Annotated in this window: 115 protein-coding genes, 2 tRNA genes, 5 pseudogenes and 1 riboswitch (2 of these 123 running past the window's edge); of the genes and pseudogenes, 68 read left to right on the top strand and 54 right to left on the bottom strand. The window is 61.0% G+C overall.

Going from position 1 to position 110436, the window contains the following annotated elements; translation table 11 throughout:
• The 4 genes from J3P97_RS07075 to J3P97_RS07060 form a co-directional block, all read left to right on the top strand.
• On the top strand, positions 1-565 hold the 3' portion of the coding sequence (locus J3P97_RS07075) for a LysR family transcriptional regulator (protein WP_305496160.1). The gene continues 359 nt to the left of window position 1, outside the view; only the last 565 of its 924 coding nucleotides appear in the window; the start codon falls outside the window, past its left edge; it ends in the stop codon at positions 563-565.
• 14 nt (positions 566-579) lie between these two features.
• On the top strand, positions 580-1383 hold the full coding sequence (locus tag J3P97_RS07070; RefSeq protein ID WP_434673776.1) for an alpha/beta fold hydrolase: 804 nt from the start codon (positions 580-582) through the stop codon (positions 1381-1383).
• Between the two features lie 4 nt (positions 1384-1387).
• Positions 1388-1951: a peptidylprolyl isomerase gene (locus tag J3P97_RS07065; RefSeq protein WP_434569450.1), complete on the top strand. Its 564-nt coding sequence runs from the start codon at positions 1388-1390 to the stop codon at positions 1949-1951.
• Positions 1952-2036: 85 nt separating this feature from the next.
• On the top strand, positions 2037-3869 hold the full coding sequence (locus tag J3P97_RS07060; RefSeq protein ID WP_434569451.1) for an ABC transporter ATP-binding protein: 1833 nt from the start codon (positions 2037-2039) through the stop codon (positions 3867-3869).
• A 165-nt stretch (positions 3870-4034) separates the two neighbouring features.
• On the opposite strand, the gene J3P97_RS07055 is transcribed toward J3P97_RS07060, so the two are convergent.
• From J3P97_RS07055 to aceK, 5 genes are all read right to left on the bottom strand, one after another.
• Positions 4035-5159, bottom strand: coding sequence for a GNAT family N-acetyltransferase (locus J3P97_RS07055; protein ID WP_434673775.1), 1125 nt, complete (start codon positions 5157-5159; stop codon positions 4035-4037).
• 139 nt (positions 5160-5298) lie between these two features.
• Positions 5299-6609: an OprO/OprP family phosphate-selective porin gene (locus J3P97_RS07050; RefSeq protein ID WP_434603077.1), complete on the bottom strand. Its 1311-nt coding sequence runs from the start codon at positions 6607-6609 to the stop codon at positions 5299-5301.
• A 327-nt stretch (positions 6610-6936) separates the two neighbouring features.
• Positions 6937-8058, bottom strand: a complete 1122-nt coding sequence (locus tag J3P97_RS07045; protein WP_434569453.1) for a beta-ketoacyl-ACP synthase III — start codon at positions 8056-8058, stop codon at positions 6937-6939.
• A 320-nt stretch (positions 8059-8378) separates the two neighbouring features.
• A complete protein-coding gene (gene hrpA, locus J3P97_RS07040) occupies positions 8379-12290 on the bottom strand; it encodes an ATP-dependent RNA helicase HrpA (protein ID WP_434673774.1) in 3912 nt (1303 codons plus the stop codon).
• 271 nt (positions 12291-12561) lie between these two features.
• A complete protein-coding gene (aceK, locus tag J3P97_RS07035; RefSeq protein WP_434673773.1) occupies positions 12562-14283 on the bottom strand; it encodes a bifunctional isocitrate dehydrogenase kinase/phosphatase in 1722 nt (573 codons plus the stop codon).
• A 131-nt stretch (positions 14284-14414) separates the two neighbouring features.
• On the opposite strand from aceK, the gene J3P97_RS07030 reads away from it, so the two are divergent.
• Positions 14415-15305 carry a DMT family transporter gene (locus tag J3P97_RS07030; RefSeq protein ID WP_434673772.1) on the top strand — a complete coding sequence of 297 codons (891 nt, stop codon included), beginning with the start codon at positions 14415-14417 and terminating at the stop codon, positions 15303-15305.
• A gap of 119 nt (positions 15306-15424) precedes the next feature.
• Here the strand turns inward: J3P97_RS07030 and J3P97_RS07025 are convergent, their stop codons facing one another.
• The 3 genes from J3P97_RS07025 to cysK all read right to left on the bottom strand — a co-directional run bounded on the left by J3P97_RS07025 (position 15425) and on the right by cysK (position 18893).
• Entirely contained in the window at positions 15425-16288 is an 864-nt protein-coding gene (locus J3P97_RS07025; RefSeq protein ID WP_434603072.1) for a DMT family transporter, read from the bottom strand.
• Between the two features lie 335 nt (positions 16289-16623).
• Positions 16624-17562: an aspartyl/asparaginyl beta-hydroxylase domain-containing protein gene (locus J3P97_RS07020; protein WP_434674516.1), complete on the bottom strand. Its 939-nt coding sequence runs from the start codon at positions 17560-17562 to the stop codon at positions 16624-16626.
• 356 nt (positions 17563-17918) lie between these two features.
• On the bottom strand, positions 17919-18893 hold the full coding sequence (cysK, locus tag J3P97_RS07015) for a cysteine synthase A (RefSeq protein ID WP_434569459.1): 975 nt from the start codon (positions 18891-18893) through the stop codon (positions 17919-17921).
• A 126-nt stretch (positions 18894-19019) separates the two neighbouring features.
• Here cysK and J3P97_RS07010 point away from each other — a divergent pair, with 126 nt between their 5' ends.
• Positions 19020-20096, top strand: a complete 1077-nt coding sequence (locus tag J3P97_RS07010) for a DUF748 domain-containing protein (RefSeq protein WP_434569460.1) — start codon at positions 19020-19022, stop codon at positions 20094-20096.
• Here J3P97_RS07010 and J3P97_RS07005 read toward each other — a convergent pair.
• Positions 20093-20593 carry a DUF2442 domain-containing protein gene (locus J3P97_RS07005; RefSeq protein ID WP_434603070.1) on the bottom strand — a complete coding sequence of 167 codons (501 nt, stop codon included), beginning with the start codon at positions 20591-20593 and terminating at the stop codon, positions 20093-20095. The genes J3P97_RS07010 and J3P97_RS07005 overlap by 4 nt on opposite strands.
• Positions 20581-20811 (bottom strand): DUF4160 domain-containing protein, encoded by a 231-nt coding sequence (locus J3P97_RS07000; RefSeq protein WP_434674515.1) that lies wholly within the window; start codon positions 20809-20811, stop codon positions 20581-20583. The genes J3P97_RS07005 and J3P97_RS07000 overlap by 13 nt, the downstream gene beginning before the upstream one ends.
• 199 nt (positions 20812-21010) lie before the next feature.
• Between J3P97_RS07000 and J3P97_RS06995 the strand changes: the two genes are divergently transcribed.
• Together J3P97_RS06995 and J3P97_RS06990 are read left to right on the top strand one after the other, a co-directional pair.
• Entirely contained in the window at positions 21011-21856 is an 846-nt protein-coding gene (locus tag J3P97_RS06995) for an AAA family ATPase (RefSeq protein ID WP_304550908.1), read from the top strand.
• 34 nt (positions 21857-21890) lie between these two features.
• Complete coding sequence (locus J3P97_RS06990; protein WP_305496176.1) at positions 21891-23069, top strand: vWA domain-containing protein; 1179 nt, start codon at positions 21891-21893, stop codon at positions 23067-23069.
• A 120-nt stretch (positions 23070-23189) separates the two neighbouring features.
• On the opposite strand, the gene J3P97_RS06985 is transcribed toward J3P97_RS06990, so the two are convergent.
• The 7 genes from J3P97_RS06985 to J3P97_RS06955 all read right to left on the bottom strand — a co-directional run bounded on the left by J3P97_RS06985 (position 23190) and on the right by J3P97_RS06955 (position 29055).
• A complete protein-coding gene (locus J3P97_RS06985) occupies positions 23190-24113 on the bottom strand; it encodes a biotin-dependent carboxyltransferase family protein (RefSeq protein ID WP_434673771.1) in 924 nt (307 codons plus the stop codon).
• Positions 24110-24814, bottom strand: coding sequence for a 5-oxoprolinase subunit PxpB (pxpB, locus tag J3P97_RS06980; protein WP_434673770.1), 705 nt, complete (start codon positions 24812-24814; stop codon positions 24110-24112). The genes J3P97_RS06985 and pxpB overlap by 4 nt, the downstream gene beginning before the upstream one ends.
• Entirely contained in the window at positions 24811-25563 is a 753-nt protein-coding gene (locus J3P97_RS06975; RefSeq protein WP_434569463.1) for a 5-oxoprolinase subunit PxpA, read from the bottom strand. The genes pxpB and J3P97_RS06975 overlap by 4 nt, the downstream gene beginning before the upstream one ends.
• A 63-nt stretch (positions 25564-25626) precedes the next feature.
• Positions 25627-26913 (bottom strand): MFS transporter, encoded by a 1287-nt coding sequence (locus J3P97_RS06970; protein WP_305496180.1) that lies wholly within the window; start codon positions 26911-26913, stop codon positions 25627-25629.
• Positions 26914-27197: 284 nt separating this feature from the next.
• Entirely contained in the window at positions 27198-27740 is a 543-nt protein-coding gene (locus J3P97_RS06965) for a DUF2937 family protein (RefSeq protein WP_305496181.1), read from the bottom strand.
• Between the two features lie 12 nt (positions 27741-27752).
• The gene (locus J3P97_RS06960; protein WP_305496182.1) at positions 27753-28529 is read right to left on the bottom strand and encodes a class II glutamine amidotransferase; all 777 of its coding nucleotides are present in this window, start codon (positions 28527-28529) and stop codon (positions 27753-27755) included.
• A 31-nt stretch (positions 28530-28560) separates the two neighbouring features.
• Entirely contained in the window at positions 28561-29055 is a 495-nt protein-coding gene (locus tag J3P97_RS06955) for an MFS transporter (RefSeq protein WP_305496183.1), read from the bottom strand.
• Positions 29056-29214: 159 nt separating this feature from the next.
• On the opposite strand from J3P97_RS06955, the gene J3P97_RS06950 reads away from it, so the two are divergent.
• Positions 29215-31269 (top strand): S9 family peptidase, encoded by a 2055-nt coding sequence (locus J3P97_RS06950; protein WP_434673769.1) that lies wholly within the window; start codon positions 29215-29217, stop codon positions 31267-31269.
• A 209-nt stretch (positions 31270-31478) separates the two neighbouring features.
• Positions 31479-31952 (top strand): cyclic nucleotide-binding domain-containing protein, encoded by a 474-nt coding sequence (locus J3P97_RS06945; RefSeq protein WP_434569467.1) that lies wholly within the window; start codon positions 31479-31481, stop codon positions 31950-31952.
• A 128-nt stretch (positions 31953-32080) separates the two neighbouring features.
• Here the strand turns inward: J3P97_RS06945 and J3P97_RS06940 are convergent, their stop codons facing one another.
• Positions 32081-32368, bottom strand: coding sequence for a hypothetical protein (locus J3P97_RS06940; RefSeq protein ID WP_434653330.1), 288 nt, complete (start codon positions 32366-32368; stop codon positions 32081-32083).
• A gap of 76 nt (positions 32369-32444) precedes the next feature.
• On the opposite strand from J3P97_RS06940, the gene J3P97_RS06935 reads away from it, so the two are divergent.
• The 4 genes from J3P97_RS06935 (at position 32445) to J3P97_RS06920 (ending at position 34659) form a co-directional block, all read left to right on the top strand.
• Entirely contained in the window at positions 32445-33131 is a 687-nt protein-coding gene (locus tag J3P97_RS06935) for a spermidine synthase (protein ID WP_434673768.1), read from the top strand.
• A gap of 47 nt (positions 33132-33178) precedes the next feature.
• Entirely contained in the window at positions 33179-33553 is a 375-nt protein-coding gene (locus J3P97_RS06930) for a YajD family HNH nuclease (RefSeq protein ID WP_003184246.1), read from the top strand.
• A 180-nt stretch (positions 33554-33733) separates the two neighbouring features.
• Positions 33734-34204 (top strand): RNA methyltransferase, encoded by a 471-nt coding sequence (locus J3P97_RS06925; RefSeq protein ID WP_264432809.1) that lies wholly within the window; start codon positions 33734-33736, stop codon positions 34202-34204.
• 77 nt (positions 34205-34281) lie between these two features.
• The gene (locus J3P97_RS06920; RefSeq protein ID WP_434569469.1) at positions 34282-34659 is read left to right on the top strand and encodes a YgaP family membrane protein; all 378 of its coding nucleotides are present in this window, start codon (positions 34282-34284) and stop codon (positions 34657-34659) included.
• A 128-nt stretch (positions 34660-34787) separates the two neighbouring features.
• On the opposite strand, the gene J3P97_RS06915 is transcribed toward J3P97_RS06920, so the two are convergent.
• The gene (locus J3P97_RS06915) at positions 34788-36017 is read right to left on the bottom strand and encodes a hypothetical protein (RefSeq protein ID WP_434673767.1); all 1230 of its coding nucleotides are present in this window, start codon (positions 36015-36017) and stop codon (positions 34788-34790) included.
• 30 nt (positions 36018-36047) lie between these two features.
• On the bottom strand, positions 36048-36497 hold the full coding sequence (locus J3P97_RS06910; protein ID WP_003184256.1) for a YcgN family cysteine cluster protein: 450 nt from the start codon (positions 36495-36497) through the stop codon (positions 36048-36050).
• A gap of 159 nt (positions 36498-36656) precedes the next feature.
• Here J3P97_RS06910 and J3P97_RS06905 point away from each other — a divergent pair, with 159 nt between their 5' ends.
• Positions 36657-37250: a nitroreductase family protein gene (locus J3P97_RS06905; protein WP_434569471.1), complete on the top strand. Its 594-nt coding sequence runs from the start codon at positions 36657-36659 to the stop codon at positions 37248-37250.
• Between the two features lie 120 nt (positions 37251-37370).
• On the opposite strand, the gene J3P97_RS06900 is transcribed toward J3P97_RS06905, so the two are convergent.
• The 6 genes from J3P97_RS06900 to J3P97_RS06875 form a co-directional block, all read right to left on the bottom strand.
• The gene (locus J3P97_RS06900) at positions 37371-38303 is read right to left on the bottom strand and encodes a D-2-hydroxyacid dehydrogenase (RefSeq protein ID WP_434673766.1); all 933 of its coding nucleotides are present in this window, start codon (positions 38301-38303) and stop codon (positions 37371-37373) included.
• Positions 38304-38422: 119 nt separating this feature from the next.
• On the bottom strand, positions 38423-38716 hold the full coding sequence (locus J3P97_RS06895; protein WP_030141193.1) for a YcgL domain-containing protein: 294 nt from the start codon (positions 38714-38716) through the stop codon (positions 38423-38425).
• The gene (rnd, locus tag J3P97_RS06890) at positions 38713-39846 is read right to left on the bottom strand and encodes a ribonuclease D (protein ID WP_434569473.1); all 1134 of its coding nucleotides are present in this window, start codon (positions 39844-39846) and stop codon (positions 38713-38715) included. Before rnd ends, J3P97_RS06895 begins: the two co-directional genes overlap by 4 nt.
• Before the next feature lie 121 nt (positions 39847-39967).
• Positions 39968-40609 (bottom strand): class I SAM-dependent methyltransferase, encoded by a 642-nt coding sequence (locus J3P97_RS06885; protein ID WP_434603060.1) that lies wholly within the window; start codon positions 40607-40609, stop codon positions 39968-39970.
• 72 nt (positions 40610-40681) lie between these two features.
• Positions 40682-42331 (bottom strand): phosphoethanolamine transferase, encoded by a 1650-nt coding sequence (locus J3P97_RS06880; protein WP_434673765.1) that lies wholly within the window; start codon positions 42329-42331, stop codon positions 40682-40684.
• 162 nt (positions 42332-42493) lie between these two features.
• Entirely contained in the window at positions 42494-43876 is a 1383-nt protein-coding gene (locus tag J3P97_RS06875; protein ID WP_434673764.1) for a glutamine synthetase family protein, read from the bottom strand.
• A 495-nt stretch (positions 43877-44371) separates the two neighbouring features.
• Here J3P97_RS06875 and J3P97_RS06870 point away from each other — a divergent pair, with 495 nt between their 5' ends.
• Positions 44372-45307 carry a LysR substrate-binding domain-containing protein gene (locus tag J3P97_RS06870; RefSeq protein ID WP_434673763.1) on the top strand — a complete coding sequence of 312 codons (936 nt, stop codon included), beginning with the start codon at positions 44372-44374 and terminating at the stop codon, positions 45305-45307.
• Positions 45308-45310: 3 nt separating this feature from the next.
• Here the strand turns inward: J3P97_RS06870 and J3P97_RS06865 are convergent, their stop codons facing one another.
• A complete protein-coding gene (locus tag J3P97_RS06865; protein WP_305496197.1) occupies positions 45311-45676 on the bottom strand; it encodes a 5-carboxymethyl-2-hydroxymuconate Delta-isomerase in 366 nt (121 codons plus the stop codon).
• A gap of 71 nt (positions 45677-45747) precedes the next feature.
• Positions 45748-46683 carry a LysR substrate-binding domain-containing protein gene (locus J3P97_RS06860; RefSeq protein ID WP_305496198.1) on the bottom strand — a complete coding sequence of 312 codons (936 nt, stop codon included), beginning with the start codon at positions 46681-46683 and terminating at the stop codon, positions 45748-45750.
• 164 nt (positions 46684-46847) lie between these two features.
• Here J3P97_RS06860 and J3P97_RS06855 point away from each other — a divergent pair, with 164 nt between their 5' ends.
• From J3P97_RS06855 to J3P97_RS06845, 3 genes are all read left to right on the top strand, one after another.
• A complete protein-coding gene (locus J3P97_RS06855) occupies positions 46848-47039 on the top strand; it encodes a YegP family protein (RefSeq protein ID WP_305496199.1) in 192 nt (63 codons plus the stop codon).
• Positions 47040-47162: 123 nt separating this feature from the next.
• On the top strand, positions 47163-47969 hold the full coding sequence (locus J3P97_RS06850; protein ID WP_434673762.1) for an AraC family transcriptional regulator: 807 nt from the start codon (positions 47163-47165) through the stop codon (positions 47967-47969).
• A 101-nt stretch (positions 47970-48070) separates the two neighbouring features.
• The gene (locus tag J3P97_RS06845; RefSeq protein ID WP_434673761.1) at positions 48071-48439 is read left to right on the top strand and encodes a cupin domain-containing protein; all 369 of its coding nucleotides are present in this window, start codon (positions 48071-48073) and stop codon (positions 48437-48439) included.
• An 11-nt stretch (positions 48440-48450) separates the two neighbouring features.
• Here the strand turns inward: J3P97_RS06845 and J3P97_RS06840 are convergent, their stop codons facing one another.
• From J3P97_RS06840 to J3P97_RS06830, 3 genes and pseudogenes are all read right to left on the bottom strand, one after another.
• Positions 48451-49197 (bottom strand): phytanoyl-CoA dioxygenase family protein, encoded by a 747-nt coding sequence (locus J3P97_RS06840; RefSeq protein WP_434673760.1) that lies wholly within the window; start codon positions 49195-49197, stop codon positions 48451-48453.
• A 13-nt stretch (positions 49198-49210) separates the two neighbouring features.
• A pseudogene (locus J3P97_RS06835) lies at positions 49211-49810 on the bottom strand (methyl-accepting chemotaxis protein); the annotation flags it as partial.
• 306 nt (positions 49811-50116) lie between these two features.
• Positions 50117-50764 (bottom strand): annotated as a pseudogene (locus tag J3P97_RS06830) (MCP four helix bundle domain-containing protein); the annotation flags it as partial.
• Positions 50765-51182: 418 nt separating this feature from the next.
• Here J3P97_RS06830 and J3P97_RS06825 point away from each other — a divergent pair.
• Positions 51183-51326, top strand: a pseudogene (locus tag J3P97_RS06825) (short-chain dehydrogenase); the annotation flags it as partial.
• A gap of 641 nt (positions 51327-51967) precedes the next feature.
• Here J3P97_RS06825 and J3P97_RS06820 read toward each other — a convergent pair.
• From J3P97_RS06820 to dapA, 8 genes and pseudogenes are all read right to left on the bottom strand, one after another.
• Positions 51968-52477 carry a type II toxin-antitoxin system YhaV family toxin gene (locus J3P97_RS06820; protein ID WP_434673759.1) on the bottom strand — a complete coding sequence of 170 codons (510 nt, stop codon included), beginning with the start codon at positions 52475-52477 and terminating at the stop codon, positions 51968-51970.
• Between the two features lie 2 nt (positions 52478-52479).
• Complete coding sequence (locus J3P97_RS06815; RefSeq protein WP_053182737.1) at positions 52480-52680, bottom strand: hypothetical protein; 201 nt, start codon at positions 52678-52680, stop codon at positions 52480-52482.
• Positions 52681-52909: 229 nt separating this feature from the next.
• Positions 52910-53033, bottom strand: a pseudogene (locus tag J3P97_RS06810) (phage tail protein); the annotation flags it as partial.
• Positions 53034-53112: 79 nt separating this feature from the next.
• A tRNA-Ser gene (locus J3P97_RS06805) sits at positions 53113-53202 on the bottom strand.
• A gap of 83 nt (positions 53203-53285) precedes the next feature.
• Positions 53286-53999 (bottom strand): phosphoribosylaminoimidazolesuccinocarboxamide synthase, encoded by a 714-nt coding sequence (gene purC, locus J3P97_RS06800; RefSeq protein WP_025212375.1) that lies wholly within the window; start codon positions 53997-53999, stop codon positions 53286-53288.
• 28 nt (positions 54000-54027) lie between these two features.
• A complete protein-coding gene (locus J3P97_RS06795; RefSeq protein ID WP_305496207.1) occupies positions 54028-54786 on the bottom strand; it encodes an MBL fold metallo-hydrolase in 759 nt (252 codons plus the stop codon).
• A 4-nt stretch (positions 54787-54790) separates the two neighbouring features.
• Positions 54791-55906, bottom strand: a complete 1116-nt coding sequence (gene bamC, locus J3P97_RS06790) for an outer membrane protein assembly factor BamC (RefSeq protein ID WP_434673758.1) — start codon at positions 55904-55906, stop codon at positions 54791-54793.
• Positions 55907-55923: 17 nt separating this feature from the next.
• Positions 55924-56802 carry a 4-hydroxy-tetrahydrodipicolinate synthase gene (dapA, locus tag J3P97_RS06785; RefSeq protein WP_434673757.1) on the bottom strand — a complete coding sequence of 293 codons (879 nt, stop codon included), beginning with the start codon at positions 56800-56802 and terminating at the stop codon, positions 55924-55926.
• 316 nt (positions 56803-57118) lie between these two features.
• Here dapA and J3P97_RS06780 point away from each other — a divergent pair, with 316 nt between their 5' ends.
• On the top strand, positions 57119-57679 hold the full coding sequence (locus J3P97_RS06780; RefSeq protein WP_003184325.1) for a glycine cleavage system protein R: 561 nt from the start codon (positions 57119-57121) through the stop codon (positions 57677-57679).
• A 10-nt stretch (positions 57680-57689) separates the two neighbouring features.
• Positions 57690-58163 carry a peroxiredoxin gene (locus J3P97_RS06775; protein ID WP_434673756.1) on the top strand — a complete coding sequence of 158 codons (474 nt, stop codon included), beginning with the start codon at positions 57690-57692 and terminating at the stop codon, positions 58161-58163.
• A gap of 137 nt (positions 58164-58300) precedes the next feature.
• Here the strand turns inward: J3P97_RS06775 and J3P97_RS06770 are convergent, their stop codons facing one another.
• Both J3P97_RS06770 and J3P97_RS06765 read right to left on the bottom strand, forming a co-directional pair.
• Positions 58301-59371, bottom strand: a complete 1071-nt coding sequence (locus J3P97_RS06770) for an AI-2E family transporter (RefSeq protein ID WP_305496211.1) — start codon at positions 59369-59371, stop codon at positions 58301-58303.
• A 29-nt stretch (positions 59372-59400) separates the two neighbouring features.
• The gene (locus J3P97_RS06765; RefSeq protein ID WP_186612232.1) at positions 59401-59640 is read right to left on the bottom strand and encodes a sulfurtransferase TusA family protein; all 240 of its coding nucleotides are present in this window, start codon (positions 59638-59640) and stop codon (positions 59401-59403) included.
• Positions 59641-59738: 98 nt separating this feature from the next.
• Between J3P97_RS06765 and J3P97_RS06760 the strand changes: the two genes are divergently transcribed.
• Positions 59739-61172 (top strand): M48 family metalloprotease, encoded by a 1434-nt coding sequence (locus tag J3P97_RS06760; protein ID WP_434673755.1) that lies wholly within the window; start codon positions 59739-59741, stop codon positions 61170-61172.
• A gap of 66 nt (positions 61173-61238) precedes the next feature.
• Here J3P97_RS06760 and J3P97_RS06755 read toward each other — a convergent pair whose 3' ends face one another.
• From J3P97_RS06755 to rpoE, 4 genes are all read right to left on the bottom strand, one after another.
• Positions 61239-62666, bottom strand: coding sequence for a DegQ family serine endoprotease (locus J3P97_RS06755; RefSeq protein WP_434653358.1), 1428 nt, complete (start codon positions 62664-62666; stop codon positions 61239-61241).
• A gap of 227 nt (positions 62667-62893) precedes the next feature.
• Positions 62894-63841: a MucB/RseB C-terminal domain-containing protein gene (locus J3P97_RS06750; RefSeq protein WP_434673754.1), complete on the bottom strand. Its 948-nt coding sequence runs from the start codon at positions 63839-63841 to the stop codon at positions 62894-62896.
• A gap of 8 nt (positions 63842-63849) precedes the next feature.
• Positions 63850-64437, bottom strand: coding sequence for a sigma-E factor negative regulatory protein (locus tag J3P97_RS06745; RefSeq protein ID WP_434673753.1), 588 nt, complete (start codon positions 64435-64437; stop codon positions 63850-63852).
• A 30-nt stretch (positions 64438-64467) separates the two neighbouring features.
• A complete protein-coding gene (gene rpoE, locus J3P97_RS06740; RefSeq protein ID WP_003172477.1) occupies positions 64468-65049 on the bottom strand; it encodes an RNA polymerase sigma factor RpoE in 582 nt (193 codons plus the stop codon).
• Between the two features lie 559 nt (positions 65050-65608).
• On the opposite strand from rpoE, the gene nadB reads away from it, so the two are divergent.
• The gene (nadB, locus tag J3P97_RS06735; RefSeq protein ID WP_434673752.1) at positions 65609-67225 is read left to right on the top strand and encodes an L-aspartate oxidase; all 1617 of its coding nucleotides are present in this window, start codon (positions 65609-65611) and stop codon (positions 67223-67225) included.
• Here the strand turns inward: nadB and J3P97_RS06730 are convergent.
• Together J3P97_RS06730 and J3P97_RS06725 are read right to left on the bottom strand one after the other, a co-directional pair.
• The gene (locus J3P97_RS06730; RefSeq protein ID WP_434569492.1) at positions 67194-67646 is read right to left on the bottom strand and encodes a protein YgfX; all 453 of its coding nucleotides are present in this window, start codon (positions 67644-67646) and stop codon (positions 67194-67196) included. The genes nadB and J3P97_RS06730 overlap by 32 nt on opposite strands.
• On the bottom strand, positions 67630-67884 hold the full coding sequence (locus J3P97_RS06725) for a succinate dehydrogenase assembly factor 2 (protein WP_039593311.1): 255 nt from the start codon (positions 67882-67884) through the stop codon (positions 67630-67632). The genes J3P97_RS06730 and J3P97_RS06725 overlap by 17 nt, the downstream gene beginning before the upstream one ends.
• A 149-nt stretch (positions 67885-68033) precedes the next feature.
• Between J3P97_RS06725 and J3P97_RS06720 the strand changes: the two genes are divergently transcribed.
• Complete coding sequence (locus J3P97_RS06720) at positions 68034-68975, top strand: YgfZ/GcvT domain-containing protein (protein WP_434673751.1); 942 nt, start codon at positions 68034-68036, stop codon at positions 68973-68975.
• A gap of 36 nt (positions 68976-69011) precedes the next feature.
• Complete coding sequence (locus J3P97_RS06715) at positions 69012-69833, top strand: HDOD domain-containing protein (RefSeq protein ID WP_434569494.1); 822 nt, start codon at positions 69012-69014, stop codon at positions 69831-69833.
• A 54-nt stretch (positions 69834-69887) separates the two neighbouring features.
• Here the strand turns inward: J3P97_RS06715 and J3P97_RS06710 are convergent, their stop codons facing one another.
• Positions 69888-71279: a sensor histidine kinase gene (locus J3P97_RS06710; protein WP_305496221.1), complete on the bottom strand. Its 1392-nt coding sequence runs from the start codon at positions 71277-71279 to the stop codon at positions 69888-69890.
• Positions 71272-71943, bottom strand: a complete 672-nt coding sequence (locus J3P97_RS06705) for a response regulator (RefSeq protein WP_305496222.1) — start codon at positions 71941-71943, stop codon at positions 71272-71274. The genes J3P97_RS06710 and J3P97_RS06705 overlap by 8 nt, the downstream gene beginning before the upstream one ends.
• Positions 71944-72364: 421 nt before the next feature.
• Between J3P97_RS06705 and J3P97_RS06700 the strand changes: the two genes are divergently transcribed.
• Genes J3P97_RS06700 through J3P97_RS06685 form a run of 4 tightly spaced genes read left to right on the top strand, consistent with a single transcriptional unit; the run spans position 72365 to position 76426 of the window.
• Complete coding sequence (locus J3P97_RS06700) at positions 72365-73357, top strand: Bug family tripartite tricarboxylate transporter substrate binding protein (protein WP_434569497.1); 993 nt, start codon at positions 72365-72367, stop codon at positions 73355-73357.
• Between the two features lie 55 nt (positions 73358-73412).
• Complete coding sequence (locus J3P97_RS06695) at positions 73413-73874, top strand: tripartite tricarboxylate transporter TctB family protein (RefSeq protein ID WP_305496223.1); 462 nt, start codon at positions 73413-73415, stop codon at positions 73872-73874.
• Between the two features lies 1 nt (position 73875).
• Positions 73876-75390 (top strand): tripartite tricarboxylate transporter permease, encoded by a 1515-nt coding sequence (locus J3P97_RS06690; RefSeq protein ID WP_434603045.1) that lies wholly within the window; start codon positions 73876-73878, stop codon positions 75388-75390.
• Positions 75383-76426 (top strand): AbrB family transcriptional regulator, encoded by a 1044-nt coding sequence (locus J3P97_RS06685; RefSeq protein ID WP_434673750.1) that lies wholly within the window; start codon positions 75383-75385, stop codon positions 76424-76426. The genes J3P97_RS06690 and J3P97_RS06685 overlap by 8 nt, the downstream gene beginning before the upstream one ends.
• 109 nt (positions 76427-76535) lie before the next feature.
• On the opposite strand, the gene ung is transcribed toward J3P97_RS06685, so the two are convergent.
• The gene (gene ung, locus J3P97_RS06680; RefSeq protein ID WP_434569500.1) at positions 76536-77228 is read right to left on the bottom strand and encodes a uracil-DNA glycosylase; all 693 of its coding nucleotides are present in this window, start codon (positions 77226-77228) and stop codon (positions 76536-76538) included.
• A gap of 131 nt (positions 77229-77359) precedes the next feature.
• On the opposite strand from ung, the gene J3P97_RS06675 reads away from it, so the two are divergent.
• Positions 77360-78472, top strand: a complete 1113-nt coding sequence (locus J3P97_RS06675) for an enoyl-CoA hydratase/isomerase family protein (RefSeq protein WP_434673749.1) — start codon at positions 77360-77362, stop codon at positions 78470-78472.
• Positions 78473-78592: 120 nt separating this feature from the next.
• Here J3P97_RS06675 and J3P97_RS06670 read toward each other — a convergent pair whose 3' ends face one another.
• Complete coding sequence (locus J3P97_RS06670) at positions 78593-79015, bottom strand: hypothetical protein (RefSeq protein WP_434673748.1); 423 nt, start codon at positions 79013-79015, stop codon at positions 78593-78595.
• 306 nt (positions 79016-79321) lie between these two features.
• Positions 79322-79423, top strand: a riboswitch (guanidine-I (ykkC/yxkD leader).
• Between the two features lie 60 nt (positions 79424-79483).
• Here J3P97_RS06670 and J3P97_RS06665 point away from each other — a divergent pair.
• The 20 genes and pseudogenes from J3P97_RS06665 to J3P97_RS06570 all read left to right on the top strand — a co-directional run bounded on the left by J3P97_RS06665 (position 79484) and on the right by J3P97_RS06570 (position 97717).
• Positions 79484-80551 (top strand): putative urea ABC transporter substrate-binding protein, encoded by a 1068-nt coding sequence (locus J3P97_RS06665; protein WP_434673747.1) that lies wholly within the window; start codon positions 79484-79486, stop codon positions 80549-80551.
• 15 nt (positions 80552-80566) lie between these two features.
• Complete coding sequence (locus J3P97_RS06660) at positions 80567-81382, top strand: ABC transporter permease (RefSeq protein WP_434673746.1); 816 nt, start codon at positions 80567-80569, stop codon at positions 81380-81382.
• Positions 81379-82167 carry an ABC transporter ATP-binding protein gene (locus tag J3P97_RS06655; protein ID WP_434625452.1) on the top strand — a complete coding sequence of 263 codons (789 nt, stop codon included), beginning with the start codon at positions 81379-81381 and terminating at the stop codon, positions 82165-82167. Before J3P97_RS06660 ends, J3P97_RS06655 begins: the two co-directional genes overlap by 4 nt.
• Before the next feature lie 13 nt (positions 82168-82180).
• Positions 82181-82906: an urea amidolyase associated protein UAAP1 gene (locus J3P97_RS06650; RefSeq protein WP_434673745.1), complete on the top strand. Its 726-nt coding sequence runs from the start codon at positions 82181-82183 to the stop codon at positions 82904-82906.
• A gap of 11 nt (positions 82907-82917) precedes the next feature.
• Positions 82918-83559 carry an urea amidolyase associated protein UAAP2 gene (locus tag J3P97_RS06645; protein ID WP_434673744.1) on the top strand — a complete coding sequence of 214 codons (642 nt, stop codon included), beginning with the start codon at positions 82918-82920 and terminating at the stop codon, positions 83557-83559.
• 290 nt (positions 83560-83849) lie between these two features.
• Positions 83850-87530: an urea carboxylase gene (uca, locus tag J3P97_RS06640; RefSeq protein ID WP_434673743.1), complete on the top strand. Its 3681-nt coding sequence runs from the start codon at positions 83850-83852 to the stop codon at positions 87528-87530.
• A 22-nt stretch (positions 87531-87552) separates the two neighbouring features.
• Positions 87553-89331 (top strand): allophanate hydrolase, encoded by a 1779-nt coding sequence (gene atzF, locus J3P97_RS06635; RefSeq protein WP_434673742.1) that lies wholly within the window; start codon positions 87553-87555, stop codon positions 89329-89331.
• 281 nt (positions 89332-89612) lie between these two features.
• Positions 89613-90230 (top strand): annotated as a pseudogene (locus J3P97_RS06630) (GGDEF domain-containing protein); the annotation flags it as partial.
• The gene (locus J3P97_RS06625; RefSeq protein ID WP_434673741.1) at positions 90223-90441 is read left to right on the top strand and encodes a cysteine-rich CWC family protein; all 219 of its coding nucleotides are present in this window, start codon (positions 90223-90225) and stop codon (positions 90439-90441) included. The pseudogene J3P97_RS06630 and the gene J3P97_RS06625, both read left to right, overlap by 8 nt.
• A gap of 35 nt (positions 90442-90476) precedes the next feature.
• Complete coding sequence (locus tag J3P97_RS06620; RefSeq protein ID WP_434673740.1) at positions 90477-91169, top strand: pseudouridine synthase; 693 nt, start codon at positions 90477-90479, stop codon at positions 91167-91169.
• A 309-nt stretch (positions 91170-91478) separates the two neighbouring features.
• Positions 91479-92363 (top strand): alpha/beta fold hydrolase, encoded by an 885-nt coding sequence (locus J3P97_RS06615; protein ID WP_434673739.1) that lies wholly within the window; start codon positions 91479-91481, stop codon positions 92361-92363.
• Positions 92364-92511: 148 nt separating this feature from the next.
• A tRNA-Gly gene (locus J3P97_RS06610) sits at positions 92512-92585 on the top strand.
• Between the two features lie 1063 nt (positions 92586-93648).
• Positions 93649-93807, top strand: a complete 159-nt coding sequence (locus J3P97_RS06605) for a hypothetical protein (RefSeq protein WP_434673738.1) — start codon at positions 93649-93651, stop codon at positions 93805-93807.
• Positions 93804-94010, top strand: coding sequence for a hypothetical protein (locus J3P97_RS06600; protein WP_434562792.1), 207 nt, complete (start codon positions 93804-93806; stop codon positions 94008-94010). The genes J3P97_RS06605 and J3P97_RS06600 overlap by 4 nt, the downstream gene beginning before the upstream one ends.
• A 72-nt stretch (positions 94011-94082) precedes the next feature.
• Complete coding sequence (locus J3P97_RS06595) at positions 94083-94886, top strand: BRO-N domain-containing protein (protein WP_434673737.1); 804 nt, start codon at positions 94083-94085, stop codon at positions 94884-94886.
• Between the two features lie 109 nt (positions 94887-94995).
• Entirely contained in the window at positions 94996-95211 is a 216-nt protein-coding gene (locus tag J3P97_RS06590) for a hypothetical protein (protein WP_434673736.1), read from the top strand.
• Between the two features lie 161 nt (positions 95212-95372).
• Complete coding sequence (locus J3P97_RS06585) at positions 95373-95651, top strand: hypothetical protein (protein ID WP_434673735.1); 279 nt, start codon at positions 95373-95375, stop codon at positions 95649-95651.
• Positions 95651-95914, top strand: coding sequence for a hypothetical protein (locus J3P97_RS06580; RefSeq protein ID WP_434562784.1), 264 nt, complete (start codon positions 95651-95653; stop codon positions 95912-95914). The genes J3P97_RS06585 and J3P97_RS06580 overlap by 1 nt, the downstream gene beginning before the upstream one ends.
• A gap of 78 nt (positions 95915-95992) precedes the next feature.
• Positions 95993-96232 carry a DUF7706 family protein gene (locus J3P97_RS06575; RefSeq protein WP_434673734.1) on the top strand — a complete coding sequence of 80 codons (240 nt, stop codon included), beginning with the start codon at positions 95993-95995 and terminating at the stop codon, positions 96230-96232.
• A 492-nt stretch (positions 96233-96724) separates the two neighbouring features.
• Positions 96725-97717, top strand: a complete 993-nt coding sequence (locus J3P97_RS06570; protein WP_434673733.1) for a hypothetical protein — start codon at positions 96725-96727, stop codon at positions 97715-97717.
• A 38-nt stretch (positions 97718-97755) separates the two neighbouring features.
• Here J3P97_RS06570 and J3P97_RS06565 read toward each other — a convergent pair whose 3' ends face one another.
• The 3 genes from J3P97_RS06565 to J3P97_RS06555 form a co-directional block, all read right to left on the bottom strand.
• Positions 97756-98517: a DNA adenine methylase gene (locus tag J3P97_RS06565; protein ID WP_434673732.1), complete on the bottom strand. Its 762-nt coding sequence runs from the start codon at positions 98515-98517 to the stop codon at positions 97756-97758.
• A 62-nt stretch (positions 98518-98579) separates the two neighbouring features.
• Complete coding sequence (locus J3P97_RS06560) at positions 98580-99635, bottom strand: phage portal protein (protein ID WP_434673731.1); 1056 nt, start codon at positions 99633-99635, stop codon at positions 98580-98582.
• Positions 99635-101395 (bottom strand): terminase ATPase subunit family protein, encoded by a 1761-nt coding sequence (locus J3P97_RS06555; protein ID WP_434673730.1) that lies wholly within the window; start codon positions 101393-101395, stop codon positions 99635-99637. The genes J3P97_RS06560 and J3P97_RS06555 overlap by 1 nt, the downstream gene beginning before the upstream one ends.
• 158 nt (positions 101396-101553) lie before the next feature.
• Between J3P97_RS06555 and J3P97_RS06550 the strand changes: the two genes are divergently transcribed.
• The 17 genes from J3P97_RS06550 to J3P97_RS06470 form a co-directional block, all read left to right on the top strand.
• Positions 101554-102384, top strand: a complete 831-nt coding sequence (locus J3P97_RS06550; protein WP_434673729.1) for a GPO family capsid scaffolding protein — start codon at positions 101554-101556, stop codon at positions 102382-102384.
• Between the two features lie 36 nt (positions 102385-102420).
• Positions 102421-103425, top strand: a complete 1005-nt coding sequence (locus tag J3P97_RS06545; protein WP_434673728.1) for a phage major capsid protein, P2 family — start codon at positions 102421-102423, stop codon at positions 103423-103425.
• A gap of 2 nt (positions 103426-103427) precedes the next feature.
• Positions 103428-104132: a terminase endonuclease subunit gene (locus J3P97_RS06540; RefSeq protein WP_434673727.1), complete on the top strand. Its 705-nt coding sequence runs from the start codon at positions 103428-103430 to the stop codon at positions 104130-104132.
• A gap of 99 nt (positions 104133-104231) precedes the next feature.
• Entirely contained in the window at positions 104232-104696 is a 465-nt protein-coding gene (locus J3P97_RS06535; protein ID WP_434673726.1) for a head completion/stabilization protein, read from the top strand.
• Complete coding sequence (locus J3P97_RS06530; protein WP_434673725.1) at positions 104696-104908, top strand: tail protein X; 213 nt, start codon at positions 104696-104698, stop codon at positions 104906-104908. Before J3P97_RS06535 ends, J3P97_RS06530 begins: the two co-directional genes overlap by 1 nt.
• 62 nt (positions 104909-104970) lie before the next feature.
• The gene (locus J3P97_RS06525) at positions 104971-105285 is read left to right on the top strand and encodes a phage holin, lambda family (RefSeq protein ID WP_434673724.1); all 315 of its coding nucleotides are present in this window, start codon (positions 104971-104973) and stop codon (positions 105283-105285) included.
• Positions 105282-106121: an N-acetylmuramidase domain-containing protein gene (locus J3P97_RS06520; protein WP_434673723.1), complete on the top strand. Its 840-nt coding sequence runs from the start codon at positions 105282-105284 to the stop codon at positions 106119-106121. Before J3P97_RS06525 ends, J3P97_RS06520 begins: the two co-directional genes overlap by 4 nt.
• Complete coding sequence (locus J3P97_RS06515; RefSeq protein ID WP_434673722.1) at positions 106118-106324, top strand: hypothetical protein; 207 nt, start codon at positions 106118-106120, stop codon at positions 106322-106324. Before J3P97_RS06520 ends, J3P97_RS06515 begins: the two co-directional genes overlap by 4 nt.
• Positions 106321-106758 carry an Rz-like lysis system protein LysB gene (gene lysB / locus J3P97_RS06510; protein WP_434673721.1) on the top strand — a complete coding sequence of 146 codons (438 nt, stop codon included), beginning with the start codon at positions 106321-106323 and terminating at the stop codon, positions 106756-106758. The genes J3P97_RS06515 and lysB overlap by 4 nt, the downstream gene beginning before the upstream one ends.
• Entirely contained in the window at positions 106649-106873 is a 225-nt protein-coding gene (gene lysC / locus J3P97_RS06505; RefSeq protein ID WP_434674514.1) for an Rz1-like lysis system protein LysC, read from the top strand. The genes lysB and lysC overlap by 110 nt, the downstream gene beginning before the upstream one ends.
• Complete coding sequence (locus J3P97_RS06500; RefSeq protein ID WP_434673720.1) at positions 106870-107352, top strand: phage tail protein; 483 nt, start codon at positions 106870-106872, stop codon at positions 107350-107352. The genes lysC and J3P97_RS06500 overlap by 4 nt, the downstream gene beginning before the upstream one ends.
• A complete protein-coding gene (locus J3P97_RS06495; RefSeq protein ID WP_434673719.1) occupies positions 107349-107801 on the top strand; it encodes a phage virion morphogenesis protein in 453 nt (150 codons plus the stop codon). Before J3P97_RS06500 ends, J3P97_RS06495 begins: the two co-directional genes overlap by 4 nt.
• Before the next feature lie 38 nt (positions 107802-107839).
• On the top strand, positions 107840-108421 hold the full coding sequence (locus J3P97_RS06490; protein WP_434673718.1) for a phage baseplate assembly protein V: 582 nt from the start codon (positions 107840-107842) through the stop codon (positions 108419-108421).
• Positions 108418-108771 carry a GPW/gp25 family protein gene (locus J3P97_RS06485; RefSeq protein WP_434673717.1) on the top strand — a complete coding sequence of 118 codons (354 nt, stop codon included), beginning with the start codon at positions 108418-108420 and terminating at the stop codon, positions 108769-108771. Before J3P97_RS06490 ends, J3P97_RS06485 begins: the two co-directional genes overlap by 4 nt.
• Positions 108768-109682, top strand: coding sequence for a baseplate J/gp47 family protein (locus J3P97_RS06480; protein WP_434673716.1), 915 nt, complete (start codon positions 108768-108770; stop codon positions 109680-109682). The genes J3P97_RS06485 and J3P97_RS06480 overlap by 4 nt, the downstream gene beginning before the upstream one ends.
• Positions 109679-110290, top strand: coding sequence for a phage tail protein I (locus J3P97_RS06475; RefSeq protein WP_434673715.1), 612 nt, complete (start codon positions 109679-109681; stop codon positions 110288-110290). Before J3P97_RS06480 ends, J3P97_RS06475 begins: the two co-directional genes overlap by 4 nt.
• On the top strand, positions 110287-110436 hold the 5' portion of the coding sequence (locus J3P97_RS06470; RefSeq protein WP_434673714.1) for a phage tail protein. It continues 1818 nt past the right edge of the window; 150 of the gene's 1968 nt are visible here — the first part of the coding sequence; the start codon lies at positions 110287-110289; the stop codon falls past the right edge of the window. The genes J3P97_RS06475 and J3P97_RS06470 overlap by 4 nt, the downstream gene beginning before the upstream one ends.

Genomic DNA, 110436 nt, shown 5'->3' with positions numbered 1-110436 from the left:
GCAGAGTCGGGGCTGCAGGGTAAGGCTGCGCGAAGAAGTGTTGTCCGGCGTCGAAGAGGTGCTGCTCGAAGGCGTCGCCGACCTTGCCATCAGCGGCTTCAGCATTCCCGGTTACCTGGGCGCGGAACTGAGCGATGTCGAATTCGTCGCGGTGGCCCATCCCGAGCACGCCCTGCACCGACTCAACCGCGAGCTGACGTTCCAGGACCTGGAAAGCCAGCTGCAAGTGGTGATCCGCGACTCCGGCCGCCAGCAGCCCCGCGATGTCGGCTGGCTCGGCGCCGAACAGCGCTGGACCGTCGGAAGCCTGGCCACCGCCGCGACATTCGTCGGCAGCGGCCTGGGCTTTGCCTGGCTGCCCCGGCACATGATCGAGCGAGAACTCAGGGAGGGCACGCTCAAACGTCTACCCTTGGATCAGGGCGCCAGCCGCAACCCGAGCTTCTACCTGTATTCGAACAAGGAAAAGCCCCTGGGACCGGCCACGCAGATTCTCATCGAGCTGCTGCGCACCTTCGATACCGCGCCGCTGGATGCGCCGTTCGCTGCCCCTGAACAAGCCTGACAAGGATCTCGCCGATGGCCTTTTTCGAACATGAAGGTTGCAACCTGCACTATGAGGAATATGGCCACGGCACACCGTTGGTGCTGGTCCACGGGTTGGGCTCCAGCACTCGCGACTGGGAAAAGCAGATTCCCGTGTTGTCGCGCCACTACCGCCTGATCGTGATGGATGTGCGCGGCCACGGCCGCTCCGACAAGCCGCGCGAGCACTACAGCATCGCGGGCTTCAGCGCCGACCTGGGCGCCCTGATCGAGCACCTCGATCTCGGCCCGGTGCACCTGGTGGGCTGGTCCATGGGCGGCATGATCTGTTTCCAGCTGGCCGTGGACGAACCCGCACGGGTCAGGAGCCTGTGCATCGTCAACAGTGCCCCTGAAGTCAAAGTCCGTACGCCCGACGATTGCTGGCAATGGTTCAAGCGCTGGAGCCTGATGCGCCTGCTGAGCCTGGAAACCATCGGCAAGGCCCTCGGCGAGAAGTTGTTTCCCAAGCCCGAACAAACCGAACTGCGCCTGGAAATGGCCCGGCGTTGGGCAGAGAACGACAAACGTGCCTATCTGGCCAGTTTCGACGCCATTGTCGGCTGGGGCGTGCAGGAACACCTGGCGCAAATTGCCTGTCCAACCCTCATTATCTGCGCCGACCACGACTACACCCCGGTGGCGCTGAAAGAGGCCTATGTAAAACTGCTGCCTGACGCACGACTGGCAGTCATCGCCGATTCACGGCACGCTACGCCCCTGGATCAACCCGAACGCTTCAACCAGACCCTGCTCGAATTCTTGACCGCAACCGACTTCACTACCCAGGATCACTGAACCCATGCTGAAAAAAATCGCCCTCGCCGCCGGCACCGTACTGTTTGCTGCCAACCTGATGGCTGCCACGCCGGCCAAGGCACCACACGTCCTGCTGGACACCACCAACGGCCAGATCGAAATCGAACTGGACCCGGTCAAGGCGCCCATCAGTACCAAGAACTTCCTTGAGTACGTCGACAGCGGCTTCTACAACAACACGATTTTCCATCGCGTGATCCCGGGTTTCATGGCCCAGGGCGGCGGTTTCACCCAGCAGATGCAGCAGAAAGACACCAAGCCACCGATCAAGAACGAAGCCAGCAATGGCCTGCATAACGTTCGCGGCACCTTGTCGATGGCCCGCACATCCAACCCGGATTCGGCCACCAGCCAGTTCTTCATCAACGTGGCCGACAACGCCTTCCTCGACCCGGGCCGCGACGCCGGCTACGCGGTATTCGCCAAGGTGGTCAAGGGCATGGACGTGGTGGACATCATCGTCAACTCCCAGACCACCACCAAACAAGGCATGCAAAACGTGCCGATCGATCCTGTGATCATCAAGTCGGCCAAGCGCATCGACTGAACCCACAGGGCAAGCCTGAGCGGCGCCGGCAAACCCGCGCCGCCCACCGCAAAAAAGGAGAGCCCCCGCCCGGGCTATGTACCCCATGGTTTACCGCCGTTTTGAAAAACTGATCGACATCTTCCGCGACGCCCCGACCTCGGCCCCGCCGAACCGCGTCCTGCCCTTCTACACGTATTACCTGAAACAGGTCTGGCCCAGCTTCGCCGCACTGCTGGTGGTCGGCCTGATCGGCGCGCTGATCGAAGTGGCGCTGTTCAGCTACCTGAGCCGCATCATCGACCTGACCCAGGCCACGCCCAACACCGACTTCTTCAAGCTGCACGGCCTCGAGCTGGCCTGGATGGCGGTGGTCGCGCTGGTGTTCCGGCCGATCTTCGTGGCCCTGCATGACCTGCTGGTGCACCAGACCCTGAGCCCGAGCATGACCAGCCTGATCCGCTGGCAAAACCACAGCTACGTGCTCAAGCAGAGCCTGAACTTCTTCCAGAACGACTTCGCCGGGCGCATCGCCCAGCGCATCATGCAGACCGGCAACTCCCTGCGCGACTCGGCGGTACAGGCCGTGGATGCGTTGTGGCACGTGCTGATCTATGCCATCAGCTCACTGGTGCTGTTCGCCGAAGCCGACTGGCGCCTGATGATCCCGCTGCTGGCCTGGATCGCCGCCTACATCGGCGCGCTCTGCTACTTCGTGCCACGGGTCAAGGAACGCTCCGTGGTGTCCTCCGATGCGCGCTCCAAGCTCATGGGCCGGATCGTCGACGGCTACACCAACATCACCACCCTGAAGCTGTTCGCCCACACCAACTTCGAACAGCAATACGCTCGCGAAGCCATCGAGGAACAGACCGAGAAAGCCCAGTTGGCCGGCCGCGTGGTGACGAGCATGGACGTGGTCATCACCAGCATGAACGGGCTCCTGATCGTCGGCACCACCGCCCTGGCGCTGTGGCTGTGGACGCAATCGCTCATCAGCGTCGGCGCCATTGCCCTGGCCACCGGCCTGGTGATCCGCATCGTCAACATGTCCGGCTGGATCATGTGGGTGGTCACCGGCATTTTCGAAAACATCGGTATGGTCCAGGACGGCTTGCAGTCCATCTCCCAGCCGGTCAGCGTCACCGACCGCGAGCAGGCCAAGCCGCTCGCGGTGGCCCGTGGCGAGGTGCGTTTCGAGCATGTCGATTTTCACTACGGCAAGAAAAGCGGCGTGATCAGCGACCTGAACCTGACCATCAGGCCCGGCGAGAAAATCGGCCTGATCGGGCCGTCCGGCGCGGGTAAATCCACGCTGGTGAACCTGCTGCTGCGCCTCTATGACGTGCAGGGCGGACGCATCCTCATCGACGGCCAGGACATTGCCCATGTCGGGCAGGAAAGCCTGCGCGAACGCATCGGCATGATCACCCAGGACACCTCGCTGCTGCACCGCTCGATCCGCGACAACCTGCTTTACGGCAAGCCCGACGCCACCGACGCGCAACTCTGGGAAGCGGTGCACAAGGCCCGTGCCGATCAGTTCATCCCGTTGCTGTCGGACGCCGAAGGCCGCAGCGGTTTCGATGCGCATGTCGGTGAGCGCGGCGTGAAGCTCTCCGGTGGCCAGCGCCAACGCATCGCCATCGCCCGGGTATTGCTCAAGGATGCGCCGATCCTGATCATGGACGAAGCGACCTCCGCGCTGGATTCGGAAGTCGAAGCGGCGATCCAGGAAAGTCTCGAGACGCTGATGCAAGGCAAGACCGTGATCGCCATCGCCCACCGCCTCTCGACCATCGCCCGGATGGACCGGCTGGTAGTACTGGAAAACGGCCACATCGCCGAAACCGGCAGTCATGCCGAGCTGTTGGCCCATGGCGGGCTGTATGCGCGGCTCTGGCAGCATCAGACGGGTGGATTTGTCGGGATTGATTGACTCCGGAGTCCGCACAAAACCCGTGGCGAGGGAGCTTGCTCCCGCTGGGGTGCGCAGCGCCCCCCTTGGAGCCCGGTCCAGCTTCATGGTTGGATTCAGATTTTTTGGGGCTGCTGCGCAGCCCAGCGGGAGCAAGCTCCCTCGCCACGGGGTTTCATAACATCCTCAGCACTGCCGATACGGCAGTGCTGTCCTGGCCTCTTCGGCATACGCCAGCACGCCCTCATGCTCACGCACGAGGAAATCCGCCACCGCCGCCTTCAGGCCCGGATGGCGCAAGTAATGCCACGAGCGGGTAATCACCGGCTCGAACCCACGAATCAATTTATGCTCGCCCTGGGCCCCGGCGTCAAAGCGCTGCAGACCGTTGGCGATCGCATAGTCCATGCCCTGGTAGAAACACGTCTCGAAGTGCAGGCGATCGAACTCCGCGAGACAACCCCAGTAACGGCCGTAAAAACTGTCGCCCCCGACCAGGCTGAATGCCATCGCCACCGGCCGCGAACCTTGCTTGGCCAGCACCACGCGAATGGATTCGGGCATGCGCTCGGCCAGCAGGCTGAAGAATGTCCGGGTCAGATAAGGTGCTTGCCTACGCACCGCATAGGTATTGGCGTAACAGGCGTAGACAAAATCCCATTGCGCCTCGTCCAGTTGATGGCCTTCGAGCCACTCGAACTCGATGCCCTGCCCTGCCACTTGCTCGCGCTCCTTGCGCATCTGCTTGCGCTTGCGGGAACTGAGCGCATCAAGGAAATCCTGGAAATCCCGATAGCCGCGATTCTGCCAGTGGTACTGGCAACCGATCCGCTGCAGCCAACCCACCTGACCGGCCAGCGCCGCATCGGTAAAGGCATCGGTGAAGTTGATGTGAGCGCTGGAAAGCCCTTCGATTTCCAGATAACCCGGCAGGCTGCCGAGCAATTCCAGACCGTCCTCCACTGACGCCGCCAGCAGCCGCGGCCCGCTGACCGGACTGAACGGCACCGCCGTCAACAGCTTGGGGTAATAGTCGATGCCCGCCCGGGCACAGGCGTCGGCCCAACCATGATCGAACACGTACTCGCCGTAGGAATGCCACTTGCGGTAACTGGGCAGGGCCGCCAGCAGCCGTCCGTCTTCCATGTGCAACAGGTGCTCGGGCTGCCAGCCGGAATGCGCACCCAGGCTGGCGCTGTCTTCAAGTGTGCTTAAAAAAGCGTGGCGCAGGAACGGTTGATTGGCGGGGACCAACGCGTCCCACTCGAGTGACGCGATGGCGGACAGGTTGTCCAGGACGTGAAGCGGCATGCGGTTCCTCGATATCCAGGCGGCGGATTACCCGAGTATCGCCGATCCAGGCCGGTCGGGCATAAAAAAACCCCGCCAGAGGCGGGGTTCAAAGGAGCGTAACGGATGAAAGTGGAGCGGTGTATCAAGTCAAAGCGATTTAGAACACGTACTGAGCGCGGACAACAAAACCATCGCCGTCGTCATCGCCGTTGACGTTGGTGACCTTGTCGGTCTTGGCCTTGACGTAGGCACCGGTGATTTTCACCGCTTCGTTGGCGTACCAGTTCACACCTAGATTGTGCACCTTGGCTTCGGCATCGCCCACTTCGCGGGTCGCCGAGGCAGTGGTGATGTTGTCGTCTTCGACGGTCATGCTGTCGTAGCGGTAGAACACTTCCCAGGCACCGATGGATTTGTTCTGTGGCTTGATCGCGTCAAACTTGCCGACTTTATAACCACGGGACTCGCCGGTGAGGGTGTAGGCACCCTGGACGTAGAAGCCGTGGCCCTTGAGGTCTTCGAAGGCGTCGCTGTCAGCCTTGGTCTTGCGCGAGATGTATTCACCCTGGATCGACGCTGGCCCCATAGCGAAAGCGGCTTCCAGGCCGAAGGCGGTGTCAGTGTCGTACGAACCGGCCGGCGAGTTGTTCGCGCCGCCCAGGACCGGACGGTTGCCGTTAGGACCGGCATCGTTGCCGCCCAGGGTTTCAACGCCACGCATGCCCAGGCGGGAGCGATAACGAGCATCGAACGCAGTGTCGGAGACGTCACGGGAGGCCACGCTCAAACCGAAGTGCAGCACGTTGCCGGCTTCGTGCATCGGCGCGAATACAAAGCGACCGTTGACTTGCTTGACGCTGTCGCCGTCAGCATCGTCATTGTCCTTGCTGAACACGCCGGCCGAAGCATAGAACGAATCAGCGAAAGTGCTGGATGCCTGGATACCCATACCGTTCTGCTTGTCCATGGCCCAATCGACCAGATCGTAGGCGGAGTTTCGCTCAGGCGCGGTGACCCATTTGGAGCTGGTGGCTTTTTCAAGGCCAAAGTCTGGGTCAAAACGGCCAACCTTGATGGAAACCGGTTTGAAACCGTTATAGGCCAGAGACGCCTCGTCGAAGTAGCCGTTATCGGAATCGCCGGTGTTATGGGACATGTCGTAGTTGATGGTGTATGCCCAATCCGTGTACAGCACGCCGGACAGTTCCAAGAAAGCACGACGGAAATAGGCGGCGTCTGCCGAATTGCCATTGTCGGTGTAGATCCCGTCGAACTGGCTGTAGTCAGCCTGCAAACGACCGCCGAGCTTGAAGCTGAACTCTTTGTCAGTGGTAGCGACCTCCAGGCCGCCCTTGGTCTTGACCACGATATCGGCGCCGTCGGTGGTTACGGTGCCGGCGAAAGCCTGGGCGGTTACTGCCATTGCCAGAGCGCTGGCGGCAAAACCTGCGAAGTGCTTACGGATCATCGAAGAATTCCCCTAGTTGGTAGTCTATGCGTTAGAAAACACGCGGAACTGGGCCCGCTGGTGTTGGGAGGGGATCTTGGCGATGGGTTGTGTCAGGCGAGTTGCTATCACATAAAGATTTTATGACAGCGGAACTTTTTACTTCGAATGGGAATAACGGATTTGCTGCAAAACCTGTGGGAGCGAGCCTGCTCGCGAAAGCGGTAAGTCAGTCAACGTTGCATTGACTGGGCCGCCGCCTTCGCGAGCAGGCTCGCTCCCACATGAAGTTAGGTTTATTGCATGGTGAGGGAGCAAGCTCCCTCGCCACGAATCAAGCAGTCCGTATCAACGCTTGCGCAATATCACGCTGCCGATCGAGTAGCCGGCGCCAAACGAGCTGAGCACCGCGACCGAGCCGCTGGGCAGGTCGTCCTGGTACAGGTGAAAGGAAATCACCGAACCCGCCGAGCTGGTGTTGGCGTAGCGGTCGAGAATCACCGGGGCTTCTTCCTCGCTGGCTTCGCGCCCGAGCAGCTTGCGGACGATCAGCTGGTTCATGCTCAGGTTGGCCTGATGCAGCCAGAAACGCTTCACTTCGCCGACGTTCAGCTGGTTTTCCTGCAAATGAGCGCCAATCAATTCAGCGACCATCGGGCAGACGTCGCGAAACACCTTGCGGCCTTCCTGGACGAACAGTTTGTCCCGCGTGCCGATGCCCTCTTCCGCCGCGCGGTTGAGGAAGCCGAAGTTGTTGCGGATGTTGTTGGAGAACTTGGTGAGCAGCTTGGTGCTGACCACGTCGAACTGGTACGGCGATGTCGCCTGGTCCGCCCGCTCGATGATCACCGCCGTGGCTGCGTCGCCGAAGATGAAATGGCTGTCGCGATCACGGAAATTCAAGTGGCCGGTGCACACTTCCGGATTGACCATCAGGATCGCCCGGGCCTGGCCCAGTTGTACGCTGTTGGCGGCGGCCTGGATGCCGAAGGTCGCCGAAGAACAGGCCACGTTCATGTCGAAACCGAACCCTTCGATACCCAAAGCTTCCTGGACTTCGATGGCAATGGCCGGATAGGGACGCTGCAGGTTGGAACAGGCAACGATCACGCCGTCGATGTCAGCGGCGCTGCGACCGGCGCGCTCAAGCGCCTGTTTCGCGGCGCCGACGGCCATTTCGCAGAGCACCGACCATTCTTCGTTGGAGCGCTCCGGCAGGCGCGGCGTCATGCGCTTGGGATCGAGAATACCGTCCTTGTCCATCACGAAACGACTCTTGATGCCTGAAGCCTTTTCGATGAAGGCCGCATTGGACTCGGTCAATGCCTCGACTTCGCCGCGCTCGATGGCCTCGGCGTTGTCGGCGTTGAACTGCGCGACATAGGTATTGAAAGACTGCACCAGCTCTTCGTTGGAGATGCTGTTGGCTGGGGTGTACAGGCCGGTGCCGCTGATGACGACGTTATGCATGGTCGTGTCTCTGATCTGTTCAGGCAGAAAGTATTGGCACCGACGTACCAACACGCAAAGGGTCTTTCCCGTCCCGTGGGAGCAGACCTGGCATCGCTTTATTCCGATCCGCCCGTGGCAATGAAGCCAAAACCACGGGACCGGCATTTATAGGCGCGAAGTTTGCCATAAACGCTGGCGTTTGGCCCATTCTCCCTTTCACCAGGCATGAAACCTGTGGGAGCGAGCCTGCTCGCGAAGGCGGTGGTCCAGCCGGCATTGAGGGTGACTGATACACCGCTTTCGCGAGCAGGCTCGCTCCCACAGGTGGTACGTCGACTCTAAGCCTCCACCAACCCCCACTGCTTGCTCAGGCGTTTGTCGGAAATCGGCACCTTGGTGCCCAGTTGCTGGGCGAACAGCGATACGCGGTATTCCTCCAGCCACCAGCGGTACAGTTCCAGCTGCGGATCGCGCTTGCCTTCCTGGGCATGCTTGCTGGCGCGGGCCTGGTATTGCGCCCAGAGGTTGGACAGCTCGCCGCTCCAGACCCGGTCCTTCTGCACCTGGCTGCCGAGCTTCTCGAAGCGTTGCTCGATGGCCTTGAGGTAACGCGGCAGTTCCTTGAGCCATTGATGCGGGGTTTCACGCACGAAGCCCGGGTACACCAGGTGGCTGAGCTGCTGCTTGATGTCGTTCAGCGCCACGGCCTGGGCCAGGTCGATCTTGCCCTTGAAGCGTTTTTGCAGGCCGTGCCAGAGTTTCAGGATATCCAGGGTCAGCCTGGCCAGGCGTTCGGCATGCTCGGTCCAGCCGCCACGCTTGCGTTCGGCCAGGGCCGCCAGCGCGGCGCCGTCGCGTGGCAGGCTCGGCTCGCCTTCGAGGACGCAACTGTCGAGGCTCGCCAGCAGAATGTCTTCCACCAGACCATCGATGCGCCCAAGTTCGCGATACAACAGGCCCAGTTCGGTCAGGCCGGGCAGCTTGCCGCGAAGAAACTTCGCCGTTTCGGCCAGTTGCTGCATGAGCAGGCGTTGCAAGGCGCGGCGATGCTGGAACTCGGCTTCGGCCGGGGTCGGGAAACGGCCTTCCTTGACCACGCTGCCCTCTTCCACCAGCGCCGGGTACACCGTCATCGACAGCCCGGCGATCTTCTGTTGGGTTTTTTCCGCCACTGGCGCAAAGATTTTCGCTTCCACCGGTTCCTGACTCTTCGCCGTCTGCGGCACGGCCAACGCGGCCTGGCTGGCTTCGGCAAAACGCGCGGTCAGCTCGGCCAAGTCGCGGCCTTCACCGAGGAACTTGCCTTGGCCGTCGACGATTTCCAGGTTCATGCGCAAATGGCTTTCCACTTGCTGCGCCGCTTCCGCCCAGGCTTCGTCGCTGACCCGCGCGCCGGTCATGCGCAGCAGCTCACGTCCCAGGGATTGCGGCAGCGAGCCCTCGGCAAACGTGATGCGCTGCAGCGCCGCCTTGACGAAGTCCGGCACCGGCACGAAGTTCTTGCGCAAGGCCTTGGGCAGGTTGCGCACCAGGGCAATGCACTTGGCCTCGATCATCCCCGGCACCAGCCATTCCAGGCGCTCCGGCGGCAGCATCGGCAGTAGCGGCGCCGGTACCCGCAGCGTCACGCCATCGCGCGGGTGGTTGGGCTCGAAGTGATAGCTCAACGGCAAGGTCAGGTCGCCGACGCGCAAGGTGTCGGGATACAGATTGGCCGTCACCTCGCTGGCCTCACGAGCGAGCACGTCTTCTTCGCGCATGATCAACAACTGCGGGTCTTTCTGGCTGTTGATCCGGTACCAGCTATCGAACGTCGCGGTCTGGTGGATCTCGGCGGGCAGGCGTGCATCGTAGAACGCGAAGAGGGTCTCCTCATCCGCCAGGATGTCGCGGCGACGGGCCTTGGCTTCGAGTTCGTCAAGCTGCTCCAGCAATCGGGTGTTGGCGCTCAGGCACTTGGCCCGGGACTGGATTTCGCCACGCACCAGCGCCTCGCGGATGAACAGTTCGCGGGACACCACCGGGTCCACCGGCCCGTAATGCACCGGCCGGCGACCGACCACGATCAGCCCGAACAAGGTGATCTGCTCGTAAGCCACCACTTGCCCGCGCTTCTTCTCCCAATGGGGCTCGAAGTGGTTCTTCTTGATCAGGTGCCCGGCCAGCGGTTCGATCCAGTCCGGTTCGATCTTCGCCACCATGCGCGCATACAACTTGGTGGTTTCCACCAGTTCGGCGGTCATCAGCCACTGCGGGCGCTTCTTGCCCAGCCCGGACGAGGGATGGACCCAGAAGCGTCGCTGCCGCGCACCGAGGTAATCGCCGTCCTCGGTTTTCTGGCCGATCTGGCTCAACAGGCCCGAGAGCACCGCCTTGTGCAGTTTCGGATAGTCGGCCGGTTCCTTATTGAGGCTCAACTGCATGTCGCGGCAGATCAGGCTCAACTGGCGATGGGAATCGCGCCATTCGCGCAGGCGCAAGTAATTCAGGAAGTTCTTGCGGCACCAGTTACGCAGGGGGCTGGCGGTCAGGGCCAGGCGCTGTTCTTCAAAGCCGCGCCACAGATTGACCAGCCCGGCGAAGTCCGAATCCGCATCCTTCCATTGCGCATGGGCCTGGTCAGCGGCCTGCTGGCGCTCGGGCGGGCGTTCGCGCGGGTCCTGGATCGACATGGCACTGGCAACGATCAGGACTTCCTGGAGGCTGCCCAGTTTCGCCGCTTCCAGCAACATGCGGCCCATGCGCGGGTCCACCGGCAAGCGCGCCAGTTGACGCCCCAACGGCGTCAACTGGCTGTTGCGGTCTACCGCCGAAAGCTCTTGCAGGAGGTTGAAGCCGTCGCTGATGGCCTTGCCGTCCGGCGGCTCGATAAACGGAAAGTCGGTGATCTCGCCAAGGCGCAGATGCAGCATCTGCAGGATCACCGCCGCCAGGTTGGTGCGCAGGATCTCCGGATCGGTAAACTCCGGCCGGCCAAGGAAATCCTCTTCGCTGTACAAGCGCACGCAAATCCCCGGCTCGACTCGTCCGCAGCGGCCCTTGCGCTGGTTGGCGCTGGCCTGGGAAATCGCTTCGATGGGTAGACGCTGGACCTTGGCGCGGTAGCTGTAGCGGCTGATGCGCGCGGTGCCGCTGTCGATCACGTAGCGGATGCCCGGCACGGTCAGCGACGTTTCGGCGACGTTGGTTGCCAGCACCACGCGGCGGCCCGGGTGGGACTGGAAGATCCGCTGTTGTTCGGCCGGCGACAGTCGCGCGTACAACGGCAGGATTTCGGTGTGCTTGAGCTGGGCCTTGCGCAGCATCTCCGCCGCGTCGCGAATCTCCCGCTCGCCCGGCAGGAACACCAGCACATCGCCGGGGCTGCGGCGCTCGCTGCGCTCGTAGGCGGCGATTTCGTCGAGGGTGGCGAGGATCGCCTGGTCGACGGTCAAGTCGTCCTCGACCCGATTGCCCTCCTCGTCCTGCTCTAGCGTCAACGGGCGATACCAGGTTTCGACCGGAAAGGTACGGCCCGAGACTTCGACGATCGGCGCCTCATCGAAGTGCTTGGAAAAGCGCTCCAGGTCGATCGTCGCCGAGGTGATGATGACCTTCAGGTCCGGACGGCGCGGCAACAGGGTCTTGAGGTAGCCGAGCAGGAAATCGATGTTGAGGCTGCGTTCGTGGGCCTCGTCGACAATGATCGTGTCGTAGCGTTCGAGGTAGCGGTCGTTCTGGGTCTCGGCCAGCAGGATACCGTCGGTCATCAGCTTGATCAGGGTATTGGCATCGCTCTGGTCCTCGAAGCGCACCTGGTAACCCACCAATGCCCCCAACGGCGTGCCAAGCTCTTCGGCGACCCGGCTCGCCACGCTGCGGGCGGCGATCCGGCGTGGTTGGGTGTGGCCGATCAAGCCATGCTGGCCGCGACCGATTTCCAGGCAGATTTTCGGTAACTGGGTGGTTTTACCCGAGCCGGTTTCGCCGGCGATGATCAACACCTGATGCTTGAGCAGCGCCTCTTTGATCTCGTCGCGCTTGGCCGCGATCGGCAAGTTGTCATCGTAGCGAATCGACGGCACGCTCGCCTTGCGCGCCAGCACCTGGTCGCACGATGCCTGCATGCGCGTCACCCACTGGGCCAGCTTGGCCTCGTCGGGTTTCTTGCGCAGCTCGAGCAACTGCCGCCGCAACCGGTGACGGTCGGCGAGCATGGCGTGATCGAGGGTCTTCAGCAGTTTGTCGATAGCGGGGGCTTGGTCAGTCATCAGGTACGCAGGGGTCGTCGGTGTGAGCAAGGGGGCGATTGTCGCAGATTTGCGCACCGGACGCCGAGCGCTAGCGCTTTTGTGGCGAGGGAGCTTGCTCCCGCTGGGGTGCGAAGCAGCCCCCAGCTGTATTCGGCACCGCGATGTGACGGACAGAACGCAGGGGCCTGCTGCGCAGTCCAGCGGGAGCAAGCTCCCTCGCCACAAAAGCCAGAGACCACAGACCACAGACTATAAGCCGCAGGCCACAGGGGCTTTGTTTGCCGGGCGATTATTCGCTGTCCAGGTCCTTGCGCCGATACGGGAACACATCGATCACCTTCCCCGCCCGAATCGCCTCTTGCAGGCTTTTCCAGTAATCGGCGTTGTACAGCTCGCCATGCAATTGGTCGAAGAGCTTGCGCTGCCCGGCGTCGGCGAACAGGAACGGCGGAAACTCTTCGGGAAAGACGTCCAGCGGCCCGATGGAATACCAGGGCTCGGAGGCCATTTCGTCTTCCGGTGTACGCGGCTGCGGGATGTGGCGAAAATTGGCTTCGGTCAGGAAGCAGATTTCATCGTAGTCGTAGAACACCACGCGGCCATGGCGGGTCACGCCGAAGTTCTTCAGCAGCATGTCGCCGGGGAAGATATTGGCCGCCGCCAGTTGCTTGATCGCCAGGCCATAATCCTCCAGCGCCTCGCGTACCTGGGCTTCATTGGCGTTTTCCAGATAGAGGTTCAGCGGCGTCATCCGGCGTTCGGTCCAGCAGTGGCGAATCAGCACCGTGTCGCCTTCCACCGACACCGTGGACGGCGCCACTTCCAGCAGCTCCTCCAGGCAGGCCGGTTCGAATTTGCTCAAGGGAAACCGGAAGTCGGCGAACTCCTGGGTGTCGGCCATGCGCCCGACCCGGTCGACGCTTTTCACCAGTCGATACTTCTCGATCACCGTGGCCCGGTCGACGTTTTTCGACGGTGAGAAACGGTCCTTGATGATCTTGAAGACCGTGTTGAAGCCCGGCAGGGTAAACACGCTCATGACCATGCCGCGCACGCCCGGGGCCATGATGAACTGGTCGTCGGTATTCGCCAGGTGGTTGATCAGCGCCCGGTAGAACTCCGATTTGCCGTGCTTGTAGAAACCGATGGACGTGTACAACTCGGCGATGTGCTTGCCCGGCAGGATGCGCTTGAGGAAACCGATGAATTCCGCCGGCACCGGCACATCGACCATGAAATACGAACGCGTGAACGAGAAAATGATCGACACCTGCGCCTCGTCGGTAATCAGCGCGTCGATCTGGATGCCGCGCCCCTCGCGATGCAGCAGCGGGATCACCAGCGGCCATTGGTCGTCACGGGTGTAGATGCGCCCCACCAGGTAGGCGCCCTTGTTGCGGTAGAGCACCGAGGAGAACAACTCCACCGTCAGTTCCGGATCCTTGCAGACCCAATCCGGCAGGTTCTCGCGCAGTTGGCTTTCGAGGCGTTGCAGGTCGCCGGGCAGGTCGGCGTAGTCCTCGCTGAAGCGATAGTCGGCGAAAATCGCCGCCAGCATCCTGTCCAGTTGCCCCTGGGGTTTGTAGGTCCGGGTCTGGGCCGCACGGGCACGGCGCAGGCTCGGCCGGGTGGTGTGGATGAACATGGTGCCGTCGCTGATCAGGTCATGGCTGAACAGGCCGCAGAAGATCGAGTTGTACCAGGTCTCCGACAGCTCATCGTCAAACCGCAGGTCGATCAGGCTGATATAGGCGCTTTTCACCAGCGGCCAGCAACCGACATCCATCAGGGCCTCGGCATCGAAGGTGTTGCGCAGCCTGGCCACGGTTTCGAAGACTTTTTCTTCATACAAGTTGATGCGCGCCGCCGACGCCGCTTGCGCCTCCTGCCACTGCGCCTGCTCGAACCGGGCACGGGCGCCATCGGTGATGTGCCGGAATTGCTCACGGTAATCATCGAAGCCGTCGAGAATCGAACGGGCGATATCGGTGGCGGGCCATGGCTGCGACATAGGGAAAACCTCGGCGGGTCATGCTTCTTATTGGCGACTGAGCTTAGAGGCCAATCAAGCGGCAACGCAACCATTGCCATCGGTGTTTGGCGGGGCGACACTTGCGGCCCGATCAAGGAAGGACGCATCTCGTGAATCTCGTCGACACCCTGCGCTTGCTGTCGCTGGCCGCTATCTGGGGGGCCAGTTTCTTGTTCATGCGCATCATCGCCCCGGTGATTGGCACGATTCCTACGGCTTTTTTCCGCGTTTCCATTGCCTTCGTCGGCCTGCTGATCATTCTTGCGCTGATGCGTATCGACTGGAATTTTCGCGGCAAGCTGAAAGCGGTGATGGTGCTGGGCCTGATCAACTCGGGCATTCCGGCAACGTTCTATTCCCTTGCCGCCCAGGTGTTGCCGGCCGGTTATTCAGCAATCTTCAACGCCACCACACCGTTGATGGGCGTGCTGATCGGCGGGTTGTTTTTCAGCGAGCAGCTCACCGTGGCCAAAGTCAGCGGGGTGTTCCTCGGCCTGTTCGGCGTTGGCATCCTGACCGGTGCCGGCCCGGTGGCATTCGACCACCCGTTACTGATGGGTGCCCTCGCCTGTCTGCTCGCCACCACTTGCTATGGTTTTGCCGGTTTCCTCACCCGTCGTTGGCTCGACCATCAAGGTGGGCTGGACAGCCGCCTCTCCGCCTTGGGCAGTATGTTCGGCGCCACGGTTTTCCTCCTGCCGTTGTTCGGTTACAGCGTCATCAGCCAACCGCCGGCCAGTTGGGGCGGCTGGAGCGTCTGGCTATCGTTGCTGGGGCTGGGCCTGGTGTGTACCGCGCTGGCGTACATCCTGTATTTCCGCTTGCTCAGTTCCATCGGTCCGGTCAAATCCATGACAACGACCTTTTTGATCCCCCCGTTCGGCGTGCTGTGGGGCGCGTTACTGCTGGATGAGCCGTTGGGGATGGCGCATTTGTATGGCGGGGTGTTGATTGCGGCGGCGTTGTGGCTGGTGTTGAAGCCTGGGGCGTCTAGCCGGTAATTCATCGGTGTGGCCAAAAAAGCTTCGCGAGCAGGCTCGCTCCCACAGGGTCAATTGCAATCCTTGTGGGAGCGAGCCTGCTCGCGAAAGCAGCGGTGCAACCAATAGATATCTATCGGCTAGCGGCTCTTACGGAACACAAATACCAACCCGACGATGATCAGCACCATGCCCAGCAGGCTCAACAACGCCAGCCGATTGCCGAACACCAGGTAGTCCATGATCGCCGTCACTGCCGGCACCAGGTAGAACAGGCTGGTGACGTTGACCAGGTTGCCCCTGGCGATCAAGCGGTAAAGCAACAAGGTCGCCAACACCGACACCACCAGCCCCATCCACAACACCGGCACGATGAACCCCGCATTGTGCTCGAAGTGAAACGGTTGAAACGGCACGAACACCACGCACAGCAAGAGCCCGGCCAGGTACTGCACCGGCAATGTACCGAGGGGATTGTCGGTGATGCGTTTCTGCATGATCGAACCTGCCGTCATGCTCACCAGCGCCAGCAACCCGCACAGCATGCCCGTCAACGACATGCCGGCCAGGCCAATGCCTTGGTACACCACCATGATCAAGCCCACCAGGCCCAGCGCCAGGCCGAACATCCGTTGCCAGGAACGCTGGCGCTCCATGAGCACCACGGTGAGGATCGGTTGTACGCCCATCAACGTGGCCATCACACCGGGCGTAACGTTCAATTGCAGCGCCAGCAGATAGAAAATCTGATAGGCACCCAACAACACCAGGCCGGTCGCCGCCGCGTACAGCATCGGCTTGCCAGCCTTCGGCAGCTTGAACTTCAACAGCGGGATCAACAGCACCAGCGCGCACAGCGCAATCGCAAAACGGATCAGCAGGAAAGCGAAGGGTGACGCGTGGGCCAGGCCCAGTTTGGAAAAGATCGCTCCGCTGCTCCACAACAAAACGAACAGGCTCGTGGAAGCCGTCGCCAATAAGGCGTTCTTGGAAAAGGAAAACATGAAAACCACCTGTAGTCAGGCAAAAAGCCAACTCAGCCGAAGCTGAAATCCAGTCGTTTTTTTCAGGCAGGCACAGGGGACGGCAACCGTTGCCGATCAGCCCCGAACGCCAACACCCGGCGGTGATACGCAGGCGTATACCGGTGAGCGACTGACAGGTGGAGGGTATTGACCGATCTGCTCGGGCTGCGGATTCCCGCACGGCACGACGCCAGCGTTGAACGCTGGAACCACAACCGCGGTGAATGGGAATGCAGGCATGAGCCGATCTCTTGAGGGATGGGTCCGAAGACCGAGCGCCGACTATAACCAGCGCCCGATGTGTAACGCAATGTTTAAACGAACAACCAGTAGCCCAGCGCCGTCAACACTGTCACCGCCAACACCGGTCGCATCATCCGATAGGCCTTGGGATGCCGGCGCTTGAATTGCTTGACCCGGCCGCTGATGCCATCGCTGAACGTCTTGCTCCAGGCATAGGCGCGGTTGATGCTGCCGACGTGCTCGTCGTCCAGGTTTTGCGGCGCGGTGGCGCGGCCGAGGAAGGCACTGATGGCGCGATTGAAACGAGTCATCAAGGGATTTTTAAGGGGGCGCTCGATATCGCAGAACAGGATCACGCGCGTCTGGTCTGTTTCATTGCGGACCCAGTGCACGTACGTTTCGTCGAACATCACGTCTTCGCCGTCGCGCCAGGCGTAGACCTGCCCGTCGACGAAGATCCGGCAATCATCGGAGTTGGGCGTGGACAGCCCCAGGTGATAGCGCAGCGAACCGGCGAACGGGTCACGATGGGGATTGAGATGGCTGCTCCCCGGCAACAGGGCAAACATCGCGCCACGCACGTTGGGAATCCGATTGACCAGCTCGACGGTCCGGGGGCACAACAACTCGGCCGACGGCAGCGGTTTGTCGTACCACTTGAGGTAGAAGCGCTTCCAGCCTTTCTTGAAGAACGAACCGAAACCGGCGTCGTTGTTTTTCTCGGCGGCGCGGATATAACCCTCGTCGAAAAGATGCATGGCTTCGTCGCGGATCACTTGCCAGTTTTCCTTGAGGACGTCCAGCTCTGGAAACTCGCGGCGATCCAGATAGGGTTTGGAGGGCACCTTGGAAAACAAGTACATCAAGGCGTTGTAAGGGGCAAACAACGCCGAGTGGTTGACGAACTGGCGCAACACCGGTAATCGCGCCTTGCCACGCAAATGCACAAAAAGCGTACTGCCCACAAACAGCAGCAACACCGAGGCCTTGGCGACAAACGAAACGCTCATTTCTTTCAACTCCTTGTTTGAATTGCGCAGCGCCATCAGCCCGACGCGGCGGCTGGCCATGTTAGATATCCTCGTGCAGATGAAACATCGTCGGACGCGACATTCACTGTTGAGGATTACGCAACAAAGCCCTTCTTAACATGCGTCAGCTGAACCTTGGCTGACGCATCGAACGATCTTCCAACCAGCCCTCCAAATGGCGATGTTTTTTGTGGCGAGGGAGCTTGCTCCCGCTGGCTTGCGAAGGGCGCCCCTGCAGCCGGCGGCACGCCTCAATCCCGGGCGCCTGCTTCGCAGTCGAGCGGGAGCAAGCTCCCTCGCCACAAGAGCCTTCCCCCGCTAAATCCAGCGTTCAGTTACTGCTGAGTCTCCTGCTCGGTAAACAGGTCACTGAACAACATGCTCGACAGGTACCGTTCGCCCGAATCAGGCAGGATCACCACGATCGTCTTGCCCAGCATTTCCGGTTTTTCCGCCAGGCGCACCGCCACGGCCATGGCCGCGCCGCAGGAAATGCCGCAAAGGATGCCCTCTTCCTGCATCAGGCGCAGGGCCATGGCCTTGGACTCCTCATCGGTCACTCGCTCGACCTGGTCGACAATCGACAGATCGAGGTTCTTCGGCACAAAACCCGCACCGATCCCCTGGATCTTGTGCGGGCTCGGCTTGATCTCCTGCCCCGCCATCGCCTGGGTAATCACCGGCGACGCCTCGGGCTCCACCGCCACCGACAGGATCGGTTTGCCACAGGTGTTCTTGATATACCGAGAGACCCCGGTAATGGTTCCACCCGTACCCACCCCCGCGACCAGCACGTCCACCGCGCCATCGGTATCGTTCCAGATTTCCGGACCGGTGGTTTTTTCATGGATCGCCGGGTTCGCCGGATTATCGAACTGCTGCGGCATGAAATATTTCGACGGGTCGCTGGCGAGGATCTCGGCGGCCTTCTCGATGGCGCCCTTCATGCCCTTGGCCGGCTCAGTGAGCACCAGCTCCGCGCCCAGCGCCTTGAGCACCTTGCGCCGCTCGATGCTCATGGACGCCGGCATGGTCAGCATCAGCTTGTAGCCACGGGCGGCGGCGACGAACGCCAGGCCAATGCCGGTATTACCCGAGGTTGGCTCGACGATGGTCATGCCGGGCTTGAGACGACCTGAGCTTTCAGCGTCCCAGATCATGTTTGCGCCGATCCGGCACTTGACCGAATAACCCGGGTTGCGCCCTTCGATCTTCGCCAGGATGGTCACGCCGCGCGGGGCGATGCGGTTGATCTGCACCAGTGGCGTATTGCCTATGGAATGGGCGTTGTCAGCGTATATACGACTCATGACCGGGTCCTTAATGCAGAGGGAATTTAGCGCTTAAAGGTAAGCCTGTTGCCAAAGGGCGTCCAGTTGCAGCGAACGTTCCAGTTGTTACGAGAGTCAATGGCTTTAACAACGGAGACTACTGACATGAAGCGTCGATACAGTTGGCCACTGTGGGCCTTCGTCGCCATCGTTGCACTGCTGGTGGCCGTGCATTTCGCGCTGCCTTATCTGGTGCGCGACTACCTGAACGACAAATTGGCGGACATGGGCGACTACCGCGGCCAGGTCAGCGATGTCGACCTCGCGCTCTGGCGCGGCGCCTACCGGATCAATGGCCTGAAAATCGTCAAGGTCGATGGCAAGATCCCGGTGCCATTCGTCGACGCGCCACTGGTCGACCTGTCCGTGAGCTGGCACTCGCTCTGGTATGACCATGCGGTGGTGGCCGCCGTGGAGTTCACCCATCCCGAGGTCAACTTCGTTGACGGCGGGCCCAACCGGCAGAACTCCCAGACCGGCCGGGGTACCAATTGGCGTGAACAATTGAGCAAGCTGATGCCCATCACCCTGAACGAGGTGCGGATCAGCGACGGCAAGGCCACGTTTCGCAACTTCAACTCCAAACCACCGGTCAACCTGCGAGCTACCAACGTCAACGCCAGCTTTTATAACCTGACCAATGTAGTCGACACCGAAGGCAAGCGCGACGCCCGTTTCGAAGGCAAGGCCCTGGTGGCCGAGCATGCGCCACTGGAAGTCCAGGCAACCTTCGATCCATTGAGCGACTTCGAGGATTTCGATTTCCGCCTGCGCGCCACCAACATCGAGCTCAAGCGCCTGAACGACTTTGCCGCAGCCTATGGCAAGTTCGATTTCAACGCCGGCCACGGCGACCTTGTAGTCGAGGCCGAAGCCGATAACGCCCGGCTCAGCGGTTACATCAAGCCGCTGCTTCGCGATGTGGACGTGTTCGACTGGCAACAGGACGTCGAAAACAAGAACAAGAACATCTTCCGCTCGGTCTGGGAAGCCTTGGTCGGCACGGGCGAAACCGCCCTGAAAAACCAGAGCAGGAACCAGTTCGCCACTCGCGTGGAGCTCAGCGGCAACGTGCACCAGCAGAACATCAGCGCCTTCGAAGCCTTCCTGCAGATTCTGCGCAACGGTTTCGTCCAGGCCTTCAATGCCCGTTATGAACAGCCGCCGCCCTCCAAAGACTAGGTCTTGGGAGTGACAACGTAGCGACCTTTTTGCTCCGCCACCGCCCGGCCCGTACCGCGCTGCAGAGAGTCCCAGCCCAGGCATGCAAGAGCCAGCGATCGCGGTACCGCCTCACGGCCGCTGCTGTAGCGAGTGATACTGCGCGGACTGACCCCCAGCGCTTCGGCCGCCTTGTTTAATGGCAACCCGGTTCGGGCGCGCCAATCGATGAAAATACGGGTGTTTTCATCCGCGGCATTCTGGGCCAATGCGTTGAAATACAAGGTGTCGGCGCCGATCTGGATATCCAGGTCCGGCCACTCCACACTCCAGCCGTCGTCGCCCAGGGCTGCGCCACCAAACGCACCGTCTTCAAGCAATGGCTGCAAGCCCGGATAACTTTGCACATCGGCGCTCAAGTCCAGCCTCAGTTGTTGACCGTCGATGAATGTCAGTTCGAGACTGAACGGCAATAAAGGCTGCACGGCCATTAGCCGCGGCCGTTTCATGGGTAGCATCGTTGCCAATCCTCCAGCAGTTGCGCCTGATGGGCCCGGACCCAGTCCAGCGCTTCCTTGATAATCAATGGCGGAGCGCGGCCCATCATGACTTCAACGGTCTTTAGGCTCAGGACGACATCCACTCCGCCACCGGTGAGGTGGACATGGGGAGGTGGATGATCCCTTTCCCGCAATTGGATGCGATAGGTATCTCTGAATCGATATTTAGTGGACATGCCATCGAATGTATCGCCGATTTGGCGATAGGCAATACTGGCAAGACGCCGAGACTGAGTCAACATGTGACGCCCCATTCAGAGACTGAATACAGCGTCTGCGTTCACAGTCGGCGGGGCCGCGCGTTATAGTCGGGCACGACATTTATTTCGCGCGCCCCGCCTCGCCGGGCCGGCGACACCGTTCGAGGATTTGCAGATGAAGTTCGAAGGCACCCGCGCCTACGTGGCCACCGATGACCTGAAACTGGCGGTGAACGCCGCCATCACCCTGGAACGGCCGTTACTGGTCAAGGGCGAACCGGGCACCGGCAAGACCATGCTGGCCGAACAACTGGCGGAGTCCTTCGGCGCGCGCCTGATCACCTGGCACATCAAGTCCACGACCAAGGCCCACCAAGGCCTCTACGAATACGATGCGGTCAGCCGCCTGCGTGATTCACAGCTGGGCGTGGACAAGGTCCACGACGTGCGCAACTACCTGAAGAAGGGCAAGCTCTGGGAAGCGTTCGAGTCCGAAGAGCGGGTCATCCTGCTGATCGACGAAATCGACAAGGCCGACATCGAGTTCCCCAACGACTTGCTGCAGGAACTCGACAAGATGGAGTTCTACGTCTACGAGACGGACGAAACCATCAAGGCCAAGCAGCGCCCGATCATCATCATTACCTCCAACAACGAAAAGGAACTGCCGGACGCCTTCCTGCGCCGCTGCTTCTTCCATTACATCGCCTTCCCCGACCGCGCCACCCTGCAGAAAATCGTCGACGTGCACTACCCGGACATCAAGAAAGACCTGGTCAGCGAAGCGCTGGACGTGTTCTTCGACGTGCGCAAGGTGCCGGGTCTGAAGAAAAAACCTTCCACCTCCGAACTGGTGGACTGGCTCAAGCTGCTGATGGCCGACAACATCGGCGAAGCGGTGCTGCGCGAGCGTGATCCGACCAAGGCTATCCCGCCGCTGGCCGGCGCCCTGGTCAAGAACGAACAGGACGTGCAATTGCTTGAGCGCCTGGCGTTCATGAGCCGTCGCGGCACTCGCTGATCCTCTTCGTCCAACAAGAGCGAGGGCGATTGCCATGCTGCTTAACCTGTTCAATGAGATGCGCGCCGCCAAGGTGCCGGTGTCGGTGCGCGAACTGCTGGACCTGATCAACGCGCTGAAACAGCGGGTGATCTTCGCCGACATGGACGAGTTCTATTACCTGTCCCGGGCCATCCTGGTGAAGGACGAACGGCATTTCGACAAGTTCGACCGCGCGTTCGGCGCTTACTTCAATGGCCTGGAAAAACTTGATGATCATCTGCAGGCATTGATTCCCGAGGACTGGTTGCGCAAGGAGTTCGAGCGCTCCCTGACCGATGAGGAACGGGCACAGATCCAGTCCCTGGGCGGTCTAGACAAGCTGATCGAAGAGTTCAAGAAGCGTCTGGAAGAACAGAAGGAACGCCACGCCGGCGGCAACAAGTGGATCGGCACCGGCGGCACCAGCCCGTTCGGTTCCGGCGGCTTCAACCCCGAAGGCATCCGTGTCGGCGACGCCGGCAAGCGCCAGGGCAAGGCTGTGAAAGTCTGGGACCAGCGCGAGTACAAGAACCTCGACGACCAGGTGGAACTGGGCACTCGCAATATCAAGATCGCCCTGCGCCGCCTGCGCAAGTTCGCCCGCCAGGGCGCGGCCGAAGAGCTGGACATCGACGGCACCATCGATCACACCGCCCGGGACGCTGGCCTCTTGAACATCCAGATGCGCCCGGAGCGACGCAACACCGTCAAGCTCCTGCTGCTGTTCGACATCGGCGGCTCGATGGACGCCCATGTGAAGATCTGCGAGGAGCTGTTCTCGGCCTGCAAGACCGAGTTCAAGCACCTGGAGTATTTCTACTTCCACAACTTCGTCTACGAATCGGTGTGGAAGAACAACCTGCGTCGCACCTCGGAGCGCACTTCGACCCAGGACCTGCTGCACAAATACGGCGCCGACTACAAAGTGATCTTCATCGGCGACGCGGCCATGGCCCCCTACGAGATCACCCAGGCCGGCGGCAGCGTCGAGCACTGGAACGAAGAAGCCGGTTATGTGTGGATGCAGCGCTTCATGGAGAAGTACAAGAAGCTCATCTGGATCAATCCGTACCCGAAGGACACCTGGGGCTACACCGCCTCGACCAATATCGTCCGTGAGTTGGTGGAGGACCGGATGTATCCGCTGACGTTGCGAGGGTTGGAGGAAGGGATGCGGTTTCTTTCCAAGTAAGATTTCTGGTGCCTTTCAGGGCCTCTTCGCGAGCAGGCTCGCTCCCACACTGAATCTTCGTCACATATGGGGTCCACCCTGTGGGAGCGAGCCTGCTCCGGGCGGCGATCCGACGAAGCTTTATTGGCTGTAGTGAATACTGCGGAGGCACTCAACCTGCTGCCGATGCGCAACGGCCTGCACCACCGGCCGCAACCGCAGTTGCGTCCCTGGCAGGCATTGCGCCAACCGGGCCAGGGACAGCGGCGTCAAGGCGCCCAGGCGCGGATAACCGCCGATGGTCTGTCGATCATTGAGCAGCACGATCGGCTGGCCGTCCGGCGGAACCTGCACGGCGCCGAGCGGAATGCCTTCGGAAATCATCGCTGGGCCCTGGTATTCCAGCGCCGGACCGAGCAAGCGCATGCCCATGCGATCGGCGCGACTGTCCAGCGTCCACGGTGTATTGAAGGCATCGAACAGGCTGCGTCCGCTGAACGCGCCATTTTGCGCGCCGAGGATCAGGTCCAGCGGCTGCAGCTGCTGAAAGTCCGGAATCCGCCTGTGCGGCATCGGCCGAGGCGTTGCCGAGCCTGAATAACTCAGCTGCTCACCGCGACTCAGCGCCCGCCCCCGCCCATCCAGGCCACCGAGTTCTTCGCGCACCACCGTCGCCCGGCTGCCCAGCACCGCAGGCGCATCAAAACCACCGGGAGCCGCCAGGTAGGCGCGGGCACCGAGCACCGGCTGAGTGAACGCCAACACTTGGCCTTGGCGCAGGCTGAAGAAGCGCCACGACGCCACCCCTTGCCCATCTATCCGCGCGCCCAAGTCCGCACCGGCCAGCGCCAGCACGCAGTCCTCCTCGGCCACCACGGTAAAACCGCCGAGGGTGATTTCCACCACCGCCGCGTCCGGGGCGTTGCCCAGCATCCAATTGGCCCAGCTCATCGACAGCCAGTCCGCCGCGCCGCCCTGGGTCACGCCCAGGTGCCTGACGCCGAAGCGGCCAGTGTCCTGCAACAGGCACAGCGCTGTGCTGGCCTCGATCAACAGACGGCTCATACCTGCGCCTCCAACGGTGTGTCGTCGCCGCCCAGGGCAATGAACTCAGCGTGACCGACAGCGGCAAAACGCACCGTGTCGCCGGGCTGCATCAGGCTGTAGCCATCGCGCTCGCGGTCGAACAATTTGGTTGGGGTGCGGCCGATCAGGTTCCAGCCGCCAGGCGATACCACCGGATACGCGGCGGTCTGGCGCTCGGCGATTCCGACGCTGCCCGCCGCGACCCGTTTGCGTGGGGTGTCGAGTCGCGGTGCGGCCAGTTCCTCGTCCACCAGCCCCATGAAAGCGAATCCCGGCGCGAAGCCCAGGGCGAACACCTGATATTCCCGCTCACTGTGACGCTGGATGACTTGCGTCACCGTCAACCCGCTGCGGCTCGCCAGCAGGTCCAGCTCCGGCCCGACACTTGGGTCGTACCACACCGGCAGCACATGGCATTGCCCGGCGGACCGGGCATCCGGCGAGAGGTTGTTCAGCGCTTCGCCGATCAACTCGCGGGCCTGGGTCGGAGTCAGGGCGAGCAAATCGTAATGCACCATCAGGGTGGTGTAGGACGGCACCAGATCGATCAGATCATCGGCGAAAACCGCGCGCAGGCGCGCGCTGGCTGCCAGCATCCACGGCATGTTGGCCTCGGCGATTTCATCGAACAGACGCACCATCAGGCAGTCCACCGCCACCACTTCCACGCGTGGTTTCATGGCGCGCTCTGCCGGTCGAGGGCCTCGCGGATACGCTGCACGGCCGCCACGGAGCTGGCGTTGTCGCCGTGCACGCACAACGTATCGGCGTGCAGATTCAAGGCGCTGCCGTCGCTGGCCGTCAGCGCGTCGCCGCGGGCAATGGTCAGTGCCTGCCCGATGATCACCTCGGAATCGTGATGCACCGCCCCCGGCAATTGCCGCGAGACCAGGCGACCGGCGCTGTCATAGGCCCGGTCGGCAAAGGCTTCGAACCACAGGGTCACACCGTATTCGTCGCCCAGGGCCTGGGCGGCGCTGTTGTCCCGGGTCGCCAGCAGCATCAGCGGCAACTGCCGGTCATACGCGGCGATGGCCTCGATAACAGCACGCAGTTGCGCCGGGTTGGCCATCATGTCGTTGTACATCGCACCATGGGGTTTGACGTAGCTGACCTGTCCACCCTGGGCCCGGCAGATACCGTCCAGGGCGCCGATCTGGTAGTGCAGCAGGTCTTGCAGCTCCTGGGCGCCATAGGCCATGGAGCGGCGGCCGAAGCCCGCCAGGTCCTGATAGGCCGGGTGCGCGCCGATCCGTACGCCGTGGCTCAGGGCGAGGCTGACGGTCTTGCGCATGATGCTCGGGTCGCCGGCATGAAAGCCGCAGGCGATGTTGGCGCAATCTATGAAGGGCATCACCTCGGCGTCCAGACCCATGGTCCAGTTGCCGAAGCTTTCGCCAATGTCGCAGTTCAGTAGCAGGCGGTTCACGGTGAACGCTCCTGTGGATTCTTTCTTATGGACCATGGGGATCGCACCCCCACAGGTTATCAATCAGTCGGCTTCCAACTGCTTGCCCTGAGTCTCCGGCAGGCTCAGGGCCGCCAGGATCACCACGCCATAGGACACCGCCGCGAAGGCTCCGATACCGACGCTCAGCGGCACCTTCTGGCTCAGGATACCGATCAACAGCGGAAACAGCGCCGCCACCGCGCGGCCAATGTTGTAGCAGAAGCCCTGCCCCGATCCGCGGATGCGCGTGGGGAACAGTTCGGTGAGGAACGACCCCATGCCGCTGAACATGCCCGAAGCGAAGAAGCCCAAGGGGAAGCCCAGCCACAGCATTACGTTGTTGCTCACCGGCACCTGGGTGTACAGCAGCACGATGGTGAAGGAACCGACGGCAAACAGGACGAAATTTTTCTTGCGCCCGAGGATGTCGGACAGATAAGCGCTGATGACGTAACCCACATAAGAGCCGACGATCACCATCGCCAGGTAGCCGCCGGTACTCAGGACGCTCAAGCCGCGCTCGTTTTTCAGGAAGGTCGGCAGCCAGGAGGTGATGGCGTAGTAGCCACCCAGCGCGCCAGTGGTCAGCAGCGAGGCTCGAATCGTCGTGAACAGAATGCCGGGGGCAAAAATCTCGTAGAACTTCGCCGGGTTCTCGGGCGTCAGCCGGGCCTTGGTCTGGTTATAGACTTCCGGATCCTTGACCAGCCGGCGAACGAAGATCACGAACACCGCCGGCACGATGCCGAGGATGAACAATGCGCGCCAGGCGTCTTCCGGCGGCAGCACCGAGAACAGCAGCGCATACAGAATCGCCGTCATGCCCCAGCCCAGGGCCCAGCCCGATTGCACCATGCCGACCGCCTTGCCACGGTCCTTGGCGCGAATCACTTCGCCCATCAACACGGCGCCGGCGGTCCACTCGCCGCCGAAGCCGAAGCCCATCAGCGTGCGGGCGATCAACAGTTGTTCGTAGTTCTGGGCGAAACCGCAGAGGAAGGTGAAGAAGGCGAACCACAATACCGTCAATTGCAACGTGCGCACCCGACCGATGCGGTCCGAGAGAATGCCCGCCACCCAGCCGCCGATGGCCGAAGCGATCAAGGTGCTGGTGTGAATCAGCCCCGCTTCACCCGTGCTGATGCCCCACATCGCGATGAGCGTCGGCACCACGAAGCTGAGCATCTGGGTGTCCATGCCGTCCAGGGCGTAACCGATCTTGCAGCTCCAGAAGGTGCGCCGTTCCTGCTGGTTGATGTTGCGATACCAATCGAACGGACCGGAGCGGGCCTGGGGTTGGGGGACGCCGAGCGTGTCGGGTGCACTCATGGTGGTTCTCCACGGGTTTTATTGTTGTGAGTCTCGACGACGCTGGCGTGGAGACCGTTGCCCCGATTCTTGAGCCCACGGCTGATCGCGTCCAACGAATAAAACCTTGGCCGGGTCATAAGAAAAACTTGATTGGGCAGCACATCGCCAGGAAAGGCGGACCGCTTTTGTGGCGAGGGAGCTTGCTCCCGCTCGAGTGCGTAGCGCTCGCAAAATCTTGGGGCCGCTCCGCAGCCCAGCGGGAGCAAGCTCCCTCGCCACAGGAGGCTCACTGAACAATCGAGTCAGAGCCCGCGCAGGTCACGCTCTTCGATCGGCCGGCTCTGGCGCAGGCGCTTGCCACCCAGCACCACCCAGTCGATCAGGCGGAACAGGCATTCCAGGCCGAACGACAGCAACATCGCGCCGCTGATGCCCCAGATCATCGCCTCGGGGGTCAGCAGGATCTGGTAGCTGTAGCCGTTCCAGGTTTCCTTGCGGATGTCCGGATCGGCGGCCAGGGCCACCTGCAGCAGGCGGATGTACCACGGGCCCTGCATTGCCTGGAACTGCTTGTCCAGAGCCTGCTGGCGCACGAGCAAGGTGTTCAGGCTGTCGGCATCGCTGCGAAAGATCGGGTCTTCACTGGCGCGGTAATGCGCCACCAGGGCCTGCATGTCACCCTTGAAGAACTGGTTGGCGGTGCCCTGGAACCCCTGCAGGCCAGTCTGCGCCTCGATCAGGTGGGCCTCGACCCGCTTGGCGTAATCATTGACGAAGCCCGGCACCTGGACCCCGACCAGCAGGCCCACCGCGAACAACACCAACCGTAGATAACTGAGCAACATAACGTGACGTCCTTATTCGGTCCGGCCGTGGCTGACGCATTCGCCGCGTCGCCACAGGCTCCATTGGCCCGGTTCGTAGCGGGTCCAGGTTTCGTTTTCGGTCAAGGGTTCGGTGGCAATCACCGTGACCACGTCGTTGGGCGTGGTTTCGGCCTGGAAGTCGACAATCACGTCCACATCCTTCAGCCGCGCCGGGCCGAACGGTGCGCGCCGGGTGATCTGCGCCAGTTTGGTCGAGCAATAGCAGAACAGCCAGTCGCCGTCACTGAGCAGGCAATTGAACACGCCCTTGCTGCGGTATTCGCTGCACGCCTCGATCAAGGCCGGCAGCAACTGCTCGACCTCCACCGGCTCAGGGTAAGCCTGGCGCACGCGGTTGAGCAGGTCGCAGAACGCCGCCTCGCTGTCGGTATCGCCCACCGGGCGGTAGAAACTCACGCCCGGCTGGAAATCGGCGAGCTGGCCGTTGTGGGCGAAACACCAGTTGCGCCCCCACAACTCCCGCACGAACGGGTGGGTGTTGGACAGGCAGACCTTGCCGACGTTGGCCTGGCGGATGTGACCGATGACCACTTCGCTCTTGATCGGATAACGTTGCACCAGGTTCGCCACTTCCGACTCGCTGCTGGCGGCCGGGTCCTGGAACAGGCGCAGGCCACGGCCTTCATAAAAAGCGATACCCCAGCCGTCGCGGTGCGGCCCGGTCTTGCCGCCGCGCTGCATCAGCCCGGTGAAGCTGAAGACGATATCGGTCGGCACATTGGCGCTCATGCCCAATAACTCACACATGCTCGAACCCTCGTTTGATTGGGCAGCCCGGTTACAGGCGCGGTTCGATACGCGAACGCTGGGGATTGCTCGGCACGGGTGGGCGACCATAACGGTCATCACCGGCCACGCCGAACGCAGGCTCGTCGTCAGGCTCGGCAGCGGCGGCCGCTTTGGCTGCGGCGGCCCGCTCCTGGCGAGCCTTGGCCGCGCGCTCGACAGGAATACGGATCAGCACCAGGACGAGATAGAGGCCGAAGGCGATCATGGCGTACATGAGCAGGTCGGACGCAGCGCGCCAGACGTTGTTGCCAACCTTGAAGAGCAGGTCCAGGGCGGCAATGGCCAGCGCCGGGGCGACCTTTTCCTTCACCGGGTCGACGATGGTCGGGCTGAACAGCAACACCGCCATCAGCAGCCGCAGCGGCTCGCGCAACCAGCGCCACATGAAGCGGGTCATGCGCATCCACACCAGGAGGCAGCCGAGGGCGGCGAAGGCGTAGAGCCCCCAGGCAATCAGATAATCGTTCTCGGTCATGGTGTCCATGGCAAGGCAGGCAAAGAGGCGCTTATAGTAACGGCTTTTCGCTCGTCAGGCTGCCCCGGCATCTGCCGGATGCCCGGCGGGGTGAGTTTTTCGGTCCGGCTACCGAACTGACCCCGTCGGCCACTTGTCCCTGTTCGTATCATGCTTGAGAGTTTTTCCATGCCCCTATCCGCCCACGTTCCCGACGCCCCGATTGCCCGCAAGGCCCCCGGTGTTGACCCCTACGCCTGGCTGCAGGAGCGCGACACCGACGCCGTGCTCGAATACCTGAAGGCTGAAAACAGCTACCAGCAAGCCCGGCTCGCCGATCAGGCCGAACTGCGCGAAACGCTGTTCCAGGAAATCAAGGGACGAATCCTCGAAACCGACCTCTCCCTGCCCTCGCCCTGGGGCCCTTACCTGTATTACACCCGCACCACGGCGGGTGATGAATACGCTCGCCATTACCGTTGCCCGCGTCCGGCCGATGACAGCCTGACGGTCGATGAAAGTCGTGAACAGCTGTTGCTGGACCCGAACGCGCTGGCCGATGGCGGTTTCTTTTCCCTCGGCGCGTTCAGCATCAGCCCCGACCATCAGCGTCTGGCCTACAGCCTGGACACCAGCGGCGATGAGATCTACACGCTGTTCGTCAAAGAACTGTCCAACGACAAGGTCAGCGAGCTGTCCTTCGAAAACTGCGACGGCAGCATGACCTGGGCCAACGACAGCCTGACGCTGTTCTTCGGCGAACTTGACGATACCCATCGCCCGCACAAGCTGCTGCGCTATCGCCTGGACGGCACCGCCGCCGAAGAAGTGTTCCATGAGCCGGACGGGCGCTTTTTCCTGCATTGCTACCGTTCAAGCTCCGAGCGGCAGTTGATCCTGTCCCTGGGCAGCAAGACCACCAGCGAAGTCTGGGTGCTGGACGCGGCGCAACCACAACAACCGTTTACCTGCGTCGCGCCACGGGTAGAGAACCACGAATACGATGTCGACCATGGCCTGCTCGAAGGGCAATGGACCTGGTTCATCCGCAGCAACCGCGACGGCATCAATTTCGCCCTGTACCAGGCGCCCGATATGGGCGAAGCGCCGGCCGAAGCCGACTGGCAGAACCTGATCCCCCACAGTGACACGGTGATGATCGACGGCCTGAGCCTGAACGCCAGCGCCATGACATTGAGCCTGCGCGAGGGCGGCCTGCCGATCATCGAAGTCCACCCACAAGGTTTACCGGCCTATCGGGTGCAATTGCCGGACGCGGCCTACAGCCTGCACGTGCAGAACAGCCTGGAGTTTGTCAGCGAGCGCATTCGCCTGCGCTACGAAGCGCTGAATCGTCCGGCGCAGATCCGCCAGCTGGACCTGGCCAGCGGTGCTCAGGTCGTACTCAAGCAAACCCCGGTGCTGGGTCCGTTTGATGCCGATGCGTATGTCAGCCAACGGCTTTGGGCGACGGCACCGGACGGTACGCAAGTACCCATCAGTCTGGTGGTCAAGCGCGAGGCCTTGGGCAAACCCGTGCCGCTGTACTTGTACGGCTACGGCGCCTATGGCGAAAGCCTCGACCCGTGGTTCTCCCATTCGCGCTTGAGCCTGCTGGATCGTGGCGTAGCGTTTGCCATCGCCCATGTGCGCGGCGGCGGCGAACTGGGCGAGGCCTGGTATCGCGCCGGCAAGCAGGAGCACAAGCACAACACTTTCAGTGATTTCATCGCTTGCGCCGAACACCTGATCGCCCAGGGCTTCACCTCGGCCGATCGGTTGGCGATCAGCGGCGGCAGCGCCGGTGGCCTGCTGATCGGCGCAGTCCTCAACCAACGCCCGGAGCTGTTCAAGGTGGCGATCGCCGAAGTGCCGTTCGTCGACGTGCTCAACACCATGCTCGACCCCGAACTGCCACTGACCGTGACCGAATACGACGAATGGGGCAACCCCGAGGAGCCGGACGTCTATGATCGGATCCGGGCCTACGCGCCGTACGAAAACGTCCGCGCCCAGGCGTATCCGGCGATGCTGGTGATCGCCGGCTACAACGACAGCCGCGTGCAGTACTGGGAAGCGGCCAAGTGGGTGGCGAAACTGCGCGCGACCAAGACCGACGAAAACCCGCTGCTACTCAAGACCGAACTGGGCGCTGGCCATGGCGGCATGAGCGGCCGCTACCAGGGATTGCGTGACGTAGCGCTCGAATATGCATTTGTCTTGAAGGTTTTGGGCGTGGCTTGAGGAACTCTGCGGGATGGCCGGGTCTTAGCTCCATACCTGGCTCGACTGGATCAAATGTGGGAGCGAGCCTGCTCGCGATGACGGTGGATCGGCCTGCCCCAACGTTGGCTGAAAGACCGAATTCGCGAGCAGGCTCGCTCCCACAGGGAATCGCCTACATTCAAGACAATCCAAAATCGCAGAACACGATAAGAAAAGACCGTGACGACATGTCAGAACCGACCTTACTGAACAACCAAATTCGCGACTGGCTGATGGACTGTGGTCTCTTCGACCAACTGCTGCCCGTCGACTTCGCCGCGGCATCGGGCTATTTCAGCATCAGTACCGTCGCCCAGGGCGAAGCGATTTTTCGCGAGGGCGATGCCGGCAGTTTCATGTGCATCCTTCACACCGGCCAGGTGGCCGTGCAGAAAACCGGCCCCGACGGCCAGCCCGTGACCATCGCCACGCTGCGCAGCGGCCGCGCCTTCGGCGAAATGGCCGTGCTCGACGGCGAACGACGCTCGGCCAGTTGCATCGCGGCCACCGAATGTCAGTTGTTGAACCTGGGCAAGGACTCCCTGGAAAAAATGCTCAACGACGCACCGAAGATCGCCGCCAAGATCATCCGCGCCCTCGCCGTCTCCCTGTCCAAGCGCCTGCGCATGGCCGACGGGCAGTTGCTGTCGCAGCAGGTGTAGCGCTTTCTATCAGCTAATACAGAACCTGTGGGAGCGAGCCTGCTCGCGAAGGCGTCAGATCATTCAGTGTTGTGTTGCCTGACACACCGCTTTCGCGAGCAGGCTCGCTCCCACAGGTATTTGGCGATCTACCCCCCCGGCGACTTCGCCTTCGCCGGCTTCGGTTCCATGCCCGGGATCGGCTGGTCCTTCGGCGGCCTGGGCATTTCGATCGGCGGCAACAGCGGCGGGCCGCCACCCGGTGGGGCAGCCTTGGGCACGCCGTTGGGCGTGACCGGCGGATACGGCATGGGCGTGGCGGTGCCCGGCGCCCCGGGAATGCTCGGCGGGTTGACGGGAATCGTCGGTTGCTGGGCCTGGGCGCAACTTATCGAGAGCGCCGCCACGGCAATGGCCGTTAGAATGGTGCACTTCATCAATGGCTCCGTGGCTATTGTCTGCTTTCAGGCTAGTCCCAACCGGGCCGGTCTGCCCCATTCCCATGAGATTTCCATGAAACGTTTCGTTCTTCTCGACACCACGCCCATTCCCGACAACGGCGGTGCCTTGTGCCTTTTCGAGTATGGCGAAGACTTCGTCATCAAGATTCAGGGCGGTGACGGCGGACAGTTGATGAATACCCGCATGCACGGTTCCGAAGATGCCCTGGCCGAGATTCCCTGTCGCAAGGTCGCCGGCCGTCCCGGCTCGCGGGTGCTGATCGGTGGTCTCGGCATGGGCTTCACCCTGGCCTCCGCCCTGAAACACCTGGGCAAGAGCGCCGAAGTGGTAGTGGCCGAGCTGGTCCCGGGTGTGGTCGAGTGGAACCGCGGCCCCCTCGGCGAAAAGGCCGGGCGACCGCTGTCGGACCCGCGCACCGTGGTCCGCATGGAAGACGTCGCCAAGGTCCTGCAAGCCGAGCCGCAAGGGTTCGACGCGATCATGCTGGATGTCGACAACGGCCCGGAAGGCCTGACCCAGAAAGCCAACAGTTGGCTGTATTCGGCCGGCGGCCTGGCCGCGTGCGCCAAGGCCCTGCGCCCCAAGGGCGTGCTGGCGGTATGGTCGGCCAGCGCTGACCGGCAGTTTTCCGACAAGCTGAAAAAGGCCGGCTTCAAGGCCGAAGAGGTGCAAGTGTTCGCCCATGGCAACAAAGGCACCCGCCACACCATCTGGATTGCCGAGAAGCTCAAGGGCTGAGCTAAACTCTGTCCAACCGTCATCAGTCTTTTTACAAAGGTGAACCCATGAGTTCGTCCACCCCACCGTCCAACACCGCCAAGCTCGACCGCATCCTCGCCGACGCCCAGCGCGACCGGGAAATGGGCTACCGCGACAAAGCCCTGAAAATGTACCCCCACGTCTGCGGTCGCTGCGCCCGTGAGTTTTCCGGCAAGCGCCTGAGCGAACTGACCGTCCATCACCGTGACCACAACCACGACAACAACCCGCAGGACGGTTCCAACTGGGAACTGCTGTGCCTGTACTGCCACGACAACGAGCACTCGCGCTATACCGACCAGCAATACTTCGGCGACGGCTCCCTGAGCACGCCGAAGATCGCCAAGGCGACGCACAACCCCTTCGCCGCGCTGGCCGGGTTGATGAAAAAAGACGAGTGAGCCCGCAAGGCCGCCTTCGCGAGCAGGCTCGCTCCCACATTGGATTTTTGCTGTTCACAAAATGCTGTGGGAGCGAGCCTGCTCGCGAAGGCGGTCAACCAGCCCACCACACATCTCGAACCTGACCAGCCTCCCCCATTCCCCGTATAATCGCGCCTTTTCCCAAAGGCACCCCCGTCCGTGGCCAACAAACGCTACAGCTGCATCGGTCTGTTCAACCCCAAGTCGCCGGAAAACGTCGGTTCGGTCATGCGTGCCGCCGGCTGTTACGGCGTCGCGTCGGTGTTCTACACCGGCAAGCGCTACGAACGCGCTGCCGACTTCGTTACCGACACCAAAAAAGTCCACTACGACATCCCGCTGATCGGCATCGACGACCTGAAAAAGATCCTGCCCCTGGGCTGCGTGCCGGTGGCCGTGGAACTGGTGGACGGCGCCCGTCCCTTGCCCGAATACACCCATCCGGACCGGGCCCTGTACATCTTCGGCCCGGAAGACGGTTCCCTGGACAAGGACATCCGCGACTGGTGCGAAGACGTGATCTATATCCCCACCAACGGCTGCATGAACCTGGCCGCTACAGTCAACGTCGTGCTCTACGACCGCATGGCCAAAGGCAACAACACCCGCTCGGGGCCGCAATTTCGCTGACCGGCGGGAAATTCCATGGAACGACGGATTCGCTCTGGCAGTCAGCTTTATACACATCCCCACACTGGAGACAGATCATGAGCGAAAACAATCCGTTCGGGCCGGTTGAGACCACCCCTTTCCAAACCCGCAGCCCGCAGAATGTGCACGGCTGGGAGCGCATTGGGTCACTGGCCGGTGGGGTGCTGATGATGGGCAAGGGCTTGCGCCGCGGCGGTGTGATCGGCCTGGCCCAACTGGCAATCGGCGGCATGGCCCTGGCCCGCGGCATCACCGGACATTGTTCGGCCAAGACCCTGCTGGAAAAAAACCGTCAGCACCTGCACGACGCCCGCGCCCGGATCGAGCAGGCCGGCGATGAACTGAGCCGCATGAAAACCAATGCCGAGGCGGCGACCGGTACCGCTACGGTGACGGGGAATGATTCGTTGGTTTCGCCGAAGGCTGGGCTCTGAGCGGACAGATGCGTAGAGGCTGATGGCCCCTTCGCGAGCAGGCTCGCTCCCACAGGGAGTTGGTTGATTACAAAGGGTAAGTCAACCGAAGTTCCAGTGTGGGAGCGAGCCTGCTCGCGAAAGCGGTACTACTGAAGTAACCGTGTATCCAGGACAGTTGAGCCTCCACCCAGGATGCTCTCGCTGAGCTGCACAAACTCTTCGGTGTCGACGGTTTCCAAGCGCATCGCCCCTTGCAGCACATCATCCAGCGAACGCTTGTTGCGGGTCTTCAGGCGAATTTCCCGATCAAGCTCCTGCAACAGCAGCACCGCCTTGGACACCATTGCAGGGCTCACCTGTTCACCACGCAATGTCGTAACGCCCTTGCTGTCCCGGGCGAGTCGATCATTCAATGCCTGGTAACGCTCGTCGCTCATGCCGCCGGCACGGCGCAGCAATTCGATGGCGTAATACTCGTTGAGCCCTTCGCTGATCCAATCGCTGCGATCATGATCGTTGATGCGCGCCAGCACCTGGACCAACTCCCGCAATAACGGGCTGCTGCCCCGTTCGCTGACCAATGCCGGACGGCTGTGCAGGTAAATCGATTCATGGCCGCCCTGGGCGCCACGCCACATCGGATCGCCCGCGCCAACGATCAACAGCTTGGCCGGATGGCGCGGCACGATTGCCTGCACCTGCGGCCAGACGAAGGTCAGCAGCGTCAGCACGTCCATCCGCCGCATGCCCTGGCCTCGCGGCGAAGCCACGGTCACTTCGGTCTCGCCCAGGCGCGTGCGGCGGCTGCCGAGCTTGCCGGCCAGCATCCAGCCCGTCGGTCGGTCGAACAGGCGCGAAGGGTTGTCGATGCGAAAACGCTGCTTGCCGATACGCGGCCAGGGCGTCTCGATGCTTTGCCAGCCACCCGGCAATTCGAATTCCAGGCGTGAAACCAGTTCAGTGCCGTCCTGCTGATCCAGCCTGGCTGGCGGTACCAGGTCATCACCGCGCAGCAGCGCCCATCCGGGGGTCATGCGGGTCTCAAAGGAGCCGTTTTTGCGCGACTCGCTGAGGCGGACGCGATAAGTCAGGCTCGCCTTGTCAGCAGCTGGGCGCCAGACGCCCCGAGCTTCGTGACCGGGAGTCAGTTGCCACTGGCCATCGGCTTTGAAATCACTGTAGCGACCATCGCTTCCAAGATCGAAATCCAGGCTGCGCACCGCCGAGCCCCGCGCCAGCGTCAGGCGCACTTCGGCCTGGTCGCTCTGCGGCAACAGGTGGATGTGATAATCCAGATCGACTTTCTGCGCCGCCCACAGCGGTCCGCTCACTGCCAGCAGCCCGGCCGCCAGCAACCATTTCAATCCTGCAGCCATGGGTTCTCCTGGGGTGCGATGGCGGGTGTTTCAGCCGGCGCGGAAAATCAGGTGATCTTCCCAATCCTCTTCAGCCACGCTGCCTTCGGCGAGCATGCGCCCGGATTGGGAAATGCGTTCGTGGTGCACCGCGTCACGGTCGCCGCAGACCAGATGGTGCCAAAGCGGCAGGTCCTTGCCCTCGCTGACCAGGCGATAGCCGCAGGTTGGCGGCAACCATTTGAACTCATCGGCCTTGCCCGGCGTGAGCTGGATGCAATCAGGAACAAAGTCGCGACGATTGGGGTAATCGGTGCACTGACATGTCTTCAGGTCGAGCAATTTGCAGGCGATACGCGTGTAGTAGACGCTGTTGTCGTCTTCGTCTTCGAGCTTTTGCAGGCAGCACAGGCCACAGCCGTCACACAGCGATTCCCACTCCTGTGAATCAAGCTGATCGAGGGTTTTGCGTATCCAGAACGGTTCGACTTTGGCGGCCATGGCTCAAGCATCAACATCACGTGGTGAAAAGGCCGACAGTCTAGTGCCGGGGCCTCTTGAGGCCAAGCATTGGCGACTGTCGGTACAAGGGGCTTGTCAGCCCGGATGTGTGGACGTAGGTTGCTTCATCACGTTCCCGATCCCAGCCAAGGTAAGCCCATGAGTGCCAATCCCCGCATCGCCGAATACGCCATCCACCCCCAGTTCATCGAACGCTGGTCGCCCCGCGCTTTCACCGCTGAAAGCATTTGCGAAGAAACCCTGCTGAGCTTCTTCGAAGCCGCGCGCTGGGCGCCTTCGGCCTACAACTCGCAGCCGTGGCGTTTCCTGTATGCCCGTCGCGACACGCCGAACTGGGAGCGTTACCTGGGCTTGCTCAACGAATTCAACCGTGGCTGGGCCCAACACGCCTCGGCGCTGGTGATCATCGCCTCGAAAACCACCTTCGCGGTGCCCGGCGCCACCGAGGAAACCCCGGCCCAGTGCCACACCTTCGACACGGGCGCGGCCTGGGGCCACCTGGCGTTGCAAGCGAGCCTCAGCGGCTGGCACACCCATGGCATGGCCGGCTTCGACCAGGAGCTGACCCGCAAGGAACTGAAGATCCCCGACGGCTACGCCCTGCATGCGGCCGTGGCGATTGGCAAGCTGGGAGACAAATCGACGCTGGCCGACTACCTCCAGGCCCGCGAAGTGCCGAGCCCGCGCCGGCCGTTGAGCGAACTGGTGGCCGAGGGTGATTTCACCTTCTGATCCTCAACAGCCCTTGTGGGAGCGAGCCTGCTCGCGAAGGCGGTGTACCAGCCAATATCGATGTGGCTGACAGGACGCTTTCGCGAGCAGGCTCGCTCCCACAGTTTTATCAGGGCTGGCTTAATAGCCTCGGGCGAAATCCACTTCCCCGCGCAACGCTTCGCCTGCCTCATAGGCTCGCAGGTTCTCCAGGAACAGCTGCACCATCATCGGCGGCGACGTCGGTGCGGAGCTGTGGCCGGTCAGCAACAATCCCCAGGCGGTCCAGAACGGATGGCGCTGTGGCAACGGCTCCTGGCGGCACACGTCGATTACCGCACCGGCCAGGTGCCCGTCCTGCAACGCTTGCACCAGGTCAGCGTCGACCACGGCCACGCCACGGCCGACATTGATGAACAGCCCAGTGGGTTTGAATTGCTTGAACAACGCCGCGTCGTAGATATCGTGAGTGTCCGGTGTATTCGGCAACAGGTTGATCACGTAGTCCACCTCGCCCACCAGACGGGGCAAGTCCTGCAACGCGCCAACTTCAATAAACGGCGCCAATTCCCGAGCTTCACTGGCGATGCCGTACAACTGCACGCCAAATGGCACCAGGAACTCAGCCACGCGGCGACCGATATCGCCGGTCCCGACGATCAATACCTTGCGGCCCGCCAGGCTCTGGCTCTGGCGATTGTCCCATTTGCGCTCCACCTGGCTGACCAGGCGCGCCAGGACTTCGCGCTCATGCCCGAGCATGTAGGTGAGCACATATTCGGCCATGACCTGACCAAAAATGCCCACCGCGCGGGTCAGGCGGTAGTCACGGGCCAGGCCCTCGGCCAGCAGCGGCGTGATGCCTGCCCAGGTCGACTGCAGCCAACGGGGCTTGTGGCCCTGACGCAACAAGGTCGCCAGCAAGTCCGGCTGCCCGAGCCAGACCGGGCAATCGGCGGCCAGGCGTGACAGTTCAGCGGAGTCGCCGCTGGTCAGGATTTCGATATCGGCTGCAGCCTGGCGCAGGAGCTGGGCATACATCGCGTGGTCGTGTTCGGCAATCAGAACGCGCATGAATCAAACCTTTCAAAAACAGTGCAAACGACCGCCGACAGAGTGTTGCTCCATCTTCGCGGCCATCCCGATAATCATTCCAGTGTTTCGAGAGCCCCCAGGACGGACGCCCAAGGCAATCAGACCGGGTCGTTGCGGCGCAACAACTCTTCGGGCAAATGCTCGATGTATTCGTCCTCTGCCGGTGGCATCTGCAGGTGATAACCCTGGGTATCGAGGTTCTCAAGCACCTTGTTGATGTCTTCGCGGGACAATTGCCGCTCCGGGCTCAGAACCAGGTCGAAGGCATGGATCGCCTTGCCGAAGGCCGCCATCAATGGCTCAGGCACACGGGCCAATGCCTCGCTCTTGAGCACATACAGGTACATCTCGTTTTTCTTCGAGCTTCGGTAGATGGAGCAGATACGTTTCAAGGCTGTTCTCCGGCGGTGGCCAGGCTGTCGAGCAGCGCCTGGCCCATCAACTCGCGGCGCCAGCCACGCAGCGAATCGGGCAGTTGGTAAGGTCCCTCGGGATAGCCGCTCTTGATCAGGGCTTCGAGGGTTTTCTTGCGAAGCATCAATTCAGGCGCAATGCCCAGGCGCTCGGCTTCAGCCTGGCCCAGCGCCTTGAGGCGCTTGAGCAGCGCCGCGGCCTCGATGGGCAGCGGCTCGGCCACGGCGGGCGGCCATTGCTCGGGCGGCACGCTGCCGGCACGCTTGATCAGGTCCAGCAGGAATTCGCCGTCCTGACGCACCGTGCGCGGGTGCATGTCTTCTATTTTTGCCAGCGCGCCGAGGTTATCCGGTTGCGTGCGGGCCAAGGGCCACAGCGAATGCTCGCGGATAATGCGGTTACGCGGCAGGTCACGGGCTCGCGCCTCGCGTTCGCGCCAGGCGTAAAGCTCGCGCAGCACGGCCAATTGCGCACGGGAGAGTTTCCAGGCCAGCTTGGCCTCGCGGTAGACCTCATACGGGTCGATTTCACGTCGCAGGTTGGCCACCAGCTCGGCGCCATCCTCCAATACCCAGGCGTACTTTTCATCGGAAAGCTTCGGGCGCAACTCGACGAAAACTTCCGCCAGGTGCACGGCATCCTCGGCGGCGTAGCTGATCTGCGTCTCGGAAAGGGGCCGCTGCAACCAGTCGGAACGGGTCTCGCCCTTGGGCAACTCGATACCCAGCACTTCCTGCACCAGCCGCGAGTAACCCATCGAAAAGCCCAGGTTCAGGTAAGCGGCGGCCAGCTGGGTGTCGAACAACGGCGCGGGCAGGCTGCCCGTCAGGCGCAGCAAGACTTCCAGATCCTCGCTGCAGGCATGCAACACCTTGAGCACTGCCGGGTTCTCCAGCAGCGCAGCCAAGGGTTGCCAGTCATCAATGGTCAATGGGTCGATCAGGTAGGCGCTTTTACCGTCACCGATCTGCAGCAAGCCGGCGATGGGATAAAAGGTGTCGACCCGCATGAATTCGGTGTCGAGGGCGACGAATGGCAACTGTTGCCATTCGGCGCAAAACCGACCGAGGCTATCGTTGTCGCGAATCCAGTGAATATCGATGGCCACACGGCTCTCCCTTGAAGAATGGCGCGCAGTATATATCGCCGTCGGCGATTGCGAGCATCTACGGAGCAAGAGCTTTAGAGAAATCGCCTGCGCAAACGCAAGAATAGTCCTACATCAGCGGTTAACTGGTCTTACGTAATACATAAACTCGCTTCAGGGCAAAACCGGGCAGGAAATCCTGATACCACTGCACGCTGAAACCGGCTTCGATAAACTCGGCTTCGACCCGGGCCCGGTCGACCAGGCGCCTGGGTGGCGGCTGGCCGGTTCTCAGCCGGCCCTCGATCTGGACCGACACGATCACTGTGTCGCGGCTGACCCGATGGAATTCGCGCAGCAACGCCAGGCGATGCTCGCTGGCCTGGATATGCAGAAACAGTTGCAGACAAAAAATACAGTCCACCGCGTTCGCGGATAGCCCGAGGGTGAACGCAGAACTCGGGAAGGTCCTGACCCGCTCAAGCAACGCTTGCTCGTGGTGGGCGAGCGCGTGATCAAGCATTTGCGGCGACGGGTCCGCCGCGAGGATCACCCGGTTGGCATGTTCGGCCAGCACCGGCCAGAAGCGCCCCGCCCCGCACGCCACATCCAGCACCAGGCCGGGCTCGCCGGCGGCCTTCAGAGCGTTGCGCACCAGCTGCTCGTCACGCCAGAACACCAGACGCAACCGCCGAGGCGCCGGTTGACGGCACGTTTGCGCATGCTCCTGCTCGTGCTGTCGGGCGAATTCAAGCTCGACGGTGGATGGGGATTGCCCGGGCATACTCACAGCTCAGTAAAAATAAGTGAGCAACAGCTTAAACAGTGCCGCGTGAAAAAAAGGTGTAGGAAACTTCTACTCACGGGCCAGCACGCCGTCGATGATTGCGCCGCGACAACCGGCAAACATGTCCAGCTCCTGGTTGTAGACCTTGCTGTTGACCTCCAGCAGCCCGAGCATCGAATGAAACAGGTTGTCCTGGCTGAGGGGTTTGTCCCGACTCAGTTGCAGGCAATGCGTATCGACCGAGAAGGCTTTCTGATAACCGTCGGAGAACCAGGCCAGCATCGCCACATGTTTCTGTTGCTCCGGAGCGAGCATATAAGGCGTGCCATGGAGGAACAGGTTGTATTCGCCAAGCGACTCGCCATGGTCCGACAGGTACAGCATGGCCGTGTCGACCTTGTCCTGATTTATCCGCAGCAGGTCAATCAGGGTCGACAGCACATGGTCGGTGTACACCAGCGTATTGTCGTAGCCGTTGACGATGCTTTCGCGGCTGCAATTGTTCAACGCGTTGCTTTCACACACCGGGGTGAAATGCTCGTACTCCTTGGGATAACGCTTGAAGTATTCCGGCCCGTGGCTGCCCATCTGGTGCAACACCAGCACCGTGTCCTTGTCGAGGGTATCGATGAACTGCTGCAGGCCCTGGAGCAGGATTTCATCGCGGCATTCACTGTTGGCACACAGGACCGGGTCCTTGAGATTACTGACGTCCTGCACCGCAACCCGATCACAGGTGCCTTTGCAGCCGGACTGGTTGTCGCGCCAGATCACTTCCAGTCCGGCGCGCTTGAGCACATCCAGCAGGCCCTCTTCGTTCTTGGCCTTGCTCGCGTCGTAGTTCTTGCGGCCCATGTTGGAAAACATGCACGGCACCGACACGGCGGTCTCGGTGCCGCAGGAATGCACGTCGGTAAAGGCAATCAGGCCGGCCTCTTTATCCAACTGCGGCGTGGTATCGCGGTGATAGCCGAGAATGCCGAAGTTCTCCGCTCGCGCGCTCTCGCCCACCACCAGCACCGTCAGGGATTTGCGCCCATGGGTTTGCCAGGCCGGGTTGCGCTGCGCATCCTCGCCCAATGTAATAAATGGCTGCTTGGCCGAGGCGACCTGCTCGCGCAAGTAGCCGATCGAGGCGCCGATGTAGTTGCTCGGCACCACCATCAGATGCAACTCGTGATGATTGCGAAACAGCGAAGACAACCCTTGGTAATTGATCAAGGCAACCCCGCCCAACAGCGCAGCCGAGACGACGCCGACGAGCAACTTGCTTAACAACTCCCTGGGCCAGCGACGATAACTTATCGGGGTCTTGAACAATAACCATGCAGGCAGTACACCTAACAGTAAAAGGTAGCCAAACAACTTTAACGACAACAGGTCACGCACTTCCGTGGCATTGGTTTCGGCAAAGTTACGCAACATGCCGGCATCGATCAAAACACCGTATTGGGCCATGAAATAAGCGACCCCGGCGCTGATCATGAACAACAGCATCAACACCGGCTTGAGCAGCGGACGGAACGCCACCAGTGTCAGCACCAGATTGAACGCGCAGAACACCATCACGGCGAACGCCATGCACAGCAACACACCGTGTCCGTCCGCCGCCGTGATGGCGAGCAGGTGTTGCCAGAGAATGGCGTTGAAGGCCACTAACAAAAAGGCACTGGCGACCAGCGTCACCCACTCGGGGCGCACGGCTTTAATAGTCAGCATGAGGGTTGGAGACTTCCTGAAAGTTGCTCTTTAAAAAGACCTGCCGTAGGCAAATGTGAAAAATTCATTTGCTACGGCAACACAAACTTTAGGCAGCCCACCATCAATTTTTCGTGAAAAAGTTGCTGTTAAATAATTTTTCAACAGCCACTTCAAAACACTTCAGGCCTGGTTCAGGTACCAACGCCAATCCTGCTCGCCGACTTCGCCCATGAACTGGCGATATTCGGCGCGCTTGACCGCCAGGTAGACGCCAAGGAATCCATCCCCCAACGCTTCCCGCGCCCATGTCGAAGATTCAAGGGCACGTAAGGTGGTCAGCCAGTCGGTGGGCAACAATTGGCTCGCCTGGGCGTACCCGTTGCCCTCGACAGGCGCTCCGGGGTCGCGCTGTTCGCGTATGCCACGATGGATACCGGCCAGGATCGCCGCTGCGGCCAGGTACGGATTGGCATCGGCACCACAGATACGGTGTTCGATGTGCCGAGAAAAGGCCGGGCCACCCGGGACTCTCAGGCTGACGGTGCGGTTGTCCACGCCCCAGGTCGCTGCCAGCGGCGCGTAGCTGTGGCTTTGGAAACGGCGGTAGGAGTTGGCGTTCGGGCAAAACAACAGCAGCGAATCGAGCAAGGTCGCGAGCATCCCGCCTACCGCATGACGCAGCAAAGGCGTGCCGTCGGCGGCTTCGCTGGCAAACAGGTTATTGCTCTCCCGGTCGGCGAGACTGACATGCAGGTGCATGCCGGAACCCGCCAGGTGATCGAACGGTTTGGCCATGAAACAGGCCGCCATGCCGTGCTGGTGCGCCACGCCCTTGACCAGCCGTTTGTAGCGCACTGCGTCATCCATGGCTTGCAGGGCATCGGTGCGGTGTTCAAGGGTGATCTCGACCTGCCCCGGCGCGTATTCGGAAATGGCCGTACGGGCCGGGATCCCCTGCAGCTTGCAGGCCGCATAAAGATCAGCAAGGAAGGGCTCGATCTGTTCCAGCTCACGCAAACCATAGACCTGGGTGGAACGCGGCCTGCTCCCATCTGCGTCCCGCGCCGGTTGCGGCCGTCCCTCGCTGTCCCGCTGCGCATCCAACAGGTAGAACTCCAGCTCCGCCGCCATCACCGGGTAATAACCCTCAGCCTGCAAGGCTTCGATCACCCGACTGAGCAGATGGCGCGGATCGGCAACGGCTGCCGGCATGCCCTCCCGGGGATGCATGCCGACTTGCACGGCGGCGGTAGGAATCCGCCGCCACGGCATGCGCTGCAAGCTGCTGCTGATGGGGTAGGCACGACAATCGATATCACCGACGTCCCAGACCAGGCCAGAGTTCTCAACATCGTCGCCATTGAGCGTCAGCCCGAGGATCGTACTCGGCAGCGGCCGGCCACTCTGGTAGACCGCGAGCAGTTCGTCCCGATGCAGCCACTTGCCCCGAGGCACGCCGTTGTTATCCACGATAAACAATTCGAACAGCTCGATATCCGGGTTCTGTGCCAGGAACGCCTGGGCTTGCTGCACGGAGGCAAAAGAAGATTCGACAAGATTCATGGGAACGCTCGTATTTTCGTGTCGGACGGGCGATCAGGCACCGTCATCCTGTGCTCGCGATCAACGAGCACGGTTCAAGGAATCAACAGGAAATACGGCCATCCGGAGGACGTGCGTGGCGACAATGCCAGAGGGCCCAGAACGCCAGTTCGCAGGGCAGCGCAAAGGATGCTGGAGGCACGGCAGGCGGTTGGGCGCCGACCAGGACGATGGCGGGGCACGGCGGGTATTGAAATGCGACAGGCCAACCGTCCATAGGAGCATCACGGAAAAAACATTCGACACGAGCCTCCCATGACGCCAGGAGCCGTTAAACCAGGATTTGATGGAGTCTGCGTTGGCGTCGGCTAAACAATCGTCTTTGCCATGCTGGCTGAACACAGCCTTGCCGGCGGGAAAAGCAGCGGTCGGCATTCTCTGCACACGCTCGTTCCGTTAGGATCAAAACCTGTTTGCGCACGCCCCGCGCAAGGAGCACAGCGAGAGACAGAACGGATGCTGAACAGCAACACCCTCAGAAAGCTCGACATGCAGGACCTCATGGTGTTCAGCGCCGTATTCGAGCAAGGCAGCGTCACCGGTGTGGCGGAGATCCTCTGCGTCAGCCAGTCAACGGTCAGCTACAGCCTGAAAAAGCTGCGGGCCTGCTTTGACGACGAACTGTTCATCAACACCCGGACCGGCATGCGCCCCACTTTCAAGGCCGAAGGCATGCACGAGCATGTGCGCAGCATTTTGCAAAGCATCAACCTCTGCCATGCCGGCACGCCGGCCTTCGATCCGACCCGGCAGGCCGTGACCTTCGAGATTTGCGCACCGGAATACTTTGAACAGCTGCTCCTGCCACAACTGCTGCAAGGCTTCGATCATGCAGACCTGCCCGTCGTGGTGAACGTGCACAAGCTCGGGGCCGATATTCCCGTTGATGACTTGCGTGACGGCAGCCTGGACCTGGTGATCTGTTTCGGCCCCCATTTCCACAGCAGCCATGCCGATCTCAAGACCCAACGCCTGCTGGAAGAAGAACTGGTCTGCGTGACAGACAAACGGTCGGCTCCGCTGGAATCGCCGTTGAGCATCGAAGCGTTCGTACAGCGTCGACACGTTTTTCCCACGCCTTGGGCGTCGCCCACCAACATGGTCGACGGCTGGCTGACGCGGCAGGCTCGGCAACGGCAGATCGCCGCACGTGCCAACAGTTACGGCGCGGCGTTGAAGATGATCACCGGTACCGATTTCCTCCTGACCCTGCCCCGTCGCATCCAGCAATTGCTGGCCAGCGCAGCGACATTCCAGCACTGCCCGGCGCCGGCGGGCTTGCCGGGATTTACCCTGGACATGCAATGGAGCCTTGCGGCCGATCAGGACAGCGCCAACGCCTGGCTGCGTGAACAGATCGTCAAGGCCTGTCCCGGGCAAGACCTCGCTTGAACTTCAAAGACCGATGGCGGCCTTGGCGTAGGGGCCGCGGTCGATATCGAGGACTTCCACGCACAGTTGCACGCTGACGCCGACGGGCCATGGGCCAAGATCCTGGATCACCGCCAGCAGGCTATCGGCCAGCTGCTTCTTGATTTCCGGCGAACGGCCGCTCAGCAAAGCCAGCTTCACATGCACGAACCCACGCTCCCCCATGCCGGTGCCGACGCGAAACGTATCGATTTTCACGGCCCGGCTCTTGATGTCGAACTCGGCGGCGAACTGACCGGATGCCACCAGTGCGTTGTTCATGCGCAACAGCGCGACGTCGGCGTTCAGCTCGGTCAGGTTGGCGGTGTACTCCATGTGCAAGTGAGGCATGTGTTCGACTCCGTTTCGAAAAGATGATGTTGGGATGACAGTCGGCGCAACCATACCTCGACTTTGCAGTTTCAGGCAGGTTTTGTTTCGTCCAGCAAGCCGGCGCGCTCGCTCATGAAAGCCTCCAGGCGGGACCGCAACCAGCGTTCGGCCGGGTCATTGTCGACATGGCTCAGCCAGACCATGGAGAGGTCCAGGGTCGGTGTCTTGAAGGGAAAGGGTTCGCAGAACACCTGGCCGGAAGCGGCCATGGCGGTGGCGGTGTAGTCCGGCAGGCTGGCGATCAGGTCAGTGCCAGCCAGCAACGCCGGCAGCGCGCTGTACTGCGGCACCGACAGCACTACCTGGCGCTTGCGACCGATCTCGGCCAGCCATTCGTCAGCAAACCCGGCGATGTTGGCGGTATGGGAAACCAGCACGTGGGGCCGCGAACAGTATTCATCCAGGGTCAGCGGGGTATCCGAGGCATCGGCGCGCAACACGCAGGGCTGGATATGTCGCAACAGCTTGCGCTTGGCATTGGCCGGTAGCCCACGGGTCTGGCTGATGCCGACAGTGATATCGCCCGAGGCCAGCAAATCGGGGATACGCCAGTAATCGACATGCTGGACCACGAACACGATCTGCGGCGCCTCCTGCCGCAAGCTGCGCAACAGCGGCGGCAAGAGGCCGAACTCGACATCGTCGGACAGCCCGATGCGAAACGTCATGGCACTGCTGGAGGGGTCGAAATCATGGGTCAGGCTCAAGGCCACCGACAGCGAATCCAGTGCCGGAGACAGGTGCTGGATGATTTCCTCGGCCCGCGCGGTGGGCTCCATGCGATGCCCGACGCGAATGAACAACGGGTCGTTGAACAGCGTGCGCAAGCGGTTCAGTGCCGAACTGATGGTTGGCTGGCCGAGGAACAGCTTTTCCGCCGCCCGTGTCACGTTACGCTCCAGCATCAGCGTTTCGAAAACCACCATCAGGTTGATGTCGGCCTTGCGCAATTCGTTGCGGTTCATCCATTGCTCCTGGTTCCGGTCGGATCAAGCAAGCGCTGCAATTTGCAGAAATATCTCACAATCATTGGAAACGTATTCCCATTAGCGAAAAATTCCAGCTTGGCTAGGCTTGCCAGGACATGTTCAAGCATGTCCTGAATCCGTTAATCGCATGGAGCGAACCGATGTACTTTGAAATCTATCGACAGACCCGAGGGACCCCGACCACGGGACAAGGCCAATGGCGCTGGCGCCTGCGAGCCGGCAACCACGAAACCATCGCCAGCGGTGAATCCTACGTGAACAAGGCGGACTGCCTTCACGTCATCGGATTGATCAAAACCGCCCAATGCGAGACGCCTGTAAAGGAAATCTGAAGGCGTCCATTCGTATCACTCGAAGCTGCTCGATGAGCAGCTTTCCCTGAACTACAAGCCGCCGCTGTGATGGGTCGTGCCGGACAGGTATCGTATGCAGACAAAAGCGAGAGCCGACCTCCCATGACTCAACCCGGTAACCGTCGCGACTGGCTGCTGCGCGCGCCTGAATCGAAGAAGCTCGAGCGCATCGAAGCCTACTTCAGTGGGCACGGCTATAGCACCCACCGGCATGACACCTATGCCATCGGGTTCACGCTCGCCGGGGTCCAGAGCTTCAACTACCGGCAGAGCAAACGTCATAGCCAGCCCGGCGGGGCCATCGTGCTGCACCCGGACGAAGTCCATGACGGCGAGGCGGGGACAAGCGATGGTTTTCATTATCGAATGTCCTACATCGAACCGTCATTGATCCAGCAGGTATTGGGGGGCAGGCCATTGCCTTTCATCGAAGGCGGGTTGTCGAACGATCCCCGGCTCAACGTTGCGACTCGCAGGCTCTTGGGCAGCCTCGGGCATCACCTCGACCCGCTGGAGGAAGACGACGCCCTCTACGACGTGGCCCAGGCACTGGCTGACGCGGCAGGTAACCAGCGCGGACGCCGACTGCTTGACTACCCCGCAGCGGAGCGCGCGCGCCTGTTCATTCATGATGCCCTTGATCAGGCCATTACCCTGGATGACCTCGTGCAGGCCAGTGGCCGGGACCGATGGAGCCTGTCCCGGGACTTTCGTGCCCTGTACGGCACCAGCCCCTATCGCTACATCACCCAGCGTCGATTGAATGAAGCCCGTCGTCTGGTGCTGCATGGCATGCCGCTGAGCGAAGCCGCATTGGCCTGCGGTTTTTTCGACCAGAGCCACATGACCCGGCTGCACACCCAGGCCTTTGGCATTTCACCGGCACGCTGGCTGAAGATGCTGCGCTAGCGGCACGCACGGCATAACGCGAAAAGCTGCACGATCATCCAATACCCAAGCTATCCCCAGCGCTAAGGTGCGGCTCATCAACCACAGAGGAGCACGCCAGGATGACTCGATATTCCCCAATCAACTTCGCGCAGAAGTACACGCTGTTCCACGATCAGTGGGCACCGAAAGTCGTGGCTGAAATGAATGACTACCAGTTCAAGATCGTCCGCCTGGAAGGCGATTTCATCTGGCACACCCACGCCGACACGGATGAAACCTTCATCGTGCTGGACGGCGTACTTCGTATCGACTTTCGCGATGGTGCGGTGCTGATCGGTCCGGGCGAGATGTACGTCGTCAAGAAAGGGGTCGAGCACAAGCCCAGTGCAGCGCAGGAAGTGAAGCTGTTGCTGATCGAACCGCGGGGAGTCATCAATACCGGCGAACAAGTGAATGCGCGAACCGCGATCAATGATATCTGGATCTGACCGAGCCAGGCTCAATCGTATTCCGCCTCCTGATGGTCGCCCAGCAGCCGCCGTTGGCGAGGTGTCGCGGCGGCCAGCACCGCGGGATTGAACCGCCAGTGCAGGTAAGGTGAAAACTTCTGCGCGACCATCCGCCGGCCATAGTGCACCTGGAGCATGTAGCGGGTGCGGTCGGCGGTCCGGTTGTCACTGCCGGCGTGCCACAACTCGCTGCGCAATATCAGCACATCACCCGCCTGGCACAGCACCGGCTTTGCCGAACGGCCCTGCCACTGGGTTTCGCCGGCCATGGGCGCCCGCCCCGCCTTGTGGCTGCAGGGAATTACCCGCGTCGGGCTCAAGTCGGCGTCGATGTCATCAAGGTAGAACTGTGCGGTGAAAACCTGCATCGGCAGTTCAAAAGAAGGCTCGGCCAACAGGCTGGGGGGCAGCTGCATCGGCAAGTAATCCAGGTGTAGCCCAGCGCCGACAAAACCGGGATGGCAGCGCCAGGCGGTCTGCCCAATGATGTGGCAATCCTCGCCCAACGCCGCCTCGGCCAGGTCGATCACCCCGCTCACCTCCAGATACGGCAGCCAGAACGGGTCTCGATTGAAGACGCATTTGTAATGATCGATGACGCCGCTGTAGTCCCAGTGATGGGGTTTCAGTTGGTCGATGGCCTGGCGTATTTCGGTGATTTGCGTGGCGGTCAACACACCGGGCATCAGGACAAAACCGTCCTGATGCAATGCGTGCAAAAGATCAGCGGTGGACACGGTCGCAACCTGCTCAGGTCCGGAAACGACCGGTCAGCTCTGCCAGGTTCCTCGACAGGTTCGACAGCTGCTGGCTGGCGTGCATGCTTTGGGCGGAGTTCGCTGCCGCTTCGTTGGACAGGTCACGAATATCGGAAATGTTGCGAGCGATCTCCTCGGTCACGCTGCTCTGCTCTTCACAGGCATTGGCGATTTGCGCGGCCATGTCATTGATCCGCTGGATCGACCCGCCAGTACCACTGAGCACCTGGTCGACACCGGCGGCGCGCTCGACGCTGTCCCGCGCCTTGCTGCTGCCGACCTGCATGGCCTGCACGGCCTTGGCGACACCGCTCTGCAAGCGCTCGATGCGGACCTGGATATCCTTGGTCGAATCCTGGGTACGCGCCGCCAGCGCCCTGACCTCATCGGCCACCACCGCAAAACCACGACCCTGTTCGCCAGCTCGCGCTGCCTCGATGGCGGCGTTCAGCGCCAGCAGGTTGGTCTGCTCGGCGATGCCACGGATCACCTCCAGCACCGCACCGATACTGGACGTTTCCTGGGCCAATGCCTCGATCGTGCCCGAGGCACTTTCCACTTCGTGGGCCAGTTGGCGGATCGACTCGATCGTGCTGCTGACCACCTCGGCGCCGTCGCGGGATTGGCTGGTGGCCTGTTGCGCGGCGTCCGAGGCGCTCACGGCGTTATGAGCAACCTCATGCACAGCGGCGCTCATCTGCGTCGCGGCGGTGCTGACTTGGTCGAGCGCCGCGTGCTCGCTGCTGATCAGCCGGTCATTCGTCGCAGCCATAGCAGCCATGGCCCGGGCTGCCGAGTCCACTTCCCCGGTCACCCGACCAACCTCGGCAATCAGCGGCTGCAGCTTGTCCAGGAACCGGTTGAACGCGCTGCCAAGCTGCCCGAGCTCATCAGCCGAACGCACTTCAAGGCGCCCCTTGAGATCGCCGCCGCCCTCTGCAATCTGCTCGACGCGGTGCAACAAACGGCGCATCGGGCTCAGCACCACGAGCGGCAAGGCAACCAGAACCAGGATGCAACCGAGCAGGCCAACCAGCAGAATAACGCCCTGCTGCACGCCGACCGCCTCGCCATTGGCGATGGCCGCATCGCCCTCGCGATGGGACGCCGCATCTTCCAGGTCACCCAGCTTGTCGATTGAATCACGCATGGTTTCGAACAGGCGCTCGCTGTCACCAAAGCTCAGCGCGCTGGCGCCCTGCGGATCGCCTACCGACTGCTCGACGACCCGCCGCGAAACCTGCATCCATTTCCCGAAACTGTCATTGAACTGGCTGACCAATGCCTGAGTCTCTGCACCGGGCTGCATCGCGGCATATTTCTGCACACGGTCATAGGCCTGCTTGGCATTCTCGCCATGACTGGCACTCAGCGCTTGAATATGCTCATCCGCATGACCATCCAGCAGACTGCGCTCGGCCACAAAGGCCTGATAAAGATCGCGGTCGGCATTGAGCAACAGGCTGATGGCCGGCAGATAGCGCTTGGTCAACTGCGTACTGGACTCGGTCACCTGACCGATACCCCGCATGCCCGTCCACCCCATCAGCACCAGCAGCACCGCCAGGAACGCAATCGGCAGAGTGATTTTCCAACGAAAGCCAAGGTCGGCGAAGAACCGCAGCATGGTGTCACTCCTTACATGGGGGATAACCTGCCTATCGGCAGCCATGCCTTGAGCTATAGCCCATTAGTCTGATTGTCACAAAGGTTTTGGTGTGAAGGGCTGTAGTTATTCAGGATGCGGAGGGGAGTTGATCTGGATAAAAAGGTACGGGCTGGACGCAGTATCGCCGGGGAATTTTCTGACATTTTTCGCTCACATAATTCAGTGAAGCTTCCTACGCATCGTCTGATTGATGATCTCTACAGAAAGGCCCTAGAGTCCAAGCGTCGTTCGTAAGAGCGGCTTGGGTTTGGCGACTCGATTACAAATGGTAAGAAGGCCTTCAATCAAACGGAGTTTGAAATGCCTCGCCATGCGAGGGGATATTCCGAGTGACTCAGTAGTGCTTCAGGACTTTGCACAACTGTGCTGCATCTCCTTGAGGGATGGTTGTGACGTACTCGATGTCATAGCGCGACGCTTGGATGCAGAGCCAGCCTAGTTCAACGGGCCTCTCACGGGTGATGTGGATCATCTAAGAAAGAATGATGTACCCGTGGCGAGGGAGCTTGCTCCCGCTCGGCTGCGAAGCAGTCGTAAACCGGCGGATGCGGTGTGTCTGATACCACGTATTTGGCAGGTTTTGGGGCCGCTTCGCGGCCCAGCGGGAGCAAGCTCCCTCGCCACGGGTTCCTTGATTGCCTTAAGTGAACATTATTACCCTCACGGGGCCGGTCGAACGAGCTTGGCTTGATGAGACCAACCCCCTCCGGTTTGCCCGGACTCGATTAGTCACACAAGCTGATCAGCATGAATACACATACCTCGGAGACTCCGTTGGCTGCCAAAAAAGTCAAGAAAACGCGCTGGAAAGTCACTCACGAAGAGCTGACATTTCTTAACGTTCGACAAGCTGCACGTGATGGTCAGAACGTGTTCGATAAATTTAGATACCGGTCATCTTTGACAATAAAATCGTGGTCTATCCCCCACGGCGCATCATAGGTCAGACGATCCCTGCCCCGAGACTCACGCTCGCGGTACTGTCGCGCAATCCATAACGCTACGCTCCCGTACGCCACAAAACCCCAGAAACGAAAAAGCCCAGCGGATACGCCAGGCTTTTATGGGGAACGGATGATTTTATTCTTCCTCCGTTCCTGTCGTAGAATTTCCATATTCCAAGACGTCGCAAGCCGCGATGAGGTCGGTGTAGGAATTAGGCATTTTACCGTTTAGGAGCATTGCAGTAAAAACTGCATACACATCATTTTTATCGCCATCCTTCCTCAACGCTCTCTCATCATTGAGCCACGCATAGATGATGGTCATCGGCGCCTCGGATCTGAACTGAAAAAACAGGCGATACCGTGGAGGTATCCCCTGCTTCTTCACCCGAAACCAGTGCTTAAAGTCACGCCCTAGCGTGTTCCCCTGACGATAGCAGGGGTGGGTCGGATCGGACGGAACATTGATTAGGATATTCGCGCTCACCGCATCGAAAAGCTTGTAGACCGGATGATGGTGAAAGTTTTCCGGGTCATTAGCCATCACCCTCTCAACAGCGACGGTAATTTCTTCGAGGCGCGCAATGAATAACGGGTGAGCATAAAGTGCCCACCCGTTTTCGATATGAATCGTGCTTTCAGTCACGCTTAGCCTTCTTGAAGCTCGCGACGACGATTATCGTCCGCCTGATTGCGAATTGCTTGAATTCGCTGCAGCAGGCCGCGAGGGATAGGCTGGATACCTTCAGGATTTTCCTTGATATCCCTGTCAAGCAGATCAAGGAACTCGATACCAGCTTGGATCTCCGCCTTTCTGTCGGTAAACGAGACGACATTGCCTTTAGACATGACTTCTCTCCATCGCTAATTTTCCTGCACTTTCAACAGGACATGGCCCGAGCGCTTCATGGCGAGCATGGCCCTTACGGGGCATTTCCGTGCCCTCAGTAGGATCACTGTAGATCACTATGGTTCACGAGGAGTGCATTTAACACCATCAAAGCCGAATAAAGGAAGCGTGATGATGTAACAGATGGCGAAGCCTATGCGAATGACCAGAAAAGACGAACATGTCATATCAAGCGTCGACTTGCGTGCCTCTGTGCCCCAATACAAGTCTCGCACGATCAAGCCATGGACCACCGAATACACTTATTTTCTGACGGGCGGCCATATTAGTTGTGCAACAGAAAAGGCCAAGGCGGTCGGGGCGGAGTCGAGGAAGCCCCCCCCAAATACAAAAAAGCCCCGAGGCGGTTAAGCGCTCAGGGCTTTTTAATATGGCGGAGAGATAGGGATTTGAACCCTAGGTACTGTCGCCAGTACAACGGATTTCGAATCCGTCCCGTTCGGCCACTCCGGCATCTCTCCAGTGGCGCGCATCATACCAGCACATTTGCCGGAAGCGAACCCCCGAGCGAAATTTTTTCCGTGCTATCAGACGCTTGCGTCGATTACAGCGGAACACCCAGGCGTTGGGCGACTTCTTCGTAGGCTTCGATTACGTCACCGAGGCCTTGGCGGAAGCGGTCCTTGTCCATCTTCTTCTTGGTGTCCTTGTCCCAGAGGCGGCAGCCGTCCGGGCTGAACTCGTCACCCAGGACGATGGAGCCGTCGCTGAACACGCCGAATTCGAGTTTGAAGTCGACCAGCAGCAGACCGGCGTCGTCGAACAGTTTGGTCAGCACTTCGTTGACCTTGAGCGACAGTTCCTTCATGCGCGCCAGTTGCTCAGCGGTGCCCCAACCGAATGCCACGACGTGGGATTCGTTGATGAACGGGTCGCCCTTGGCGTCGTCCTTCAGGAACAGCTCGAACGTGTAAGGGTTGAGCTTCATGCCCTCTTCCACGCCCAGGCGCTTGACCAGGCTGCCGGCGGCGTAGTTACGCACGACGCATTCGACCGGGATCATGTCCAGCTTCTTGACCAGGCATTCGTTGTCGCCCAGCAGCTTGTCGAACTGGGTCGGCACGCCGGCGGCTTCGAGCTTTTGCATGATGAAGGCGTTGAACTTGTTGTTCACCATGCCCTTGCGATCCAGCTGTTCGATGCGCTTGCCGTCGAACGCCGAGGTGTCGTTGCGAAACAGCAGGATCAAGCGGTCAGCGTCATCGGTCTTGTAAACCGACTTGGCTTTGCCGCGGTAGAGTTCTTCACGTTTTTCCATGATGGGCTCCGCTTGCTAAGTAGATGGGCTAGGCGATATGTCGCCAGTCGAGCCCTGAATCTTGATCGGCCAGTTGCAGCCAGTCCGGGTCGCACCCGAGGGTGTCGACGAAACATTGCCGGGCCAGCTGCGGCAGGTTGTTCTTGCTGCTCAGATGGGCCAGGACCAGGTGTTGCAGGCCTTGCCAGCCCAACTCGGCCACCAGGAATGCCGCCTGGTGGTTATTCAGATGTCCGTGTTCCCCGCCTACCCGTTGCTTCAGGAAGTAGGGATAGTACCCTCGCGCCAACATGTCGCGGCAGTGGTTGGACTCGATCATCAGTGCGTCGAGGTCCCGATAACTGTCCATCACCCTGTCGCAGTACGAGCCCAGGTCGGTGAGCAATCCGAAGCGCCGCTCGCCATCACTGAACACATACTGCGTCGGCTCGCGGGCGTCGTGCGCCACGCTGACCACGCTGATGTCCAGGGCACCGATACGCAACTGCTCGCCACCGGCCACGAAGCCAGCCGGCTCGATGGGCTTGCGCAGGCCACCGAACGTCCCGCGACTGAGGTAGACCGGCAGATTGTAGCGCCGAGACAGCAAACCCACGCCATGCACGTGGTCGGCATGTTCGTGGGTCACGAGTATCGCGCTCAGTTGCGCCGGATGCACACCCAGGCGCAACAGGCGCTTCTCGGTTTCCCGCAGGGAGAAACCGCAATCGACCAGCACGTAGGTGCCAGCACTGGCTATCAGCGTGCCGTTCCCCTGGCTACCGCTGCCGAGAACGGCAAAACGCATCGGATCAGCCCAGGTTGTCCTGAATCACACCCAATACCTTGCGAGCCACATCGGCTGGCGCCACGGTATTGATGTTTTTCTCGACGGTGACCTGGACGTTGTCGCCGACCTTGCTCAGGCGAACCTGGTAACGCTCGGCGCGGGCTTCGATTTCTTCCTTGTCCGGCGCACTGCCGAACAAGCTACTGAAGAAGCCAGGCTTCTCGTCTTTCTTCTCGGCTTTTTCAGCGAGGTTAATGTAGTAGAGACCCAGGCTGCGGTTGATGTCTTCAACCCGCCATTCGCCCTGCTCCAGCGCGCGGCCAACGCTCGACCAGGCGCGGTCGAGGTCGGAGCCGACGTTGAGCACCGGGTTGCCGCTGCCGTCTTCGCTCAGGCTGACCCGGCTCGGCGTGTCGTAGTCACGGGTCGCGAGCATCGAGACCGAACCGCCCTGCTCGGCGTTACGGCTCATGCTGGCAAGCATGTCGTCGACCAGCGCGGCGTCGAGACTGCCATTGACCGAGCGATTGGTGAAAGCCACGTCGGCAGTGCTGCCGGCGGGACGCTCGGCGCTGACCACGTAGATTTCACTGGTGTTGCGCTGCACGCCCGGCTCGATGCGCACGCGCACGCGGGTTTCGCTGTCGGCTGCGACACCGGCGGCGCTCAGGCGCTTGGCCATGGCCGCGGACAGTTCATCGGAGCGCTGCCAGGTGGTGGTGAATTCGCCGGTCTGCGGGCGCTGTTCGTCCAGGCGGAAACCGTTGTCCTGGAAGAACTGGATAGCCACGGGCCAGACTTCGGCCGGTGGATGCTGGCCCATGACCCAGCTCGAATCACCGCTCTTCTGCAGGGTGTAGTCGCTGGCATCGGCTACGGCCGACAGCGGCTGTGGGCGCGGGACAACGTATTCGCCCTTGACGCTGTCATCGGCGACGTTGCGCGGGATCGGCAGCAGCGGATCCAGGCGCTTGGCAACGCTGACATCAGGTGGCAGTTGCATCGGTGCAGTCTGTTGCGCTTCGAGGTAATCGCTACCACGGTCGCGGAAATAACCATCCGGGCCCCAGATCCATCCACAGCCACTGGTGCTGGAGATAATCAAGGCAAGTGCGGAAAGGCCGGCCATTCGCTTCATGCGGTGTAGTTCCTCAATTAAACCAGGACGCCGGACTGGCGCATGGCCTGCCGCAGCTGTTCGTGACAGGTAGTGCTCAACCAGGTGAGCGGCAGGCGGATGCCTTCGTGCATCAGGCCCATTTCGACCAGGGCGAATTTCACCGGGATCGGGTTGGCTTCGATGAACAGGTCCTTGTGCAGCGGCATCAGTTTTTCGTTGATTGCCCGTGCGGTCTCGGCGTCGCCCTTGAGCGCGGCCTCGCACAGGTCGGCCATGGCGCGTGGCGCGACGTTGGCGGTGACGGAAATATTGCCCTTGCCGCCCATCAGGATCAGCTCGACAGCGGTCGGATCATCGCCAGACATGACGATGAAGTCCTTGCTCACGCCATCGAGGATGGCCTTGGCACGCGTCAGGTCGCCAGTGGCTTCCTTGATGCCGATGATGTTCGGCACGGTGGACAGGCGGATCACGGTCTCGGCCTGCATGTCGCAGGAGGTGCGGCCGGGAACGTTATAGAGGATCTGCGGGATGTCGACGGCTTCGGCGATGTGCTTGAAGTGCTGGTACAGGCCTTCCTGGGTCGGCCTGTTGTAGTACGGAACGACCAGCAGGCAGGCGTCGGCCCCGGCTTCCTTGGCGTTTCGGGTCAGCTCGACGGCTTCGCGGGTCGAGTTGGCGCCGGTGCCGGCGATTACCGGAATGCGGCCATTGACCTGCTTGACCACCGCGCGGATGACTTCGATGTGCTCGTTGACGTCAAGGGTGGCCGACTCGCCGGTGGTACCGACGGCAACGATGGCGTGGGTGCCGTTTTCAAGGTGGAAGTCCACGAGTTTGCTGAGGCTGGCCCAGTCAAGACGCCCTTGTGCATCCATGGGTGTGACCAGTGCCACCATACTGCCCGCAATCATGAAACCGCTCCTGCCGGAAAAAGAGAGCGGTAATGGTACTGGCGCCAAGATGCTTGTACAAGCGAACTCCCATTCCCCTTGGCGATGGTTTTCGCTACCCTTCAGGCTTTGATCGGTACCGATAAGCTCACACGCCGGTTCCCAGCCTCCGTTTTCGTCGCTACAAGCCCCGATCCTGCGTTTGTCCTGAAGCATTGGCTGATCCCGCAATGCAGCAGAAACCCGGGCAGAGGGCTTGAACCGTTCGCTTTCGCAGGGCTGCTACCGTGCCGCGCGGCACAAAGGTACCGACCGCTCATCGCTTTAGGAATGCTGCATGTCCACCCCCACAGTCCGCGAACAATTCCTTGTTATCAGTGCCCTTGGCGCAAACCCCATGGAGCTGACTAACGTCCTGTGCCGCGCCAGCCATGAAAATCGCTGCGCCGTCGTGACCTCACGCCTGACCCGTCACGGCGAATGCAGCGCCCTTGTGCTGGAGATTTCCGGCAGCTGGGACGCCCTGGCGCGCTTGGAGGGCAGCCTGCCGGTGCTGGCCAAGAAGCACGCCTTCACCGTCAACGTAGTGCGCAGCGCCGCCCTGGAAAATCGTCCCCAGGCCCTGCCCTATGTTGCTTATGTGAGTTCGGCCTACCGCCCGGACATCATCAACGAACTGTGCCAGTTCTTCATGGACCATCACGTCGAGTTGGAAAACCTGACCTGCGATACCTATCAGGCCCCGCAGACTGGCGGCACCATGCTCAACGCCACGTTCACCGTGACATTGCCGGCCGGCACCCAGATCAGCTGGCTGCGCGATCAGTTCCTGGATTTCGCCGACGCGATGAACCTGGACGCACTGATCGAACCGTGGCGCCCACAAAACCCAATGTAAGGAAGCGTTCATGGCCGTTGCCATCGACCAGCCGGTTACCGATTTCCAGGCGCCCGCCACCAGCGGGCAGACCATCAGCCTCGCCGCCCTGAAAGGCAAACAGGTGGTCATTTATTTCTATCCGAAAGACAGCACCCCCGGCTGCACCACCGAAGGCCAGGGTTTTCGCGATCAGTACGGACAGTTCCAGGCCGCCAACACCGAGGTGTTCGGTGTGTCGCGAGACAGCATCAAGTCCCACGAGAACTTCAAGTGCAAGCAGGAGTTCCCCTTCGAGCTGATCAGCGACAAGGACGAAACGGTCTGCCAGCTGTTCGACGTGATCAAGCTGAAGAAGCTGTACGGCAAGGAATACCTGGGCGTTGACCGCAGCACCTTTTTGATCGACAAGGATGGCGTGCTGCGCCAGGAATGGCGCGGCGTGAAGGTGCCGGGGCATGTGGATGCGGTGCTGGCGGCGGCTCAGGCGCTCAACCAAGCCTGAAGTTCTTTGTTGTCTGCACTGGCCTCATTCGCGAGCAGGCTCGCTCCCACACTGGATTTGTGGCGTTAATCAATCCCCTGTGGGAGCGAGCCTGCTCGCGAAGGGGCCATCAGCCTCCCGACCAGTCAGATTGACTTCTACAACAACGGCGCCACCACCGGCTCCTTGCTCGGCCACGCATCCAGCACCGCCTTGAACAACGTAGCCAGGGGAATCGCAAAAAATACCCCCCAGAAGCCCCACAGCCCGCCAAACAAAAGCACCGCGCAGATAATCGCCACCGGATGCAGGTTCACCGCCTCGGAGAACAGCAGCGGCACCAGCACGTTGCCGTCCAGGGTCTGGATGATCCCGTACACCGCCATCAGATAGATAAACTGATCGCTCCAGCCCCACTGGAACAATGCGATCAGCGCGACCGGCACGGTCACAACCACGGTACCGACGTAAGGCACCACCACCGAAATGCCCACCAGCAATGCCAGCAACGCGGCATAGTTGAGACCCAGGGCCACAAAGCCGATGTAGGTCACGCCGCCACAGATGAAAATCTCGATGACTTTCCCACGGATGTAGTTGGCGATCTGCCGGTTCATCTCCTGGGCCACACGGGTGATCAATGCCCGCTCGCGCGGCAAGTAGCCTCGGACCCAGCGTCCGATCATTTCGCGATCCTTGAGGAAGAAGAACACCAAGATCGGCACCAGCACCAGGTAGATCATGATGTTCACCAGCAACGGCAGGCTGGACAGCGAAAACGTCAGCGCCCACTGGCCGAACTTGCCGATCTCACCACGCACCACTTCGATGGTCTGCAACACTTGCTCGTCCGAGACCAGATGCGGATAGCGCTCAGGCAGCAGCAACAACAGCGATTGCCATTTGGCGAGCATTCCCGGCAACTCATTGAACAGGGTCACCAATTGGTGCCAGAGCAACGGCACGATGACCACGAGAAACACCACAAGCAGCCCCATGAACAACGCGAACACCAGCCCCACCGCCACGGATCCGGGCAAACGCAAGCGTTCCAGGGCAGTGACCAGCCCTTGCATCAGGTACGCCAGCACCATTCCCGCCAGCACCGGCGCGAGCATTCCGCCCAGCGTCAGGACCGCTGTAAACGCCAGGAACAGCAGCACTGCCAGGACCACCGCTTCCTCATCGGAGAAGTAGCGCTGGATCCAGTCGCGTAACACTTTGAACATTAAAAATCCTTAGGAGACGCTGTCGGTTTTCAGGCCTTTTTCAGCCAGTAACGGTAGACGCCGTTTTCGTCTTCTTCACGAAGCAGCGTATGACCGGCCAAGCGGGCGAAGGTGCGAAAGTCACGCTGGGAGCCCGCATCCGTAGCAGTCACCTTGAGCACGGCGCCACTGGCCAGGCGATTGAGTTCCAGCTTGGCCTTGAGCAACGGCAACGGACAGTTCAGGCCGCTGGCGTCCAGCTCGGCATCGTGGGCTACAGCATCGGTCATTGTTTCACTCCGCAACAGGTCGTCGAGCGGCCTAGAATATCTGGTCCCGGACCCGCTGTCCGGCTACAGTAAGGTCTTTGTCGACTAAGGCTTCGTGCATGACATTTCTGCGCCCCACCCTGCTGACGCTCGCTTGCCTGCTCGCCTCACCGGGCTTCGCCGACGACCTGCCGTCACTTGGCGATGCCAGTTCTGCCATCGTCTCGCCGGAACAGGAGCATCAATTGGGCCGCGCCTGGCTGGCCCTGCTGCGCAGCCAAGTCTCGCAACTCAACGATCCGCAGCTCAAGGATTATGTCGAATCCAGCGTCTACAAGCTGGTGGAGACCAGCCAGGTCAACGACCGGCGCCTGGAGTTTATCCTGATCAACAGCCCCCAGCTCAACGCGTTCGCCGCACCCGGCGGGATAGTCGGGGTCAACGGCGGCCTGTTCCTCAACGCCCAGACCGAAGGCGAATATGCTTCGGTCATGGCCCACGAACTGGCGCACTTGTCGCAACGCCATTTTGCCCGTGGCGTCGAAGCCCAACAGCGCATGCAGGTGCCGATGATGGCGGCGCTGCTGGCCGGCATCGTGATTGCCGCCGCTGGTGGCGGTGACGCCGGGATCGCGGCCATTGCCGGGACCCAGGCCGCCGCCATCCAGGAGCAACGGCGTTTCTCGCGGCAAAACGAACAGGAAGCCGACCGCATCGGCATCCAGAACCTGGAGAAGGCCGGCTACGATCCGCGGTCGATGCCGACCATGTTCGAACGCCTGATGCGCCAGTACCGGTTTGACGCCAAGCCCCCGGAATTCCTGCTGACTCACCCGGTAACCGAATCGCGCATTGCCGACACCCGCAACCGTGCCGAACAGGCCAAGCCAGGCGGGATCGAAGACAGCATGCGCTATCAACTGATCCGCGCGCGGGTCCAGCTGACCTATGAAGAAACCCCTGGCCTGGGGGCCAAGCGCTTCCGCGCACAGCTGGACGAGAACCCGAAGAGCGACGTGGCCCGCTATGGGCTGGCGATCGCCCAGATCAAGGGCGGCCAGCTGAATGAAGCCAGGGAGAACCTCAAGCCATTGCTGGCCAAAGCGCCCAACGAGATCATCTACAACCTCGCCCAGGTGGACCTGGACATCACCAGCAACAAGCTGGCGGATGCTCAATCTCGCGTGGACCGACTGCTGAGCCAATATCCGGGCAACTATCCGCTCAATCAGGTTCGCGTCGATCTGTTGCTCAAGCAGAATCGTCCGGCCGATGCGGAAAAAGCCCTGGAAACCCTGCTCAAGAGCCGCCCGGACGATCCGGACATCTGGTATCTGGTGGCAGAGACGCGTGGCCTGTCGGGCAATATCATCGGTTTGCACCAGGCACGCGCCGAATATTTCGCGTTGGTTGGAGACTACCGCCAGGCCATCCAGCAACTGGATTTCGCCAAACGACGCGCCGGGAGCAATTTTCCTTTGTCATCGCGCATCGATGCCCGGCAGCGCGAACTCATGGAACAGGAGCGCATGGTCAAGGACATGATGGGCTGAGCATTTACCAGGCATAAAAAAAACCGCCTCGATATCGAGGCGGTTTTTTTTCAGCTGAATACCGGCTTATTCAGCCAGCTTGAAGGTAATGAAGCTCGCACGCCCCTGGCGCAGGACGCGCATCGACACCGAGCGATTCTTCGGCAACGCCTTGGCGATGTCGGTGAATTCCTTGGCCGAGCCGATGGCCTGGTTGTTCAGGTGGGTAATGATGTCGCCGGGTTGCAGGCCGATCAACGCAGCGGGACCGTCCTGTACTTCCTTGATCACCACACCACCCTGCAATTCCAGGGTTCGCTTCTGCTCATCGGTCAGCTCGGCCACCGCGACACCCAGGCGATTGCTGCTGCGCTCGACGCCGGACTTGGGCAGCGAATCCAGTTCCTTGCCTTCTTCCGGGATCGCGCCGACAGTCAACTCGACACTCTTGCGCTTGCCTTCACGAATCACTTCCAGGTTGGCCTTGGCCCCGGCCTTGAGGGCGCCCACCAGATGCGGCAAGTCGGCGGACATGACGATCGGCTGCCCATTGAGGCTGAGAATCACATCGCCCACTTGCAAGCCGCCCTTGGCGGCCGGACCACCTTCCTGGATCTGCGCCACCAGCGCGCCAGCAGGTTTTTCCAGGCCAAACGACTCGGCCAGGTCCTTGTTCACTTCCTGGATGACCACGCCCAGCCAGCCACGGCTGACCTTGCCCTCGCTTTTAAGCTGGTTGGATACATCCAGGGCCACGTCGATCGGAATAGCGAAGGACACCCCCATGAAACCGCCCGAACGGGTGTAGATCTGAGAGTTGATACCCACCACTTCGCCGTCGAGGTTGAACAGCGGCCCACCGGAGTTGCCCGGGTTGATCGGCACGTCGGTCTGGATGAATGGCACGTAGTTTTCGTTTGGCAGGCTACGCCCAATGGCGCTGACGATGCCCTGGGTCACGGTATGGTCGAAGCCGAACGGCGAACCGATTGCCACCACCCATTGGCCGGCTTTCAGGTTCTGCGATTTGCCGAGCTTGAGCACCGGCAGGTCCTTGCCTTCGATTTTCAGCAAGGCCACGTCCGAACGCGGATCAGTGCCGATCAGCTTGGCCTTCAGTTCACTGCGATCTGCCAGGCGCACGAGAATCTCATCGGCATCGGCAATCACATGGTTGTTGGTCAGGATGTAGCCGTCTGGCGAGATGATGAAGCCCGAGCCCAGGGACTGCGCTTCACGCTGACGACCACCGCCAGGCGAACGCGGCTGTGGCATCCCGCGCTCGAAGAACTCGCGCAGCATAGGCGGCAGGCCTTCCAGGTCCGGCATCTGCGGGTCCATCACCCGACGCTCCGGCAGCTTCTGCGTGGTACTGATGTTCACCACGGCAGGCGAAGCCTGTTCGACCAGTTGAGTGAAGTCCGGCAACTCGACCGCCACAGCGGGAACGGCCTGACCGAGCACCAGCACGGTGGCAAAAATGGAGAGATAGGTTTTCAAGCGTGGTATCGACATACGGCTCCCGTTACGACGAGCATGGTTAAGCGATATGGAGCAGAAATACCTGGGAACGATACGCCAGTATTTTTGTTCCGCAAACAGACAAGGCCAGAGCCGAGCGGCTCTGACCTAATAGAAAAAAACTGGTTATTTTGCAAATGAAAATGCTGACAGGAAGTTTCAGCATTTTGCTCAAGCACGCTTGCCGGCCTCTTGCGCAATCGAGCCACCCGGGCAGCGTGTTATTGGGCTGCCGCGACGTCGGAACGCATGGACAACGCGATCCGTTCCGCCGTACCGATAGGTATTTCGCCAACCACCGTCACCATCATCTCGCCCTGGGGTGTAGTAAGCCGACGCGATACCGCTGCGGTCGGGCCAAGCTGCGTGCGGGTGTCGGTGGCAGTTGCACCATTCAGCGGCTCCAGGAACACCGAGAAACGGGCCAGGCCATCGTCATACATCAAGCTACTGACCTGGATCTTGGTGTCCGGGTCCTTGTGCGCAGCGCTACTGGTCAATTCAAAGCCGGGCGGAAGCCAGTCGGAATGCCAGGCGGTTTTCACCATGGCGGCCTTACCGGGCCCCTGCGCAACAGCCTTGCATTCGACACTGGCCTGCAGATCAGCGTCTGAAGGCTCACCGATGTTCAAGCGAGTGAATTGGAAACGTTCGAGCAACTGGCCTTTGTCACTGAGCAACAGGGACTTGAGCGGCAAGCCGGTCTCTCTGTCGAGATGCAGCTCAAAGCCATAGCGATGCTGATCCTTGGGGGTCAGGGCGATAATGACAGCCTGACGCCCAGCCACGCGCGACTTGCCAATAACGGCAAGGTCATACCAATTCTTGAGTTTCTGCGGATCGAGCGCACGTGCGGTGCCATCTGGCGTATTGCCCAGCCCGGCGATCAAGGTGCCGCTGACGCATTGAGTCTTTCCATCAATGCGCATGACCTCCTGTGCCGAACCATCGAGCTGGAGCAACCGCTCGCGGACTTTGCCATCCTGGACGCGATGCCAGATGTTATGGGTAGAAAAACTACCGTTACGCTCGTAAACGAAAGTGCCCTGGAAGCTTTGCTGCTGCTCGGCTTGACTCAGACGATTGAGCCAGTCCTGAGCTTCACCGGCATAGGCTGGAACAACGCACCAGCCACCTACCAGAAGCGAGAAAAGAGGTATGGCGCGCATGGTCCTCCTTAACGGTTTTCCAGACTGGCCGCACGAGCATATGGCAGCGCGCTTTCAGTACCTTTCAGCGCAGCCTGCTGGGCATGCTGACGCAGGTAATTAGGCAAACGCTGATCATGCCAGCCTGGCTGGCCTTGCAGGACGCCGTTGGTCATCGGACCGGCAGCTTCCGAACCTTCGCTGTAGCCGGCCAGTACTGCCGGACCCTTGACCTGTGGTGCTGCCAGGCCAGGCTGATTGGACTGCTGCGCCATTTGCACGCCGGCAATCTCATCCTGGTTGTACAGACGCACACCTGCCAATACAGCTACGGTAACCGAGGCAGCAACTGCCAGGCGACCCAGGCTGCGCCATGGACCGCGGGAGGCTTTTGCCGGCACGGCTTCGTCAGCCAGCGCAGCAGAAACGGCCGCAGCGATATCCAGGCGTGGAAGCAACAAGTCCTTGTGCATCACCGCCCGGGCAATCTGGTAGCGAGCCCAGGTCTCACGGGTTTCAACATCGTCAAAGGCATTTAATACCCGACGCAATTCCAATTCGTCCGCTTCGTTATCCATCACTGCGGACAGCGATTCCTGCAGGGCTTCACGACTCATGGCGTTCCTCTCTTGGCTGTCGCCGCTGTCTCAGTTTTCCTGCAACAATGGTTGCAGGGCTTTATCGATGGCCTCCCGAGCGCGGAAGATCCGGGAGCGCACGGTACCCACCGGACATTGCATGACGCTGGCAATGTCCTCGTAACTCAGACCGTCGAATTCACGTAAAGTTAACGCCGTACGCAAATCTTCAGGCAGTTGCTGAATGGTTCGATGGACAGTGCCTTCGATCTCATCCCGCAGCAATGCACGTTCCGGTGATTCGAGATCCTTGAGGCCGTGATCGCCGTCATAGAACTCTGCATCCTCGGAGCTAACATCGCTATCCGGCGGCCGGCGGCCGCGTGAAACCAGATAGTTTTTCGCCGTGTTGATGGCGATGCGGTAAAGCCACGTATAAAACGCGCTATCCCCGCGAAAATTACCAAGTGCCCTGTACGCCTTGATGAAAGCTTCCTGGGCAACATCCTGGGCTTCATGGGTGTCGTGCACAAAACGCACGATCAACCCGAGAATTTTGTGCTGGTATTTCAGCACTAGCAGATCGAAAGCTCGCTTGTCGCCGCGTTGAACGCGCTCGACCAGCTGCTGATCCTCTTCCTGGGTTAGCATGAACACTCCTCGATAAGCTCGAAGGAGGCTTGCATTACTAATCGTCCAAGCTTGCAACCATAGACTCGGGCTTTTCGCAAAAGTTCTCCCCCTTCCAAGCAAGTTTCCGGCATGCTCTGATCCGGCACGCACGAAAAACGCAGCACGGGATTGCCCGGCCGCGCGAATAATCTGTCGTCGGGCCTGTCGGATGGGACTCGAATCGAAGTCCTGCACCAACCCGACGCTGTTCCCTTTTGCAGACAACCGTCTATTGAACCTAGGCGCTTGGCAAAAGTTCCCACCATTTGTAGCTGTTCGAAACGAAAATTTAGCAACCGTGACGAGATAAACAGCGTTCTGTCCTCGAAAAGGCTGCGTTGTCGCCGTTTCAGCAAAACCTTGATCCGACGAAGCGCGTCGCTTCCCTGTCGCACTGGTTCCATATTGCCATGAACGCCCGGCTATTGTGCCGATCCCCCCCTCTATATACTAGTGGGCTGCACGGTCGCCTGCCCCCATTGAACCGGATGCCTGGCACCCACCCCGACCCGGGTCGCTTTGAGCGGAAACCATTCGAATGAGCCAACAGTATCAACATGATGTTCTGGTAATCGGCAGCGGCGCCGCCGGATTGAGCCTTGCGCTGACATTGCCCGCGAACCTGCGCATAGCAGTGCTGAGCAAAGGCGACCTGGCCAACGGCTCGACGTTCTGGGCCCAGGGCGGCGTCGCCGCCGTGCTGGATGACGCGGACACTATCCAATCCCATGTCGACGACACGCTTAACGCCGGCGGCGGGTTGTGCAATCGCGAAGCCGTGCGTTTTACCGTCGAGCACAGCAGGGAAGCCATCCAATGGCTGATCGACCAGGGCGTGCCTTTCACCCGTGACGAGCAATCGGGCACCGAAGATGGCGGCTTTGAATTTCATCTGACACGCGAAGGCGGCCACAGCCACCGGCGGATCATCCATGCAGCCGATGCGACCGGCGCGGCAATTTTCAAGACCCTGCTGGCCCAGGCCCGGCAACGGCCGAACATCGAATTACTGGAACAGCGAGTCGCGATCGACCTGATCACCGAGAAACGCCTCGGCCTGGAAGGTGACCGCTGCCTGGGTGCCTATGTGCTCAATCGGGGCACCGGCGAAGTCGACACCTACGGGGCGCGCTTCGTGATCCTCGCCTCCGGCGGCGCGGCCAAGGTCTATCTCTATACCAGCAACCCCGACGGTGCCTGCGGTGACGGCATTGCCATGGCTTGGCGTTCAGGCTGCCGAGTGGCGAACCTGGAATTCAACCAGTTCCACCCCACTTGCCTGTATCACCCCTTGGCCAAGAGCTTCCTGGTGACCGAGGCACTGCGCGGCGAAGGCGCTCATCTGAAGCTCCCCAACGGCGAACGCTTCATGCAGCGCTTCGATCCTCGCGCCGAACTGGCCCCACGGGACATCGTTGCGCGGGCCATCGACCATGAAATGAAGCGCTTGGGCATCGACTGCGTGTACCTGGACATCAGCCACAAACCCGAAGCCTTCATCAAAAGTCATTTCCCCACGGTGTATGAGCGCTGCCTGGAATTTTCCATCGACATCACCAAGCAGCCGATCCCGGTGGTGCCAGCGGCGCATTACACCTGCGGCGGGGTGATGGTCGACCAGCACGGCCGCACCGATGTACCCGGCCTGTATGCGATTGGCGAAACCAGCTTCACCGGATTGCACGGAGCCAATCGCATGGCCAGCAATTCGCTGCTGGAATGTTTCGTCTATGCCCGCTCGGCGGCGGCGGACATCCTCGATCAGTTGCCGCAGGTTGCCATCCCGACCACCCTGCCCACCTGGGATGCCAGCCAGGTGACCGACTCGGACGAAGACGTGATCATCGCCCACAACTGGGACGAACTGCGGCGCTTCATGTGGGACTACGTCGGCATCGTACGCACCAACAAGCGCCTGCAACGGGCCCAGCATCGGGTGCGTTTGCTGCTCGATGAGATCGATGAGTTCTACAGCAACTATAAAGTCAGCCGCGACCTGATCGAGTTGCGCAACCTGGCGCAGGTGGCGGAACTGATGATTCGCTCAGCCATGGAGCGCAAGGAAAGCCGAGGACTGCACTACACCCTCGACTACCCGGACCTGCTGCCCGAGGCATTGGACACTATCCTGGTGCCGCCCACCTACGCCGGCTGAACCTGAGCCGGACCCGCAGGCGCCGATGAACATCCGGCGCCAGCGCGTCGCGGGGCACGCACAATGAGCGGACCCACCACTCGCCCCGCAAGCGAAAGCGCAGCACCACAATCATCGGCAATGCCAGGCTGTCCGGCCGCAACTGCACCGCCTGCCAGCCGCCGCCCTCGCTCCAGAGCTGCCAGCCGTCGGCATCGCGACGCAAACCACGAAAGGCCTGGCGATGGCTCAGCAACAGATATCGCGGTAGCACCCAGGCGCCGTGGCCCAGGCACAACATCGAAGCAACGACTGCGAGCCAGGGAGGAATCGAGCACAGGAACAACGAGCCCAAGGCAAACACCTGGGCCAGTAGATAGGCCGCCAGCAGCTGCCGGGAGGCGCGCCAGCGGCACTCGAAGCGGCTACTTGGGCTGGACACGGTCCAGGATCATCCGGACCATGCGCTGCAGTTCCGGATCCTCGGATTCACTGCGTTCCATGAACCAGCCGAACATGTCCTGATCCTCGCATTCGAGCAAACGGACGTAACACGCACGGTCGACTTCATCAAGATGTGGGTAGACCTCCTTCACGAACGGCACCAGCAGCACGTCAAGCTCAAGCATGCCGCGGCGGCTGTGCCAGTAGAGGCGATTCAGTTCAACATCTTCGACCATGGAGCACTCCTCAAATAGAGCGCAAGTATACAGGCCCGGCCGTAGCGGAACAGACGGCTTTGGTCGGGCGCCTCCGATCCTTTGTGAACTACCCATTTCAAGGGCGTCCCCTTATGATGTCTGCCAGACTTTTTACCCTGCGATGACCCATGGCTGATTCCGCTTTTTTCTGCACCCTGTCCCACGAAGGCGTTCTCGCGGTCCGCGGCGTGGACGCAAGCAAATTCCTGCAAGGCCAATTGACCTGCAACCTCAACTACCTGAGCGACAGCCGGGCCAGCCTCGGCGCCCGTTGCACCCAGAAGGGCCGGATGCAATCGAGCTTCAGGATCCTGCTTGAAGGCGACGGCGTGCTCCTGGCAATGGCCAGCGAATTGCTCGAACCGCAACTGGCGGACTTGAAAAAATACGCAGTGTTCTCCAAATCCAAGCTCACCGACGAGAGCGCCGCATGGGTTCGTTTCGGACTGGAAGGCGCCGATGCCACGCTCACCGACCTGGGCCTGGAACTGCCGGTCGATACCGACAGCGTGGTTCGCCATGAATCCTTGATCGCCATCCGCGTCTCTCCAGCCCGCGCCGAACTCTGGGCTCGCGCTGAACAGGCCGATACGCTGCGCACTCGCCTGAGCGCGAAACTGACCGAAGGCGATCTCAACCGCTGGCTGCTGGGCCAGGTTCGCGCGGGCATTGGCCAGGTCATGCCGGCTACTCGCGAGCTGTTCATTCCGCAGATGCTCAACCTGCAGGCCGTAGGCGGCGTGAGTTTCAAGAAAGGCTGCTACACCGGCCAGGAAATCGTCGCGCGCATGCAGTATCTCGGCAAGCTCAAGCGCCGGCTGTATCGCCTGCAGCTGGAGGCAGGCGAGCTGCCAGAGCCGGGCACTCCGCTATTCTCCCCCACTCACGGCAGTTCCATCGGCGAAGTGGTCATTGCTGCCCGCGCCGAACAAAACATTGAACTGCTGGCGGTGTTGCAGGCCGAAGCAGCGGAAGATGGCAATTTGCACCTCGGAGCTTTGGAAGGACCCGAGCTACAATTGCTGGACTTGCCTTACGAACTGGACCGCGACCGCGAAATCCAGCGTTGATCGCAACATTTTGTCGCAACACCCTAGAGAACCGAAATGAGCGATTTGGCGGATAAGGTCCAGCGGGATTTGGTGGCGGCCATCGATAATGATGACCTGGTCCTGCCAACATTACCGGAAGTGGCCATGCAGATTCGCCGGGCCGCCGAAGACCCGGAAATCAGCGTCAGCAACCTGAGTAAAGTGATTGGTCGTGACACCGCCCTCTCGGCGCGCCTGATAAAAGTAGTCAACAGCCCCCTGCTGCGTGCCACCCAGGAAGTAACGGACCTGCACACCGCAATCACGCGGTTGGGGGTCAACTACAGCAGCAACCTGGCGATCGGGCTGGTCATGGAGCAGATATTCCACGCTCGCTCCGAAGTGGTTGAGCAAAAGATGCGGGAAGTCTGGCGCAAGAGCCTGGAGATCGCCGGCGTCAGCTATGCGTTATGTCGCAGCTACACGCATCTCAAGCCCGATCAGGCGGCGCTGGGTGGACTGGTCCATCAGATCGGCGTGCTGCCGATCCTGACGTACGCCGAGGACAATAATGAACTGCTGTCGGACCCGGTCAGCCTCAATCACGTCATCGAGACGATCCATCCCGTGCTGGGGGACAAGCTGCTCAGTGTCTGGGAGTTTCCGGAACGGTTGGTGAAGTTGCCGGGGCTGTACCTGGATTTCACCCGAGACTCGAAGCAACTCGATTATGTCGACCTGGTGCAGGTTGCCGCGCTGTACTGCTACAAGGATGCCGACCATCCGCTGAGCAGGATTGACGCGTTCGGGGTTCCGGCGATCAGGAAGCTGGGCATCGACCTGGACAACAAGGACCGCTGCGCGGATATCGAAGAAGCGCGGTCAATGTTTTATTAAGCAGGCCGGGCAATGAATGTGTGTTGGTCATAACCTGTGGCATTCGGCTCGGGCTCATTCTGAGCCAGGAGCAAAACTCACCCGCACCTTCAACCCGCCCTCCTGCCCATCATGCAGGGTGATCTGCGCCAGGTGCGCACGGCAGATTTCTCCGACAATTGCCAACCCCAATCCCGAGCCGGCCACTTGCTGGTTGCGCCGATAGAAGCGCTCGAATACCCGTTCCCGCTCAGTCTCGGGAATGCCTGGGCCGTCATCCTCGACTTCCAGTACCGCCGGCGCGGTGACCCGCAGGATCACGTTACCGCCCGAGGGAGTATGGGCCAGGGCATTGTCCACCAGGTTGCTCAACAGCTCGTTGAGCAAAGTCGGTTCGCCCCGTAACCAGACGGGTTCATCGGCTTCCAGGGCCAACGCAACCCCACGGGCATGGGCCAGTGGCGCCATGGCCATGCCCAGTTCTCGGGCGAGCTGGCTCAGGTCGAGCAATTGTGCGCCGCCTTCGGCAATTGCCCGCGCGCCGTTCTCCACCCGCGCCAGCGACAGCAGTTGATTCGCCAGATGGGTCAAGCGATCAGTGCCCTGGGCCGCGGTTTCCAGGGTTTCGCGCCAGGTCGACGGTTCGCTGGCGCGCAGGCCCAGCTCCAGTCGAGCCTTGAGCGCCGCCAGTGGCGTTCGCAGCTCATGGGCGGCATCGGCAATGAATTGCGCCTGGCGTTCGAACTGGCCGCGCAGCCGTTCGGTGAAGTGATTGAGGGCACGTACCAACGGCCATAATTCGTGCTGGACTTCCACCAGCGGCAACGGCCGCAAATCGTCCGGCTGGCGTTCCTCCACCGCCGTGCGCAAGCGTTCCAGCGGGCGCAACGCCGCGCTGACCGCGAACCACACCAGCAAAAGCGCGCCCACCGCCAGCATGCCCAGCCGCAACAAGGTATCGGCCATCAAGCTGCGGGCCATGCTGACCCGCGCCTCTTCGGTTTCGGCCACGCGGATTTCCGCCATGCCGTTCATTTCGGGTTCGCTCACGGCCTTGAGCAGGCTCACCACGCGCACATTCTGCCCTTGGTAACTGGCGTTGTAGAAACGTGCCAGCGCCGGGTAATCGTCGGTGCGCGGCGTACCGGGCGGCGGCCCGGGAAGATTCTCGTAGCCGGAGATCAGCTTCTGGTGGATGTCGTTGACTTGATAATAGATACGTCCGGCACTGTCATAGGCAAAGGTGTCCAGAGCGACATAAGGTACGTCCGCGCTGAGGGTACCGTCGCGCTGCGAAAGACCGGCGGCGATGGTTCGGGCCGACGCCAGCAGCGTCCGGTCGTAGGCCGTATCGGCGGCTTCACGGCCATTCCAGTAGGCGCTCAGGCCGCTGGCGAGCATCAGTACCACGAGCAACGAAGCAAGGTTGCGAAGTAGCCGCCAGCGCAGGCTGTCGGGCTTATGCATCGCGATTTTCCAACAGATAGCCCAGCCCGCGGAACGTCACGATTGCCACCGCATGGCCGTCGAGCTTCTTGCGCAGGCGATGGACATAGATTTCGATGGCGTCGGGGCTGGCCTCTTCGTCCAGGCCGAACACCTGGGCTGCCAGTTGTTCTTTGCTCATCACCCGCCCTGGCCGGGCGATTAACGCTTCCAGGACAGCCTGCTCGCGAGAGGTCAGGGTCATCAGTTCCTCGTCGAGGGTAAAGCGCCGGGTGTCCAGGTCGTAGACCAGTCCACCACAGCGCTGCTGCCGCTCGCCACCCAGTACGCTACGGCGCAGCAGCGCCTTTACCCGCGCCTCAAGCTCGGTGAGTTCAAAAGGTTTGGCCAGGTAATCGTCGGCGCCGAGGTTCAGGCCATGGACCCGGTCCTTGACGTCGCTGCGAGCGGTCAGCATCAGCACCGGCAGCGTCTTGCCCCGCGCCCGCAAGCGCGCCAGCACCTCGAAGCCGTCCATGCGCGGCAGCCCGACATCAAGGACCGCCACCGCGTATTCCTCGCTGCTCAAGGCCAGGTCGGCGGCCACCCCGTCGTGCAGCACATCCACCGTCAACCCTGTGCTCTTGAGGGCCTGGGCGACACTTTCGGCGAGCTGCAGATGGTCTTCGACGAGCAGGACACGCATGGGGTTTTCCTCGATTCAGGGATGGTCGGGGCCATTCTTTGGCGCGGAGTTTACAGCCGCATCCGCCACTGTGAAGCTCAAAATCATCCTGACAGCTTTTGAAAGGTTAGCGAAAGGTTGGGCCGCTAGAGTCGCTCCACGGACAGTTTCGACTGCCGGTCGCGAAACACATCGCGAAACGAAAAACGCCTCGAAGCGTTTTCGCCGAATAAAAACAATAAGCGGAGTATTCATCATGCTGTCCATACAGCTTCTGGCTTCAACGCCCACCCGCCATTCCTGCCCCAACCAGACTACCCTTGCCTGTGCCGCTGCGCAGACCGAACTGCCGCGTCTTTGAAACGCGTTTGCGGATCTGCACCGTACATGTTCTGCGAAGCCTGACTTGAAACACACAACAACAACTCCTGTGGAGACAAAAATGAACCTATCACTGCGCAAAGTAGCCTTGGCCGCCGGATGCCTGATGTTCGCCGGGCAATTGCTCGCCGCGGACCCATCCAAAGAGCCGAAGCGCCCGGAATGCATCGCACCCGCTGCCCCTGGCGGCGGTTTCGACCTGACCTGCAAACTGGCGCAAAGCGCGCTGGTCAACGAAAAACTGCTGACCAAGCCGATGCGCGTCACTTACATGCCTGGCGGTGTCGGCGCGGTGGCCTACAACGCAGTCGTCGCACAACGCCCGGCCGACGCCGGCACGCTGGTGGCCTGGTCCAGTGGCTCGTTGCTGAACCTGGCGCAAGGCAAGTTTGGCCGTTTTGATGAAACCAATGTGCGCTGGCTCGCTGCCGTCGGCACTAGCTATGGCGCCATCGCCGTGAAAAGCGATTCGCCCTACAAAAACCTCGACGATCTGGTACAGGCCCTGAAGAAAGATCCGGGCTCGGTGGTGATCGGTTCCGGCGGTACCGTCGGCAGCCAGGACTGGATGCAGACCGCTTTGATTGCCAAGGCCGCCGGCATCGACCCGCGCAAACTGCGCTACGTGGCCCTTGAAGGCGGCGGTGAAATCGCGACCGCCCTGCTCGGTGGCCATATCCAGGTGGGCAGTACCGACATCTCCGACTCCATGCCACACATCCAGAGCGGCGACATGCGTTTGCTGGCGGTGTTCTCTGATAAACGCCTGGACGAGCCGGAGATGAAAGACATCCCGACCGCCGTGGAACAAGGCTACGACATCCGTTGGCCGGTAGTACGTGGCTTCTACCTGGGCCCGAAAGTCACCGATGCAGAATACGAATGGTGGAAAAACGCCTTTGACAAGCTGCTGGCTTCCGAAGAGTTCGCCAAGCTGCGCGACCAACGGGAACTGTTCCCGTTCGCCATGACCGGTCCGGAGCTGGACGCCTACGTGAAGAAGCAAGTGGCCGACTACAAGATGCTGGCCAAAGAATTCGGCCTGATCCAGTAATCGCCTCTGTTCTCGCGGCGGCACCGGCACAGTCGGCGCCGCCCAGGAGTTAGTCATGCTCGTCATCCAACGTATTATTGCCGCGGTGCTGCTGCTGGCCTGCATCGGCCTGGCACTGATGGCCTGGCCCTATCAGGCAGCCTTTTCCTATGAACCGGTTGGCCCGCGTGCCTTTCCCCTGCTGATACTCGGGCTGATGGGACTGGCGCTGCTGTACATGCTGTTTCGTCCCACGCCCGTCGTGCACAGCGAAGACGATCCGCACCTGGACCGTGAAACCCTGCAGAAGATCGGTATCTGCGTGGCGCTGCTGCTGGTATTCGCCGGGACCTTCGAGCCCTTGGGATTCATCCTCGCCAGCATTCTGATCGGCGTGCCGATGGCACGTCTGTACGGCGGCCGCTGGGTGCCGAGCGTGGTGATCATCAGCCTCATGGCCATTGGTCTTTATCTGTTGTTCGACAAGCTGATGGACGTGCCGCTGCCCCTGGGCCTGCTCGGCGTCCTGGAGAATTGATATGGATACCCTGAATTATCTCGGCCAGGGTTTTGGCGTTGCGCTGACGCCGTACAACCTCGTCACCGCGTTGAGCGGCACGCTGATCGGTACCGTGGTCGGCCTGCTGCCGGGCCTGGGGCCGATCAACGGCGTGGCGCTGCTGATCCCGATTGCCTTTGCCCTGGGCCTGCCGCCGGAATCGGCGCTGATCCTGTTGGCGGCGGTGTACCTGGGCTGCGAATACGGCGGACGTATTAGCTCGATCCTGCTTAACATCCCCGGTGAAGCCTCCACCGTGATGACCACCCTGGACGGCTACCCGATGGCCCGCCAAGGCCTGGCCGGGGTGGCGTTGTCGCTGTCGGCGTGGAGTTCGTTCATCGGCGCGTTCATCGCCACCTGCGGCATGGTGTTGTTTGCGCCACTGCTGGCCAAATGGGCGATCGCCTTCGGACCGGCGGAATATTTCGTCCTGATGGTGTTTGCCATTGTCTGCCTCGGCGGCATGGCCGGCGACCGACCGCTCAAGACCTTCATCGCTGCGCTGATCGGGCTGTTCCTGTCTTGCGTCGGCATCGATGCGAACAGCGGCGTGTACCGTTTTACGGGTGACAACATCCATTTGACCGATGGCATCCAGTTCGTCGTACTGGTGCTGGGCCTGTTCTCCATCAGCGAGATTCTGTTGCTGCTGGAAAAAACCCATCGCGGCCAGGAGGCGGTGAAAGCCACCGGGCGGATGATGTTCAACTTCAAGGAAGCGGCCTCGGTGTTCTGGGTGAACATCCGCTGCGGCGTGCTCGGTTTCATCATGGGCGTATTGCCTGGCGCTGGCGCAACCCTGGCCAGTGCCGTGGCCTACATGACCGAAAAACGCATGGCTGGAGCCAGTGGGACGTTCGGCCAGGGCGACAAGCGTGGCCTCGCGGCGCCGGAAACCGCCATCGGCGGCGCGGCTTGCGGCGCGCTGGTGCCAATGCTGACCCTCGGCGTCCCAGGTTCAGGCACCACGGCGGTGATGATCGGCGCGCTGTCGCTCTATAACATCACGCCCGGCCCGCTGCTGTTCCAGCAACAGCCGGACATCGTCTGGGGCCTGATCGCTTCGTTGTTCGTCGCCAACGTCATGCTGGTGATCCTCAACATCCCGATGATTCGTATCTTCACCCGCATCCTGGCCGTGCCGAACTGGGCGCTGGTGCCGGTCATCGCGATCATCACCGGGATCGGCGTTTACGCCGTGCACGCCACAACGTTCGACCTGTTCCTGATGATCGGCATCGGTATCTTCGGCTACATCCTGCGCAAGCTGGATTTCCCGCTGTCGCCCGTGCTGCTGGGCTTCATCCTTGGCGGTCTGATGGAGCAGAACCTGCGTCGTGCATTGTCGATTTCCAATGGCGCGTTGGAGATCCTCTGGTCCAGCCCGATCACCTTCGGCTGCTGGGTCCTGACGGCAATCATGTTGTTCCTGCCGCTGCTGCGCATCTGGCGTCGTCGCAGTGCCCAGCGTCGTGCCCTGGCCAATGTCTGAGGCGACAACTTTCAGACAATGGTGGGGAACACCGCTGGTCGGTCTGGCCGGCGGTTATCTGGCCAGCCTGATCGGCTGGCCCTTGCCCTGGATGGTCGGCTCGCTGTTGGCGATCATCCTGGTGCGCTGTCTCACTCCCCGGCAACTGATGGAAATCCCCGGCGGCCGCAAATGCGGCCAATGGGTGGTGGGCATCGGTATCGGCCTGCACTTCACGCCGGTGGTGATGGAACAGGTCCTCAGCCACTTCGGCCTGATCTTCTTCGGCGCGCTGATCACCAGCGTGTCCAGCATCGTAAGTGTCTGGCTGATGCGCCGCACCGGCGAAGACCGCGCCACGGCCTTTTTCTCCAGCATGCCGGGCGGTTCCGGCGAGATGGTCAACCTCGGCGCCCGCAATGGCGCGATGCTCAGCCATGTTGCCGCGGGCCAGAGCCTGCGTGTGCTGGTGGTGGTGTTGTGCGTGCCGGCTGCCTTCAAGTATCTGCTCGGTGACGGCACGCCGGTGCAACACGCCACGGCGGTGGATTGGTTGTGGCTGGCGGTTCTGTTTCCGGCGGGTGCCCTCCTCGCCTGGATCTGGGAGCGCTTGCGCCAACCCAATCCATGGCTGTTCGGGCCCTTGTTGGTCAGCGCGGCGGTGAGCATCGGCTGGGACCTGCACATCGGCCTGCCCGACGGCGGCAGCCAGATCGGCCAATGGCTGATCGGCAGCGGCCTGGGCTGTCATTTCAACCGGCAGTTCTTCCGCCGCGCACCGTCGTTCATGGGTCGTACCTTGATTGGCACGGTGCTGACCATGCTGATCGCCACGCTTGCGGCCCTGGGCCTGAGCACCTTGACCCACCTGGACTTGCGCTCGCTGACCCTGGGCATGATGCCCGGCGGCATCGCCGAAATGAGCTTGACGGCGGAGACCCTGCAACTGTCGGTGCCGTTGGTGACGGCGCTACAGGTGATGCGGCTGTTGTTCGTGCTGTTTCTGGCTGAGCCGTTGTTCAGGTATTGGGTTCGCAGACCGGATCCGGACTTGTAGACCGGGTTGTCCTCTTCGCGAGCAGGCTCGCTCCCACATGGGATTTGTGTTTGTCCTCAAACCCCTGTGGGAGCGAGCCTGCTCGCGAAGGGGCCCTTATTGCCGACCACTAAACCGGCGGCAACCGCCAATCGATCGGCTGCTCGCCATGCTGCTGGAGAAACTTGTTGGTCCGGCTGAAATGCCCGCAGCCGATAAAGCCCCGATGGGCTGACAGCGGTGACGGGTGGACCGAGGTCAACACCAGATGCTTGGTCGCATCGATCAGCTTCTGCTTGCTCTGGGCATGAGCGCCCCACAGCAGGAATACCAGGTTCGGCTGGTGTTCGCTGACCACTTCGATGACTTTGTCGGTAAAGTGCTGCCAGCCTTTTTTAGCGTGGGCATTGGCATTGGCGCGCTCCACGGTCAAGGTCGTGTTGAGCAACAACACACCCTGGTCGGCCCAGCTCTGCAGATAGCCATGGTTGGGGATATCGATGTTCAGGTCGCGCTTCAATTCCTTGTAGATGTTCACCAGCGACGGCGGCGTCGGCACGCCCGGCTGCACCGAAAAGCACAAGCCATGGGCCTGGCCCGGGCCGTGGTACGGGTCCTGGCCGAGGATCACAACCTTGACCTTGTCCAGCGGCGTGGAATTGAGCGCATTAAAAATCAGCGGGGCCGGCGGATAGATTTCCTTGCCGGCGGCGTATTCACTGCGCAGGAACTCGCGCAACTCCGCCATGTACGGCTGGTCGAACTCGGCACGCAGTGCCTGCTTCCAGCTGGGTTCGAGTTTGATACGGTCGTCAGCGGTCATGGTTGCACCCGGTAGAAACAATGGGCGCACCCTAGGAAAGCCTACAGGGCTTGTCAATTGATCTGACGTCAATCCGGCACTTTCCCCCACAGCAGTCATACTGATCATTCAATTTTCCGATCGAGGTCACGATGAATCTGCACTTCGAAGAACTGACCGGCATCAACGGGGCGCGCCTGGGCGTCGCCACGCTGGATGCCGAAAAATCCTTGAACGCCCTTTCCCTGCCGATGATCAACGCCCTGCGCGATCGCCTCGACGCCTGGGCCCGGGAATCGCAGATTGTCTGTGTGCTGTTGCGCGGCAATGGTGCCAAGGCCTTCTGCGCCGGTGGCGAGGTGCGCAGCCTGGTCGAAGCGTGTCGCGCCCACCCCGGCGAAGTGCCGCCGCTGGCGGCGCAGTTTTTCGCTGCCGAATACCGGTTGGACTTCAATCTGCACACGTATCCGAAACCGTTGATCTGCTGGGGCCATGGCTATGTACTCGGCGGCGGCATGGGCCTGCTGCAAGGCGCCAGCACGCGAATCGTCACGCCGAGCAGTCGACTGGCGATGCCGGAAATCAGCATCGGTTTGTATCCGGACGTCGGCGCCAGTTGGTTCCTGTCGCGTCTGCCGGGCAAGCTTGGCCTGTTCCTCGGCCTTACCGGCGCCCACATGAACGCCAGGGATGCCATCGATCTGGGTCTGGCCGATCGCTTTCTGCTCGATGAGCAGCAGGATGACCTGATCGAAGGCTTGTTGCAGCTTAACTGGCAGGAACAGACCGAGATGCAGCTCAACAGCCTGCTCAAGGCCCTGCAGCAAGAAGCACTGCCGCAACAACCCGAAGCCCAATGGTTGCCGCGTCGGCAGCAAATCGATGAGTGGCTGGATGTCAGCGACGTGCGCTGCGCCTGGAAAGCCCTCAGCCTGCTGGTGGATCATCCGGACCCATTGATCGCCCGGGCCGCCAGGACCATGACCGAAGGCTCGCCGCTGACGGCGCACCTGGTCTGGGAGCAGATCAGCCGCGCCCGCCCTTTGTCATTGGCCGGTGTGTTCCGCATGGAATACACCTTGAGCCTCAACTGCTGCCGCCATCCGGAATTCAGCGAAGGCGTGCGGGCGCGGTTGATCGACAAGGACCACAAGCCGCACTGGCATTGGCCAGATATCAATCATGTGCCGCAAGCGGCGGTCGAGGCGCATTTCCGTAAGGTATGGGAGGGGCGGCATCCGTTGGCGGATTTGTCCAACGAATAACGGACCTGCTTTTGGTGGGCATACCTTTGGTGGAACCCGCCCCCACAGGGTTTAGAGGGTTAGCTTTACGCAGGCACAAAAAAAGCGGCGCTCATTGCGCCGCTTTTTGCTGCCGATCCGTCAGCGATGACCGCCCCGTCCGTCATGGCCACGTCCATCATGGCCACGTCCCCGATGATCATGCCCACGGTCACGTCCGCCCCGGCCGCGACGGTCGTCATTCCAGCCGCCCCGGTCCCGGCCGTCCCAACCGCCCCGATGCGGGTAGGGGCGATACGCCGCTCGCGGTGGCGAGTAATAGCGTGGGCCATGCTGGTAGTAGCGTGGAGCTGAATAATAACGCGGCGCCGGCTGGTAGTAGTACCGGGGTGGTGCGTAATAGCCACGCGGTGCCGAGTAGTAACTTCCACCGCCGCTGTAATAGACCGGCGCCGGAGAGGTATAAACCTCGGAACGGTAGTAGCTGGAGCCTCCGTCGGAATAAGGCACGCAGGCCGAAAGAGTCAAACCGAGAAACGCAATGAGCAGCAGTCGTCGATACATGGCGGCCTCCTGGACCGCGGATGGGCCACATCAGCGACGCTGACGGGCGGCAGTCATCTATTGGGTGACTGACGATTAATCTGACAGCGAAATCGGAATCTGGTGCGACGCTGCAATAACTCGAAACATGTAGCCTTTTGCTTCATTGTGGTGCCCCACAGCACCACAACAACGCATGAATCCGCTTGAGGTAAGCGCCTTCCCGGCATGCAGTCGCTCTGGACCGGGGCTTGCGCGTACTTGGCACGGCTCTCGCTTTAACGAACCTTGTGCAGGAGTCATCACAGGTTCGCGGCACCACAATTTGCAATGGCTGACTAGGGTTCCGGCTCGCCTCTGGCGAGTGGCTGGTCCGAGAGTTGGCGACCTCCAGTTGAGGTTACACGGCGGGACAAAAGCCCGGGAGACAAGCCACCGTTCGCGGTGCCGCGTTGCTCCTGTCCGCCCTTGATCAACTGGAGAACCACCATGCCCAAGCTTCGTCTGTCCTCACTGCTCCTCGCCGCGCTTGCGGCCTTCGCGAGCATCCCATCCCACGCCGCGCCCAAGGACCATTTCAGCGTCTGCTGGACCATCTATGCCGGCTGGATGCCCTGGGAATACGCCGGCAGCCAGGGCATCGTCGACAAATGGGCGAAGAAATACGGCATCACCATCGATGTCGTGCAGCTCAACGATTACGTCGAATCCATCAACCAGTACACCGCCGGTCAGTTCGATGGCTGCACCATGACCAACATGGATGCCCTGACCATTCCCGCCGCCGGCGGCGTGGACAGCACCGCACTGATCGTCAGTGACTTCTCCAACGGCAACGACGGCATCGTCCTCAAGGGCGAGGGCAAGAAAGTCGCCGACCTCAAGGGCATGGACGTCAATCTGGTGGAATTGTCGGTGTCCCACTACCTCTTGGCTCGGGCCCTGGATTCGGTCGGTCTCGCCGAGAAAGACCTGAAAGTCGTCAACACCTCCGACGCCGATATTTCTGCCGCCTTCAACACCGACCAGGTCAAGGCCGTCACGACATGGAACCCGATGCTCTCGGACATCAAGGCCCAGCCGGGTGTCAGCGAAGTATTCAACTCCAGCCAGATTCCCGGCGAAATCATGGACATGATGGTGGTCAACACTCAGACCCTCAAAGACAACCCGGCCCTGGGCAAGGCACTGACCGGCGCCTGGTTCGAAGTGGTGGCGCTGATGAACGCCAGGAACGCAGCCGCCAATGCCGCGCTGGAACACATGGCCAAGGCGTCGGGTACTGATCTCAAAGGTTTCCAGGCGCAACTGGACACTACCAAGCTGTTCGCCACCCCCAAGGAAGCCCTCGCCTTCGCCACCAGCGAGCAACTGCCCGCCACCCTGCGCAAGGTCGCCGAGTTCTCGTTCCGCCACGGTCTGCTGGGGGAAGGCGCCAAGGATGCCGACGCAGTGGGCATGGCGTTCGCCAATGGCGTGACCCTGGGCGACAAAACCAACCTCAAGCTGCGCTTCGACCCCACCTACGTGCAACTGGCCGCCGACGCCAAGTTGTAGGACCGGAGGACTGGCATGCGCCTGATCAACCGCTACCCCGATCGCCCCAGCCGCTTGTTGCTGGTGATCCTGCCATTTGCGCTGGTGCTGTTTGCCTACTTCATGGGCTCGGCGGAACGGCTGACGGACAACCCCAATGACAAGCTGCTGCCCAGCGCTGTGCAAATGGCCGATGCGGTCAAACGCCTGGCCTTTACCGCCGACGCTCGTAGCGGCGATTACCTGCTCTGGCAGGACACCGCGTCGAGTCTGCGCCGGTTGGCGATCGGCCTGGGCATCAGCGCCCTGGCCGGGTTGTGCCTGGGCATCGCCGCCGGCACGCTGCCGCTGTTCGGCGCGCCGTTGTCGCCCCTGCTCACCGTGGTGTCGATGGTGCCGCCATTGGCGATCCTGCCGATCCTGTTCATCGTCTTCGGCCTGGGGGAGTTGTCCAAGGTGATGCTAATCGTCATCGGCATCACCCCGTGCCTGGCTCGCGACCTGGAGCAGCGTGCCCGGGAAATTCGGCCTGAGCTATTGATCAAGGCCCAGACGCTGGGTGCCTCGACCTGGACCCTGATGTTGCGCGTGGTGCTGCCGCAATTGCTGCCGCGCCTGTTGATTTCCCTGCGGCTGATGCTGGGTTCGGCCTGGCTGTTCCTGATCGCTGCCGAAGCCATCGCTTCCACCGATGGCCTGGGCTATCGGATTTTCCTCGTGCGTCGTTACCTGGCGATGGATGTGATCCTGCCCTACGTGGTGTGGATCACCCTGCTCGCCTGGCTGATGGATTGGGGCCTCAAGCGCCTGACCCGCCGAGCATTTCCCTGGTACGAGGGGGCGAAGGCATGAGTTTCATTACCGTGAACAACGTCTGGCAGCAGTATGCCGACCAAGTGGTGCTCGAGCGCTTGAACCTGAGCGTTGCCGAGGGGGAGTTCTGCACCCTGGTGGGTGCCTCGGGTTGCGGCAAGTCGACTTTCCTGCGGCTGCTGCTAGGCCAGGAACGCGCCAGTCGCGGACAGATCCTGCTGGATGGCGAGCCTTTGGCGGGCGAGCCGGATGCCAGCCGTGGAGTGGTGTTCCAGCGTTACTCGGTATTCCCGCACCTGACGGTACTGGACAACGTCGCCCTCGGCCTGGAATTGCCGCGCTCGCCGCTGCTGGGGCGTCTGTTCGGCGGCGCCAAACGCCAGGCCCGCGAAGACGCCGCACAACTGCTGGACAAAGTCGGCCTCGGCCACGCGCTGGACAAATACCCCGCGCAGCTCTCCGGCGGTATGCAGCAACGGCTGGCCATCGCCCAGGCGCTGATCATGAAGCCGCGGGTGTTGTTGCTGGACGAACCCTTCGGCGCCCTCGACCCCGGCATTCGCAAAGACATGCATGCCCTGCTGCTGGAGCTCTGGCGGGAAACCCGGCTGACCGTGTTCATGGTGACCCATGACCTGTCCGAAGGTTTCAGCCTTGGCACCCGCCTGCTGGTGTTCGACAAGGTTCGTGTCGATCCCCATGCCCCTGGCGCCTATGGCGCGCGCATCACCTACGACATCCCACTGAACAGCGACCGCCGCACCGCCCGTGCCGCCGTCGACGCCCTGCCCGCCGAACTGGCCGGCACGTTGCGTATCGCTTGAAAGGAGAAATTCCATGACCGATTCGACCCAGCTGTTCCCCCCCTTCGCCGAAGAATTGCTGCCCGGTGGCGGCCATCGCTCGTTCGTCCTCAAGCGCGGCCAGTTGCTGCGCCTGACCGATGTGCGTGGCGGTGCCAACGTGAGCCTTACCTTGCTCAATGCCAACGAAAAAACCGAGCGCCTGAACTTGCCGGACAGTCTGAAATGCCAACACACCGCCAAGCTCACCGCCGGTCATTGCCTGTACTCGGACATGGGCCGGGTATTGGCGGCAATCACTGCGGATACCTGTGGCTGGAGCGATAGTTTTGGCGGCGTGCTCTGCGCCGAGGAAGTTGCTGAAAAGTATGGTCAGGGCCGTTACCAGGAACTGCGCAACGGCTTCTTCCGCAACGGCACCGACAACCTGTTGGTAGAACTGGGCAAATGGGGGTTGGGTCTGTCCGACCTGTTGATGACCCTCAACCTTTTCAGCCGGGTCGATGTCGACGAGGCCGGCCACTTCCACTTCGTGGAGGGCAACTCCACGGCCGGTGACTACATCGAGCTGTACGCACCGATGGACACCCTGGTGGTGCTGACCGCGCTGCAACATCCGATGGACCCGAACCCGCTATACGCGCCGCAGCCGCTCAAACTCAGCTGGATGAACGCCAACCCCAGCGTCGCCGAACACTGCCGCCAATCGCGCCCGGAAAACCAGCGCGGCTTCATCAACACCGACCGCCTGTTCGCCTGAGGATCGTCGCCATGTCACTCGCCATCGCCACTGCACACAAGCAACCCGAGACCGCCGTCTACCGCGCCACGATTCCAGCCGGCGAACCCTGGCTGACCGAGGTCAAGGCCGGCCAGACCCTGCGCATCCTTGACCTGGAAGGCAACCAGGCAGTCGATACGTTGTTCTACAGCCTGGCCAACCCCAAGGAACGCTACGACGTGCAACGCACACTGCGCCGGCAGAACAGCGTCTACCTGGGCACCGGCAGCGTGCTGTATTCCAACCTCGGCCGCCCGATGCTGACCATCGTCGAGGACACCTGCGGGCGCCACGACACCCTCGGCGGCGCCTGCGCGCAGGAAAGCAACACCGTGCGCTACGCCCTGGAAAAACGCTACATGCACAGCTGCCGCGACAACTACCTGCGGGCCTGCGCCCACGACGGTCGACTGGGCAAGGGTGACATCGGACCGAACATCAATTTCTTCATGAACGTGCCGGTGACCGCCGACGGCGGCCTGACTTTCGAAGACGGGATCTCGGCACCGGGCAAATACGTCGACCTGCGGGCCGAGATCGATGTGATCGTGTTGATCTCCAACTGCCCGCAACTGAACAACCCGTGCAACGCCTACAACCCTACCCCTGCGGAGCTGCTGATATGGAACTGAAACTCATGCGCCTGCGCCGCTGGCTGTTCGCGCTGTGCCAGAGCCGGTCGGGGCAGTGCATCAAATAACGCCTTGGTCTCCTGTGAGAGCGAGCCTGCTCGCGAAGGCGTCGGATCAGTCAGCCTTCATGCGGCTGATGTACCGTTTTCGCGAGCAGGCTCGCTCCCACAGAGGTTGTGTGGTGTTCGAAGGTATCCGCCCACGGGGACGACCCCGTCGGCCATCGAAAACTGCGGGACGGCCCGCATCCCGATTCAGGCGCTGACATTGCGGCCTGAGGGGTAAATGCCATGTTCGAAAAAATCCTGATTGCCAACCGTGGCGCCATCGCCTGCCGCATCCTGCGGACCCTGCGCGAGCTGGACGTCAAAGGCGTCGCGGTTTACTCCCAGGCCGACGAAGCCAGCCTGCACATCCTCCAGGCCGACGAAGCCCACTGCCTGGGCGAAGGCGCGGCGGCGGGCACCTACCTGGCCGTGGACAAGCTCCTGGCGATCGCCCGGGACAGCGGCGCGACCGCGATCCATCCCGGCTACGGTTTTCTCTCGGAAAACGCCGCTTTCGCACAAGCTTGCGAGGCCGCCAACATTGCCTTCATCGGCCCGACACCGGAGCAGTTGCGAGTGTTCGGCCTCAAGCACACCGCACGCGCCCTGGCTCGCCAGCACGGCGTGCCCCTGCTCGAAGGCACGGAGCTGCTCGACAGCCTGGATGCCGCGCTACTGGCCGGCACGCAGGTCGGCTACCCGGTCATGCTGAAAAGCACGGCGGGCGGCGGCGGAATCGGCATGCGCGTATGCCGCAGCGCCGCTGAATTGAGCGAGTCCTTCGAAGCGGTCAAGCGCCTCGGGCAGAACAATTTCAGCGACGCTGGCGTGTTCATCGAGAAGTACATCGAACGGGCGCGGCACCTTGAGGTTCAAGTGTTTGGAGACGGCCAGGGCCAGGTGATCGCCTTGGGCGTGCGCGACTGCTCGGTGCAGCGGCGCAACCAGAAAGTCATCGAAGAAACCCCGGCGCCCAACCTGCCCGAGGGCATGGCCGACGCGCTTTGCGCGGCCGCGATCAAGCTGGCCCAGGCGGTCGACTACCGCAGCGCCGGCACCGTGGAGTTTGTCTATGACAGTGAGGCAGGACGCTTCTATTTCCTGGAAGTGAACACGCGCCTGCAAGTGGAGCATGGCGTCACCGAGCAGGTGTGGGGCGTCGACCTGGTGCGCTGGATGGTGCAATTGGCCGCCGGAGAACTGCCGCCACTGAGCGAGCTGAGCCAAGGGCTGAAAGCCGAGGGCCACGCGATCCAGGCGCGCCTGTATGCCGAGGACCCAGGCCGGGATTTCCAGCCGAGCCCGGGGCTGCTGACTGCGGTGGAATTTGCGCAGGCCAACGGCAAGGAACTGCGCATCGACACCTGGGTCGAGGCCGGTTGCCAGATCCCGCCCTACTTCGATCCGATGATCGCCAAAGTCATTCGCTGGGCGCCGACCCGCGAGCAGGCACGCCTGGGCCTGCATCAAGCGCTGGACGAAAGCCTGCTCTACGGCGTGGAAACCAACCGTGTCTACCTGCAACAGATCCTGCTCGACGCGCCCTTCGCCAATGGCCAGCCTTGGACCCGCTGCCTGGAGACCCTGGCCTACCGCGCCAACACCGTCGAAGTGCTCAGCCCAGGCACTCAAACCAGCGTTCAGGATTACCCCGGTCGCCTCGGTTATTGGGCGGTGGGCGTGCCGCCGTCGGGACCGATGGACAGCCGTTCGTTGCGCCTGGGCAATCGCCTGCTGGGCAACGAGGAAGGTGCGGCGGCCTTGGAAATCACCATGAGCGGGCCGCTGCTGCGCTTCAACTGCGCTGCGCGAGTGGCGGTGACCGGCGCAGAAATCGCCCTGACGCTGGACGGCGAAACGGTGCCGATGGACACCGCGCTGTCGATCGGTGCAGGGTCCACCCTCGCCATCGGCACGATTACAGGCGCCGGGGCGCGGAGTTATCTGTGTGTGCATGGCGGCTTGCAGGTACCGGATTACCTCGGCAGCAAAAGCACCTTCACCCTCGGCCAGTTCGGCGGCCACGGCGGGCGAGCATTGTGCACCGGCGACGTGCTGCACCTGGCTGCGTTGGATGAGCACGTCGTCATGCCGTCGATCGAAGAGCCGCCCCTGGTGTTGCCAGCCGTGCGGCAGATCCGTGTGATCTACGGTCCCCACGGCGCGCCGGAATATTTCACCGAGCGCTACATCCAGACGTTCTTCGGCACCGCGTGGGAAGTGCATTTCAACTCCAGCCGAACCGGCGTGCGGCTGATCGGGCCGAAGCCGGAATGGGTACGTGCCGACGGCGGCGAAGCGGGCCTGCACCCGTCCAATATCCATGACAACCCGTACGCCATCGGCGCGGTGGACTTCACCGGCGACATGCCGGTCATCCTCGGCCCCGACGGCCCGAGCCTGGGTGGCTTCGTCTGCCCCGTGACGGTGATCGAGGCGGACCTGTGGCAACTGGGACAGCTCAAGGCGGGGGACAAGGTGCGGTTTGTGCCGGTGGACCTGAAGATTGCCCGCGCATTGGCAATGGATTTCCCCCGTGGCGAGGGAGCTTGCTCCCGCTCGAGTGCGCAGCGCTCGCCAGACAATATTCCTGGCGCTGAAAATTTGGGGCCGCTGCGCGACCCAGCGCGAGCAAGCTCGCTCGCCACAGGTTTGGGAATTACACAGACATTGATTTCGCCCGTGGTTTTGGACATCGGCCAGGACGACACCCGCCTAGTCGCGCGGCTGTCCGGCGACACCCATCTGCTGCTTGAAATCGGCGCTCCCGAACTGGACCTGGTGCTGCGTTTTCGCGCTCACGCCTTGATGCAGGCCCTGGAGCAAAAACACCTGCAAGGGGTGATCGACCTGACGCCGGGTATTCGCTCGCTGCAAGTGCATTACCAGCCCGAACAATTACCCCTGGCCGATCTGCTGGCCATCGTCGCCGGCGAGTGGGACGCCGTGTGCGCCGCGCAAGACTTGCAGGTGCCGTCGCGCATCGTCCATCTGCCGCTGTCCTGGGACGATCCGGCCTGCCAGCTGGCGATCGAAAAGTACATGACCACCGTGCGCAAGGACGCGCCCTGGTGCCCGAGCAACCTTGAGTTCATCCGGCGCATCAACGACCTGCCCAACCTCGACGAAGTGCAACGCACGGTGTTCGATGCCAGTTATCTGGTGATGGGCCTCGGCGATGTCTACCTCGGCGCGCCGGTCGCCACGCCGCTGGACCCGCGGCACCGGCTGGTGACCACCAAATACAACCCGGCGCGCACCTGGACCGCGGAAAATTCGGTGGGCATCGGCGGCGCCTATCTGTGCGTGTACGGCATGGAAGGCCCCGGCGGCTATCAGTTCGTCGGCCGCACGTTGCAGATGTGGAATCGTTATCGGGACGTCGCCGCATTTGACGGCAAGCCCTGGCTGCTGCGCTTCTTCGACCAGATCCGCTTCTACCCGGTCAGCGCCGATGAGCTGCTGCGCATCCGTCGGGATTTCCCGTTGGGCCGCTTCGACCTGGCGATCGAACACAGCCAACTCAACCTCGCTGATTACCAGCGCTTCCTGGCCCGGGAAGCGGACAGCATCGACGCGTTCCGCGAGCAGCAACAAGGCGCCTTCCGTGCCGAGCGCGAGCGCTGGATCGCCAGTGGCCAGGCGCATTTCGACAGCGAGGAACCGGCAACCGCGCCGAGCGAAGATTCAGTGCTGGACGAGGGCCAACTGAGCGTCGACAGCCACATCGCCGGCAACCTCTGGCAGGTCCAGGTGGAGGTGGGTGCGCGGGTCGCCGCGGGTGACGTGCTGGTAATTCTAGAGTCCATGAAAATGGAAATCCCGGTGCTTGCGCCCATCGCCGGCGTCGTCCGAGAAGTGCGCGTCCAGCCCGGTTCAGCGGTGCGCGCCGGGCAACGCGTGGTGGTGCTGGAACGTGACTGAACTCAATCAAAGGATTAACGCCATGACCCTCTCTCTGCGCCTGGACAACCTGCGCGACGCCTATCGCAAGGGTGAAACGACACCGCGCCAGCTGCTGTTGGCCCTGCGGGAAAAAGCCGCTGCGCTCAACCCGGACTATCACCTGTTCATCCACCTGCTCTCGCCCGGAGAACTCGAACCTTACCTTTCGGCACTGGAAAACCGCGACCTGGAAAACCTGCCGTTGTATGGCGTGCCATTCGCGATCAAGGACAACATCGACCTGGCTGGCATTCCCACCACCGCCGCCTGCCCGGCGTTTGCCTACGTGCCGCAACGTTCGGCGAGCATCGTCGAGCAATTGCTGGCGCTGGGTGCGGTTCCTGTTGGCAAGACCAACCTCGACCAGTTCGCCACTGGCCTCAACGGCACCCGCACGCCCTACGGGGCTTGCCGCAACAGCGTGCTGGCCGACTACCCGGCGGGCGGCTCCAGCGCGGGTTCGCCGCTGGCGGTGGCCCTGGGCGTGGCCAGCTTTGCCCTGGGCACCGACACCGCCGGCTCCGGCCGAGTGCCTGCGGCGCTGAACAACCTGGTGGGGTTGAAGGCCACCAAGGGCCTGATCTCCACCGCAGGCGTGGTGCCGGCCTGCCGTACGCTGGACTGCGTGACCACATTCACCGCGACGGCACGCGAAGCCAGCCAGCTGTTGGCATTGACTGCGCGTCTCGACCCGTGCGACGAATACAGCCGCCCCAACCCGCAATGGAACGACGGCGCGGCGTTCGGCGCGCCACGACGTTTTCGCTTCGGCGTGCCCCGCCGGCAAGATCTGGAATTTTTCGACTGCGACGAAGGCCCACGGCTGTTCGCCGACGCCATCGAGCGCCTCGAACACCTGGGCGGCGAAGCTGTCGAGCTGGACTTGTCGCCCTTCCTCGAAGCGGCACGCCTGCTCTATGAGGGGCCATGGGTCGCCGAGCGCTACAGCGTGGCCGGGGACCTGATGGAACGCGAACCCGACGCGGTACTGCCGGTGATCCGCGCCGTGCTGGCGCAAGCGCCGACGGTGACCGGCGTGGAAACCTTCCGTGCCCAGTACCGTTTGCAGGCGCTCAAGGCCCAATGCGACAGCGCGATGGAAGCGCTCGATTGCGTCCTCACCCCGACCATCGGGCGCCCGGTGACGCTCGCCGAACTCGCCGCCGAACCGCTGCTGCGCAATTCGCAACTGGGTTACTACACCAACTTCATGAACCTGCTGGACTACGCCGCCGTGGCCGTTCCCAGCGCATTCATGGCCAACGGCTTGCCTTGGGGCGTGACGCTGTTCGGCCGCGCCTTCACCGATCAGTACCTGCTGAGCGTGGCCGACGCCTTGCAGCGTCAGCAAGCGCCTGATCTGCCAGTGCCTGCCAACCCGGCGCGCCATGATCGGGCACGGTTGGTCGTGTGCGGCGCGCACCTGGATGGGCTGGCTTTGAACTGGCAGCTCAAGCAACGTGGCGCCCGCCTGATCGAGGCCACCCGAAGCTCAGCGGATTATCGCCTCTACGCCTTGGCCGGCGGCCCGCCACTGCGCCCTGGCATGCTTCGGGTCAGCGAGGGAGGCGTGGCGATCGAAGTGGAAGTCTGGGAATTGCCAAGCAGCGAGTTGGGTTCGTTCCTCACCGGTATCCCGGCACCGCTGGGGCTGGGTAAGGTGCAACTGGCCGACGGACGCTGGGAAAGCGGCTTCATTTGCGAGCCGTATGGTCTGGACGGCGCGCAGGACATCAGTCATCTGGGCGGATGGCGGGCTTATCTGAGTACCCGTCAGTAAACAGCACCCTGTGGCGAGGGGATTTATCCCCGCTGGGCGGCGCGACGTTTCGCTAAATCCCCTCGCCACGATCTTGCAAAGCTGTAAATCCGAATGTCTTTTCTTACAGGGCCACTAAACTGATTCCATCGGGTCACTCCAAGGGAATCGCCATGTCGCTTCGTTCGCCGTTGTATTCCCAGCGCTCGCCGGTGCTCATCCTGGCCATTTTGCTCGGCGCCGGCTTCCTGGTGACGTCGCTGCTGGGTTACTACGCCGCCAACACATCGCTGCGGGACAACGTGCTCAAGACGCTGTATTTCAATCTGCTGATCGGCCTGCTGGTGACGGTGGCCGCGCTCGTGGTGCTGCATCGGCTGATGGTCAGCTACCAGCGGCGGATCGATGCCCAAGCGATTCTTGACGGCCTCACCGAGCTACCCAATCGGCGGGGCTTCGACCTGCTTGCGGTACAGGCCCTGCACGAAGCCCAACGCGAGCCCAGGCCACTGAGCGCGCTGTTGCTGGAGGTGGATGACTTCAAGCGACTGGACGCCAACCACGGCCACATCGCCAGTGATCAGTTGCTGACGGGTTTCGCTCGCGACCTGACCGATACACTGCGCCATTCAGACATTGTCTGCCGCTGGAGCGCCGATGCCTTCGTCCTGCTGCTCAAGGACACCGATGGACAGAACGCTCTGAAAATCGCCGAGAAAATTCGCCAGCGCATCGAGCAACAGCGCTACTTTTGCAGCGGCAAGCAATTGCGGATCACCATCAGCATCGGCCTGACCACTTTGCAGGACAAAGACACCTTGCACAGCCTGCTGTCCCGGGCCGATCATGCGCTGCAACGCGCCCGACAGACCGGAAGCAACCGAACCTGCGTGGAAATGCCTCATTCCAGTTATGAATAAACCCGATCTCTGCCCGGCGTGTGGCGCCACCAACGACTGCACCCTGGCCAATCCGAAAACCGCTGATCGTGCCTGCTGGTGCTACGACGTGAGCATCGACCCGGCGGTGCTGGAAAATTTGCCGGCCGAGCTGCGCAACCAATCCTGCCTGTGCCCGCGATGCGCCCGGGTCGATGAGCAGTTGCGCGCCAAGCACCAACCGATCGCGTAAGATGCCCGCCCCCAGCTCCCCTGCCCGAACTGCCCATGCGCGTTGACCGTTTCCTCAGTAACCTGCCGCGTTTCAACCGCCAACAGGTCCGCCTGCTGCTGGTGGAACGGCGCGTGCGGATCGACGGCCAGACCGTCAACGATCCACAGGCACAGGTGCGTGAATTCAGCCGCGTCGAGGTGGATGACGAAGTGCTGCAAGCAGGCCGACCGGCGCGCTATTTCATGCTGCACAAGCCGCCCGGCTGCGTCAGTGCCACCTGCGATCCACAGCACCGCACCGTCCTCGATCTGCTGGACGAACCGGACAAGGACGACTTGCACATTGCCGGTCGCCTGGACTTCAACACCACCGGGCTGATGCTGATCACCAACGACGGCAGCTGGTCGCGGCGCCTGACCCAGCCGCAGACCAAACTGCCGAAGGTCTACTACGTCGAGACCGAGCAAACCATTACCGCCGAGTACGCCTTCACGTTTGCCCAAGGCCTGTACTTTGCGTTCGAAGACCTCACCACCCAACCGGCGCAATTGACCCAACTGGGGCCGACGTCCGCGCGCTTGAGCATCGTTGAAGGCCGTTATCATCAGGTCAAGCGCATGTTTGGTCACTTCAACAACAAGGTGCTGCGCCTGCACCGTGAAAGCATGGGTCCGCTGCAGCTGGACGCTGATCTCGCACCGGGCCAATACCGCGCCTTGAGCCCAGAAGAAGTTGGCCTGATCTGAGCCAGACGACCGCTGGGCAGAAGTGTCGGACAATTTTCAAAGAGCACTTGCGCAACAGCCTCCCCCCTGCTTGAATCAAACCGTCGGCCAAAATGTGACCGACGAGTCACCCCATACCTCTAAGAAACTTTTTGCCGGCTGGAGCCCTCAGGTTCCGCCTCGTTCGCCGGCAAACTGCCCGCCATAACAATACCCGTCGACCGGCTTGCGCGGATCGACATGGGCCTTATCTTCCAGGCGTATGCCTACCTGTCACATTGCCCGTGCAATCTCATTGCGCGCATACCCGCTTGCCAGGAGTCTTATGACATGAGGCCAGAAATCGCTGTGCTGGATATACAGGGTCAGTATCGGGTTTACACGGAGTTCTATCGCGCAGACGCCGCGCAAAAGACCATCATCCTGGTCAACGGCTCGATGGCCACCACCGCGTCGTTTGCTCAGACCACCAAAAACCTCTACCCGCAATTTAATGTCGTGCTGTACGACCAGCCCTACGCGGGCAAGTCCAAGGCTCACAACCGCCACGAGAAAATGCTGACGAAGGAAATCGAAGGCCAGATCCTGCTGGAGCTGATCGACCACTTCGCCGCCGATCACGTGTTGTCGTTTTCCTGGGGCGGAGCCGCCACCCTGACCGCCTTGGCCCAGCGCCCGCGGCGCATCGAAAAAGCCGTGATCAGTTCTTTCTCACCGGTGCTCAACGCGCCGATGCGCGACTACCTGGAACGGGGCGTGGATTACCTGAGCAGCCTGGACGGCGATCGTGTCGGACACCTGGTCAACAGCACGATCGGCAAGCACCTGCCGCCGCTGTTCAAGCGCTTCAACTATCGCCACGTCAGCAACCTGGCCGAGCATGAATACGGACAGATGCACTTTCACATCAACGACGTGCTCCACAGCGACCAGCAGTGCTATGTCAACGCGGCGAAAAAGATCAACGTGCCGGTGTTGTTCCTGAATGGCGAATGGGACGAATACACCGCGGCCACCGACGCCAGGCTCTTCGTCAACCATGTCCAGCACAGCAGCTTCACCACGCTGCAAGCCACCGGGCACTTCCTCGACATGGAACACAAGGCCGCCTGCCGCGACAGCCGCGAGGCGTTGCTGGGTTTCCTCAAGCCAACCCACCACGCCAGCCGACCGCGCTACAGCTATGTGCAGGACTACCATGCAGTGGCCATCTGAAAAAGTCATCGCGAGCAAGTCGCCGGCAACGGCGCTTGCTCGCGAATGACCGCTCTGGTTTGAGGCTTGCGTAGACGGATGACCTCGCCGTCCGGAAAGAAAAACTTCAAATCCCAGGCCACATCTGGTACAAAGTCAGCCGCTCTGAGCGGGTGTCGTATAATGGCATTACTCCAGCTTCCCAAGCTGATAACGAGGGTTCGATTCCCTTCACCCGCTCCACTATTTTCAAGGGCTCCAGACGTGTCCGTTTGAGCCTTAGCGTGTTTGGTGACAGTTCCGGTGACAGTTTGCGTGTATGCAAGCAGCTGCGGGAGCGAGAACCTGCCGCCGCCCTCCCCCTATAGCCATGCCCGTTTTATGTTGACCCACGGGAAACTGGTATTTTTGGTAAGTTTTTTCCTCCCCTCTCTGAAAGCTAGGAAACTCAAGGCTTGTAAAGGATTGGATTAGGTAAGATTTAAGTAATATCCAGTAATGACATTACCTTTTACCTAGGTCAGAAATCGAAAATAAAATATCTATATAAATCAAATAGTTATCAAAAAATTACTTCCCTCCTTACTCAAAAAAGCTAGTGCTAAGTAAGTGCTCAAAACCGCATCGCACGCGGGCTCCAGCTGATTTCTTACCCCTCCATACCTAAATTACTTGTTTCCCGTGGGTCACCTGAAAAAAGAGCCTTCAGGCATCGCTCCTGGGCGCTCATAAAACAGGGGGTGGGTGCAGGGTTCTGTAGGGTTATCTCGGCCCGTGCTCGCTCAGGAGAAGCCCAGCGGGCGCTGTCGGGGAGTGGTTGCAGGGGTGCAGAAATTAAGACCGATTTAGCCCGCAGGCGTGGCGGGGGGACGACGGCGCGCGCCAGGTGAAGCCATACCCTGCCCGACCGGTCGCGCCCCAACCAGGTGCGCGCCGGCCTGTCCGGCTTCTGCCATCGCGTGACGGCCCCGTTGGCCAGATGCACTATCGTTGTGCCAACCCCGAGTGCGGTAAAACAGGTAAAGGAATCCTTGACCCGTATTACCTTCCTCAGTAGGCTGTGATCGTCGCTGCCAATTCAGCGACCGGGTTTGGCGACCCGATCAGTAAACGGCGCAACAGCGCCCCTTCACGACAGCAGGCGCTTTTTTTGTGCCTGATGTTCTGTGTTATGGCGGCTGTGCGTGGGAGACCTTCGGGTCTGCCGGGTTCCGTTTACCCCGGTTCGCCAACCTGCGTACAGCTGCCACCCATAACGTTTGGCGACGTTTGGCGGCAGCTCCTTATCAGTAAACGGAGCTCCACTATGACCGCCCTTATTCCGTCCAAAATCCGGGCACTCGCCCACCGCCGCATGGCCCTCGCCGCGTTGCACGCCAATTCCTCCCTCGCCACTCGCCTCAAGCGCTACAACCATCACATGCACCATGTGCGCGTTCTGGAAACGCACGGCGGTGACCTATGAGACAGCCCTACGGCCTCAGCGATGCGGATCTGTTTGATTTGGAACGGGTGCGGGATTCGCTTGCCCTGGTGCATGCGCTCGCTCAGATGGCCAGCGAGCCAGGGCTCTATCACCCCCAAATGCTGGCAGGCTTCCTGGACAGGATCTGCACCGATCTGGATGGGGTGATTCGCTCTGCAAACAGCAACCCACGCCGTATCTGAAGCATTAAAGGGTATCGGTTGTACCGATACCCTTCGCACCCCTAATAAAACTAATTGAATAGAGATACAGACATGAAGGCACCAGCCCTATTTGAATTCGAAACGCAGGCTGTCCGGGTTGTTGGCGATGATAATGGTGAGGCCTGGTTTGTGGCCTCGGACGTTGCTTCAGTTTTGGAATACCGTATCGCGAGTGACATGACCCGACACCTTGATGATGACGAAAAGGGTACGCGCAATGTGCGTACCCTTGGTGGTGAGCAGGAAATGACCATCATTAACGAGGCGGGACTTTATTCGGCGATTCTCAAAAGCAGAAAGCCGGCGGCTAAACGGTTCAAGCGCTGGGTAACCCATGACGTGCTCCCGTCACTCCGCAAAACCGGTAGCTACTCCCGCGGCGAAAAGCTCACGGTCAACCAACAAATCAGCATGTCGAAGCATCGCCTTGGGCTGGTGAAGGAATTGATGCGCACCCGCAACCGGACGGTGCGTGACTTGCTCGGCGTGGAGATCTCCAAGCTTTCCACCGCAATGGACCTGCCGATCCCTGACCTAGATTCCATCGGCAGCGTCGAGCCTCCCCAGGCCGACATCGTTGCCGACTTCTGGGCCGCGCTCTTGCAGCTGGACTCCAAGGGCATCGCCTACAACCACTCGAAGGATCCGCAGCTGATCGGCGTGAACATGCCGCACCTGGTCGAACTGTTTGCCGCAAACGGTATCCAGACCGTCGTCAGCACTGAGGTCACTAACGCTTTGAAGCGTTGCGCCGAGCCGCGGTTTTTGGGGATGAAGGCGGTGGACAGCACCTTGCGTAAAACGACGACCAAATGCTGGGTGTTCAGGAAGCCGGTGCTAATCCAGGCGCAATAAAGAAAGCTGCCTTACCGTCTGAGTAATCTGCCGGTAACCGAAAGGAACCCGCTGATATCAGTGGTGTGGCTACAATGAGCCATCATCACAACACAAAGGAGTTAACTCTATGGCAGTGCAGCAAGGAATAGATGCTTTGATCAAAGAACTGGCCGCCTGCGGAAAAGGTTCATCAGGCCATGTGGCTGTTCTCCAGGGGCTTGGCGAGGTCGGGGGTGCGCAAGTGGTTGATGTGCTAATCAAGGAGATGAACGCCTGCGGACGCGGCAGCAGCGGCCATGTGGCCGCAGCCATCGCGCTGGGTCGTGCCAGTCGGAATCAGTAACAGTTCGAGGAACGCCGTTTATGTTCAACAGGCCCCCACACCCAAGCCAGGTGTGGAGGCCTTTTTTATTGGGCACGGCAACCAGAGCCCCCTACACTGCTTAGCCATCCCCCCAAATGGTTTTACGCCGTGGGGGATAATCACTCAAAAGGATGTTATTCATGTATGAGCCCCTGCAGGATCCGGCCGCCATTGAGACGCTGCACCGGTTTTTTAATGACCTGATCGCCGTGGCAGGTGTCGGTGCCCCGTGGCCGCTGCTGCGGCCTGAGGTGGAGAACTTTCGCGAGGAAGCGCTGAACTATGCCGGCATGCCCCGCACGCAAGACAAGCTGCGAGGCTTTCTCTGCGGCTTGAAGGTGACCGGCGCGCTAACCCCTGAGCAGGCCCGCGAATTCACCCAGCGCGTGAACGCGGGCCGCCAAGACGGGTGGTTGTGATGAGCGGTCGCGACGTTCACGCATCCAACGACCCCTTGGCCGCGCTGGCTCTGCCGGCTGAGGTCCGGGCGCGAGCCCTAAATCTGCTGGAGCGCATCCAACAGGCGCACACGGCGGAAGAGCTGTTTCGCGCCAGTGACCGCGCCGAAGGCTTTGTTATGGGCGTCGAAACCGTGAAAGCATTAAACCCGGCGAGCATCGAGGCGCTGTATGTGCTCTTTGACAATGCGGCCACGGCGCGGCGCCAGGAACATGAGCAATGATTGCCACCGACTTACCGTATAGGTAAGCCTGCGGTAAGGGCGATAGCCTTCCCTTCTTTATCCAAGGGAGCACCGCACATGACCGAGACACCGGGTAGCCTGGACCGAAACGCAATAAGCCTAACAACCTCAGGCAGGTCCACTGAAAGCGAGTTTTTGACAGGATCTGAAACCATTGCCCTCGCGCAATTTATGAAGCGCGTCGGCTGGTTCGAATTTAACAGCCACGCAGCCAACGAAGATGAGGCCCATCTCGTTAAACAGGCCGTCGATAAGCTGCAGAACGTCCTATCGCGCTCCGGCTACGATCCGCAATAACCACTCCGGTTCGGCAATGCTTATAAGGTCCTACCTGCAGATAGATTAGGAGCCTTTTTTATGGGCGGGATACGTCATCTATGACCGCAGGTAAGCGACCACGCTCTTCAGTCATTACTTGCTGGAGCAGATGCAGCGCCGTGAGGTTGCCGCCTAGGTGTTCGCGCCACGCCTGGTGCGTGACTTTGTACAGACGATCAATCTCTGCGATCACGCGCCGGTAACGCTCGACCTCGAGCACAAGTCGCCGGCATTCAGGATGATTGGTCCAGATGCATCGCAGTTCGGCCTGTGTCACAGGTTGGAATGGAGGCAGGTCTCGTGCCATTGAAAATCGCCTATACTGTATGGGTTAACAGTAGTCTTGCATGTGAGTGGTGGTCCGTACAGGTCCACCGGGCGCATTGCAAGGTAACCTAGGCCCGACGGCGTTGCTCTCCTAAGCCGGTTGGCGCTTAGCAACTGAATCTTGATATCTGAGTACAGGTCCGCATGCACGAGACACTCGATCGAACCGTTGAGATCCGCACATTCAATACCATTGCTGAGATTGAGGCGCTGCCTGGCTTCAAAAAAGAAAACCCTGTGTCGCCAACGAATTATAAGCATCTGCTCGGCGATTACTTCTTTACCGATGAGGTGAAGTGCTGTCTTCTAAAATCCAATGATAAGTTGTGCAACGAAGGCCACAAGTGGGGGTTCGTTGCTGTACTCACGGACGGCAGCATTACTTTGGTTGGAAACGAGTGCGCCCAAACCAAGTTTGATGGTGAGTCTCGACTCAGTGCCGATCGTTCGAAGTACCTGAATCAGAAGAAGCATGAAGAAGGGCTTGAACGACTCCGAGCTTTGGTAGCGCAGAAACAGTCTGCGCTAAAGGAAGTCCTGAAAGTAAAGTCGGATTTGGCCACTGTTCAAGCTCGTGTTCATGCCATGCGAGAAAAACTCGGTCCTCAGACAATGAGACATCTTGAGGCGATCGCCCGTACCGGTGCCTACGCGCTGTCAGTGATCGGCGTGACAACCAAAGAATACATAGACAAAAAAGGGAAAAAACAAACTGACCGTCGTACACAGCGGATGACGCTGGGTACGATAGCAAACACCTCATTTCTTCTTGAGGAGAGATACCGTGACGTTTTGCACAATCTCTCTGACGTCAAAAAAGCCTACGATGAGGCAGAAAAAATAGAGCAAAACGTCACGACACTGAAACTCAATGCTCTCACGAAAAAGATGGATATTATCGATCAGGCAAGAGCAAGAGCATTTGAATTGATCGAACAAGAGCGAAAATTTGCCGGCAGTGATTTAAGCCTGTTGTGCTACATCACTCCGGACAAAGTTGAGCGATACAAGTCGGCAAAATACGCTTTGGAACAAGCCGATCAAGGTGCGGGAAAAGAAAAAGCGAAGGAATGGTTTACTGAGAGGGATCGCTTTTTCCGTGCTCAGTTGAATGTTACAAAAATCGACGTTTTGTAACTGATGAGAGGGCGCTAGTTGCGCCCTCTCCCAAGGCTCTACCAATTGGAATAAACCAACTCGTTCACCTCAATGCCGCCGTTACCGCCTACGGTATGCCTGAACGGCACCTCCTTCAGGCGCACCCCCGCAAACACCTCTCGGATCTTCGGATGGTCACCCACCGATATCACCATCTTGCCCCGGATCGATCGCGCCAGATCCGCCATGGCTTCGAATTGCTCAAACCCAAAATCTCCAGCGTCATACCCAGCGGTTTCCCAATACGGCGGGTCCAGGTAAAACAGCGTGTGATTCCGATCGTAACGGCGGATGCACTCCTTCCAGTCCAGATTCTCAACGGTGGTTCGCGCCAGGCGCAGATGGGCGTCGCTGAGCTTTTCTTCGATACGCAGCAAATTGAGCCTCGGCGCTGAGGTGGTCGCGGTACCGAAGGACCGGCCCTTTGCCTTGCCGCCAAAACACAGGGTCTGCAGGTAGAAAAAGCGCGCTGCGCGCTGGATATCGGTCAGCGTGCGCGGCGCCTGCTCTTTGGCCCATTCGAACATGGTGCGGCTCACCAATGCCCATTTGAACTGGCGCACGAACTCCTCCAGGTGATTGGCCACGACCCGATAGAGGTTTACCACCTCGCCGTCAAAGTCGTTGATGACCTCCACCCGGCTGGGCTCTTTCATAAAGAACAATGCCGCGCCGCCGCAGAACGGTTCGACGTAGCAATCATGGTCTGGAAACTCCGGCAGGATGTGTTTCGCCATGCGGCGCTTGCCACCCATCCAAGGGAAAATCGGTGCAGACATTGGTGATCCTTATTTCGGATTGATAAAGGGCGGCAGCTCCAATGAACAGCCACCCGGGCTGATCATTGTTCGGAAACAGGTTCCAGCGGCCTCCAGCGAATCACCTCTTCGCCCAACCATTCATTGACCTGCTCCAGGCGTGCCTGGATGGGCTCGAGCTCGTTCATCGCCCAGATCTGCGCGGCCTCTTTGATCGAGCCGAAGCCGCCCGCGTTCTGCGGCACGATGCCCATCAATTGGGGGGGGATGCGTAATGCCGCGAGCATGTCGTCGCGGCTGATGTTCTTGATCGAGCCGAATTCATCCTTCGCTGCCACCTCACTGACGGGGATAAGCTGGATGCCGTCTTTCTTCCCGTTCGGCGCGTACATGAACAGGTTGCGGAAGTTGCCTGGTCCTTTTGCTGACTTCAGCGCCGTACGCAGCGCATCGACATCACCTTCGTTCTGCGCTGCATCGGTCATATACATGATGAAACCAGCGTGGCTGCCGTTGTTGTAGTACTTGCGTCGGAACAAGGTGGCGGACTCGTTGAGCAGCGCGCTCTGCAGAGCAGGCAGCCACTCCGGCAGGCCGTAAATCTCCTGATTGATGTCAGCCTCACGCTGGTGGTAAACCGTCCCGCGCTTGAACTCGTGCTCGTCCCGCCATCCCCGCACCTGGTAATAGGTTTCCAGATCCGCGCCGCGCCTCATGTACTTGCCCAAGGCGGGCTGCAGGCCGAGCGCGCCGCGCAGCATGTTCTCGCGCTTCTCCAGGTAACCGTTGCCGCACCAGAGGAAGTCCAGGGCGAATTGCTCAAAGGTCTGCCGTGACAGCAACTTGTGGGGGATAAAGGTGCGGGCCAGCATGTTGCGCTTGAAATTCAAGCCCGACTGCAGGAACACGCTGGCCCGGGAGGACTTGGCCAGCCCGTCAAGCGACATCGGCGGTTCATACCAACGGCCGTTCAGCCAGCACTCCAGGTAATCGAGAATCCCCCGCTCGTCGAGTACTGGTGTGGGATCGCCGAAGGTGAATGCCTCCATCTTGCCGCCCGTTGCCGGCAGCAGCTGTCCCTCGGCCGCAGCCGGGGCTGAAGTGGACGATTGCGTGGTTTCGCTGCGGCTGTTGCTCATCAGTAAATCTCCATGAAGCCGGTATTCGTTGAGGTTTGTCCCTCAAGCGGTTCGTTCTGCAGTGCGTGGAAAAGAGCCCAGGCGAGATCCGCGTGTCCGGTCTCATCGGTGCGGCCTGCCGTGTAGGTGAATTGCCGGCCGCTGGCTGTGATGGTTTTGCGAATTGCCATGAGCGACTGGGCCATGTCGATCCAGCCGGCGTCGAATTCCAGGCGCCCTTTGTGGATCACGTCGTAGGCCTTGAGCACCAGGCGCGTCTTGACCTCCGGGGAATAGCTGAAGGTCGTCACGTTGGGGAAGAATTGGCGCACCAGCTGGGCCACGCCGGAGCCCATGCCAGTGATGTCGATGCCGATGTACGTTACCCAGTAGCGCATCGTGACCTGGCGGATCGCCTCGGCCTGGGCGGCGAAGTCCATACCGCGGAACTGATGGCGTTCGAGCACACGGAACTTGCCACCTGAAACAGTCGGCGGGGCCACGACCACCAGACCGGAGCTGTCGCCGGTTTCCGCAGGGTCGTACCCGATCCACACCTGCCGATCGGCAAACGGCCGCGCGGCGAAAGGCTTGTAGTCCTCGGCCCATTCGACCCAGCTGTCGACCATGCAGGGCTGCAGGACGTTGAGCGGGAAGATGCTCGCCCCGTCGTCGACGAACTGGCACATCAACAGGTTCGCGAAGGCCTCCGCGTTGTACTCGAGGCGCAGCTCTTCCAGGTCGAACAGGTCACAGCCGCGCTGCTCGGCATCCAGAATGGTGACGATCTGGCGCCAGATCCTGTCCTCGCACAACCGGCCCTGCTGCAGCGCATCGTGCGAAACGTCGAGTTTCAGCCGCTGGGCCACCGGCTTGCCCTTGTTGAAACGCTCGCCGGTCCAGAACGTATAGGCCTCATGCGCCATGCTCGATGGCGTGGAAAAGTAAGTGCGTCGGTACTGCTTCTGCATCGCCATGCCGCTGGCGACCTTGTTCAGCTCGTTGAACTTGAACGTCCAGAAGAATTCATCGAAGTAGAAATTACCGTGGTAACCCTGAGCGGTTCGGGCGTTGGTACCGAGGAAATGCAGCTCGGCGCCGTTCGCCAGAATTATCGGGTCACCGGTGAGCTCGACACCGCAAACCTCGCGGGCGAACCCTTGGATGTAGGCCTTGAAGATGTGCGCCTGATTCTTCGACGCTGACAGAAAAATCTGGTTGCGGCCGGTGACCAGGGCGTCAATGAACGCCTCACGGGCAAAGTAATAGGTGGCGCCGATCTGCCGGCTTTTCAGGATTGCCCTGGTGCGTTGATTGCTCGCTCTGTACCAGTCCAGCTGGTAGCCGAAGCATCCGTCTTTGAACGCCTCGGTCAGCTGCTCGATCTGCTCTTCGCTGAATTCGTTGCGAGCCGCTTTCTTCTTGGGCCCTTCGTTGCGTTTGGCCAGGTTGGGGTTGAGATCAGTGTCGGTACCGCCAGCCTTGTACCGCTCGATCCGGGCCTGCCGTTCCAGCTGACGGTGCAAAAGATCGATTTCCTTGAAATCACCGCCGGTCTTGCCTTCCTTCAGGATCAGCTGCACCAGTCGCGCTTCCAGCGCACCACCGATTCGCTCGACGTTGTCGGCCCGATCCCATTCATCGCGTGTTTTCCACGCATGAACGGTCTTCTCCTTTTCACCCAGCATTTCTGCAATCGCGCAGATCCGCAGGCCGGTCCAGTAAAGGAACTTGGCCTGGCGGCGGTTATCGCGGATGGGAGTAGCTTCGGTTGTAGTCATGGCGGCGATGCTGACGCCTCGCGCGCGTGAAGGCGTAGCGATGTGCCATGTAGCGCAGGGGCCTACAACTGGCGCTGATTGCCCGGAATCACGCGACTGTCGAGGATGTACCTCAACCTAACTGCATTCAGCAGCACAGCTTTTGAGGGATTCCCGACATGAAGAAATTTCGCAGCAACTGGTTCCGTGTCGCCGTCGAGGGCGCTACCTCGGACAAGCGCACCATCAAACGCAGCTGGCTGGAACAGGCTGCCAAAAACTTCAATCCGACCACCTATGGCGCTCGGGTCTGGCTGGAGCATTTCCGCAGCTTGCTGCCTGACGGCCCGTTCAAAGCCTACGGAGATGTGACGGCAGTCAAGACCGAAGAAGTGGAGATCAACGGCCAGACCAAGCTGGCCCTCTTCGCTCAGATCGAGCCGACTGCGGATCTGATCGCCCTGAACAAGGCGAAACAGAAGATTTACACGTCCATTGAAATCGACGACAGCTTTTCCGACACCGGTGAAGCCTACATCGTCGGCCTCGCTGTAACTGATTCCCCGGCGAGCCTCGGTACCGATGTGCTCGCGTTCTCAGCTCAGAAACCTGAATCCAGCCCGTTCAAAGACCGCCACTACTCCGCAACGTCGATGTTTACCGAGGCGGTGGAAGCCGAACTCACCTTTGAAGAAATCGAAGATAAGCCCGGACTCGGCGCCCAACTCTTCAGCAAGGTCCAGGCGCTGCTCTCTGGCAAGCAGGCCAAGGATGACGGCGAGTTCGCCCATATCAGCCAGGCCGTCGAAGCTGTCGCCGAGCACGTCAAGGACCTGCCCGACCAACTGGCGGCCGAGAAAAAATTCTCCGCAGACCTGAAAACCAGCGTGGACAAGCTCAGTACTGACTTCAACGAACTGATCACGCGCCTGGGTGAGACCCAGGACCACAGCCAAACCAAACGCCCGGCGGCGACTGGCGGCGAAGGCGCCGTCCTGACCGCTTACTGATCCAGTCCGCCCCTACAAGCTCCACAGGAGAACACCATGCGTAACGAAACACGGATTGCCTTCAACGGCTTCACCAAACAGGTTGCAGCACTCAATGCGGTTCCATCGGTAGCGGAAAAATTCACCGTCACCCCGTCCGTCCAGCAGAAGCTCGAGACCGCGATCCAGGAGTCCAGCGCCTTCCTGAAAAAAATCAACGTGCTGGGCGTAGACGAGAAGGACGGCGAAGCGGTGATCCTGGGCGTTGGCTCGACCATTGCCGGCCGCACCGACACCAGCCTGACCGCCCGCAACCCGCGCGGCGTGGGTTCGCTCAAGAACGACACCTACAGCTGTAAAAAGACCGACTTCGACACCGCGATTCCATATGCGCTGCTGGACGCGTGGGCAAAGTTCCCGGACTTCCAGGCTCGCCTGTCCGGCGCGATCGTAGAGCGCCAGGCGCTCGATCGCATCATGATCGGCTTCAACGGCACCAGCGCTGCGGCGACCACCGACCGGGCGACCAATCCGCTGCTGCAGGACGTGAACGTCGGCTGGCTGGAGAAATACCGCACCAAAGCGCCTGAGCGAGTACTGAGCAGCGGCAAGGTAGCCGGCAAGGTCACCATCGGCCCAACCGGCGACTACAAAACCCTGGACGGTCTGGTTTACGACGCCATCCAACTGCTCGACCCGTGGCATCGCAAGCGGCCCGATCTGGTTGTCCTGGTCGATCGCAATCTGCTGCACGCCAAGTTCCTGGCCAACATCGAGGGCGCGGCAGATAACGAGAACGAGCTGGCAGCCGCGCGGATCATCGCCAATGGCACCCTGGGTGGTTTGCCGATCGAGGACGCGCCGTTCTTCATCGACGGCGGCATCATGATCACCACGCTGAAGAACCTGTCGATCTACTTCCAGATCAGCAGCCGTCGCCGCATGACCAAGGACGAGCCGGAGCGCGATCGCATTGCCGACTATCAGTCGTCGAACGAGGATTACGTGATCGAGGACTTCGGTCTCGGCGCCCTGGTCGAAAACATCGAAGAGGCCGCGTAACCATGGCCCTCTCGCTCGCCCAACGTCACCGGCTGAAAGCGCTTGCCTCGCAAGAGGCGGCCGCTGCTTCGCCCGCCGTATCCATGGCGGGCGGGACGGCCTACGAAATGCAGCTGGCCCAGCTGCTACAGGACCGCCTGCGCCTCAAGCAAATCCAATCGAACGAAGGCAAAGCCGCGCTCAAATTGCAGCTTCTGCCGGCGTATGTGCCTTACGTCGATGGGGTTCTGGCTGCGGGCAACGGCGCCCAGGACGAAGTACTCACCACCATCATGATCTGGCGCGTTGATGCCGGCGATTACGCCGGCGCGCTAGACATCGCAGCGTATGTGTTACAGCACAAGCTGCTGATGCCTGACCGCTTTGAACGTACCACCGGCTGCCTGGTAGCCGAGGAAATCGCTGAGGGCGCGCTGATTTCCCAAAAGACTGGTGGAGGCTTCGACCTGGCCATCTTGCATCGGACCATGGAGCTGACCGCCGAACAGGACATGCCGGACGAAGTCAGGGCCAAGCTGTACCTGGCAACGGGACGCGCCACGGTGGCGGGCCTGACGGTCGATAACCCTGGCCAACCCGGTCAGGTAATGGCCGGGATCGAACTGCTGAAGCGGGCCATCGAGCTCAACAGCAGCTGCGGCGGCAAGAAGGATCTGGAAGGCGCTGAGCGCCTCCTGAAAAAAATTGCTCCCCCACCCGGGAGCTGAACGAGCGTACCCCGCAACCCCGGCGGCCCGGGGCTGAACAGCAGGTTATCTCCTTTCCTTGCTGTGACGCCCCGGCCACCGCCGACTTAGGGCTGAACCATGAGCGGATTTATTGCCACGGGCAACACTGACGAACCCTTCGTGATCACCAACGACGGTTTCTGGCCCGACATCGATGTCGTCCACCTGCGCGAAGCCATCCGCTTGGACGGCAGCATCACAGACGCCCGCATCGAAGTCGTGACGGTTAACGCGTTGATCCAAGTGAACAGCGAGCTGGCCAGCGTGAAGTTGAAGCATATAACCGACGGGTACAGCACCCTCGCGGCTGTGCCTGCACCGAAAATCAAGGGCGAAAGCAATTTCATCCACCTTTACCGGCGTTCGATCTATTGCAGCGTCGGCGCTGAGCTTGCTGAGCGCTATCGCAGCTACGACACCAGCGTCGAAGGCAACAAGAACGCCGACGAGCTCACCCCTTCAGTCGATGAATACCGCCGTGATGCCCGGTTCGCCATCCGCGATCTATTGGGCGTCGGTCATTCCACCGTGGAGCTCATCTGATGACGACCTCCGTCTATGCCGCTCAGGGAGACACCGTCGACGCCATTTGCTGGCGGATCTACGGCCGCACCGCCGGCATCACGGAGGCGGTGCTCGAGGCGAACCCGGGGCTATCGGATCTGGGCACGGTCCTTCCGCACGGCACCCTGGTGGCGCTCCCCGAAGTCGCACCCCAAGCCCCGGAACTGCAAATGGTGAACCTATGGGATTGAGTCACCGAACCAAACAAACCGATCTTCCATCACCTTCAACCTTGGACAGCGGAATCACGCGCATGCCTGACAAACCGGATACATGGGCCTGGTTAGCTGCCTGGCTCGAACTGAACTGGCCTGCCTTCTACGCTGGCGGGCTTGCCTGTGTAACCGCGGCTCTGCGGATCATCTACGGGGGCGGCACCTGGCGCCGGGTTTTACTTGAAGCGCCCCTGTGCGGCGCTCTCGCGCTTTCGGCAAGCCATGGGCTTTTTCTGCTGGGCATTCCCGCGTCCACCAGTCCGTTCTTCGGCGGCGTGATCGGGCTGCTCGGCGTTGAAGGGACCCGCGCACTGGCCAAGCAATTCTTCAACCGCAAGGTGGATCAGCTATGAGTGTTTTGCGCCACGGCGATCGCGGGCAAGAGGTCCGCACCCTGCAGCAGCGCCTGAACCAGCACGGTGCCGGCCTGGACCCGGACGGCGACTTCGGCGACGCCACCGAGGCTGCGGTCCGAAATTACCAGCGTCAGGTTGGGTTGGTAATTGACGGTATTGCGGGCACGAAAACCGCTCTGGCACTGGCCGGGGCTGATTGTTCGAATCTGCTGCAGCACGCCCTGTTGGTGAACGCTGCCGCACGCCTGGGCGTTGAGCTCGCGGCGATCATGGCTATCAATGAAGTCGAAAGCCAAGGCAGCGGCTTCTTGGACAACGGCAAGCCGAAAATTCTGTTCGAGCGACACATCATGTACCGCCAGCTCAGCACGGCGCGCGCACCTGGTGGTGACGCCGCCGAGTTGAAAGCCCATGCCGACCAGCTGACTCTGGCCCAGCCCAACCTGGTCAATCCAAAACCAGGTGGCTATGCCGGCGGAACAGCGGAGCATCAGCGGTTGGCGAACGCTCGACTTATCGACGGCCTTTGCGCATTGGAGTCGGCCAGCTGGGGTGCCTTCCAGGTGATGGGTTACCACGCCGTTCGCCTCGGATACGAAAGCGTGACGGACTTTGCCGATCGGATGGCGCGGGACGAGAACGAGCAGTTCGAAGCATTCCTGCGGTTCATCGAAGCTGACCCGACGCTGCTCAAAGCGCTGAAAGGCAAGAAATGGGCAGCATTCGCCAAGGCCTACAACGGCCCTAACTACGCCCGTAACCTTTACGACACCAAGCTTGAGCGCGCCTATCAGCGTCACGCTGCAGGCTGCCCCGTTTCGGAGGCTGCATGATTGATCATGAACGGATCCGCAAATTCAGCCCCGTCGACGGCGATATTTTCGTGGTGTCGGAAGAAACCCCGATTGAGTTAGCGCAGGCGCTGGCAGAGGCGATCGCTGTCGCAAGTCCGGGCGTGAAAGCCGTGGTGTTTCGGGGTGATTTACGCCGACTGCCTCTCGCGGAAATGAACGCCGCCGGCTGGTACCGCGCATGAGCACGCTTCGCCAGGCGCTCTACGGGTTCGCCCTGCTCGCCTCAATCGCGCTTCTGATCTGGGGGCAATCTCAGCGGATCGAGGTCGCCGACAAAAATGCCGAGTTGGCAAATCAAGCGGCTGATACCGCCCGCGATCGAGCGACGCGTAGCGAGGCGACAGCCGCTCAGCTCCAGGCGTCCCTGCAGGAAGAGCGGACTGCTCAGGCCGCATTGCGCAGTCTGCAAGACCAATTGCGTCAAGGGCTCGTCGCCCGTCAACGAACGATCGAGGAATTGAAACGTGAAAATGCCGAACTTCGCCTGTGGGCTGACCAGCCTTTGCCTGACGCTGCTCGCCGGATGCGCGAGCGCCCCACCATCACCGGAGCCGCTGCGTATCGAGACTGGTTGTCCGGCCGTGGTGCCTTGCACCCTGTCGGCGACAAGCCCTGACAAGAACGGCGCCCTGCTCAACGACCAGGAGGTCACCGAGAGCGATTGGGCCCAATGCGCTGCGCAGATCGATATGGTCTACCAGCATCAGCAGGCGAAGGCGCGCAAACAGTGAACAAACACGAATCATTGCGCGCCCATCTGCTCGCCTCGGTACCTGGGTTGAAGAAAAACCCTGACCGCCTAATGGTGTTCATCGACAACGGAACGATGCGCAGCACCGCTGCCTTTGGGCTGTCCTTCGAATACAGCTACACGCTGAACCTGATTTTCACGGATTACGCTGGCCACCCCGACACAATCGCCATCCCCCTGTTCGCATGGATCCTAGTGAATCAGCGGGAGCTGATGGAAAACGTCGAACGCAGTAAATCGGCCGTGACGTTCGAAGCCGACATCCTGGACAACAGTAAGGTCGACCTGTCGATCAAGTTGCCGCTGACTGAACGCGTTATCGTGAAACGCCAGGCCGATGGCAACCTGGTTGTCAGTCATCCGCCAGAGCCTGTGGTCGACGATGACCCATTCACCATGCCTGGGCTTGAGCTCTGGACTGCCGATGGCGAGTTCATCACAAGGTGGGAATCACCATGAACGACGACCTGCAGGCTCTCGAGACCTGGGTCGCCGCGTTGCTGGCCAAGCTGGACGAGGGCGAGCGCCGCAAGCTCCTAGGCGCCGTTGCCCGGGATCTGCGCCGTAGCCAGTCCAAGCGCATAACGACACAGCGCAATCCGGACGGTTCGGCCTTCACCCCACGCAAGCCGAAGGATCTGCGCGGAAAACAGGGCCGGATCAAAGGCAAGATGTTCACGAAGCTGAAATCGGCCCGTTACATGCGCACCCAAAGCACAGCGAACGGCCTGTCGGTGGGGTTTGTTGGCCGTGTGAGCCGCATCGCCCGGGTTCACCAATACGGCCTTAAGGATCGGCCGGAGCGCGGTCAAGCGGATGTGCAATACGAAGCACGCCAACTGCTGGGCTTCAGCGGCGACGAGCTGGATAACATCCGAAACATGTTGATCGATCACCTCACCGCCTGACCTTCTCCTGTAGACACCCGCGCTACAGCCCACCACCGATGCAGCTCGCACGCGCGACCTGCAACATCGGCGGCATGGACTCTCTTACTGAACTGACCCGACGCCTTGAAAACCTGATTCGAGCCGGCACCATCGCCGAGCTCGATCCGGCGAAACCACGCTGCCGTGTAAAAACCGGTGGGCTGCTGACTGGCTGGCTGCCGTTCTTTGCCCTGCGGGCAGGCGAAGACAGCGAATGGGATCCGCCAAGCGTCGACGAGCAGTGCCTGGTGCTCTCGCCTTCCGGCAATCCGGCTCATGGCTTCGTCATATTTGGTGTGTACAGCGATCGCTTCCCGGCCCCGGACAACAAGCCAACTCGACGCCGGCGCAAGTACCGAGACGGGGCAATAGTCGACTATGACACCGCGACCCACACGCTGACCGCCACGTTGCCCGGGGGCGGCAAAGCCAATCTCATCGCACCTGGTGGTGTTCATGTCACTGGTGACGTCGTGATTGATGGCCTGGTGACCGTCACCCAGGACGTCGTCGCCGGCGCCCAGAAAATCAGCCTGGTCAATCACCGAACCTCTGGTGTTCAGGCAGGTAACGGCACCTCACAGGGGCCGATCCCATGATCGGCATGAACAGCAAAACCGGCCGCAGCATCATCGGGAACGATCACCTGGTGCAATCGATCGCCGACATCCTGACCACCCCCATTGGAACCCGCGTTATGCGGCGCGAATACGGCAGTCAGCTTGCGGACCTGATCGATTGGCCGCTCAACAACGCAACCCGCCTGCAGGCTTATGCGGCCACCGCCATTGCCCTGATGCGCTGGGAACCGCGGATCCGCCTGAGCCGCGTACAGCTCACGCTGGGCGACGTAGCTGGCCAGGCAATTCTCGACATTGAAGGCAGCCTGGTGGACACCAACGAGCCGTTGAGCCTGCGCGTTCCTCTTAGTTTGGGAGCAACAGCATGAAGACATTCACTCCCATCGATCTGGCTCAGTTGCCAGATCCCGATGTCGTCGAGCAGATCGACTACGAGCAGATCCTCGCCGAACGCAAGGCCTACGCCGTCAGTCTCTGGCCAGCCGAGCAGCAGGCCCAAGTCGCCGCGACATTGGCCGTGGAGTCGGAGCCGCTGACCAAGCTCCTGCAGGAGAATGCCTATCGCGAAATGCTGCTGCGCCAACGCGTGAACGAAGCGTCCCTGGCGAACATGCTGGCGAAAGCCAGGGGGAACGACCTCGAGCAGCTAGCGGGCAACGTAAACGTCGAACGGTTGGTCGTAACCCCAGGCAACAGCACGGCCGTGCCTCCAATTATCGCGGTGATGGAATCAGACGAAGCACTGCGCGAACGCGCGCAGATGGCATGGGAAGGGCTTTCCACGGCGGGGCCACGCAACAGCTACATCCTGCACGCGCGCAGCGCAGACGGCCGCGTCGCCGATGCAACGGCTGAAAGTCCGGCGCCCGCAGTTGTCGTCATCACTGTTCAGGGTTTGATCGGAGACGGAAGCGTCGACCAGGAGTTGCTGGACATCGTCACCAGGTACCTCAGTGACGATGACCGACGCCCGGTTGCGGATCGCCTGACGGTGCAATCGGCAAAGGTTCTGCCATACCGGGTCGACGCGGTTCTTTACCTTGCGACAACGGGGCCAGAAGCGGAGCCCATACGAGAAGCGGCGCAAGCACGCCTCGACTCATTCATTAATCAACGCCGGCGCCTCGGCGTGGAGATCTCCGAGTCAGCCATTCATGCCGCGCTGCACGTCGAGGGCGTGCGCAAGGTTGTTCTTCACAACTGGACCGACATCGCCCCGAGCGAAGCCGAGGCGGCATATTGCACCGGATACACCGTGGTCGCGGGGGCCCCGTTATGACGAGCCTTTTGCCGCCGAACGCCAAACAGCTTGAGCAGCTGGCGGCCGAGGCGCTCGCCCAGATTGAGCGCGTGCCGGTTCCAATCAGGGATTTGCTGAACCCTGACCGGTGCCCGGTGCAATTGCTGCCCTACCTCGCCTGGGCATTCTCGGTAGACCGCTGGGACAGCACCTGGTCGGAAGCCACCAAGCGCCAGGTCATCAAAGGCTCGTACTTCATCCACTCACGTAAAGGAACGATCGGAGCGCTCAGACGCGTGGTTGAGCCTTTGGGTTACCTGATCGAGATAGTGGAATGGTTCAACACGGTACCTGAAGGGGTGCCAGGCACCTTTGCGCTGAAGGTTGGCGTGCTGGACACCGGGATCACCGAGGAGATGTACCAGGAGCTGGAGCGCCTGATCGACGACGCCAAGCCCGTCACCCGCCATCTGACCGGGTTGGCAATCAGCCTGGAAACCACCGGTTCAATTCATATCGGCGCCTGCATCACCGAAGGCGACGAAATCGATATCTATCCACCCACGCAGCGCGACATCGAGGTCACGGGCTACATCCACCAGGGCGGCCGTGAGCACCAGATCGACACCATGGACATCTACCCATGACAGACCAAAACACCCAGTTTTTCGCCATCCTAACCGCCATCGGCAGGGCCAAGCAGGCCAACGCGGATGCCCTGGGCATTCCCTGGACATTCGCGCAGATGGGCGTCGGCGATGCGAATGGCACCGATCCGATTCCCAACGAGCAA

Origin of the sequence: Pseudomonas sp. R1-15 (assembly GCF_051132085.1) — a bacterium.
Taxonomy (GTDB): Bacteria; Pseudomonadota; Gammaproteobacteria; order Pseudomonadales; family Pseudomonadaceae; genus Aquipseudomonas.
This window is presented reverse-complemented; position numbering and strand designations above follow the sequence as displayed.

What these genes read in the sequence shown, in the direction of transcription:
- J3P97_RS06600 (WP_434562792.1), top strand. Translation starts at nt 93,804, where the DNA reads ATGAGACAGCCCTACGGCCTCAGCGATGCGGATCTGTTTGATTTGGAA.
- J3P97_RS06705 (WP_305496222.1), bottom strand. Translation starts at nt 71,943, where the DNA reads ATGCGTGTCCTGCTCGTCGAAGACCATCTGCAGCTCGCCGAAAGTGTC.
- J3P97_RS06765 (WP_186612232.1), bottom strand. Translation starts at nt 59,640, where the DNA reads ATGACCGATGCTGTAGCCCACGATGCCGAGCTGGACGCCAGCGGCCTG.
- J3P97_RS06485 (WP_434673717.1), top strand. Translation starts at nt 108,418, where the DNA reads ATGATCGGCATGAACAGCAAAACCGGCCGCAGCATCATCGGGAACGAT.
- J3P97_RS06520 (WP_434673723.1), top strand. Translation starts at nt 105,282, where the DNA reads ATGAGTGTTTTGCGCCACGGCGATCGCGGGCAAGAGGTCCGCACCCTG.
- J3P97_RS06855 (WP_305496199.1), top strand. Translation starts at nt 46,848, where the DNA reads ATGTACTTTGAAATCTATCGACAGACCCGAGGGACCCCGACCACGGGA.
- J3P97_RS06570 (WP_434673733.1), top strand. Translation starts at nt 96,725, where the DNA reads ATGCACGAGACACTCGATCGAACCGTTGAGATCCGCACATTCAATACC.
- J3P97_RS06675 (WP_434673749.1), top strand. Translation starts at nt 77,360, where the DNA reads ATGAATCTGCACTTCGAAGAACTGACCGGCATCAACGGGGCGCGCCTG.
- J3P97_RS06665 (WP_434673747.1), top strand. Translation starts at nt 79,484, where the DNA reads ATGCCCAAGCTTCGTCTGTCCTCACTGCTCCTCGCCGCGCTTGCGGCC.
- J3P97_RS06625 (WP_434673741.1), top strand. Translation starts at nt 90,223, where the DNA reads ATGAATAAACCCGATCTCTGCCCGGCGTGTGGCGCCACCAACGACTGC.
- J3P97_RS07005 (WP_434603070.1), bottom strand. Translation starts at nt 20,593, where the DNA reads ATGCTACCCATGAAACGGCCGCGGCTAATGGCCGTGCAGCCTTTATTG.
- J3P97_RS06910 (WP_003184256.1), bottom strand. Translation starts at nt 36,497, where the DNA reads ATGGCCGCCAAAGTCGAACCGTTCTGGATACGCAAAACCCTCGATCAG.
- J3P97_RS06880 (WP_434673765.1), bottom strand. Translation starts at nt 42,331, where the DNA reads ATGCTGACTATTAAAGCCGTGCGCCCCGAGTGGGTGACGCTGGTCGCC.
- uca (WP_434673743.1), top strand. Translation starts at nt 83,850, where the DNA reads ATGTTCGAAAAAATCCTGATTGCCAACCGTGGCGCCATCGCCTGCCGC.
- J3P97_RS06490 (WP_434673718.1), top strand. Translation starts at nt 107,840, where the DNA reads ATGCAGCTCGCACGCGCGACCTGCAACATCGGCGGCATGGACTCTCTT.
- J3P97_RS06935 (WP_434673768.1), top strand. Translation starts at nt 32,445, where the DNA reads ATGAAACGTTTCGTTCTTCTCGACACCACGCCCATTCCCGACAACGGC.
- J3P97_RS06525 (WP_434673724.1), top strand. Translation starts at nt 104,971, where the DNA reads ATGCCTGACAAACCGGATACATGGGCCTGGTTAGCTGCCTGGCTCGAA.
- J3P97_RS06480 (WP_434673716.1), top strand. Translation starts at nt 108,768, where the DNA reads ATGAAGACATTCACTCCCATCGATCTGGCTCAGTTGCCAGATCCCGAT.
- J3P97_RS06530 (WP_434673725.1), top strand. Translation starts at nt 104,696, where the DNA reads ATGACGACCTCCGTCTATGCCGCTCAGGGAGACACCGTCGACGCCATT.
- J3P97_RS06700 (WP_434569497.1), top strand. Translation starts at nt 72,365, where the DNA reads ATGAACCTATCACTGCGCAAAGTAGCCTTGGCCGCCGGATGCCTGATG.
- J3P97_RS06750 (WP_434673754.1), bottom strand. Translation starts at nt 63,841, where the DNA reads ATGCGCGCCATACCTCTTTTCTCGCTTCTGGTAGGTGGCTGGTGCGTT.
- J3P97_RS06885 (WP_434603060.1), bottom strand. Translation starts at nt 40,609, where the DNA reads ATGCCCGGGCAATCCCCATCCACCGTCGAGCTTGAATTCGCCCGACAG.
- J3P97_RS06960 (WP_305496182.1), bottom strand. Translation starts at nt 28,529, where the DNA reads ATGTGTGAGTTATTGGGCATGAGCGCCAATGTGCCGACCGATATCGTC.
- J3P97_RS06690 (WP_434603045.1), top strand. Translation starts at nt 73,876, where the DNA reads ATGGATACCCTGAATTATCTCGGCCAGGGTTTTGGCGTTGCGCTGACG.
- J3P97_RS06645 (WP_434673744.1), top strand. Translation starts at nt 82,918, where the DNA reads ATGTCACTCGCCATCGCCACTGCACACAAGCAACCCGAGACCGCCGTC.
- J3P97_RS07055 (WP_434673775.1), bottom strand. Translation starts at nt 5,159, where the DNA reads ATGCCGCTTCACGTCCTGGACAACCTGTCCGCCATCGCGTCACTCGAG.
- J3P97_RS06720 (WP_434673751.1), top strand. Translation starts at nt 68,034, where the DNA reads ATGGCTGATTCCGCTTTTTTCTGCACCCTGTCCCACGAAGGCGTTCTC.
- J3P97_RS06475 (WP_434673715.1), top strand. Translation starts at nt 109,679, where the DNA reads ATGACGAGCCTTTTGCCGCCGAACGCCAAACAGCTTGAGCAGCTGGCG.
- J3P97_RS06900 (WP_434673766.1), bottom strand. Translation starts at nt 38,303, where the DNA reads ATGCGCGTTCTGATTGCCGAACACGACCACGCGATGTATGCCCAGCTC.
- bamC (WP_434673758.1), bottom strand. Translation starts at nt 55,906, where the DNA reads ATGAAGCGAATGGCCGGCCTTTCCGCACTTGCCTTGATTATCTCCAGC.
- J3P97_RS06955 (WP_305496183.1), bottom strand. Translation starts at nt 29,055, where the DNA reads ATGGACACCATGACCGAGAACGATTATCTGATTGCCTGGGGGCTCTAC.
- J3P97_RS06780 (WP_003184325.1), top strand. Translation starts at nt 57,119, where the DNA reads ATGTCCACCCCCACAGTCCGCGAACAATTCCTTGTTATCAGTGCCCTT.
- J3P97_RS06590 (WP_434673736.1), top strand. Translation starts at nt 94,996, where the DNA reads ATGGCAGTGCAGCAAGGAATAGATGCTTTGATCAAAGAACTGGCCGCC.
- J3P97_RS06715 (WP_434569494.1), top strand. Translation starts at nt 69,012, where the DNA reads ATGAGCGATTTGGCGGATAAGGTCCAGCGGGATTTGGTGGCGGCCATC.
- J3P97_RS07060 (WP_434569451.1), top strand. Translation starts at nt 2,037, where the DNA reads ATGGTTTACCGCCGTTTTGAAAAACTGATCGACATCTTCCGCGACGCC.
- J3P97_RS07010 (WP_434569460.1), top strand. Translation starts at nt 19,020, where the DNA reads ATGAAGCGTCGATACAGTTGGCCACTGTGGGCCTTCGTCGCCATCGTT.
- J3P97_RS06990 (WP_305496176.1), top strand. Translation starts at nt 21,891, where the DNA reads ATGCTGCTTAACCTGTTCAATGAGATGCGCGCCGCCAAGGTGCCGGTG.
- J3P97_RS06545 (WP_434673728.1), top strand. Translation starts at nt 102,421, where the DNA reads ATGCGTAACGAAACACGGATTGCCTTCAACGGCTTCACCAAACAGGTT.
- J3P97_RS06815 (WP_053182737.1), bottom strand. Translation starts at nt 52,680, where the DNA reads ATGTCTAAAGGCAATGTCGTCTCGTTTACCGACAGAAAGGCGGAGATC.
- J3P97_RS06905 (WP_434569471.1), top strand. Translation starts at nt 36,657, where the DNA reads ATGAGTGCCAATCCCCGCATCGCCGAATACGCCATCCACCCCCAGTTC.
- J3P97_RS06995 (WP_304550908.1), top strand. Translation starts at nt 21,011, where the DNA reads ATGAAGTTCGAAGGCACCCGCGCCTACGTGGCCACCGATGACCTGAAA.
- J3P97_RS06875 (WP_434673764.1), bottom strand. Translation starts at nt 43,876, where the DNA reads ATGAATCTTGTCGAATCTTCTTTTGCCTCCGTGCAGCAAGCCCAGGCG.
- J3P97_RS06535 (WP_434673726.1), top strand. Translation starts at nt 104,232, where the DNA reads ATGAGCGGATTTATTGCCACGGGCAACACTGACGAACCCTTCGTGATC.
- J3P97_RS06860 (WP_305496198.1), bottom strand. Translation starts at nt 46,683, where the DNA reads ATGAACCGCAACGAATTGCGCAAGGCCGACATCAACCTGATGGTGGTT.
- J3P97_RS06755 (WP_434653358.1), bottom strand. Translation starts at nt 62,666, where the DNA reads ATGTCGATACCACGCTTGAAAACCTATCTCTCCATTTTTGCCACCGTG.
- J3P97_RS06760 (WP_434673755.1), top strand. Translation starts at nt 59,739, where the DNA reads ATGACATTTCTGCGCCCCACCCTGCTGACGCTCGCTTGCCTGCTCGCC.
- J3P97_RS06710 (WP_305496221.1), bottom strand. Translation starts at nt 71,279, where the DNA reads ATGCATAAGCCCGACAGCCTGCGCTGGCGGCTACTTCGCAACCTTGCT.
- J3P97_RS06615 (WP_434673739.1), top strand. Translation starts at nt 91,479, where the DNA reads ATGAGGCCAGAAATCGCTGTGCTGGATATACAGGGTCAGTATCGGGTT.
- J3P97_RS06555 (WP_434673730.1), bottom strand. Translation starts at nt 101,395, where the DNA reads ATGACTACAACCGAAGCTACTCCCATCCGCGATAACCGCCGCCAGGCC.
- J3P97_RS06620 (WP_434673740.1), top strand. Translation starts at nt 90,477, where the DNA reads ATGCGCGTTGACCGTTTCCTCAGTAACCTGCCGCGTTTCAACCGCCAA.
- J3P97_RS07020 (WP_434674516.1), bottom strand. Translation starts at nt 17,562, where the DNA reads ATGAGCGTTTCGTTTGTCGCCAAGGCCTCGGTGTTGCTGCTGTTTGTG.
- J3P97_RS06795 (WP_305496207.1), bottom strand. Translation starts at nt 54,786, where the DNA reads ATGCGTTTTGCCGTTCTCGGCAGCGGTAGCCAGGGGAACGGCACGCTG.
- J3P97_RS06655 (WP_434625452.1), top strand. Translation starts at nt 81,379, where the DNA reads ATGAGTTTCATTACCGTGAACAACGTCTGGCAGCAGTATGCCGACCAA.
- cysK (WP_434569459.1), bottom strand. Translation starts at nt 18,893, where the DNA reads ATGAGTCGTATATACGCTGACAACGCCCATTCCATAGGCAATACGCCA.
- J3P97_RS06915 (WP_434673767.1), bottom strand. Translation starts at nt 36,017, where the DNA reads ATGGCTGCAGGATTGAAATGGTTGCTGGCGGCCGGGCTGCTGGCAGTG.
- lysB (WP_434673721.1), top strand. Translation starts at nt 106,321, where the DNA reads ATGAGCACGCTTCGCCAGGCGCTCTACGGGTTCGCCCTGCTCGCCTCA.
- J3P97_RS07065 (WP_434569450.1), top strand. Translation starts at nt 1,388, where the DNA reads ATGCTGAAAAAAATCGCCCTCGCCGCCGGCACCGTACTGTTTGCTGCC.
- J3P97_RS07000 (WP_434674515.1), bottom strand. Translation starts at nt 20,811, where the DNA reads ATGTCCACTAAATATCGATTCAGAGATACCTATCGCATCCAATTGCGG.
- J3P97_RS06495 (WP_434673719.1), top strand. Translation starts at nt 107,349, where the DNA reads ATGAACGACGACCTGCAGGCTCTCGAGACCTGGGTCGCCGCGTTGCTG.
- J3P97_RS06745 (WP_434673753.1), bottom strand. Translation starts at nt 64,437, where the DNA reads ATGAGTCGTGAAGCCCTGCAGGAATCGCTGTCCGCAGTGATGGATAAC.
- J3P97_RS06930 (WP_003184246.1), top strand. Translation starts at nt 33,179, where the DNA reads ATGAGTTCGTCCACCCCACCGTCCAACACCGCCAAGCTCGACCGCATC.
- J3P97_RS06945 (WP_434569467.1), top strand. Translation starts at nt 31,479, where the DNA reads ATGTCAGAACCGACCTTACTGAACAACCAAATTCGCGACTGGCTGATG.
- J3P97_RS06540 (WP_434673727.1), top strand. Translation starts at nt 103,428, where the DNA reads ATGGCCCTCTCGCTCGCCCAACGTCACCGGCTGAAAGCGCTTGCCTCG.
- J3P97_RS07025 (WP_434603072.1), bottom strand. Translation starts at nt 16,288, where the DNA reads ATGTTTTCCTTTTCCAAGAACGCCTTATTGGCGACGGCTTCCACGAGC.
- J3P97_RS06565 (WP_434673732.1), bottom strand. Translation starts at nt 98,517, where the DNA reads ATGTCTGCACCGATTTTCCCTTGGATGGGTGGCAAGCGCCGCATGGCG.
- J3P97_RS06560 (WP_434673731.1), bottom strand. Translation starts at nt 99,635, where the DNA reads ATGAGCAACAGCCGCAGCGAAACCACGCAATCGTCCACTTCAGCCCCG.
- J3P97_RS06595 (WP_434673737.1), top strand. Translation starts at nt 94,083, where the DNA reads ATGAAGGCACCAGCCCTATTTGAATTCGAAACGCAGGCTGTCCGGGTT.
- J3P97_RS06850 (WP_434673762.1), top strand. Translation starts at nt 47,163, where the DNA reads ATGACTCAACCCGGTAACCGTCGCGACTGGCTGCTGCGCGCGCCTGAA.
- J3P97_RS06670 (WP_434673748.1), bottom strand. Translation starts at nt 79,015, where the DNA reads ATGTATCGACGACTGCTGCTCATTGCGTTTCTCGGTTTGACTCTTTCG.
- J3P97_RS06515 (WP_434673722.1), top strand. Translation starts at nt 106,118, where the DNA reads ATGATTGATCATGAACGGATCCGCAAATTCAGCCCCGTCGACGGCGAT.
- J3P97_RS06725 (WP_039593311.1), bottom strand. Translation starts at nt 67,884, where the DNA reads ATGGTCGAAGATGTTGAACTGAATCGCCTCTACTGGCACAGCCGCCGC.
- J3P97_RS06970 (WP_305496180.1), bottom strand. Translation starts at nt 26,913, where the DNA reads ATGAGTGCACCCGACACGCTCGGCGTCCCCCAACCCCAGGCCCGCTCC.
- J3P97_RS07050 (WP_434603077.1), bottom strand. Translation starts at nt 6,609, where the DNA reads ATGATCCGTAAGCACTTCGCAGGTTTTGCCGCCAGCGCTCTGGCAATG.
- J3P97_RS06605 (WP_434673738.1), top strand. Translation starts at nt 93,649, where the DNA reads ATGACCGCCCTTATTCCGTCCAAAATCCGGGCACTCGCCCACCGCCGC.
- J3P97_RS06775 (WP_434673756.1), top strand. Translation starts at nt 57,690, where the DNA reads ATGGCCGTTGCCATCGACCAGCCGGTTACCGATTTCCAGGCGCCCGCC.
- nadB (WP_434673752.1), top strand. Translation starts at nt 65,609, where the DNA reads ATGAGCCAACAGTATCAACATGATGTTCTGGTAATCGGCAGCGGCGCC.
- hrpA (WP_434673774.1), bottom strand. Translation starts at nt 12,290, where the DNA reads ATGACTGACCAAGCCCCCGCTATCGACAAACTGCTGAAGACCCTCGAT.
- J3P97_RS06870 (WP_434673763.1), top strand. Translation starts at nt 44,372, where the DNA reads ATGCTGAACAGCAACACCCTCAGAAAGCTCGACATGCAGGACCTCATG.
- J3P97_RS06575 (WP_434673734.1), top strand. Translation starts at nt 95,993, where the DNA reads ATGACCGAGACACCGGGTAGCCTGGACCGAAACGCAATAAGCCTAACA.
- J3P97_RS07045 (WP_434569453.1), bottom strand. Translation starts at nt 8,058, where the DNA reads ATGCATAACGTCGTCATCAGCGGCACCGGCCTGTACACCCCAGCCAAC.
- J3P97_RS06985 (WP_434673771.1), bottom strand. Translation starts at nt 24,113, where the DNA reads ATGAGCCGTCTGTTGATCGAGGCCAGCACAGCGCTGTGCCTGTTGCAG.
- J3P97_RS07070 (WP_434673776.1), top strand. Translation starts at nt 580, where the DNA reads ATGGCCTTTTTCGAACATGAAGGTTGCAACCTGCACTATGAGGAATAT.
- aceK (WP_434673773.1), bottom strand. Translation starts at nt 14,283, where the DNA reads ATGTCGCAGCCATGGCCCGCCACCGATATCGCCCGTTCGATTCTCGAC.
- ung (WP_434569500.1), bottom strand. Translation starts at nt 77,228, where the DNA reads ATGACCGCTGACGACCGTATCAAACTCGAACCCAGCTGGAAGCAGGCA.
- J3P97_RS06650 (WP_434673745.1), top strand. Translation starts at nt 82,181, where the DNA reads ATGACCGATTCGACCCAGCTGTTCCCCCCCTTCGCCGAAGAATTGCTG.
- J3P97_RS06585 (WP_434673735.1), top strand. Translation starts at nt 95,373, where the DNA reads ATGTATGAGCCCCTGCAGGATCCGGCCGCCATTGAGACGCTGCACCGG.
- J3P97_RS06695 (WP_305496223.1), top strand. Translation starts at nt 73,413, where the DNA reads ATGCTCGTCATCCAACGTATTATTGCCGCGGTGCTGCTGCTGGCCTGC.
- J3P97_RS06865 (WP_305496197.1), bottom strand. Translation starts at nt 45,676, where the DNA reads ATGCCTCACTTGCACATGGAGTACACCGCCAACCTGACCGAGCTGAAC.
- J3P97_RS06965 (WP_305496181.1), bottom strand. Translation starts at nt 27,740, where the DNA reads ATGTTGCTCAGTTATCTACGGTTGGTGTTGTTCGCGGTGGGCCTGCTG.
- J3P97_RS06580 (WP_434562784.1), top strand. Translation starts at nt 95,651, where the DNA reads ATGAGCGGTCGCGACGTTCACGCATCCAACGACCCCTTGGCCGCGCTG.
- J3P97_RS06770 (WP_305496211.1), bottom strand. Translation starts at nt 59,371, where the DNA reads ATGTTCAAAGTGTTACGCGACTGGATCCAGCGCTACTTCTCCGATGAG.
- J3P97_RS06550 (WP_434673729.1), top strand. Translation starts at nt 101,554, where the DNA reads ATGAAGAAATTTCGCAGCAACTGGTTCCGTGTCGCCGTCGAGGGCGCT.
- atzF (WP_434673742.1), top strand. Translation starts at nt 87,553, where the DNA reads ATGACCCTCTCTCTGCGCCTGGACAACCTGCGCGACGCCTATCGCAAG.
- J3P97_RS06950 (WP_434673769.1), top strand. Translation starts at nt 29,215, where the DNA reads ATGCCCCTATCCGCCCACGTTCCCGACGCCCCGATTGCCCGCAAGGCC.
- pxpB (WP_434673770.1), bottom strand. Translation starts at nt 24,814, where the DNA reads ATGAAACCACGCGTGGAAGTGGTGGCGGTGGACTGCCTGATGGTGCGT.
- rpoE (WP_003172477.1), bottom strand. Translation starts at nt 65,049, where the DNA reads ATGCTAACCCAGGAAGAGGATCAGCAGCTGGTCGAGCGCGTTCAACGC.
- J3P97_RS06660 (WP_434673746.1), top strand. Translation starts at nt 80,567, where the DNA reads ATGCGCCTGATCAACCGCTACCCCGATCGCCCCAGCCGCTTGTTGCTG.
- J3P97_RS06920 (WP_434569469.1), top strand. Translation starts at nt 34,282, where the DNA reads ATGAGCGAAAACAATCCGTTCGGGCCGGTTGAGACCACCCCTTTCCAA.
- dapA (WP_434673757.1), bottom strand. Translation starts at nt 56,802, where the DNA reads ATGATTGCGGGCAGTATGGTGGCACTGGTCACACCCATGGATGCACAA.
- J3P97_RS06940 (WP_434653330.1), bottom strand. Translation starts at nt 32,368, where the DNA reads ATGAAGTGCACCATTCTAACGGCCATTGCCGTGGCGGCGCTCTCGATA.
- J3P97_RS06685 (WP_434673750.1), top strand. Translation starts at nt 75,383, where the DNA reads ATGTCTGAGGCGACAACTTTCAGACAATGGTGGGGAACACCGCTGGTC.
- J3P97_RS06845 (WP_434673761.1), top strand. Translation starts at nt 48,071, where the DNA reads ATGACTCGATATTCCCCAATCAACTTCGCGCAGAAGTACACGCTGTTC.
- purC (WP_025212375.1), bottom strand. Translation starts at nt 53,999, where the DNA reads ATGGAAAAACGTGAAGAACTCTACCGCGGCAAAGCCAAGTCGGTTTAC.